Raw genomic sequence first — 115343 nt, forward strand, 5'->3', positions numbered from 1 at the left:
CTGGCCCAGGGTCATCGCCTCCACCTGGTCATGGGTGACGTAGACCATGGTGGTGCCGAGGCTGCGGTGCAGGCGCGCGATCTCCACCCGCATCGCCGCGCGCAGGCGGGCGTCGAGGTTGGACAGCGGCTCGTCGAGCAGGAACACCTGCGGCTGCCGGACCAGTGCGCGCCCGAGTGCCACGCGCTGGCGCTGGCCGCCGGAAAGCGCCGCCGGCTTGCGCTCCAGCATGTCCTCCAGCCCCAGCGTCTTCGCCGCGCCCGCAACCCGCTCCGCGATCGCCGCCTTGTCCATGCCGCGCAGCTTCAGGCCGAAAGCCAGGTTCCCGGCCACGCTCATATGCGGGTACAGGGCGTAGTTCTGGAACACCATGGCGATGTCGCGGTCGCGCGGCGCGACGTCGTTGACCACCCGCTCGCCGATGGTGATCGTGCCGCCGTCGACCGTCTCCAGGCCGGCGATCATCCGCAGCAGGGTCGACTTGCCGCAGCCCGACGGTCCGACCAGCACAAGCAGCTCGCCGTCGCCGGCTTCGAAGCTTGCGTCATGGACGGCGATGAAGCCGTCGGGATAGACCTTGCGGACGTGTTCGAGCCTGACCTGCGCCATCGTCACTCCGGGTTTCCCCGTCATGCGGCTGCGGGGCCTGTGCGTTATCCTCGCAATGTAACCGTTTTCAACGCATTCCTACGCGCCGATCCGCCCGGAGCCCCTTGTCCATGTCCGATTCCACTGGTCCTGCAAGAGACCTCGTTTTCCCCGAAGGCTTCCTCTGGGGTGCCGCCACCGCGGCCCACCAGATCGAAGGCTCGCCGCTGGCCGACGGCGCCGGCCCCAGCATCTGGACGCGCTTCGCGCACACCCCGGGCATGACCCTCAATGGCGATACCGGCGACGTCGCCTGCGACCACTACGGGCGCTGGAAGCAGGACGTCGCGCTGATGCGCGAACTCGGACTGAAGGCCTATCGCTTCAGCGTGTCGTGGTCGCGCATCCACCCCGAGGGCACCGGGCGCGTCAACCAGAAGGGCCTGGGCTTCTATTCCCGCCTGGTCGACGAACTGCTCGCCAACGACATCGAGCCCCTGCTCACCCTGTTCCACTGGGACCTGCCGGCGGCGCTGGACGACCGCGGCGGCTGGCTCAACCGCGACTGCGCCGACTGGTTCGCCGAATACGGCACCACGCTCTACCGCGCGCTCGACGGCCGGGTGAAGAAATGGGCCACGATCAACGAGCCCTGGGTGGTCACCGACGGCGGCTACCTGCACGGCGCGTTGGCGCCCGGCCATCGCAGCCGCTACGAAGCGCCGATCGCCGCGCACAACCTGATGCGCGCGCACGGCGCCGCGGTGCAGGCCTACCGCGCCGAGGGCAAGCACGAAATGGGCCTGGTGGTGAACATCGAGCCGAAGTACCCGGCCAGCGACTCGGCCGAGGACGCCGCCGCCGTGCGCCGCGCGCATGCCTACATGAACGAGCAGTTCCTGCACCCCGCCCTGCTCGGCCACTACCCGCCGGAACTCAAGGAGATCTTCGGCGACGCCTGGCCGGACTGGCCGGAGGAAGACTTCAAACTGATCCGGCAGCCGCTGGATTTCGTCGGCATCAACTACTACACGCGCAGCGTGACCGCCGCGGGCGACAGCTATCCGCTCAAGACCGCCGTGGTGCGCCAACCCCTGGGCACCTACACCGAGACAGGCTGGGAAGTGTTCCCGCAGGGCCTGACCGACCTGCTGGTCTGGTTCAAGCAGACCTATGGCGACCTGCCGGTCTACATCACCGAGAACGGCGCGGCGTTCTTCGATCCGGCCGTGGCCGAGGAGGGCCGCGTGCGCGATCCGCTGCGCATCGATTACCTTCGCAAGCACCTCTCCGCCATCCGCGACGCCATGGATGCCGGCGTCGACATCCGCGGCTACATGGCCTGGTCGCTGCTGGACAACCTGGAGTGGTCGCTTGGATACTCGAAGCGCTTCGGTATCGTGCACGTGAACTACGGCACGCAGGAGCGCACGCCAAAGGACAGCGCACGCTGGTATTCGAAGGTCATCGCCAGCAACGGACGCACGCTCTCCGATCCACTTCCCTACTAGCGAGGACAACGTCGCCGGCATGCACGATTCCCGACTGCAGACCGACGCCGGCACCCGCGTGCTGCTGGCCGACATCGGCGGCACGAATGCGCGCTTCGCGCTCGCGGACCCGCGTGCGACCGCGCCGCTTCTCGTCGACAGCGTGCGTCGCTATGAGGTGGCGGCCTTCGCCTCGCTGGGCGACGCGGCGCTGCGTTATCTCGCCGACATCGGCAGCGCCAGGGGCGCGTTGCGGACCGGCGTGTTCGCCGTGGCCGGGCGCGTCGACGGCGACGACGCACGCATCACCAATCATCCCTGGCTGGTCTCGCGCCCGCGCCTGTGCGCCGCGCTCGGGCTCGACGACGCGCTGCTGGTGAACGACTTCGCCGCGCAGGCGATGTCGATCCCGCTGCTCGGCGCGTCCGATCTTGCGCAGATCGGCAGCGTCATGCCACGCCCGACCGCGGCCGCATCCGGCGACCGCACCTTCGCCATCATCGGTCCCGGCACCGGGCTGGGCGTGGGCGCACTGCTCCTGCGCGACGGCCGGGCCATCGCGCTCGAGACCGAAGGCGGCCACGCAGGCTTCGCCCCGGCGACGCCGGTCGAGGCCGGCATCCTCGAGCAGCTGTCGCGCGACCACGGCCGGGTATCGAACGAGCGCCTGCTCAGCGGCCCGGGGCTGGTCAACATCCATCGTGCCCTCGCGGCGATGGCCGGCACCGACGCCGTGCCGATGGATCCGGCCGACGTGGCCGCAGGTGCGCAAGCCGGTGACGCACGCTGCATGCAGGCGGTCGATGTCTTCTGCGCAGCGCTCGGGAGCGCAGCCGGTGACCTCGTACTCACGCTCGGGGCATGGGACGGCGTCTATCTCGCCGGCGGCGTCACCCTGGAGCTGCTTGAAACGCTGCGGCACTCCGGCTTCCGCGAGCGGTTCGAGCACAAGGGACGCTTCGCGCCGGTGATGTCCACCGTGCCCTCGCTGGCCGTCCTGCATCCGGAAGCCGGGCTGCTGGGTGCCGCGGCCATCGCACGGCAGCGCCACGGAGCGGCCGCGTGAGCCCCACCATGGCCGGTTCCGTTCCACTGCGTCACGGCGTCGAGTTCCAGGCCTTCCAGGACAGCACGCAGTGGGCGTGGGCGGCGGCCGTCACCCTGGCTGCGGCGCTTGGGCGCGCGCTCGAAGCCGAGCCCCGCGCGCGCCTGCTGCTCTCCGGCGGCCGCACGCCCGGTCCGGTCTACGCCGCGCTGGCCCGTGCACCGCTGGACTGGAGTCGCGTCGACGTCGCCCTGGTCGACGAACGCTGGCTGCTGCCCGACGACCCCGACAGCAACGCACGCCTGGTCCGCGAATCGCTGCTCGCCGACCGCGCCGGCGCCGCGCGCTTCGAAGCGATCACGCGGCCGGGACGCAGCATTGAAGAAGCGGTGACCATCGCCAACATGCACGCCGCCCACCCTGCGGGCGTCGTCGTGCTGGGCATGGGCGAGGATGGGCACGTGGCCTCGCTGTTCCCGAAGATGCCCGGCCTGGCCGACGCCCTCAGGTCGTCGCGGCCCTACGTGGCCGTGGACGCCACCGGCTGTCCCGGCGCCGGCGCCTGGACGCGTCGGGTGAGCCTCACGCCGACGGGCCTGGCCCCAGCGCATACCCGCCTGCTGCTCATCCGCGGCGCCCGCAAGCGCGAGCTGCTCGACGACGTGCTCGGCGGCGACGACCCGATGGAGTTTCCGGTGCGCATGGCGTTCACCACGCCGGGTGCGCCGCTGCGGATCCTTTGGTGTCCGTGATGGCGCCCCGTTCCGGAACCACTGACATGCACAAGCGCCTCCTCGCCCTCCTCCTCGTCCTGGCTGCGCCGCTGGCGCAGGCACAGCACGCTGCCACGTTCGACATGCACGTCCACCTGCGCGAGGGCGAAGCATCGCTGCTCGAATACGAAGCCGCGCTGGAGGCGGCTGGCGTCGGGCCCACCCGACTGGGCGCGATGTGGTTCGGTGGCCCGCGCCAGGCACTCGAAGGCGACCTGGAGGCGATCAGGGCGGGTAATGATTCGGTCATCGCGCTTGCGGTGAAATACCCGGAGGTGCTGCCGATCGCTACCGTGCATCCCTATGACGGGCGCGCCGCGCAGGAAGAACTCACCCGGGTCGCGGCGCAGGGGGTGAAGGTGCTCAAGATCCATCCCCACACGCAGAAGTTCAATGCCGCCGACCCGCGCGTGCTTGAACTGGTGCGCAATGCCGGCGAGCTCGGCATGACCGTGCTGATGGACAACGCCGGCATCCTCCCAGGCGACAGCGAAACGCTCTTCAATCTCGCCGTCCAGGCGCAAGGTACGCGCCTGGTCTTCGCCCACATGGGCGGGATGGATTTCCGCTTCTGGAACATTCTCGCGTTGGCGCGCACCGCCGACGGCTTCTTCATGGACAACGTCCACTTCGACATTTCCGGGATCGTGCTGCTGGCTGCCGGCTCACCGATCGAGGCCGAGTTCGTCTGGACCCTGCGCAATGTCGGCATCGACAAGGTGCTGCTCGGTTCGGACTACCCGCAGATGTCGCTTGCGAAGCACCTGGAGGCCCTGGAGCGACTCCCGCTGACCCCTGAGGAGAAGGCGAAGATCCGCTCGGACAACGCGCGCAGGTTGTTCGGCCTCGACTAGCGCGCCACCCTGTCCCGCCGCTGGCGCACCTCGGCGCGCGCCTGCCCCGCCGGCCTGTGGCTGCCGGGCTCCAGGGCCAACCCGATCCGATAGCCGCTGCAGCGCCACAGCCAGGCCTGCAGCAGGTACCAGCCGACAAGCAGCACGCCCAGCTGCCACTCCAGCGCGTTCTCGATCCGGTCCTTCAGCAGAGGATCCTCCACTGCCGCAGACGCCGCCACGCTGCCGACGCCGATGGCCAGCATCAGGCCGCAGATCGCTACCATCGCCGTGCGCAGCCGCCCCTCCGGCGCCCCCGCCACGCGGCCCATGCGCAGGAACAGCAGCTGCGCGAGATAACTCGCACCGAAGTAGACGATGACGCCATAGCGGCGCATGAAGCGGTACCCGGCGCCGTCGGTGCCCAGGAACGTGGCGTACACCGCCAGCGCCACCGCGGCGGCGATGCCCAGCACGACCAGGCAGCGCGCGCCACGCATTGCGCCGCGCAGCGCCAGCCACCGCGCCGACAACCACCAGTGCAGGGCCAGCAGTGCCGTGCACGGCAGCACCAGGAGGCGGAAGACGTGGTTGCCCAGCCCGTGTCGCGCGGCGCGGCTGATCGACGTGCAGCCTTCCACGTAGGGGATGCACGCCGGCACGTGGCCGTCGCGCACGGAGAGCCACCACGCCAGGTGCACGGCGGCCACCAGCAACGCCGCGATGGACAGCGGCAGCGGCCAGACGGGGACGGCCGCGGATCGCGGGTCCGGCATCGCGATCACCCGCGTGGCGCGGCGCCCGCCGGGCGCGCGGGACGCTCGATCTCGACGCGCGCGGGCAGGTGCTGGATACGCAGTTCATTCCCCTCCCACGTGGCGGGGCGACCGTCGATGGTCGTCGCACCCGGAGCACCGCCGACCCAGGGCCAGGGCAACACCAGCCCCCCGGCCGGAAGCGCCAGGCCGTCTTCGACCTCGAGCACGAGCACGTCGTCGTCGCGCCGGAACGCGTAGGCCAGCGCGCCGCCTGGCGTTCGCAGCCCGCGCAGGCCGAAGCCCTGGTCGAACCAGTCGGCGGGCACGCCCGCGGCCAACACGATGCTGTCGTCGGACTCGCGCACGTGGGCGAACATGTCCAGCGCCGAGCGCACGAAGTCCGAGGCCACCCAGGCATGCGGCAGGTCACCGAGGAAGAAGGGCTTGCGCGGCGTCGGTGTCACCACTTCCGCCCACTGGTTCCAGGCGGGCGGCGCGCGGTCGGCCATCAACCAGTCGGCGGCCTCCCAGGCACGCTCGCGCCAGCCCAGGCGGACGAAGGCGCCGACGTTGCGCCACTCGTAGGGCGTGTAGGCATCCCATTCGCGCTGGCCATCGCGACGGGCGACGAACTCGCGCCAGTAGCGCTCGAAGGTCTTGTGCAGGCGGTCGGGCGGGAGGTTGGCGAGCTCGCCGCCCGGCGCCAGGGCGATGGTGGTGGATGTGGCGTCGAAGTCGCCGAGCTCCGCCGCACCGGGGAGGTAGTCGATGCCGTGCCGCGTTGCCGCGGCATCCAGGGATGCCATGAGGTCGGCGCGGAAGCGGTCGCGCGATGCCGCCATGCGCGCGGCGTCGGCGTCCTTCCCGAGTGCCTCGGCCACCTGCACCGCGTCCTTGTAGCCGCGCAGCGCCCAGAAATTGTCCCAGTACGAGTGCATCGGCTTGGCCGAATAGCCCTCATGGCTGATCGAGGCCGGCATCATTCCGTAGAAGGCGGGGTCGATCGCCCGGTTGGCTTCGGTGCGTTCGCTCAGCGCCAGCGCTTCCATGTACTCGTAGGCCGCGAGCACGTGCGGCCACATGCGTTCGAGGAACCCATCGTCGCCGGTATAGCGCCAGTACTCGGCGATATTGAAGATCAGCTCGCCGTGGCTGTCGTTCTCGGGCACTGGATCGCTGCCGCGGTCATCCACGCAGCAAGGCACCTTGCCGTCGTCGAACTGGAAGGGCGCATACCACTCGACGTAGTCGCGCACGGCGTCGGCGCGCCCCAGGCGCAGCAGGCCTTCGGAGATCATCGCGCCGTCGCGGATCCAGCTGCGCGAGTACGAACGCGTGCCCGGCTGCAGTCGCGGGCCGACCCGCGAGATGAGCATGTGCGCCAGCGCCGTGCGCAGGCTGTCGGCCAGTGCCTGGCCCTGGGGCGGCAGGTCCAGGCGCACCTGGTCGAGCTTCGCGCGCCACTGCGTCGCGACCTGCTGCTGCAGCTGCTCCGCGTCCCACCACCGTCGCGCCGGACCGCTGCCACCGGTCATCGGCACCATCACTTCGACGCTGCCGACCTCGCCCGGCCCCAGCCGCATCCTGTAGACCAGGGCCGCCGACGCCAGGCCTGTCGGATCGTCCACCAGGCGCGTGGTGGCCGGCAGCTTGCCGCCGGCCAGGTGCTGCACCACGTCGCCGGCATCGAAGGCCGATGCGAACGACGCCTGCGGAATCTGCTTGGCAAAGACCCGCGGCACGCCCGCGACGGACACCATGCCGCCGTCGACGGCGATGTCCTCGATCCGGCTCACGCCGCCGATGGTGTTGAGGAACTGCGCCGGTGGATTCACCTGCAGCGGCCGCGCGGCGAGCGCCAGCTGGAGCTCCTGCGCGCGCCCGCTGACATTGGCCAGGCGGTAGCGGAGCACCAGCTGCGAGTTCCCGGCATCCCCCGTCGCGAATGCGGTGACGCGCAGCGAGAAGTCCCGGTGCCGCCAGTCGACGCTGGGGATCGGCAGGTAGCCATCCTGCAGTGACTGTCGGGGCGTAGCGTCGGCCCAGCTGACCAGGCGGCCGTTGGCCAGCACGAAGGGCTCGACGCTGAAGCCGCCGCGCGCGACCTCGACCGCGCCGTCCTCGCCGATCAGGCCCTGCTGCAGGCCACCGTCGATGCCGAGGATCGTCCAGTAGGGCTGCTCTCCGCTGAACCCGCGAGGGAAACGTCCACGCGGCAGGTCGGCGGCCACGGCGCGCACGAAGTCATTGGGATGCGCGCTGAATCCGAGCGGCTGCACCGCGACCTCGCCGAGCGCGAACTCCGGACCGGGCCCGGCGATGAGGTCGAGGGCGACGTAGCGCGCTTCCGACTCCGGCAGCGCGATCCAGTCGCGGGCGCCATTGCCCCGTTCCACCTTGCGGACGTTCCGCCACCCTGCCCCATCGTCGGACAGCTGGATGTCGTAGTGCGATGCCTGCGCACCCGGCAGCCAGTCAAGCACCAGCCCGCCGAATTCACGGACGCTGCCGAGGTCGAGCACCAGCCGCTGGCCGCCGGCAATCGCCGGCGCACGCCAGGCCGTCGCGACATCCCCATCGACCGCCAGGGCCGCGTTGCCGGCGATGGCGATGGCGGTGGCATCGAGCGGACTGTCATCGGCCGGCGCCAGTTCGCTGAAGGTCAGTTCGTCGAAACACACCGAACCCCGGCCGCCGACCCGGTTGTAGACCACGAACTCCAGCGTCGCGCTGGCCCGCAGCACCGGATCCGGATCCGGACCCCAGGCCTTCACGATGTGCCTCGCCTTGTGCCGCAGCGGCGTCCAGTGCGCCGGAGGCTCGACCGACGTCCGGTTCACCCACCAGACGTTGTCGCCGCTGGCGTCGACGAGCTTGAACTGCAGGTCGTTGGCCGGTGCGTCACCGCGCAGGCGAAAATCGAAGCGGTAGTTGCCCGGGAAATCGAGCGGCAGCGCGCGCTGGATACCGGCGTGCCCGGAGACGCCGTTGAAGTCGTAGTCCAGGCAGAGTGCGCGCCCCGCGTCGCCGTCGACGACGCGGATCGAGGCGCTGACCTGGTCGGAGGCCACCGTGCTCCAGGCGAGTGGGCTTTCGAAGTCGTCGATCACGCGGGTGGAAACGACCTCCTGCGCGGCAGCCGGCGCGGCCACCACGCTCGCGGACAGCACAAGCAGCTTCGCCACGGTCCAGCGCATCGGCCGGCAGCGGCGCCTCGCACCGCGCCCGCACATCCGCACCGTCTCCTCGAAAGCCATCACCCGCATCTCCTCAACCCTTGACGCTGCCCAGCAGCAGCCCCTGCATGTAATACCGCTGCAGCGCCAGGAACAGCAGCAGCACCGGCAGCACCGTCACCACGGCGCCGGCCATCATCATCTCCACGTCCATGATGTGCTCACGCGACAGCGCCGCCAGCGCCACCGGCAACGTGTACTGCTGTTGCTCGGCGAGCACGATCAGCGGCCACATGAAATCGTTCCACGCCGCCATGAAGGTGAAGATCGCAAGCGTCACCAGCACCGGCTTCAGCAGCGGCAGCACCACTTGGAAGAAGATCCGCAGCTCCCCGGCGCCATCGATGCGCGCGGCCTCGATCAGCGCGTCGGGGATGGATCGCGCGTACTGCCGCACCAGGAAGATGCCGAACACGCCCGCCAGCGACGGCACCACCACGCCGCCCAGGCTGTTGACCAGCCCCAGCTCCTTCATCAGCAGGAACAGCGGCAGCATCGCCACCTGCGCCGGCACCACCAGCGCCGCCAGCATCAGCTGGAACAGGCGCTCGCGGCCACGGAAGCGCAGCTTGGCGAAGGCGTAGCCAGCGGCGGTGTTGACCAGCAGCGAGCCCAGCGTGATCGCAAGCGACACGATGAGGCTGTTGGCGAAGGCGCGGCCGAAGCCGGTGCGCGCGAACAGTTCGCGGTAGTTGTCGAGCGTGACCACGGCCGGCAGCAGCGGCGGCGGAAAGCGGCTGGCCTCGCCCATCGGCATGAACGACACCGAGACCATCCACGCCAGCGGCGCCAGCGCCAGCAGCGCGAATGCCGCCAGCGCGCCGTTGACCAGCAGCACCTCCAGCCGCGAGCCGCCCACGGGCCCGCTCATACCAGGTCCCGCTTGCGGCCGGCGCGCAGCAGCAGCGTGGTCGCGCCCAGGATCACCAGGAACAGCAGGAAGGCCACGGCCGATGCGCGACCCAGGTTCCACCACTTGAAACCTTCCTCGAACATGAAATACAGCACGCTCACCGTCGACTGCAGCGGGTCGCCGCGGGTCATCACATAGGGCTCGGCGAACAGCTGGAAGTAGCCCGACACCGTGATCACCGAGACCACCAGCAGCACCGGCCCCAGCGACGGCAGGGTGATGTGCACGATCTGCCGCCAGGTCGAGGCACCGTCGATGCGCGCGGCTTCGTACAGCTCTCGCGGAATGGCCTGCAGGCCGGCAAGCAGGATCACCATGTTGTAGCCGAAGTTCTTCCACACCGCGAAGCCGATGATCGTCGGCATCGCCCACAGCGGGTCGCCCAGCCAGTCGATCGGCGCGATGCCCACGTGCCCGAGCGCCCAGTTCACCAGCCCGTAGCTGGTATGGAAGAGGTAGCGCCAGATCACCGCCACCGCCACCAGGGTGGTTACCACCGGCGCGAACAACGCGGTGCGGAAGAAGGCCTTGGCGCGTGCCAGCTGCGAGTCGAGCAGCAGCGCGGCGGCCAGCGAGACCGCGATCGACAGCGGCACGCCCACCACGACGAAGTACGTGGTGTTCCACAGCGCCTTCCAGAAGATCGGCGTGCGCAGCAGCTCGATGTAGTTGTCGAGCGCGACGAAGCGCAGGTTCGCCGGATCGGCCAGTGCGTAGAGGTCGAAATCGGTCAGGCTCAGCAGCAGCGCCGAGGCCACGGGCAGTGCGAAGAACAGGCCCAGCACGAGCAATGCGGGCGCCACGAACATCCAGCCGGCGATGCCGCCGCGCATCAGCGCCCCTCCTGTTCGACGATCCAGCGGCGCTTGGCGAGGATCGCGTCGACGCTGGCGTCGAGTTCGCGCACCGCCTGGTCCTGCGCAAGGCCGCCGCGCACCACGCGCTCGGTCACCAGGCGGATCTCCTGCGCGATACGCTCCCACTCCAGCACCTTGGGCGTCGGGCGCACGCGCTCCAGTTGGTCTCGGAAGGCGGCCGCCAATGGATCACCGGCCAGGTCCGGGTGCTCCCAGGTGCTGCGCCGCGGCGGCAGGTTGCCGCTGAGGGCATGGAAGCGCCGCTGCACCTCGGGCCGCGACAGGTACTCCACCAGCAGCCAGGCGGCGTCGGCGTTCGTGCCGCCCCGCGGCAGCACCAGGCTGGTGCCGCCAGCGATGCCGGCGCCCGGGCCATCGGGACCCGGCAGCGGCATCGTGCCCCACTGCTCGGCCAACTCCGGCGGCGCACGCCGGCGGAATTCGCGGATGTTCCATGGGCCCGAGAGGTAGAAGGCGTTGAAGCCGCGGAAAAACTCGTCCCAGACGTTGGAGATCTGGGTTTCCGACAGCACCGGCGCCCAGCCCTCGTCGAAGATACGAGCGTAGAAGGCCAGCGTTTCGCGGAAGCCCGCGCTCTGGAAATTCCCTCTGGTGCCGTTCTGCCGCAGCAACGGGTCGGACTGCTGCAGGGCGAGCGAGAGCTGCGGCTCGAATTCGTTCAGCGGCAGCAGGAACGCGTAGCGCTCCGGCCCGACATGGCGCTGGATCGCGTCCATTGCGGCAGCCCACTCGTCCCAGGTCCGCAAGGGAAGCGCGACACCGGCCTCGCGCAGGATGTCCTTGCGATAGAACAGCAGCCGCGTGTCCACGTACCAAGGCACCCCCATCAGCGTGCCGTCGACGAGGTTCGTGTCCCAGATGCCCGGGAAATAGTCGGCGGCACTGATACCGGCCGAGCGCTCGACGCGCTGGCCGAGAGGCTCCAGCGCATCGAGCGCGGCGAACTCGGGGATCCAGGTATTGCCCAGCTGCAGCAGGTCGGGCATCGCCTCGGCGGCATAGGCGGTCAGCAGCTTCTCGTGGGCGGCGGTCCAGGGAATCGCCTGCACCTCCACGCGCAGACCGGGGTGCTCGCGATGGAAGTCCGGCAGCAGCGTCCCGACGACTTCCGCCTCGCGACCCATCGCCCAGAAGCGGATCGTGGTCGTGTCGTCGGCGTCCTTGCGCGCGCAGCCCGCGAGCAGGCTTCCCACGACCAGGACGGCCAGCAACAGGCCGCAGCGGATGCTTCGGGGACCCGACCCGGGCATACCGCGTCAGCCCGCCCGCGGCGGCGGCGCGGGTGCAGTCGCCGGGCTCGGGCTGGCTTCCGCCGGCCCGTCCGGGTCGCCGGCCCCGCCCGCCGGCTCCGCTTCGTCCGCCGCGCGTTCCGCGGCCCCCGCCGCGTCACGCGCCTGCAGCTCCGCCAGCCAGCCGCCGGTGAAGCCCGCGCGCTCCAGGCCCCTGCGGATATGCGGGTTGCGCTTCATGACGTTCCAGACGAAATCGTTCCGGTAGTTCGCGATGCCGATCAGGATCGGCCCCTGGTCGATGCCGATGTAGTCGCTCGCCACCCAGCCCCTGCCCGGGACCAGGCGGCCGGTCTTGAGCGGGATGTCGAAGTCGAAGCTCGGGTTGAAGGCATCCAGGAAGCCGTAGCTCGAATACAGATACTCGCCGTACTGGTCCACCAGCGCCTGGGTAGCCGGGATCACGATTTCCGGCGCATACGGCAGCGAGCCGATCGCCGCGGTCGGCGCGATGGTGCCGTCGTCGAAGGCTACCGCGATGCCGGCGCCGCGCGCACTGTAGTGGCGGAACTCGCGCAACTCGCCGTTGAACTCCTGGTCGGTACGCTGGGGACCGTCGCTCGCGGTCAGCCCCCAGATATCGGCGCCGTAGCCCTTCCAGCCCATCGGGTTCTCGATCGCGTAGGAACGCTGGGCATAGGTCGCACGCCGCGAGTTCTCGAAATAGTCGATGCCGCGGCCGCGCATGTAGGCGTCGCGGATGCCGCGGAAGTCGATCCAGGCGTGGCTGTACTGGTGCCCGAAGTGCGGCGCGAAGCTCAAATATTCCTGGCCCTGGAAAATGCCCCAGCTGTCGTCATAGGTCTGCGTCCAGGCGGTCCAGGCCTCCGGTTCCACCGGATGCGTCGGCGAACCCAGTGCCAGGATGTAGACCAGCATGGCCTCGTCGTAGCCGGTCCAGTCGTGCTCGATGAAGCCGCGCTCCGGATACCAGCCCATCGAGATCAGCGGCGGCCGCTGCTGCAGCCAGGGCCACTCGATGCGCCCGTAGAGTTCGTCCGCGAGCTCCCGGATGCGCTGCTCGCGCGGGTCGTCGCCATCGTAGTAGCTCTGCGCGAACAGCACGCCGAGCATCATCAGGCCGGTGTCGACGCTCGACAGCTCCACCCAGGGCTCGTACCGGTGGCCGGTGCGCATGTCGAGGAAGTGGTAGAAGAAGCCGCGATGGCCGATGGTGCCGGTCGCCTCCGGTCCCTGCGGAGACTCCAGCAGGAACTCCAGCGTCAACAGCGTGCGATCCACCGCCTGTCGCCGGCCGATCCATCCGTTCTCGATGCCGACCGGATACGCGGTCAGCGCGAAGCCGATGGCCGCCACGCTGGCGAACGGCCGCGACGGGAAACGGTCGGGCGTCATGCCGTTGCGCTCGTCGGTGGTATCCCAGAAGAACTGGAAGGTGCGCTTTTCGATGTCGCGGAACAGCTGCGGCAGCGGCATCTTCGCGGGCATCGCGGCATCGGTCGGCGGCGGCGCGGTGACCACCACTTCCTCGATCGGCCCCGGCCGGGGCGGTGCCACTTCAGAGTCGGGTGCCTCGCGCCCGCATCCGGCAAACAGCAGGACGGCCACCAGCGGCAGGAGCAACCAGGGACGGCGGGGTGGCACGGATCGCATTATCGGGAAGTACTCCAGTACGGACGCCGCGGCCGGCATGCCACCGGCCGTGGCGGATGGCTCAACTACCAGTCAAAGCCCAGGGACAGTTTGAACATGCGCGGCGGCCACACGGTGCTGTTGCCGTTGCGGTCGCCAAACGTCGGGTTTGGATTGCCAGGGTCGCCCCGGTTGGTGTTGTAGTCGATGTAGTTGTTCCAGTTGAAGACGTTCAGGAGATCACCGCGCACCCGGAAGCGGATGTTGGTCCCCGTGTCCCAGACCTTCTGGATCGCGACGTCGAACTGCTTGAAGCCGATCGTCCCATCGGGAGTGAAATCGTCGAAGAAGCAGTTGCCCGGCAGGTCGACGTCGCGGCAGTTGATCGAATCCTTCGGTGACGGGCTTGCCAGCGTCAGCTTGCTCGAGAACGTGACCCCGCCCCATTCGGCAATGCCTGTCGCCACCAGCCTGTGCCTTGGGACGCCCACCGCGGTCAGGAAGCGCTGCCCGTCCAGGTCCGGGCCGTCGAACAGGTAGTGCTCGTCCTCACTGGCGGCCTTGAACCGGTTTTCCTTGGCGTCGCTGTAGGTGTAGGCAAGCGTGACGCCCCAAGGTGAGTCGCTGCGGAACGGCTTCTCGAGCGAGAACAGGAGCGAGTTGAGCCGGGTCTCGATGCCGTTGTCGGCGATGATCAGCGTGCCGAAGCCGGGAATCGGGTGGCCCCACGGCTGGCCGCCCCAGGTGGCATCGGGATTGGCCGGGTCGCGGAAGCTTCCGTCGGGCCAACGATTGCCGAGCGTGAACAGGATGCCGTCGTAGCTGCGGATGTGCGCAAGCGTCGTCGACGTGCTCCAGTCCACGCCGCCCAAGGTGAAGCTGTTGCGCATGCCGATGCTGAACTGGTCGGAATATGGCGTCTCGAGGTCATTGTTGATGAGGTTGACCTCGGCCGCCAGGTTGGGGCTGTCCGCGACCAGCGCATACAGGTTCTCGATCTCGAAATAGGACGGATCCCACGCAAGGCAGGTCGGTCCCGAGCTGGAGCAATCGTGTTCGGGCGTATCGAAGAAATACGTGTAGCCCGGGAAGGTGTTCTTCTGCTGCTCCAGCGCCAGGTAGTCGAACAGGTTGCGGTCGTACGATCGCCCGATGCCGCCGAACAGCACGTGCCGCTGGTCGGCGAACAGGTCGTAGGAGAACCCCAGGCGTGGCGCCCAGTTGTCCTTGTCGGGTTCGCGGTTGCGCCCGTTGCTGATGTAGTCCTCGATGTCGTAGTCGACGTTCGGACCCTGGAGATTGGGCCAGGCCCGCAGTGCGGCTACCAGGGCTTCCGGGGTCACGAAGTCCTCGTAGGCCGGCGTCTCCTCGTAGTCGTAGCGGATACCGATGTTCAGGATCAGCTTTTCGTTCACCTGCCAGTCGTCCTGCAGGTAGATACCGAACTGCTTGTTGTTCGAACTGACCGTGCGGTCGTCGATTCCCGGCAGCGGCGCGCCGAATTCCACGCGCCACGGGATGAAGGCGTCGACGGTGTCGCGGCCGGCGGCAAGGTTCTCGTAGTAATCGACCCGGTACTGGGCGTTGTAGGGCTGCTGCTGGAACGACTCCACGTCCACCGACTTCAGCTTGATGCCGGCCTTGATGGTGTGGTCCAGGAAACCCGTGAACGTGAAGTCGTTCTGCAGCGAGTAGCCTTCCTGTCCCTTGTTCTGGAAGTCGGGGCCACCGCCAAGGTTGAGGATGGTGCTCCCGTCGACCTGGTTGACCAGGTTGTTGCGGATGTCCAGGCCGGGTCCGATGGTGATCGGGCGGGGACTCCAGAAATCGTCCTCGGACGTGAGGTGGAGATCGTTCAGCCACGTCTCGCCGGTCCACTGCCAGCGCAGGTCGATGCGCGTGCTGTCGTTGGTCTTGCTGGAGCCGTACGAAGGCGTGTTGGGGCCATCGCCGATGGCCTGCAGCTCTTCCTCGTCGCGGCGCCGGACGGACAGCTCCAGCAGATGGTCGTCCCCGGCGAACCAGGTGAGCTTGCCGAAGTACAGGTCCTGCGCGAACGGTGCGGTGAAGGACCCGAGGTTCGCAGCCAGTTCGGGAGTGAGATCGGCCGGGTTGAACGCGCTGTCTCCGATGCGCACGTCACGCGGACGATCGATCTCCTTGGCCTCGTAGGTGACGAAGAAGAACAGCCGGTCCTGGATGATCGGACCGCTGAACGCTGCGCCGTACTGCTCCTCGCTCGACGGAACCTTGGCGCCATCCGCGGCTTCGCGGACGGTCTCCGACCGCCAGCCATCGGAGGTGTAGTCCCAGAAGAAGCTTCCCTCGAACTCGTTGGTGCCCGACTTGGTCACCGCCGTGATCGCGGCGCTGCTGATCTGGTCGTACTCCGCCTTGTAGTTCGACGTGATGACCTTGTACTCGCCGATGGCGAGCTGCGGGAAGGGATTGCCGCTGGTGGAATCCTGGCCGCTCACGCCGCCCTTGAGCACGTAGTTCTTCTGGCCCACGCCGTCGATGAAGACGTTGATGCCGTTGGAACTCTGTGCGCCGCCGCGCAGCTTGGTGGATCCGTCCGAGGCGGTTTCGAAGATCATGCCCGGCACGGTATCGGCAAAGGCGAGGAAGTTGCGCGACGCCTGCGGAAGCGCCTGGATCTGCCGCTGCGACACATAGGTGGCCACCTCGGAGGTCCGGGTCTCGACGAGGGACTGTCCGGTCACCACGACCGCAGCGATGTCCGTGGCCTCGCCCACGGGCGCGGCTTCAGCTACCCCGCCCGTGCGCAGGTCCAGCGTGGCCGTCTGGCCGATGCGCAGGGTGACGTCCTGGCTGCTGGCCTGGCCGCCGGCTTCGACCTCCACCCGATACGGCCCCGGCGGAAGGCCCGCGAGACTGTAGCTGCCGTCGCTGGTCCGCACGCTGCGCTCAAGCCCGGTCGCGGTGTTGGTGGCGGTGACCGTGGCGTCGTCCGCCGGGGCCGAGTCGACCATGACCTGGCCACGCAGGGTGGCGCCGGTCGACTGTGCCATGGCGGCCGGCGTGGACAGCAGCATGGCGGCCGCGAGCGCGCAGCACAGCAGCGAACGCTGCGCCTGCGTGGTCCGTCCATTCCGCGGATGGTTGTGGTTCGAATTCATGACATATCCCCTCCCAGGGCGCTCAAGCGATGGACCCGTTGCGGTGCTCGGCCACGAGGGCCGCGTGGGGATGTTCACGGACGACCATTCGCAATGGCGTGAATGCGAGGTGGACGGGTGGAGTCGCGCACGATCAGTTCCGGCGGCAATGGCACCGCAGGCGCACCGGCCGCGCCCGAGGGAATGTGCTCGAGCAGGGTCCGCAGCGCCCCGCTCCCGAGTCCGGCGATGTCCGTGCGCATGGTCGTAAGCGCCGGACGCACGTGGCGGGCGAGCGGGATATCGTCGAATCCGGCCAGGGCGATGTCGCCGGGCACGTCCACGCCCGCATCGACGAAGGCACGCAGGCAGCCGATGGCCATGGCGTCGTTGGCCGCGAACACGGCGTCCGGGTGGTCGCCCTCAAGCAGGCGGAGACCGGCACGCGTGCCCGACGCCTCTTCGAAGTCCCCGGAAAGCACGAGGGGCGCCACACCCGGGACGCTGGCCACGAGCTCATCCTCGTAGCCGCGCCGGCGCTCGCGGGCGTCGCGGTTGTCCGCGGGTCCCGAGATGAACGCGATGCGGCGATGGCCCATGGCCACCAGGTGCCGGACCATCGCGCGTGCGCCGGCATAGCCGTCCACGGCCACGCTCGGCCTGCGGCCTTCGGGGTCGGCCGTATTGATCAGCACCGCGGGCAGCGTCGGCGCCAGGTGGTCCGCCAGGAAGCGGATGCCCTCGTCGGTGGGCGCCATCAGCAGCACGCCGTCCACGCGACCGCGCATCGCCAGCAGCGCAGCACCCTGCTCGGCGGCGTCGCCATGGTCGCTCGACACCAGCAGGTGCAGGCGATGCGCACGCGCGGCCTGGCCGATGCCCCGGATCAGCTCGGAAAAAAATTCGCCATGGAGATCCGGCAGCACCACGCCGATGGTGTGGGTGCGGCGGCTGCTCAGCGCGCGCGCCGCCTGGTGCGGGGCGTAGTCGAGTGCACGCACCACGGCCAGCACGCGTTCGCGCACGGCGGGAGCGACGTTGCCCTGGTCGTTGATCGCGCGCGATACCGTGGCGACCGACACCCCGGCTTCGCGTGCCACGTCCTTGATCGTGACCGCCATCGACCCCTCGCATCCCTTGGCCCGACTCGAATGTAAACGTTTACATCGCGGCCGGCAAAGCACGTCCGTGCTGCACCGCAACGCGTGTCAGGGCAACACCTTCCGGAACGGCCGCACCTCGACGCTGGCGTACACGCCGGCTGCGACATAGGGGTCGGCATCGGCCCAGGCGCGGGCGTCATCGAGCGATTCGAAACCGGCAATCACGATGCTGCCGCTGAACCCCGCCGGGCCCGGATCCTCTGCATCGACCGCGGGACAGGGACCGGCCAGCAGCAGCCGGCCTTCGTCACGCAGGGCATGCAGTCGCGCAAGATGCGCCTCGCGCGCCGCGCTGCGCCTGCCGAGCACATCGGCGCCATCACGTCCTTCAATCGCGTACCACATCCGCCCTGCTCCACTGTCTTGAATGCACTGGCGGATATCCTAGCCGCAACCCGCAATGAAGCCGCCCTGCGGCCGGGCTGGACAAGCCGTATCTCCTGCCCGTACCCTGAAGCCCGGTTCCGAGGCCGGAACGCAGCGGCGGCGATCTGCCCGCCCGTCCTGTCCCCACCGGCCCGACCACACCTCACCACCATCGCGCCGCCTCGGCCGCTTGCCGTCGCGCGCGGCCGGGCATGGTCAGGCTGCAATGCCGCGGCGTCCAGCCGCACAGACGTGGACCGTGGCTCCCACCCGAGCCCGGCCCTTGCCGTCCAACGTTCCAGTGGCCCGGAGGGGGCCGCCAACCGATGACCCAAGCCGGTCCAGACACCGCCGCCGCACCCGCGTCGGACGCCCCGGCGTCCGGAAGCCACCCGATGCAGCAGGAGTTCGCGCTGGCGACGGTGCACGGCCAGCCGCTGCTGCAGATGCCGCAGGACCTGTACATCCCGCCGGATGCGCTCGAAGTCATCCTCGAGGCGTTCGAAGGCCCGCTGGACCTGCTGCTGTACCTGATCCGCCGCCAGAACCTCGACATCCTGGATATCCCGGTGGCGGAGATCACCCGCCAGTACGTCACCTACATCGACGTGATGCAGGAGCTGCGTTTCGAGCTGGCGGCCGAGTACCTGGTGATGGCCGCGATCCTGGCCGAGATCAAGTCGCGGATGCTGCTGCCGCGGCCGCCGCTCGAGGAAGGCCTGGAGGACGACCCGCGCGCCGACCTCGTCCGCAGGCTGCAGGAATACGAGCGCTTCAAGCAGGCCGCCGAGGACATCGACACCCTGCCGCGCCTGGACCGCGACACCACGCCGGCGAAGGCTTTCGTGCCCGAGCGCAGCGTGCATCGCGAGCCGCCCCCGGTCGAGCTGCGCGAGATGCTGCTGGCGCTGCACGACGTGCTCAAGCGCGCCGACCTGTTCACCGGGCACGCGATCAGGCGCGACGCCCTGAGCGTCCGCCAGCGCATGGGCGAACTGCTTGCCCGGCTCGAAGACGGTGCCTTCCACCGCTTCGAGCAGCTGTTCGAGCCCCGCGAGGGCCGGCTTGGCGTGGTGGTCACCTTCCTGTCGATCCTCGAGCTGGCCAAGGAGCAGCTGCTCGACGTGGTCCAGGAGGCGCCGCTGGCGCCGATCTACGTCAAGTCGCTGGCGGTGGCGCGCGAGGACGGCCCGCCGCTGGAGTTCGCCAGCGAGTTCGACGACGACATCGCACCCGCCAACGACGACGACGCGGCGCGCTGACGCACCGCTTTCCGCCACAGGACGCACATGGATCCACAACTGATCAAACGCATCGTCGAAGCCGCGCTGCTGGCCGCCAGCCAGCCGCTGACCGTGGTGCAGCTCAACGCCCTGTTCCCGCTCGATGAGCCGGCGCCCGAAGGCAGCATCGCGCAGGCGCTGGAAGCGCTGCGGGACGACTGCGCCGAACGCGGCGTGGAGCTGGTCGAGGTCGCGTCGGGCTGGCGCTACCAGGTGAAAGCCGACGTCCATCCCTGGGTGGCGCGGCTGTGGACCGAGCGCCAGGTCAAGTACACCCGCGCCACCCTCGAGACCCTGGCCCTGATCGCGTACCGGCAGCCGATCACCCGTGGCGAGATCGAACAGGTCCGCGGCGTGTCCACCAACAGCAACATCATCAAGGCGCTGGAAGAGCGCGAGTGGATCCGCGTCGTCGGCCACCGCGACATGCCCGGCAAGCCCGAGCTGCTCGGCACCACCAAGGGCTTCCTCGACTACTTCGGCCTCAAGCGCCTGGACGAACTGCCGCCGCTGTCCGAGCTCAAGGACTTCGGCGAACTGGAACCGCAGCTGCGCTTCGAGCGCGACGGGGACGGCGCCCCGGATGCGATGCCGCTCGGCGACATCGAAGCCGACATCGAAGCCGACGACGAAACGCACGAAAACGACATTGAAACCAACGCCGTGGACTCCACGGATACCGACCCAAGCCCGCCGCACGATGCGGCACGACAAGAAGATGCCCTCGCCGTCGAAGGCGACAGCACCGGAGTGGAAGAAGAATGACCCAAGACAAGACTGGCGGCCGCAAGCTGTCGCTGAAGCGCAGCACCGACGCCACCACCACCGCGGGAGCCGAGGCCCCGCGCCTGGAAGAACGCCTGCACAAGGTCCTGGCACAGGCCGGACTGGGCTCGCGCCGCGCGCTGGAACAGCGCATCACCGAGGGCCTGGTCAAGGTCAACGGCGAAGTCGCGCAGGTCGGCATGAGCGTCGGCGGCGGCGACCGCGTTGAACTGGACGGCAAGACCTTCGTCGCCAGTGCGCTCACCGAGCCCGCCCGCGTGCTGCTCTACAACAAGCCCGAAGGCGAAGTGACCACCCGCGAAGACCCCGAGGGCCGTCCGACGATCTTCGATTCCCTGCCCGCGCTCAAGGGCGCGCGCTGGATCGCGATCGGCCGCCTCGACATCAACACCACCGGCCTGCTGCTGCTGACCACCGACGGCGAGCTGGCGAACGCGATGATGCACCCCTCGTTCGAGATCGAACGCGAGTACGTCTGCCGCGTGCGCGCGCCAGAGGGCGCGGAGACCGTGCCCGAGAACATCGTCGACCGGCTGCGCCGCGGCGTGGCGCTCGAGGATGGCCCGGCGAAGTTCGACGAGATCAAGCGCATCGGCGGCACCCCGGCCCAGGACAATATGAGCAACGAGTGGTTCCAGGTGCTGCTCAAGGAAGGCCGCAACCGCGAAGTGCGTCGCCTGTGGGAATCGCAGGGCTGCCAGGTCAGCCGCCTCAAGCGCGTGCGCTACGGGCCGGTGCAGCTTCCGCAGCCGCTGCTGCGCGGGCAGTCGCAGGAGCTTGCCGACGACAAGGTGCAGGCGCTTCGCACGAAGCTCGGCCTGGAAGACGGCGCCCCCGCCGCCCTCACCCTGCTGCCTGTGATCGGCCAGCGCCGCGCCGCGAAGTCCACCGTGCACGTGGGCGGACAGCACCGCAGCGCCGGCTACGTCGGCGGCCACAGCACCGCCGACGAAGGCCGCGAACTGCGCCGCTTCGACAACGTCCGCGAAGACCGCGGCCGTCGCGGCGGCCCGCGCAAGCCCTCGGGCGGCCTGACCGTTACCGGCGAAGCCGCTGCGCGCCAGTCGCACAACCCGCTGAAGGCGCGCAAGGACAAGCGCGCGCTGCCAGAAGGCAATCCGGCCGCGTTCCGCAGCTGGTACGTGCCCGATGGCGTCGACACCGGCCCCTCGGGCCACCGCAACGCGGGTCCGGCGGGCGCCCGCGGTCCACGCAAGCCGGCGGGCGCCGGGCGCCCCGGCGGTGGCGGCGGTCGTCCAGGTGGCGCGGGCCGGCCCGCGCGCGCGGCGCACCCCTATGGCCATCCCGGCAACGCGCCGGTGTTTCCCTCCGACCACGCCACGCCCGGCGGCGCCCATGACCGCCCCCGCGGTCCGCGCCCGGCGCGTCCCGGCGCTGGCAAGCCGGGTGGCGGCAAGCCCGGTGGCGGTCGTCCCGGCGGCGGCCCGCGCCCGGGCGGCGGCGCCCGGCCGGGCGGACGCCCGCAGGGTGCGGGTCCCCGCGGACCGCGCAGCGGCGGCGGTGGGGGTCGGCGCGGCGCCTGAGCAGCACCCGTTGAACCGGGTCGGACTCCGACCCGGCTCGATCCCGCTCAGCCCTCGGCGAGCATGAACACATCCCCGTCGCGCAGCGCGGGGAAGTGTTCGCGGTGGGCCGCCAGCGTGTCGGCGAGCAAAGTAGTGGTCACCACCACCTCTTCGTCGGTGCACTCGCTCAGCGGCGCACCGAGGAAGTCGATCACCGCGCTGTCGCCGCAGTACGCCAGGCCGTTGCCATCGCGCCCGACGCGGTTGAGCCCGGCGACGTAGCACAGGTTCTCGATCGCCCGCGCGCGCAGCAGCGTCTTCCACGCATAGGCGCGCGCGGCCGGCCAGTTCGCCACGTACAGCTGCAGGTCGAACGCCGGCCTGCCCGCGGCATCCAGGGTGTTGCGCGCGAACACCGGGAAGCGCAGGTCGTAGCAGACCAGCGGATTGATGCGCCAGCCCTTGAGTTCCACCACCAGGCGATCGCGGCCGGCGGCATAGCGCTCGTGCTCGCGCACGTAGGTGAAGAGATGGCGCTTGTCGTAGTGCTGCAGCCCACCGTCGGGCGTGGCCCAGAGCATGCGGTTGAAGACGCTGTCGCCATCACGCAGCTGCACGCTGCCGGTCACCACCACGCCCAGCGCGGCGGCCTGGTCGCGCATCCAGCGCACGGTGGGGCCGTCCATGCCTTCGGCCTGTTCGATGGCGTCGTTGCTGAAGCCGCTGGTGAAAGTTTCCGGCAGCAGCACCAGGTCGGTGATGCCGCGCAGCGGCGCGATCAGTCCACCGTAATATTCGCGGTTGCCGGCGGGGTCGTGCCAGAGCGTGTCGCCCTGGACAAGGGAGATGCGCAGGTTGTCCATGGCTTTATCCTAGCCTCGCCAGCCGCTCGATGGCCGCGTCCAGGGTCGGCTGCGCCTTGGCGAAGCACAGTCGCGCCAGGCGCTGGCCGGGAGGCGGGGTTTCATAGAACGGCGACAGCGGGATCGAAGCCACGCCGTGCTCGATGGTCAGCCAGCGGCAGAATTCGACATCCGGCAGGTTGCTGACCGCGGAATAATCCACCAGCTGGAAGTAGCCGCCCGGCACTGGCAGCGGCCGCAGCCGCGTGGCCTTGAGCTGCTCGCGGAACGCGTCGCGCTTGGCCTGGTAGAAGTCGCCCAGGCCGAGGTGGTGCCCTGGCTCCTCGCGCAACATTTCAGCGAACGCGTGCTGCGCCGGCGCGAAGGTGCAGAACACGTTGTACTGGTGCACCTTGCGGAACTCGAGCGACAGCCCCGGCGGCGCGATGCAGTAGCCGACCTTCCAGCCGGTGCAGTGGTAGGTCTTGCCGAAGCTCGACACCACGAAGGCCCGCTCGCGCAGCGCCGGATACCTCAGCGCCGATTCGTGGCGAGCGCCATCGAACACAATGTGCTCGTAGACCTCGTCCGAGATCAGCCAGACGCCGGTGTCCTGGACGATGGCGGCGAGCTCGGCCATGTCGTCGGCCGTCAGCGTCGCGCCCGACGGGTTGTGCGGCGTGTTGACGATCAACATCCGCGTCTTCGGGCCGATGGCGGCGCGCACCCGCGCCCAGTCGGGCGCGAAGGTCGCCGGGTCCAGCGGCACGTGCACGGCGCGCGCGCCGGCCAGGTCGATCGCCGGTTCGTAGCAGTCGTAGGCCGGGTCCAGCACCACGACCTCGTCGCCGGCGCGGACCACGGCGTGGATGGCGTTGAAGATCGCCTCCGTGGCGCCGCTGGTCACGGTGACCTCGGCGTCCGGATCCGGGCGATGGCCGTACAGCGCCAGGGTCTTGTCCGCGATCGCCTCGCGCAGGGCCACCACGCCGGTCATCGGCGCGTACTGGTTGTGGCCGGCACGCATCGCGCGATCCAGCGAATCCACCAGACGGGAGGGTACGTCGAAGTCGGGGAAGCCCTGCCCCAGGTTGACCGCGCCGTGTTCGGCCGCCAGCTGCGACATCACGGTGAAAATGGTCGTACCGACCCTGGGAAGCTTGGTACCGGGCATGCGAGTCCTCCGTCCCGGCCACCTGCCGGCGGAGCCGAGTTTACGCAGCGCCCCGGCTGGCGTTAAATCCCGGGTATGCCGACGCCGACGCCCGATGTCCCCGAGGCCGATGTCCAGCGCCTCGCGACCGCCTACCTCGAGGCGACCTATCGCTGGGCCCGGGATGGCGACTGGCATGACATCCACATCGGCCTGCCGGTACCGGGGCTCGAGCTCCTGCATCACCGCGTGCGCAGCTTCGGGCTGCTGTCGGCCTGGAACCCCTACTCGAAACCGCGCGAGGAGTCCGCGAACCGGCGCGCTGACGTGGCGCTTGAAGCGGAACTCGCCGCACGCGGGCTGGAACACATCCCGGCGTTTTCCTCGGCGACCAACCGCAGCTGGAGGGAGCCGGGCTGGGTGGTCTTCGACATCACCGCCGACGAACTCGACCAGCTGTGCAGCGAGTTCGGGCAGCTCGGGGCCCTTTGGTGGCCGCGTGGCCGCGCGGTGCGTCTGCGCATGCAGTCCACGCGTCCCCGACGGTTCCGGCGCGACGCCCCGATCGACTGGCTAGAATAGCCGCCACCCGGTCGCCGTCGCGGCCCGTGCCGCACGATGCCCGAACCCGCCAACTCCGTTCCCACGCTGCTTTCTGCCCGGGCCTTGCGCTTCACGCGCAACGGCATGCCCGTGTTCGGGCCGATCGATTTCGAGGTCGCGGCCGGGGAAGCGCTGCTGGTGCAGGGCGACAACGGCGCCGGCAAGACCACCCTGCTCAAGGTCCTTGCCGGACTGCTTCGCGCCGACAGCGGTGACATCCGCCTGCAGGACCAGGCCGCCATGCCGGCGCTGCGGGCGCGCGTGGCCGGCTACCTCGGCCACCTGCCCGCACAGAAGGCGGACCTCAGCGCATTGGAGAACCTGCGTTTCCTCTGCGGCCTGCACGGCAGCCGCCCGGGCATGTCGCTCGAGGACGCGATGGACACCGTCGGCCTGGCCGGCTACGAGGATGCGTTGGCGCGGCAGATGTCCGCCGGCCAGCGCAAACGCCTGTCGCTGGCCCGGCTGTGGCTGTCGCCCGCACCGCTGTGGCTGCTCGACGAACCCTACGCAAACCTCGACCTTGACGGCATCGAACTGGTGAACCGCATGGTGCAGGCCCACCTGCGCGAAGGCGGCGGCGCGATGGTCACCACGCACGGCGCCTACTCCGCGCCGCCGGTGCGCACCCGCCTGCTGGTGCTGGAGCGGCCTTCGTGATGTGGTCGGCGGCGCGGGCACTGGCCGTGCGCGATCTGCAGATGCTGTGGCGCAGGCGCGGCGACGCGCTGCAACCCGCCCTGTTCGCCTTGCTGGTGCTGGTGCTGTTCGCGCTGGCCCTTGGCAACGACCCGGCGACGCTGGCGCGCGTGGCGCCCGGCGCGCTGTGGGTGGCCGTACTGCTGTCCGGCCTGCTCGCGCTGGACACCCTGTTCCGCGGCGATGCCGAGGACGGTTCGCTTGAACAGTGGCTGCTGGCACCCGTGCCGCTGGCCTGGCTGGTGCTGGTGCGCGTGGCCACCCACTGGGCGACCACCGCGCTGCCGCTGGTGCTGGCGATGCCGGTGCTCGCAGAGCTGATGGGGCTCCCGCGCGAACACTGGGGCGTGCTGTTCGCTTCGCTGGCGCTGGGCACACCGCTGCTCGCCCTGCTCGGGGCAGTGGTCGCCGCGCTGACGGTGGGCATGCGCCGTTCGGGAATCCTGGTCGCCCTGCTGGCGCTGCCGCTGTACGTGCCCGTGCTGGTGTTCGGTGCCGGTGCCGTCACCGCTTCCGCGCAGGGCTTCGATCCGATTGGCGGATTGCTGCTGCTGGCCGCGGGACTGGTGGCCGCTGTGGTGCTGGCGCCACTCGCCGCCGCGGCGGCGATCAGGATCGCGTTGTCCTGACGGCCGCCACGCGGAACACTGCGTTGACCTGCGTCAGCCCGTGTTTGCCGCAGCGCGGCTAGAATCGTGCTTGGCCCGCATGTCCAAACCTGAAAGAATGCGCCGACGGGCACTGACGTGGCCCGTCGAGGCCTTGAGCCGGCCCATCCCCGGCCTGCCCACCTCCTGCCAGCGAAGACCAGATGTCCGACATGAACCCGGTGATCCGCTGGTTCCACCAGCTTGGCTCACCGCCCTATTTCGACCGTTTCGCCGCCAGGTGGTCTCCCTGGGGATATGCGCTGGGCGCGCTGGTGATGGCCTGGGGCATGTACGGCGCGCTGTTCCAGGTGCCTGCCGACTACCAGCAGGGCGACAGCTTCCGCATCCTCTACATCCACGTGCCGGCGGCCTGGATGAGCCTGCTCGTGTTCGGCCTGATGGCGCTGTACAGCGCGATCGCGCTCATCTGGCGGATCAAGCTGTGCGAGATCCTTGCCATGGCCTGCGCGCCGATCGGCGCCGCCTTCACCTTCGTCACGCTTGCCACCGGTTCGATCTGGGGCAAGCCGATGTGGGGCACCTGGTGGGACTGGGACCCGCGCCTGACCAGCCAGCTGGTGCTGCTGTTCCTGTACCTGGGCGTGATCGGCCTGTACCACGCCATCGACGACCGCCGCACCGCCGCGCGCGCCGCCGGCCTGCTGGCGCTTGTCGGCGTGGTGATGCTGCCGATCATCCGCTACTCGGTGGTGTGGTGGAACTCACTGCACCAGGGCCAGACCATCCGCGTATTCGGCGAATCTTCGATGGACCCGAGCATGATCCCGCCGCTGGTGTGGATGCTGATCGGCACCAAGCTCTGGTTCGCCGGTTCGCTGCTGGCGCGCGCGCGTGCCGACAACCTGCAGCGCGAGGCCGGCAAGGACTGGGCCCGCCGCATCGCAGGGACGAACGAATGAGCTATCGCGAATATGTCATCGCCGCCTACGCGGTGTTCGTCGTGATGCTGGTCTGGGACTACCTGGCGCCACGCTTCGCCATCGCGCGCCAGGTGCGCGCCGCGCGCCGCCTGGCCACGCGCAAGGCCGCACGCCCCGCCCGCAATACCCCTCCCACGGAGCTAGGTCGATGAATCCCACCCGCCGCAGGCGCCTCTGGTTCGTGCTCGCCGTGGTCGTCGCCGCCTCCCTGGTGGCGGTGCTGGTGGCCATGGCCCTGCAGCGCAACGTCGCCTATCTGTTCACGCCCACCGAGGTGCTCGATGGCCGTGCCGGCATCGACGTCGCTTCGGGCGAAACCCGCTTTCGCCTGGGCGGCATGGTCGCCGACGGTTCGTTCGAGCGGCCCGCCGGCTCGATGGAAGCGCGCTTCCTGGTGAGCGACGGCGATGCACTGATGCCGGTGGTCTTCTCGGGCATCCTCCCCGACCTGTTCCGCGAGAACCAGTCGGTGGTCGCCACCGGCCGCATGCGCGCCGACGGCACCTTCGTCGCCGACGACGTACTGGCCAAGCACGACGAGACCTACGTACCCAAGGAAGTCGCGGACAAGATGGGCCTGGCGCACGAGAAGCACAACGTCGAGATGCCTGCCCCGCCGCCGGAAGGCGCACTCTAGGTGCTGCCGGAGATCGGCCAGGCGGCGCTGGCGCTGGCGCTTGTGTTCGCCGTGCTCCAGGGCATTGCCGGCCTGGTTGGCGCCGCCCGCGGCCGCGAGGACCTGGCGGCTGTCACGCGCCCGGCCGCGCTCGCGCAGCTGGTGCTGGTGCTCGGCGCCTACGTGCTGCTGACGCTGGCCTTCGTGCTGCAGGATTTCTCGGTCAAGTACGTCGCCGACAACTCCAACTCGCTGCTGCCGCTCATCTACCGTTACACCGCCGTCTGGGGCGCGCACGAGGGCTCGCTGCTGCTGTGGGCGATGATGCTGGCCGTCTGGAACGCGGCGGTGGCGGCACTGTCGGGCCGCATCCCCTGGAGTTTCCGCGCGCGCGCGCTGGGCGTGATCGGCCTGGTCGCGGTCGGCTTCCTGTCGTTCATGGTGTTCACCTCGAACCCCTTCGAACGCCTGCTTCCGGCGGTGCTTGAAGGCCACGACCTGAATCCGCTGCTGCAGGACCCGGGGATGATCATCCATCCGCCGCTGCTGTACATCGGCTACATCGGTTTCGTGGTGCCGTTCGCGTTCGCGATCGCCGCGCTGCTGGAAGGGGTGGTCGACGTGCGCTGGCTGCGCTGGTCGCGGCCCTGGACCAACGTCGCCTGGGGCTTCCTCACCATCGGCATCGCGCTGGGCAGCTGGTGGGCCTACTACGAGCTCGGCTGGGGCGGCTGGTGGTTCTGGGATCCGGTCGAGAACGCCAGCTTCATGCCCTGGATCGTGGGCGCGGCGCTGATCCATTCGCAGGCGGTCACCGAGAAGCGCGGCAGCTTCAACAGCTGGACCATGTTGCTGGCGATCGCGGCGTTCTCGCTGTCGCTGCTGGGCGCGTTCCTGGTGCGCTCGGGCGTGCTGACCAGCGTGCACTCGTTCGCCGCCGACCCCTCGCGCGGGCTGTTCATCCTCGCCTTCCTCGGCGCCGTGATCGGCGGCGCGCTGGCGGTCTACGTGCTGCGCGCGCCGAAGCTCGCCGACGGCAAGCCGTTCGCGGCGTACTCGCGCGAGACCCTGCTGCTGGTCAACAACCTGCTGCTGGCATCGGCCTGCGCGATGGTGCTGTTCGGCACGCTGTATCCGCTGCTTGCCGACGCGCTCGGCCTGGGCAAGGTCTCGGTCGGCCCGCCCTACTTCGGCACCCTGTTCCTGCTGCTGATGGCGCCGCTGGTGTTCCTGGTGCCCTTCGGCCCGCTGACGCGCTGGCAGCAGGACCAGGCCTCGAAGCCGCTGGCGATGCTGCTGCCCTGGCTGGGCCTGGCCCTGCTGCTGGGCGTCATCGCCTGGTACAGGGCGCCCCAGGGCGCGCTGAAGACCGGCCTGGGCGTCGCCGGTGCGGCCTGGGTCGCGCTGGGCACGCTGCGCTTCGCCTGGACCCGGCTCCGCGCCAAGGGCCGCAGCTTCACCCCGGAGATGTTCGGCATGGTGCTGGGCCACCTCGGCGTCGCCGTGTTCGTGGTCGGTGCGATGCTGGTCGAAGCGCAGAACGTGCTGCGCGAGGTACCGATGGCGCCGGGCGAGACCCAGACGATCGGCCGCTACGCCTTCCGTTTCGATGGCGTCGAGCGCGTGCCGGGCCCGAACTACATGGCCGACCGCGGCCATGTGCAGGTGTTCCGCGACGACAGGCCGCTGGTCCTGCTGCATCCCGAGAAGCGCGCCTACGCCAGTGGCGGCCAGGTCATGACCGATGCCGCGATCCACGCCGGCGTGCGCGCCGACCTCTTCGTCGCGCTGGGCGAGCCGCTGGGCGGCGAGTCCTGGGCGGTGCGCCTGCACGTGAAGCCCTTCATCCGCTGGATCTGGGCCGGTGCGCTGCTGATGGCGTTGGGCGGCTTCGTCACCGCCGCCGACCGCCGCTTCCGCCTGCCGCTGAAAGCCAGGGAGGCGGAATGAACGCCGCCCAGCCCCCCGGAGCCCCTCCCGCGCGCAGCGGACGCATGCTGCTGGCCGTGCTGCTGGGGGCCGGCTTCCTGGCCTTGGTGGTGCTGCTGGCCTGGGGCGTGCGCCAGTCCGACCGCCCCGACCGCGAAGCCCTGCCCTCGCCGCTGATCGGCAAGCCGGCCCCGCAGTTTTCGCTGCCGGTGCTGCACGATGCCAACTACAGCGTCGGTACCGCCGAGCTGCAGGGCCAGCCCTACCTGCTCAACGTCTGGGGCAGCTGGTGCCCGGGTTGCCAGGTCGAACACCCGGTCATCGCGCGCTACGCCGAGACCAAGGTGATCCGCGTCGTCGGCTACAACTGGAAGGATGAGCCCGAAGACGCGCTGCGCTGGCTGGAGCAGTTCGGCAATCCCTACTGGGTGGTGATCGCCGACTACGAAGGCGGCACCGCGATCGAATGGGGCATCTATGGCGCGCCGGAGACCTTCCTGGTCGACGCCGAAGGCATCGTGCGCTGGAAGCACGTCGGCCCGCTGACCGACGACATCATCGACAACGTGGTGGCGCCGATGGTCGAGCGCATGGGGACCGGCGGATGAGCGCGCACGGATTGCCGTCGCGCGCAGCGGCCGCACGCACGTCGTCCCGCACGACCTTCAGCGCCATCGCCGGTTCGGCCATGTTGGCGCTTCTCCTGGCCGCGATGACCGCACTCGCCCTGTGGCCGGCTCCTGCCACCGCGCAGGCCGTGCGCAACGTGCAGCCGCTCGAATTCCGCGACCGGGCCGAGGAGCAGCGCTTCCACGCGCTGACCCTGGAGCTGCGCTGCGTGATGTGCCAGAACCAGTCGCTGGCCGACTCCGACGCGCCGATCGCCCACGACCTGCGCCGCGAAGTCTTCAACCTGATGCGCGAGGGCCGCAGCGACGCCGAGATCAAGACCTTCCTGGTCGACCGCTACGGCGAGTTCGTGCTCTACCGCCCGCAGTTCGGCGGCAGCACCCTGCTGCTGTGGCTGGGGCCGGCGTTCGTGCTGCTGGCCGGCGCAATCGTGCTGGTCGTGGTCGTACGCAAGCGCGCCGCCGGCAACCGCGCCGCGATCGATCCCGTCGACGACGGGCAGGAGTGGTGATGTCGACCCTGTTCTTCCTCGCAGTGCTGTTCGCATCCCTGCTGGCGGCGGCGCTGGTGGCCGCGCCGCTGCGCCGCAACTCGCCGCGCACCTGGCTCACCGCGCTTGCCGTGGTCCCGCTGCTGTCGGTCGGCCTGTACCAGGTGCTGGGCACGCCCGCCGCCCTGGACCCGGCCGCACGCACCACTCCGGACGTGGCCGGCGGTGATCCCCACGTCGATCCAGCGGACTTCGCCGAAGCGGTCAGCCAGCTGCGTGCGGAGCTCGAGCGCAATCCGCAGCAGCCGGAGGGCTGGGCGCTGCTTGCGCGCTCGCTCTCGGTGCAGGGTGACCACGCCGGCGCGCGCGACGCCTACGCCAAGGCGCTGGAGCTCGTTCCCGACGAACCCGCCCTGATGGTCGAAGTCGCCCAGGCCAGCGCCCAGGCGCATCCGCAGAACCTGTTCGACGACGAGGCCCTGGCGCTGCTCGAGCGCGCCGTGGTCCTGCAGCCGGCCAACCAGCGCGCGCACTGGTTCGTCGGCGTCGCCCAGCGCCAACGCGGCATGGACGCCGAAGCGGCCGCGACATGGGAGGCGCTGCTGCCAACGATCGATCCGTCCACCGCCGCCAGCCTGCGCAAGCAGATCGCGGACGCCCGCGAGGCCGCGGGGCTGCCGGCGCTTGCGGCCGGTCCGGCGGGTGCTGGAGCCGCGGCCGCCGGGGCGACGCCTGCCATCGCGCAGCCTGGCACCGATACCGCCGCCGCTGCGGACAACGCACTGCGGGTGCGCGTCAGCCTCGCTCCCGGCGTGGCTGAAAGGCTCGGCGGCAAAGGCACGGTGTTCGTGATGGCGCGCGCCCCCGACGGTCCGCCGATGCCCGTCGCCGCCGAACGCCACGAGGTCTCCACGCTGCCGCTGGAGATCGTGCTCGACGACGGCGACAGCCCGATGCCGACGCGGCTCCTGTCGCAGTTGGACGTGGTGCTGGTCTCGGCACGGATCTCCGCCAGCGGCACGGTCGAACGCAGCGCCGACGACGTGGAATCCGCGGCCGTTCGCGTGTCCCTACCGAACAGCGGCATCGTGGAACTGGTGATCGGCGCCGATTGACCGCCCTGCGGTCCGTGCGCCGCGACCGTTAAACTTGCGGCCATGACCGAATTCATCCCGCCCGGCACGCGCTTCCTCGAACTGCTCTCGCCCTTCGCCATGAAACGCGGCGGCGGTCTGCGCGACGGCCGCATCGCCTACGAGACCTGGGGCCGCCGCAGCGCCGCCGGCGACAACTCGATCCTCATCCTCACCGGCCTGTCGCCGGACGCGCACGCCGCGGCGAGCGAGGCCGACCCCACCCCCGGCTGGTGGGAGGCGATGGTGGGCCCCGGAAAGGCCATCGACACCGACCGCTGGCACGTGGTCTGCGTGAACTCGCTCGGCAGCTGCAAGGGCTCCAGCGGCCCGGCCACGATCAACCCTGCCACCGGCCAGCCCTGGCGCATCGCGTTCCCCGACGTCGCCATCGAGGACATCGCGGATACTGCCGCACACGTGGTTCGTGCGCTTGGCATCGAGCGCCTGGCCTGCGTGATCGGCAACTCCATGGGCGGCATGGCCGCGCTGGCCCTGCTCGCCCGGCACCCGGGCATCGCCCGCAGCCATATCAACGTGTCGGGTGCCGCGCGCGCGCTTCCGTTCTCGATCGCGATCCGCTCGCTGCAGCGCGAGGCGATCCGCCTCGATCCGCACTGGAACAACGGCGACTACGACGATGCGCGCTATCCCGAGAGCGGCATGCGCATGGCGCGCAAGCTCGGCGTGATCACCTACCGGTCCGCGCTGGAGTGGGACGGCCGTTTCGGCCGCGTGCGCCTGGACTCCGACCGCCGCGACGACGAGGACCCCTTCGGCCTCGAGTTCGAGGTGGAGAGCTATCTCGAGGCCCACGCCCGGCGCTTCGTGCGCAACTTCGACCCGAACTGCTATCTGTACCTGAGCCGCTGCATGGACTGGTTCGATATCGGCGAGTCCTGCGGCGGCACCACGGCCGATGGCCTCGCGCGCATCCACGTGGAGCGTGCACTGGCGATCGGCGTGCACACCGACATCCTGTTCCCACTGCAGCAGCAGGAGGAAATTGCCGACGGTCTACGCGCCGGCGGTGCCGAATCCACGCTGCTGCCGCTGGAATCGCCGCAGGGCCATGACGCCTTCCTGGTCGACTTCGCCCGTTTCACGCCCGCGATCGGCGGCTTCCTGGCAGCGCTCTGAAGCCGGGCATCGCACCCGGCAGGATGCTGCACCGCGGCGCGAGGGCGGCGCGGGGCGTCGTACACTCGGGTGCATGACCCAGACCCGTGAGGACGCCGATGGCGTCCTGTCCGACATCGACTTCCCCGGCCGCGAGCACCTGATCGCCGGCATCGACGCCGCGCTCGGCGCCGGCGACTGCCACGCGGTCACCGCGGCCCTGCGCAACGTGATGTGCGGACTGATCCGCGATCCCGCGGTCCGTCTTCCCGACTGCGTGCATTCGCCGATCGCCGACCATTACGCCCGCCGCGAGCTGTATCGCAGCCCGGAGCACGGGTACAGCGTGGTCGCCATGACCTGGGGGCCAGGCCAGGGCACGCCGATCCACGACCATGCCGGCTGCTGGTGCGTGGAAGGCGTGTGGGCAGGCGAGCTTGAAATCACCCAATACGAGCTGCTGGAGAGTGACGGCGACCGCTTCCGCTTCCGCTGCGCCGGCGGCCTGCAGGCCGGTCCCGGCAGTGCCGGCAGCCTGATCCCCCCGCACGAGTACCACACCATCCGCAACGCCGACGCGGACGCGATCGCCGTGTCCCTGCATGTCTACGAAGCACCGCTGGAAGCGTGCTCGCGGTTCGAGCCGGTGAGCGGCGAATGGCATGTACGCACGGAGAACGTGCTGCCTACCGACGCGGCGACACTTGAATCGGACTTTTCCTCATAAGAGACAGGCGGGTACCTGTAACCGGCGAGCTTGACGGTCCTCGAGCAGATGCGATCACATCAATGCGCTGTGACGCAGAACTGCAACACGGGGAACGGTGAACATGGACGTGAGTCGTGAACTGCTATTCCTTATCAATCGCACGATGGTTGCGTTGAGAGGGCATTCCGACCTCAAGCGATACCGGCATGGCACACACCGACGGATCTCCGGAAATCCCTTGGCGGTTGCCGATCGGCCGCTATACTTGGCGCCCGCGCCGGAATGGCGGAATCGGTAGACGCAGCGGACTCAAAATCCGCCGGGCTAAACACCTGTGTGGGTTCGAGTCCCACTTCCGGCACCACTGTAGGATTTTTCTGACCCTTTTGCCGGGTCTGCGCTGATACCGCGGGCCCGCGCGCTGCCGGATCATGTGGGTCCGGCAGCACAGCGCACCAACGGACGGCGCGCCGCCTACAGGGAGTTTGGCCGTGGCCATCGGCTACGGTGCTGGGCCGGGAACTTCAGCTGCTACGTCTGACGCACGATCCCTTCCGGGTGACTCCTGCCCCGGGCCGCTACCATGGCGACATGTGCCTGATCGCCCTCGCCTGGCAACTCCATCCCCGCTACCCGCTGGCCATCGCCGCCAACCGCGACGAGTTCCACGGGCGTCCCACGGCCGCGGCCAGCCTCGACCCCGACGCGCCCGGCGTTTACGGCGGCCGTGACCTGGTGCAGGGCGGCGGCTGGCTGCAGGTGTCGCCATGGGGCCGGCTTGCAGCCGTGACCAACGTCCGCGATGGTCGCGGCAGCGGCATGGCGCAACGGCCCTGCTCGAGGGGATGGCTGGTCCGCGACTTCGTGCGGGGCCGTGCCACGTCGGAGAACTTCGCCGCGACGCAGGCGGCCGCCGACGGCTATGGCCTGTTCAACGCGCTGTTCTGGGATGGCCGCTCACTCGTCCACGCCAGCAACCATCCCGCGACCTCCCGGGTCGAAGTGGCTCCGGGCATGCACGCCATGTCCAACGGGGCCTTCGACGCGCCCTGGCCGAAAAGCATGGTGGCCACGCGCGCGCTGGAGGCCTGGCTGGATACGCCGGATGCCGCTGCCGATCCCCTCGGCGCACCCGAGGCCCTGGATCCGCTGTTCAAGGCCCTGGCCGACACTCGGCCGGCCCCCGATGACAGGCTTCCCGACACGGGCGTTGGACTCGAGCTTGAACGCGCACTCTCGCCTCCATTCGTGAGCGGACCCGAATACGGCACGCGCTGCAGCAGCGTGGTGCTGGTGGCACGCGACCACGTGCTGTTCGCCGAGAGGCGTTACGGTCCCGCTGGCGCGCGCCGCGGCGACAGCATCACCTTGCTGCCCCTGGTCACCGCCTGATATCGCGGAAGCGGCCGCCATCGGCGTTCCTGTCAGGGAGAGCTGGCGCGGCAGCGCAGCGGCACGTTCTCTTCGAGTCCCTGCTCCCAGCCGTTGGGGCGCCGCAGGGCGATCGTGTGGTTGATGCAGGCGCGCTCGGCGCCATCACGCATCGCGGCCACGGGTCCCGGAAGCAGCACCAGGTCGCCGCCGCTGGACTGGCCGACCTCGACCGCGCCCGCACCTTCGGCCAGCGGGCCCTCTTCGAAGTCGTCCCGGACCGCGCCGACCCGCGGCGCATCCGCGGTGGCCACGACAGGCGTGTCGTCTGAACCGAAAACCGCACCGGCCACATGGGCGACCACATCGGCTGCGAGGATACCCACGGTCACCGCGAGCATCGTGGGCAGGAAGAAAGACCAGGGCGTGACGTCGTCACGCAGGCGGACTGGACTCATGGGCACGGCCTCCGGTTCAGTGGCCAGACTAGCGCGTCCGTATCGGCGCGGCGCCCCGGGTAAACCCCAGGGGACGGCGCCAGCCCACAAGTGAAAGGCCCAGTCGTCCGGGTTTCCCCGGTCGGCTGAGCCTCCCGTTTGTCGAAGCGATTGCGTCTGGCTGTGAGGCCTTCCGCTTTTTCTTCGACGCATCGACAGTAGCGCCCGTGGCGTTAAACGATCGTCAATCCACGCGACCGTCCGTCGGCGGCGTCGGCCAGGGCCACCATCCGCGGCCGGTGAGCGCGTAGCGATCGGCAGCGCGCTCGAAGCGGTTGCGCACGCTGATCCCGCCGCACAGGAAGTACAGGGGCAGGAACAGGATTCCGAGCGCCATGTACTGCAGCACGTGGGCGCGCTCGTGGTCGGCAAGGCGCACCGCAGGGTGCTCGCACAGCCCTGCACGATGCGCGTACGTCAGGCAGTCGCAGTCGATGCTGTCGCCGGTGTGGAGGATCACGTTGCCCAGCGTGAGCGCCCCGCCCGGCCCCCAGGGCACGGCGTCGAACACCAGCGCAAGGTCGCGCCTGCGCAGGCACACGCGCGCGCCGAACGGCAGCGCGGCCAGCCCGACCGCGAGGCCGGCGAGGGTATTGGGCAGCGTCCAGGCGATGCCGAGCGCACCGAGCATGCCCCGGAACGCGAGCACGTCGCGCGCGCTCACCCGTCCTCGGGCATCAGCAGCCACAGCACCAGGTAGACGATGATTCCGGGGAAGGCCGCCGACAGCACCGAGAACACCACGTACAGCACGCGCAGCAGGGTGGAACTCCAGCCGAAGCGGCGCGCGATGCCGCCGATCACGCCCACCAGCACGCGGTCGTCGAGTGGCCGGCTGAGGCTGGGCTTCACCGCGTTCACCGCTGCGCCAGCCAGTTGTGGATCGCGTCGGGCACTTCCTTCTGCGCCCGTCCCGACACGTAGATGCCGATATGGCCCCCGCGGAACGACAGCTCGGAATAGTCGCTGCCGCCGATCAGCCCCCCCAGCGGCTTCGAGGCCGACGGCGGCACCAGGTGGTCCTGTTCGGCGTAGATGTTGAGCACCGGCATCTCGACCAGGCCCAGGTGCACCTCGCGCCCGCCGATCTCGATGCCGCCTTCGACGAAGCCGTTGCCCTGGTAGAACATCTTGATGAACTGGCGGAAGGCCTCGCCGGCCTGGTCGGGCGAATCGAAGATCCACTTCTCCATGCGCAGGAAGTCCTCCATCGCCGCCTTGTCATCGAGGATGTCGGCCATGCCCACGTACTTCTGCACGAACAGCCGCCAGGGCTTGAGCGTGAGGTAGCACATGTTCATGAGATCGGCCGGCACGTTGCCGAGCGTGTCGACGAACAGGTCGACGTCCATGCCGCGCGTCCAGTTCGACAGCATGTTGTCCGGCGTGTGGAAGTCCACCGGCGTGACCATGGTGATCAGGTTGCGCACCTTGGCGGGATTGAGCGCGGCATAGCTGAGCGAGAACGCCCCGCCCTGGCAGATGCCGAGCAGGTTGATGGCATCCAGCCGGTGCCTGTCGCGCAGGTGGTCGACGGCGCCGCCGATGAAGCGCTCGATGTAGTCCTCGAGGTCGAGGAAGCGATCGGAACGGTCGGGGTAGCCCCAGTCGATGATGTAGACGTCCTCGCCGCGCGCGAGCAGCTGGCGCACCAGCGACTTGTTGTCCTGCAGGTCGACCATGTAGGGGCGGTTGACCAGGGCGTAGGCGATCAGCAGCGGGACGCGCGCGGTGGGTTCGCGATCGCCGATGAAGCGGTAGAGCACGACCTTGCCGTCGCGCCAGACCTCCTGGCGGTGGGTGGCGCCGAAGTCGACGTCATCGACTTCGCGCAGCACCTGCAGGCCCGCGGCAAGTTTCTGTTGCAGGCGCATCGCCTCTTCGGCGAGCCCCGCGGGGGTGATGTTGAGCGGACCGTACATGTCAGCGCGTCCCCTTCTTCACGGATTTCTTCGTCGTCGACGCCATCGGCGCGGGTGCCCGTGGCATCGCGCCGGCGATCGCGCCGCCGAAGCTCCTGCCGGCGGAGGAGCGTCCGCCGCTCGCCTTCGTGGCGCGCTTGGCGACCTTCCCGGCCGGACGCTTGGCAGCGCGCGTCGTGGCGGCCTTTGCAACGCGCTTCACCGCCCTCTTCGCTGACTTGGCTGTCTTGACCGCCTGCGTAGTCTTGGCCGTCTTCGCAGGCTTGGCTGTCTTGGCTGTCTTGGCTGTCTTGGCTGTCTTGGCAGGCTTCGCGGCACGGGCCGGCGCGCTCTCCGATACGCGCTTGGTCACACGCTTCGTCGCCTTCTTCGCAGCACGCGCGGGAGCGCGCTTCGTCGCAGCCTTCGTCGTGCTGCGTGCGGCCGTCTTCTTCGGCGCCTTGGACGTGCGCCTGGCCGCCACAGCGGGTTCTCCAGCGGACACCGTCGGCGCCGCAGGCTCTGATACAGGCATCGAAGCAGTCGCAGACGCCTGCCGACGCTGTGGCGCCGCCGACGCGCGCGCACCACCACCCGTCCCGCCCGCCACCGCATCGCGGAGCCGCCGTACCTCGCGCTCCAGCTGCGCCAGCTTGCGGTGTGCGCCATCGAGTTCGCTGCGGGTGGGCATGCCCAGCTGCGTGCAGGCGTCTTCGACCATGCGCTGCACGCCGCCGCGCACGCGCATCTGCGCGTTGACCAGTTTTCCGTACACCTCGCGGAACTCGGGCGACAGCGCGATCTCGGCGTAGGCCTCCTCGGCGGCATCGATCCAGAGGTCGAACAGGGCGCGCGCCGACTGGATCTGGCGGTTTGGTTCCTCGTGGTCGATCAACCTGCTTTCGAAGATCACGAACGCTTCCTGCTGCGCCTTCAGCATCAGCGCAGCGTAGGCACTGGACGCCTGCTGGTACTCGGCCACGTGGCCGGCCAGCGCCTGCAGGCGCTCCTGCTGCTCTCGCCCGGAGCCGAAGGCCGGCATCCGCAGCAAGGCCATGCCCTCGCCGCGCACCGCGTCGAGCCAGGGCGAGGCATCCTCGACCCACTGCTCCAGGCCCTGCAGTCCGTGGCCGCGCATGCTGCGCAGCATCTCCGGGAACGGGTTCTCGCCGCTGGCGCCCAGCGCTTCCTTCCAGGCGCGCGCGACGTCGACCGCACTGGCTTCCTGCCCGGCGAAGCGCGCGGCGACCTCCTGCATGCGCCCGTACCAGCGGCGCGCCTGGCTGTTGAAATGCGTGAGCGCATCATTGGCTTCGGTGCGGCCGCCGTGGGCCAGCTGCGTCCACCAGTCCAGCAATTGCTGCCAGGCCTCCGCGCCCTGCGGCGATACCTGCGGTCCGGACATGCCCGGCATCGCACCCATTCCGGGCACCGCGCCCAATCCGGGCATCGCACCCATGCCAGGCATTGCGCCGAATCCAGGCATCGCGCCGCTGCCCGGCACCGCGTCGCGCAGCGCATCGCCCCAGGCAGCCCAGTAGCGCCGTGCCAGTGACTCGAAATCGTCCCGTGGATTCACCGACATCGCGCACCTCCATCTGTTCCACCGATCATAGCAATGCGCGATGTCGGCGCCAGCGCGGATCAGGGCTTGGGGATGCGGATCGTCTTGCTGATCATCAGCGAGCCCGAAAGCGCATAGACCAGCACCAGCGGATGCAGCTGCCAGGGGCCGAGCTGCCACTGCCCCAACCAGATCGCGTCGCCCAGCGCGCCCTGCCAGGCGGCCACCGCCAGCAGCAGCACGATCGCCACGCTGCTGGGGATCGGCGTGCCTTCGAAGTACTTCACCTTGTCGCCGCCATCGGCGAGCGTTTCGGCGGTGACGTTGTAGCGCGCCAGCCGGCTCACGCCGCAGCCGACGAAATAGCTGAGCACCACCCAGTCCCAGCCGCCCTGTAGACCGCAGGCGTAGCCGAGCGCGGCCGGGGCGACGCCGAAGGAGATCACATCGGCCAGCGAATCGAGCTCGCGGCCCAGCGTCGAGGCCACCTTGCGCCAGCGCGCGACGCGGCCGTCGAGCGCATCGAACACGAAGGCCAGTGGGATCAGCGCCATGCCCAGCATCAGGTCGCGGATGCCGCCTTCCTGCAGGTAGCGCATCGCCGCGAAGATGGCACCGGTACCGCAGACCGCGTTGGCGAGCGTGAACCAGTCCGCGAGCTGGAAGTCGCGGATCATCGAAAAGTGTCGCTGGCGGGTCATCGCCGTTCCTGTCGCGGATGGGAGGCCAGCATGCCAAACCGGCCGTCACGGTGGGAGCAAGTGGTTCCTGCCGGGCGCCGGATCGCGGCTATAGCCGCTCCCACAACGGCGCTTTTTTTGTGGGAGCCGCCATAGCGGCGACAGGCATTGCCGCACGGCCATTCAGCGCGGAATGGCCAGGTGCGAGGCCTCCAGCGCCGCCGTGCCGCGCGGCGTCGTGTCGATCACCGCATCGGCGGGCAGTGCCGCGCCATCGAGATGCGCATCGACGCGGTCGAGTGCTTCGTACACATAGGGCAGCAGGGGCAGGTAGCGCGCGGCGTAGTCGGGCAGCGCCAGGAAACCATCGAAATGCTGCACGTTGCGCACCTGCCAGTAGCGCACGTCGCGGCCCGCGGTGCGGGAGTGGGCGACGTAGGGCGCACTGCTGAACGCGACCGGGATCAGGCCGTCGTCGAGACCGTGCACCACCACCACCGGCAGCCCTTCGCGCGGCGGCGCGGCGCGGGTGGCGGCGATGCCGGCACGCACGCGATCGGCATCAGCGCCCTCGCCCGTCCACAGCTCGCGCAGACACTGCAGGCCCTTCAGGGTGAGGTCCGGCGGGGCCATGCCCGCATCGACGAGGCCGACGCCCGAGCCCGGCGGGATGCCGCTGGCATCCGACCACCAGGCTGCGCGCTCGGCGGCGGTTGCCACCCGTGGCAGGAAGTCGGTGCCTTGGGCGGCGAAGGAAAAGCCACAGGGACCCTCGCCAACGCCGTAGCGGCCATAGGCGCTTGCGTAAGTCGCGGCCACCGCACGCCACAGGTCGAAGCCCGCGGACAGCGCACCGGCGCGCAGCGCCTCGTCGGTCCAGCCGGCGTCGCGCAGTGCGTCGTGGGCCTCGCGCGCCTGTGCGGCGGTGTCGGCACCGGACAGCAGCCCCCCGGCGGCAAGTGACGCGCAACGCGCGGCATACAGCGGCTTGACCTGGGTGAGCAGCGGCGGCTGCGGCAGGTTGTCCATGTCGAGCAGCGCGCAGGGCATCAGCAGCGCGGCTTCGGTGGTGTAGTCGTAGAGCGTGCGTCCACCCTGCCCGTCTACGTAAACGTTCGGTTCCCCGGCGACAACGGCATCGAGCCAGTCGCCCTCGAGCTCCGCCGCGCGCAGCACCGCGCCGCCGCCGTTGGAGATTCCGACCGCGATCACGCGGGTGTTGTCGAAGGTGAAGGGCGCCTGCGCGGGCAGCGCGTCGTCCAGCGCCTGCAGCGCGAACTCCGCGGCCTGCTTCACGTGGCGGCCCCAGTCGGCCTCGGGGTTGTCCCGCGAGTGCGCGTGCTTGAAGGCGACGCCGGTCGCGCCTGCGGGCGCATCGGGTACGAAGGCGAGGTCGCTGGCCGTATCCTTCGCCGCGGCGCGACCATCAGCCCCGAAGCCGATGCCCGCATCCAGGTCGAAGTAGTCGCTGCCCGCGCCCTTGTCGGTATAGGCCACGGCGCAGCCGCGCGGCAGGCCCCAGGCGCCGGCCACGGCGATCGATCCGTAGATGCCGCGCGAACCCGAAGACGCGGTCACCACCACGCAGCGCTTTGCGGCATCGAAGCCGTCGGGCAGCTGCAGCAGCACGCGGTGCGGATGCGTCGCGCCCGGCACCGTGGCGTAGGCCGAGAACTCGCGCCCCGGCACAGCGTCCATGCTGCCGTACAGCACGCCGTAGCCGCCGCCGGGACCGAGATCTGCGATGCCGCGCCAGTTGCTCCACAGCGCACGGCGACGCAGCTCGGCGGCGGTCGGCGCTTCGGCATCGGCGAACGCGGGCGGCACCATCTGGCGCAGGCCGTCGATGCCGAGTCCGGCGGTGAGCAGGTCGTCGCCATCGCGGTGCATGCTGCTGCGCTGGTATTCAAACATCACGGCCTCCGTGGTGGCGTCGCGCGTTGACTGCGAAGCGCAGCCGGCAATCGCCGCGGTCACGGCCAGCGCCACCGCGGCGGAGCGCAGGCGCGCCCTGGGCGCAGGCAGGATCCGATGCTGTGTCTCGCGCACGTGCGCCACCTTCTGGTACGGGGAATGGCCTGCACCGTAGCAGTCGACAGCGCCGCCGGCATCGTACTTTTGTACGCAGGGATGCGGGGTGGCGATTTGCTACCGTGGACGTCCTCCCCGCACCCCGCAGCCGACGCCATGACCGACACCTTCCTTTCCGGCCGCACCGCGCTGGTGACCGGCAGCACCTCGGGCATCGGCCTGGCGATCGCCTGCTCGCTGGCCCAGGCCGGCGCCCGTGTGGCGATCAACGGCCTCGGCGACGAATCCCAGGTCAACGCGGCGCTCGACGCCGTGCGCGCCGCGGGCGGCCGTGACGTCCGCCACTTCGACGCCAACCTGCTGGACCCGGACGCGATCAGCAAGATGATGGCCGACATCGACGCCTGGTCGCCGATCGACGTGCTGGTCAACAACGCCGGCATCCAGCACGCGGTGCCGCTGGCCGAGATGCCGGTCGGCAAGTGGGACGCCATCATCGCCATCAACCTGAGCGCCGCCTTCCACACCATGCGCCTGGCGATGCCGGGCATGTCTGCGCGCAGCTTCGGCCGCGTGGTCAACATCGCCTCGGTGCACGGCCTGGTGGCGTCCAAGGACAAGGCGCCCTACGTCGCCAGCAAGCACGGCATCGTCGGCCTGTCCAAGGTCGCGGCGCTGGAATACGCCGCCGTCGGCAGCCGCGATGGCGGCGGCGTGACCGTCAACTGCATCTGCCCGGGCTGGGTGGAGACGCCGCTGATCGAGCCGCAGATCGAAGCCCGCCGCAACGGCGGCAGCCGCGACGATGGCGTGCGTGCGCTGCTGGCCGAGAAGCAGCCCAGCCTGCGCATGACGCTGCCCGAAGAGATCGGCGCGCTGGCGACGTGGCTGTGCCGCCGCGAAGCGCACAACGTCACCGGCGCCTCCTTCCCGGTCGACGGCGGCTGGTCGACGCAGTAACGGCCGCGGACGACCAAGCAGCATCATGGCCACCCTGCTCATCGCCGACGACCACCCGCTGTTCCGCGCCGCCATGCGCGGCGCTGCTGTGGAAGCCGAGGCCGGCACCGAGACGCTCGAGGCCGGCACGCTCGACGCGACCCTCGCCCTGCTGGAGTCACGTCCGGACATCGATCTGGTACTGCTCGACCTGCACATGCCGGGCAACCACGGACTGGCCGGGCTGGCCGCGATCCGCGCCCAGTTCCCGGCGGTCGCCGTGGTGCTGGTGTCGGCGAACGAAGATCCGCAGGTGGTACGGCGCGCGCTCGACCACGGTGCTGCCGGCTACATCCCCAAGAGCGCCGGCCTGGACGAAATGCGTGACGCGATCCGCACCGTGCTGGCCTGCGAAGAGTGGCTGCCACCGGCGCTGCGCGGCGCCGTGTCGCGCGCGCACTCCACGCCCGGCGACGCCGACCTGGCCGCGCGCCTGGCCAGCCTCACACCGCAGCAGTTCCGCGTACTGGCGCTGGTGGCGGACGGCCTGCTCAACAAGCAGATCGCCGACCGGCTGGACGTGCAGGAGCGCACGGTGAAGGCCCACCTGTCGGCGATCTTCGAGAAGCTCGGGGCGCGCAACCGCACACAGGCCGGCGTGATCCTGCGGGAGCTTGAACTCAGCGACCCCGCGCGCCAGGTCGAACGCGAGGCCTGACTCCGCGCTCAGGTGCGCGAGAACGCCCAGGACTGCATGCGCCCGTCGCGATAGGGCATCACGCCGTGGAAGGCGCGCGGGTCGTCGTCGAACACCAGCGGCACGAAGTGGCGATCACCTTCCCACAGCGGCAGCTCGAGCACGCTGTCGACGTCCACCCACTCCAGCGTGCCTTCCGGATTCGCCGCCAGCGGCGTGCCGGTGAACTCCGTGACCAGGAAGACGAAGGCGAACCAGTCCTCGCCATGCTTGCCGAAGCCCGGCCAGCTGATGGTGCCGCGCAGTTGCATGCGCGTGCATTCGATCGCGGCCTCTTCGCGGATCTCCCGACGCATGCAGGCGAGCGCGTCCTCGTTCGCCTCGAGCTTGCCGCCCAGGCCGTTGTACTTGCCCAGGTGGAGGTCGCCGGGGCGCGCGTTGCGGTGGATCATCAGCACGCGGCGTCCGTCGGGCGAGAGCACGTAGCCGAGGGTGGCCAGGATCGGGGTGTAGGGCATCGTGGCTGCGACAGGCGGAGGGCCGGTGATTGTAGGGCGCTCAGCCCGCGCGTCCGTGCCGGACCCACATCCGGCCCAGCATCGATTTCAGCGCCAGCGGCCGCACCGGCTTCTGCAACAGGCCCAGTCCATGCTCGGCGACCTCGCGTCGGACCGCATCCGTAGCGTCGGCGGTGAGCACCAGCGCGGGCACGCTGCCGAAGCGCGCCGACAGCCGCTGCCAGGCCTGGATGCCGGTGTCGCCGTCGTCGAGGTGGTAGTCGAGCAGCCACAGGTCCGCGGGGCGCGCGGCGTGGGCCGCGACCGCGGCATCGGCATCCGCGGCCAGGTCGACGCTGCAGTTCCAGCCGCGCAGGAGCGCGGCCAGCGATTCCAGCGCCATCGGATCATTGTCCAGCAGCAGCACGTGCGCACCGGCGATGCCCGCGCGCACGGCCGGGACGGCAACGGCATCCGCCGGCGCGGCCACGCGCGACAGCGTGATCGCAAACAAGGTGCCCGCGCCGGGACGACTGCGCAGCTCCACCCGCGAACCGAGCAGCCGCGCGATGCGCTCGGCGATCGCCAGCCCCAGCCCCAGTCCCTGCCCGCCCACGCCTTCGCCACGGCGGAACTCTTCGAAGATCAGCGCCTGCTGCGCCAGGTCGATGCCCGGGCCGGTGTCGTGCACTTCGATGCGCAGGCCGCCGTCGACCCGGCGCACGCCCAGCAGCACGCGGCCGCGCTCGGTGTAGCGCACGGCATTGGCGAGGAAGTTCTGCAGCACCCGCCGCAGCAGCTGCGGATCGCTGTGCGTCCAGGCGGCGCTGGCCACGTGGTTGAAACACAGGTCCCGATCCTCGGCCAGTGCGCGGAACTCGGAGGCCAGTGGCTCCAGGACTTCCGCCAGCGGGAACGCGCGGGGCTGTGGCACCAGTCCACCGGCCTCCAGCCGAGCCATGTCGAAGAGGCCGGTCAGGAGGTCGGTGGTGGAGTCGAGCGCGCCGCGGATCTGGCCCAGCGATGCCTTCCTGCTGCCCTCGACCTGCTCAGCCAGCGCATCGGTGAACAGCTGCGCTGCATGCAGTGGCTGCAGCAGGTCGTGGCCCACCGCGGTCAGGAAGCGGCTCTTGGCCTCGTTGGCGCGCTCGGCCTCTCGCCGTGCCTGGTCGAGGCTGGCAGTGCGCTCATCCACGCGCTGCTCCAGCGTCTCGTTGCTGCGCTTGAGCTCGGCCTCGGTGCGACGGAAGGCGGTGACATCGGTGAACGTGGCGACGAAGCCGCCACCGGGCATCGGATTGCCACGGATCTCGACGATGCCGCCGTCCGGGAACACGCGCTCGCTGACGTAGGGCGTGCCGGACTGCATGTGGCGCATGCGCTTGGACGACTCGGCATCCACGCGTCCCCTGATGTCCCCTGCGAGCCCACGCTGGAGGTTGTGCACGACCAGGTCCGCCACCGGCACGCCGATGCGCAGCAGGCCTTGCGGATAGCCGAACAGCTCCGCATAGCGGCGGTTCCAGGCCACCAGCCGCAGCTCGCGGTCGACCACGCTGATGCCCTGGCTCATGTTCTCCAGTGCTGCCTGCAGCACGCGCTGGTTGAAGCGCAGGTCCTGCGAGGCTTCGCCGACGATTTCCGCCACCGTGTCCAGGTCCGGCCCGGCCTCGCGGCGCGCGGCATCGAGCAACAGGCGCGCCGAGGCGCTGCCGAGGACGGCGGACAGTTCACGCTCCAGGCGTGCCTCGATCACCGACGGCACCGGCCCGCTCGCGGGTGCGCCGCGCAGCAACTCGTCGACGGCGCGCACCGGAAGGAAGCGTCGCCCCGCCTGGCGCAGGGTCCGCAGGTCGGAGCCACGCGCCACGTCGCGATCCGGCGCCGACAGCCAGGCTGACAGCGCGAGCGTGGTGGCGATGCCCACGAACAGGCTGGCACCCACCGCACGTCCCAGCCGGCTCCAGCCGGTCAGCCCGAAGAGCGTGTCCGGCGCCAGCCAGGCGATGCCCCAAGGCCCGGCCATGAGCCAGGTCCCGTCGCCGCCGGTGAGCTCCACCAGCATCGGCGACAGCGTGACCCAGGCCCAGGCGAGGAACGATGCCAACACGCCCCAGGTGGCCGCCGCGGCCGGCGTGCGCGTACGCCATACGGCGCAAAACAGCGCTGGCGCCAGCGTGGCCAGGGCCGAGAACGAGACACCGCCGATGTCGGCCAGGGCTTCGCTGCCGACGATCACGCGGCTGTAGGCCCAGGCCAGCAGCATCACGGCCAGGATGCCGGCGCGACGCAGCGCCAGCAGCGCGCCACGATGGTCGTCGTCGCCGGCGCGACCCACCGCCCACGCACCGCGCAGCAGGCCGGGCGTGAACCAGTGGTTGCCGATCATCAGGCTCAGCGCCAGGGTGCTGACCACCACCATGCCGGTGGCCGCGCTGAGGCCGCCAAGGAAGGCGAACAGCGCCAGGCCGTCATGCCCCAGCGCGGCGGGCAACGCCAGCGCGTACATGTCCGACGGCACGCTGTCGCCGAGCAGTGCGGTACCGGCGCGCGCCAGCGGCAGGGTCGGCAGCGCGATCAGCACCAGGTACAGCGGGAACTGCCAGCGCGCGGTGCGCACATCGCGCTCGTCGCGGCACTCGACCACGCCGACGTGGAACTGGTGCGGCAGGATGAACATCGCCAGCCCGCCCAGCAGCACCAGCGGCATGAAGCCACCCACCGGCTGTGGTGGCGGCGGCGGCGCGGCGACGTCGAAATCACCGAGCCCGAACCAGACCAGGGCCCCCAGTGCCAGCATCGCCGCCAGCTTGAACAGCGATTCGAAGGCCATCGCCAGCACCAGGCCGCGGTTGTGCTCCGTGGCGCTGGCCCGGCGCGTGCCGAAGGCGATGGCGAACACCGCCATCGCCAGCGCGACGTAGAGCGCGCCATCGCGCCAGGGCGCAACCACCGCGGCGACCTCGCCAGGGCTGGTCAGGGTGGCAAAGCTCATCGTCACCGCTTTCAGCTGCAGCGCGATGTAGGGAACCATGCCCAGCAGCGCCACCAGCGTCACCACCGCCGCAAGCCAGGGATCCTTGCCCAGCCGCGTGGCGATGAGGTCGGCGATGGAGGTGGCGTTGCTGGCGCGGGCCAGGCGCACCAGGCGCACCATGAAGCCGATGGCCAGCGCGTAGAACACGATCGCACCGAGGAAGGTCGGTGGCAGCGGCCAGCCGTAGCGCGCCGCCTGGGTCACCGTGCCGTAGAAGGTCCAGGACGTGCAGTGCACCGCCAGCGACAGCGCGTAGACATGGTGCCAGTGGCGCGCCAGCGTCCCGGGCCGGCGTTCGGCATACACCGCCACGCCAAACAGCAGGACCAGCCAGAGCGTCGCGGCCGCGACCACCATGCCGACGCTCAGCATTGCCCTGTATCCCCTGCCTGTCTGCCCTGGACCGTGGGCATCGAGCATAACGCAGCGGCGGGCCGAAGCCCGCCGCCGTGATCACCGCATGGAACGGTGGCGGTCAGAAGTTGTAGCGGACCGACATGTACCAGTTGCGCGGCAGGCCGTAGTAGGCGGTCTGGATGTTGCCGACGCTGGCGAACTCCTGGCCTTCGGTCTTGTAGACCTCGTCGGTCAGGTTGCGCACGCCGGCGCGGACCTGCCAGGTGTACTGCGGCGAATCCCACACGCCGAACGCGCCGTACAGGGTGTACGCGCCCTGGCTCAGCACGTCGCGGTTGTCCACCGACAGCCAGGTCTTGCCGCGGTAGGACGCATCCACGCCGACGCCCAGGTGGCCCGCATCGCCCAGCGAGAAGCCCTGCTGCAACGCGACGCGTGCGGTCAGGTCGGGCGAGAACGGCACGTGGTCGTGGTTGAGGTTCGGATCGAAGCCCGGGTACGTCGGATCGAGGCGGAAGTCGTCGAAGCGGTCGTACTCGGCATCCAGCCAGCCCACCTGCGCGCTGAGCATGGTGGCCTCGCCGAAGAGCGCGCTGCCCTCGAACTCGATGCCCACGATGTCGAGTTCGGCGGCGTTGAGCACCGGGAAGGTGCCGACGTCCTGCGAGACGCGGGCCTGGAAGTCGCTGTAGTCACTCTTGAACGCCGCGACGCTGCCGCGCAGGCGGCCGTCATCGGACGCGGCCTTCAGGCCGAGCTCGTAGGTCCAGACGTATTCGGGATCGAACTTCGCGTTCTGGGTGTCGTACACGGTGTTGGCGCGGCCGTTGAAGCCACCCGACTTGAAGCCGCGGTTGGCGGAGAAATAGCCCATGACGTTGTCGCTGAAGGCCTTCTGCAGGCTCACCGAAGGAGTGACCGCGGTCCAGCTGGCCTTGGCCTGGAAGGCGACGGTCTCGTTGATACCCGAGAAGGGCGCGCCCCAGAAGGTGCTGGTGGTCCGGTCGTATTCCTTCTCGTCCTTCGTCCAGCGCACGCCGGCGGCGAGCGTCCAGGTCGGGGCGAACTCCCAGTTGGCGTGGGCGAACGCGGCGACGCTGGTGGTGGTCAGGTCATCGTCGATGGTGCGCAGGAACGACAGCGGTGCGCCGAACAGGGCGAACAGGTCGTCGGCATAGGCCTCCTGGTAGGAGGGCACGTCCTCGCGCATGTAGTACGCGCCGAAGGTGGCCTGCAGGTTGCTGCCGTTGTCGTACTGCAGCTGGAACTCCTGGCTGGTCTGCTCCTGGTCGAGCGACACCAGCACGTCGCCAAGCTCGAATTCGCTGGCGTCGATGTCGATGAACGAGTCCGTCTTCAGGCGGCGGTGCGAAGTGATGCTCTTGAACAGCCATTGCTGGTTGATGTCCCACTCCATGGCCAGCGAGGCACCGGAGTGCTCAAGCTTCTGGCCGTGGCCGGGCGCCATGAACGAGGTCTGCGAGCGGTGGTTCCACTCACCGGTCTCGCCCGGCTGCAGCACCACCACGCCCAGGCCGAGGTCGGTCTGCAGCAGCGGCGCCATCGGCCGGCCCATGGTCGGCGCGACGTCCTGCTCGGTGTGGTCGAACGACAGCGTCGCGCGGAAGGTGTCGCTGGGCTGGAACGCGATCTTGGCGCGGATGGCCTGGGTGTCGTCGTTGTTGTAGTGACGCCCGGTGACGCTGTCGCGCACATAGCCGTCGTTGCGGATCGAGGCCGCGGCGACGCTGGCGGCCACGGTGTCGCTCAACTGGCCGCTGGCGTAGGCGCGCACTTCCTGGCGGCCGTAGTCGCCGATGGTCAGCTCGGCCGCGCCGCCGCTGTGGTCGAAGGGATCGCGCGTGGTGATCTTGATCGCGCCGCCGGTGGAGTTCTTGCCGTACAGGGTGCCCTGCGGGCCGCGCAGGACTTCGACCTGCTGCACGTCGAACAGCGAGAACATCGAGCCGTTGATGCGCGAGTAGTAGACGTCGTCGACGTACATGCCCACGCCGGGGTCGAAGCTCTGCAGCGCGTCGGGCTGGCCGATGCCGCGGATGAAGACGTTGACGCTGTTCGCCGAGCCGCGGCCCTGCACGATATTGAGATTCGGCACCGCGCCCTGCAGGCCGCTGACGTCGCTGGCCTGGAGGTCCTTGAGCTGCTCCTCGCCGAAGGCGCTGACCGCGACCGGCACGTCCATGATCGATTCCGTGCGGCGGCGGGCGGTCACGGTGATGGTGTCGAGTTCGGTGGCACTGCGCGCGGACGGGGCCTGGTCGGCATCGGATTCCTGCGCGTGCAGGCCCGGCGCGGCCAGGGCCACGACGATCGCCAGGCTGAGGGTGGTGGCGCGAATATGGACAGGCTTCATGTGATCCCCTGGAATCTTCGTTGCGCGCGGCCGATTTGCCGCGTGGTGACAAGACTAGGGAGGGGACCGCTGCGGCGGCATCGTACCTTCGGACAATGGGCCGTGGCCGCGCCCGGCGGGAACACTGTCGTCCGTGGAGTCGCGCGCCGCGCGACCGCAAGGGATCCCCGATGTCGTTCCTGATCGTGCTCGCCGCGCTGGTCTTCCTGATGTATGTCGCCTACCGCGGCCACAGCGTGATTCTGTTCGCCCCGATCGCGGCCATGGGCGCGGTGCTGCTCACCGACCCCTCGCTGGTGGCGCCGATGTTCACGGGCCTGTTCATGGACAAGATGGTCGGCTTCCTGAAGCTGTATTTCCCGGTGTTCCTGCTGGGCGCGGTGTTCGGCAAGCTGATCGAGATCTCGGGCTTCTCCAAATCGATCGTCGCCGCCACCATCCGCGTGGTCGGCGCGCAGCGCGCGATGCTGTCGATCGTGATCGTCTGCGCGCTGCTGACCTACGGCGGCGTGTCGCTGTTCGTGGTGGTGTTCGCGGTGTATCCGTTCGCGGCCGAGCTGTTCCGCCAGAGCGACATTCCCAAGCGCCTGATCCCCGGCACCATCGCGCTCGGCGCGTTCACCTTCACCATGGACGCGCTGCCGGGCACGCCGCAGATCCAGAACATCATCCCGACCGCTTTCTTCGGCACCGACACCTGGGCGGCGCCGGTGCTGGGCACCATCGGCGGCGTCTTCATCCTCGCCGTCGGCCTGTCCTACCTCGACTGGCGGCGGCGCGTGGCCGAGCGCGCCGGCGAGGGCTACGGCGACCCGACCCTGCTCCGCAACGAACCCGAGCCCTTCGTCGGAAGCCGGCTGGCGCATCCGTTCATCGCCCTGCTGCCGCTGGTGATGGTGGGCGTGTCCAACCTGGTCCTGACCAAGCTGATCCCGGGCTGGTACGGCGACAGCCACAGCTTCATCCCCGCCGTGGTCGGCAACCCGGCGCCGGTGGTGCAGGAAGTGGCGAAGATCGCCGCGATCTGGGCGGTGATGGGCGCGCTGCTGATCGGCATCGCAACGGTGATGGTCTTTGCCTGGAAAACGGTGTTCACGCACTTCGCCGAGGGCACGAAGTCCGCCATCGGGGGCGCGCTGCTGGCCTCCATGAACACCGCGTCGGAATACGGCTTCGGCGCCGTCATCGCGGCGCTACCCGGCTTCCTCCTGGTGGCCAATGCCCTGGGCGCGATCCCGGATCCGCTGATCAACGAAGCGGTCACGGTCACCGCGCTCGCCGGCATCACCGGCTCGGCCTCGGGCGGCATGTCGATCGCGCTGGCCGCGATGGCCGACACCTTCATCGCCAACGCGCAGGCCGCCGGCATCCCGATGGAAGTCCTGCATCGCGTGGCCTCGATGGCCTCGGGCGGCATGGACACCCTGCCCCACAACGGCGCGGTGATCACCCTGCTGGCGGTCACCGGCCTGACCCACCGCCAGGCCTACAAGGACATCTTCGCGATCACGATCATCAAGACCCTCGCGGTGTTCGTGATCATTGGTGTCTTCTACGCGTTCGGGGTGGTCTGAGGGCCAGCGGCCCCACGCTGCTCATTGCGAGCGTCGCAACGAGAAGCGAAGAAACCAACAAAAGAGCGATCTTCATACTTACCCTCACTGACTGCTGACCAGCATCGGTTTAACCGAAGAAGCTGGCCCTCGCGGGCAGTCTAGTTGTCGACTGCGGGAACCTGCAGCGCGCTGCCGTCGCAGGACACCATGGCCGCGCCGCCGCATGTTCGCGATCATCGGCATCTTCCACGCCTTCGGGTTGGGCTGACGGGCCCGGGCGGCGCTCCGCGTTGACCGGCTTGTCCGCCGGATCACGTTGGTTCCAGTGCGATTGATGCGTCGGACAAGGGCGTCGATCCGTCCCGCCCCTGTCACGCCAAGGATCGCCCGTGTGTGGAATCGCCGGTATCGTGCGCCTGGACGGCGCGAGCGTCAGTGCGGACAGCATCGGCGTCCTCACCGACCTGATCGCGCACCGTGGTCCTGACGATGCCGGCGTCCATGTCGACGGCCACGTCGGCCTCGGGCATCGCCGCCTCAGCATCGTCGACTTGTCGCCGGCCGGCCACCAGCCGATGCCCAACGGCGACGGCTCGCTGTGGATCGTGTTCAACGGCGAGATCTACAACCACGAGGCACTGCGCGACGAACTGATCGGCCACGGCCACGCGTTCCGCTCCACCACCGACACCGAAGTGATCCTGGCCGCCTACCGGCAGTGGGGCGAAGCCTGCGTGCAGCGCTTCGAGGGCATGTGGGCCTTCGCGATCTGGGAGCCGGCGCGTCAGCGGTTGTTCTGCTCGCGCGACCGGCTCGGCATCAAGCCGTTCTATTACACGCTGACGACGGCCGGCTTCGCATTCGGATCCGAGATCAAGGCAGTACTCGCAAGCGGACTGGTTGCAGTGCGGCCGAACCACGAGGCACTGCGACTGCAGCTGGTCTACCGGGTCCGCGCAAGCAGCGAAACCACCTGCTTCGACGGCGTCCTCCAGCTGCCACCGGCGCACAACGCGGTGCTGGTCGATGGTCGCTTCGTGCGTTCGCGCTACTGGAACGCCGAAGACGCGCTGGCCGCACGCGACGATCGGCCCCGGGACCACGCCGCACGCTTCCGCGAACAGATCACCCAGGCCGTGCGCTCGCACCTCCGCAGTGACGTGTCGGTCGGCGCCTGCCTCAGCGGCGGGCTCGACTCCGGCACCCTCGCGGCGCTCGCCGCGCGCGAAACGGCGAATCCACTGCGTACGTTCTCCGTGACCTACCCCGGCACGGTCCACGACGAATCGCGCTACATCCATGCGCTGCGTGGCCAGGTCGGAAACCTCGACGGCACCGATACCTCGCCGGACGGGCGCGACCTGGTCGACGTGCTCGAACGTTCCACCTGGCACTACGAAGAGCCGGTCTGGGGCGGCAGCGTGTACTCGTGGTGGCAAGTCATGAAGTCGGTGCACGCCGGCGGCATCAAGGTCGTGCTCAACGGCCAGGGCGCCGACGAACTGCTGGCCGGTTACCCGCGCTACTACCCGACCTACCTGCGCGAGCTGCTGCTCGCCGGGCGCGTGCCCGGCCTGCGCCGCAACTTCGAAGGTTTCCGCGCGCAGCAGGGCGATCTTTCGCGGCAGGCCCTGTGGCGGGAGCTGGCCACGCCGTTCTGGCCCGACTGGCTGCGCCGCGCGGCGCGCGTCGCAGGCCGCGGCGCCGCGTTCGACGACGGCTTCCTCAGCCCCGAACTGCGCGCCCAGTCATCCCCATCGGCCGAGGCGCTGGCACGGCGCGCGTTCTCGAACCTCGACACCCATCTGCTGAGCGACCTCACCACCACCCGCCTGCCGGAACTGCTGCAGGCCGAGGACCGCTTCAGCATGGCGTTCTCGATCGAGAGCCGGGTGCCGTTCCTGGACCGCGCCTTCGTCGAGTACGGCATCGCCCTGCCCGCCGCACAGAAGATCGACAACGGGGTCACCAAGGTGGTCCTGCGCAATGCGATGCGCGGCACGGTGCCCGACGAGATCCTCGACCGCCGCGACAAGCAGGGGTATCCCACGCCCGCGAACGAATGGCTGCGCACGTTCGGCGTCGAATACGCCGGCGACATCATCGGCTCGCGCCGGTTCCGCGAACGCGGCGTGTTCGAAGCCGACGTCGCCTCCGCCGCGTTCGACCGCTGGCGCAGCGGGAAGGGGTCGCTGGCGGGCCTGTGGACGTGGCTGTCGACCGAGCACTGGTTCCGGCAGTACCACGACACCCCCGTCGATGCCTGGCACCGGCACGCCGCCTTCCGGCGCTGAGGCCGCTGCAGGACGGCTCGGCGGCCCTCCCGCCTGCTGCCCGATACCTGCTCCCGATCACACCCGGAGCGCCTGATTTGGGCGATAGTCTGGGCGGAGCGACGATCGCGTCGGGGGAATCCTATGGCACGCATCACGGCGGCGCCCAGCCGCGAGACCATCGACCGTGCGCTGCTGCAGCGCCATGGGCACGACATCCGGCGCCTGGCGATGCGGCCGCCGCCGGACCTGCCGCCGCCCGGCAACCGGCCCGATGACGGCGGCCAGGGCCGCGGCCAGGATCCCGTGCTCCATCTTCCGCCGGCGCCGGCCTGGGTGCGCGCCTGGACCCGGCTCGGCTACGGCATCTTCCCCGGTGCCAGGCAGGCCTTCGACGCACTGGGCGGCAACGACATCGCGCGCTACGAAGCGCTGATCGACCAGCAACTCGCATGGGAGGCGATTGACGACTCCGCAATCGAGGCCAGGGTGGCATCGGCCGGTTATTCCACGCTGGGGAAATCGCTGGCCCAGCTGTGGACGGACCATGTCGCCAGCGGTCCGCCGTGGGAAGTTCGCATGCTCCCAGCCTGGGAATCGCAGCGGGCATGGATGGTGCGCGCCGCGTTCTCGAAGCGCCAGCTGCAGGAGCGCGTGACCACGTTCTGGCACGACCATTTCCACGTCACCGGCAGCGACTACACCGGCGGCCCGGTGTTCGTGGCCTACAGCCGCGACGCGATCCGCGCGAATGCGCTGGGCAACTTCCGCACCATGCTCGAGGGCGTCGCGACCAGCACGGCGATGCTGTACTACCTCGACAACCTGTCGAACATGCGTTCGGGTCCGAACGAGAACTTCGCCCGCGAACTGCTGGAACTGCACACCTTCGGCACCGAGAACTACCTGGGCTTCATGAATCCCGCCCAGGTGCCGCCCTGCCCCGAGGATCCGGCCTACCCGATCGGCTACACCGACATCGACGTGTACGAGGCGGCGGCCGCGTTCACCGGCTGGTCGGTGCGCAACGGGCACTGGCAGTTCCCCGCGGAGAACGACGGCAGCTTCGTGTACCGCGCGGCCTGGCACGACACCGGGCCGAAGTACGTGCTGGGGATGTTCCTGCCGCCCGAGCAGCCGGCAATGAAGGACGGGCGCGACGTGCTCGACCGCATCGCCAGCCACCCGCGCGTGGCGCGCTTCATCTGCCGCAAGCTGGTGCGCCACTTCGCCGGCGACGCGGCACCGGCGGCGCTGGTCGCGAGCGCCGCGGCGCTGTTCCGCGCGCACTGGCAGGACCAGGACCAGATCCGGATCGTGCTGCGCCACATCCTGCGCTCACCCGAGGTGCGCGACGGCCGCCAGAACAAGCGGCGCCGGCCCTCCGAGATCATCGCCGCCACGCTGCGGGCGTCGGCCAGCCCGTTCACGCCGCGTCCCGCGCACGCGCGCAGCGACGACTTCATGTGGCGCCTCGGTGGCACCGGACACCTGCCCTTCGACTGGCCGGCACCCAACGGCTACCCCGACCGCGCCGAAGCCTGGTCGGGTGCCAACAGCTTCGGCATGACCTGGCGGATGCTCGGCTGGCTGACGGAGACCAGCGATGACGGCACGCGCCTGATGCCGATCGTCGAGGACAGCCGCGCGAACGTCCCCAGCTGGACCGCGGCCAACCTCGTCGACTACTGGTGCCTGCGCCTGCTGGGAGGACCTCCAGCGCCCGCACGGCTGCAGATGCTGCGCGCCTTCATGGGCCAGGGCGCCGCCGCGGGCCATGTCATCGCCGACGACAACGCCTGGCGCGGCAGCGACCTCAAGGGTCACTACAACCACGACCGCCTGCGCAGCATGGTTTCGCTGCTGCTGATGTCGCCTGAATTCGCCATCCGCTGAGGGACCACCATGGCCGACCACACGCTCTCGCGGCGGAACTTCCTCAAGGGCTGCTGCGCCACCGCTGCCATCGCCGGCGTCGCGCCCGCGATGTTCTACGCGCCGCCGGCCATCGCCGGCACGCCGCACGACACCCTGGTGCACGTCTTCCTCCGTGGCGGCATCGACGGCCTGAACCTGGTAGTGCCGATCGACGGCAATGACCGCGGCCATTACGAGGAGGCCCGTCCGACGCTGTCCATCCGCGCCACCGGTGCGTATGCGGCGCTGCCGCTGACCCTGCAGGGCGGCGGCGGCACCGGCTTCGGGCTGCACCCTTCGGCCGCGGGCCTGCATGCGCTGTGGCAGGAGTCCCGCCTGGCGGTCGTGCATGCCTGCGGCATGGCCACCACCATCACCCGCAGCCACTTCGACGCCCAGCTCTATTGCGACCTCGGCACGCCGGGACGCCAGGGTTCGGGTACCGGCTGGCTCGCCCGCGCCTGGAGCAGTGATCCGGCGGGCGGCGCCGCAATCCCGCTGCTCGGCGTCGGCGGCGGACAGCCTGCAAGCCTGCTTGGCGCCACCGATGCCCTGTCGATGGCCAGCCCCACCGAGTTCGCGCTCAATGCCGGCCCCTGGCAGTGGCGCGAATCGGGCGGCGGCCGCCCGGCGGGCGTGCTTGGCGTGAACGACGTGCTCGGCAACTTCGTCGCAGGGCGTGCCCGGGTGGAGCAGCAGTCGCGCGCCGGCGATGCCGCGCTGCGGCGCATCCGCACGCTGCCCTTCAGCGGCACGCTGCCCGAAGGCTGGCCCACCACCACCTTCGCGCGCCAGCTGTGGACCGTGGCGCAGGCGATCCGCTTCGGCACGGGCCTCCGCTACGCGACGCTCGACCTCGGCGGCTGGGACACGCACGAAGGCCAGGGCACCGCCGGCAGCGGCTACAACTACTACCAGAACAAGATCGCCGAGCTCTCCGAGGCGCTTACCGCGTTCTACGTCGAGATGGCGGCCGGCGGGGAGTCGTCACGGGTCACCATGGTGGTGCAGTCGGAGTTCGGGCGCCGCGTGCGCCAGAACGGCAGCGGCGGCACCGACCACGGCTATGGCAATCCGCTGCTGGTGCTGGGAGATACCGTCAACGGCCGCCGTTTCTACGGCGACTGGCCGGGCCTGGATCCCGAGGTGCTCTCGCCCTACTTCGGCGACATCCCGGTCACTACGGACTACCGGCAGGTGTTCTCGGAGTTGCTGATCCGGCGCATGGGCAACAACCGCCTGGGGCAGGTGTTCCCGCAGTACGCGGGGTATGCGCCGCTTGGGCTCGTGCAGGGGCCGGACATGACGCCCATCTACGGCATACCCCCGAGTCCCCGCACCCGGCTACGCGTCCCCGGGGGCTGAGCGCTGACGCACAAACGCCCTTCAGGTTTGTGTAAACGGCGTGAAGTGACTCGTCAAGGAACTGTGCAAGTATCGAAGGCGCGGAACTCCCCCGGTCTCAAGTCAGGCGGGGCTCGCTCATTCATTTGAGGGCAGCGTGATGAAAAGTTCTCGTAACTTTACTTTACCTGTTGTGTTTTCCTTCGCGGTCCTGCTTTCTGCATGTGCCTCCGCGCCCCCCAGCAGCAGCACCTTTTCTTCGAGCCAGGCCGGCGTCGAACACACCGTGCGATGGGGCGTCATAGACGCCATTCGCCCGGTGACCATCCAGAGTGACGGCTCCTGGGTTGCCGCTGCGACTGGTGCGGCCTTGGGTGGTATCGCAGGCAGCGCCATAGGCGGCGGCAGGCGTGTCCCTGTGGCCGGTGCGGTGGCTGGCGCGGTTGCCGGCGCCGCCGCCGGCAGATCCATGGCAGGAAGAACCAGCGAGGGCGTCGAGTTCACCGTGCGCCTGGAAGAAACCGGTGAGTCGGTCGCCGTGGCACAGGCGGGTTCGGTGCATAACTACCGCGTTGGCGATCGCGTCCGCGTTACTACGGACGGTACGACTGCACGCGTCAGTCGCTGAAGATGCAAAATGCCAACATTCGTCCCCCTTGACAGGTGGGCGGAAGCGGTTTGATCGCGGTAGGCGGATGCTTCTCTTCCGGGCCGGCATTGATGCAGAGGGAGTGCGTCGGGTGTGGGATCTATCGGCTGTGGTGATCATGTCGTGTCCGGACTCGTCTCTGCGCTCTCGACTCCAGAGGTCACGCAGCGAGCTGCAGAATCCCGGCAAACCAACGCCCCGCCGTGTCGGGCGTGCGTTGCTGGCGCTGGCCGTGGGCTTGCTGGCGGCTGGGGGCGTGCAGGCGCAGACCAGCACCGATCACATCGCGGACCTGCTCGACACCCCCGGCAGCGCCGGTTTGGGCTTCATTTCACGCATCGAACAATCGCCCTACATCGACGGCGGCAACCGCGTCGACCTGCTGCCGCTGTACCTCTACGAAGGCGAACGTTTTTTCCTCAACGCCGACCGCGTCGGCGTGAAGATCTTCAACGATGACGTGCATCGTTTCGATGCCTTCCTCGGACGCCGACTGGAAGGTTTTCCGGAAGACGAGATAACACCCAGCCTGGAAGGCATGGAGGTACGCAACACCAGCATCGACCTGGGCGTGACCTACCGCCACACCCAGTCCTGGGGTACGTTGCGCGCCTCGTTGATGCATGACGTTGGTGGCATTTCCGATGGCAGCGAACTGAGCCTGGGCTACTCGTATGACTGGCGCGGCGAACGCTGGCTGCTGCGTCCCGACCTCAGGGTGTCGCTGCGCGATTCCAACCTCAACAACTACTACTACGGCGTGGCGCCGCACGAAGCCACGCCCGATCGTCCGGCCTATGCGCCGGGCAGTGGCGTCAACGTGTCGCTGGGCCTGTACGGCAGCTACAGCATCCTCAAGAACTGGCGCCTGCTCGGTGGCGTTTCAGTGACAGCGCTGGATGGCAAGATACGCAACAGCCCCATCATCCGCGACGACCTGCAACCGGCGCTGTTCGCCGGCGCGGTCTACGATTTCGGCACCGCAATCACCCGCTGGGACGACGACGAGAAACCGCTACTGGTGAAGGTGTTCTACGGCCGCGCCTCGGCCGAGGGCTGCCACATGGCCAGGATCATGACCCTGTCCTGCACCTCGCTGGACCACGAGAATCCAACCAGCGTGACCGGCGTGCATGTCGGCCGGCCCTTCCTGGAACGGGTCAATGGCTGGCCACTCGACTTCAACGGCTATGTCGGCCTGCTGTACCGCAACGAGAACGGCTTGCAGGCCGATGGCTTGCAAGTGGACGCCTACATGAAGGCCTTCTACTACGGATTCCCGTGGAGCCGCTCCGTCAATACACGCTTCGGCTTCGGCTTCGGCATTTCCTACGCCAACCATGTGCCATCGACCGAAGTGATCAGCCAGGAGCAGCGCGGGCGCCCCACCTCCAAGCTGCTGAACTACCTGGACCCGACCATCGACGTCAACGTCGGCGACATATTCCGCTCGGAGCGCTGGAAGAACACCTACTTCGGCCTGGGCATTTCGCACCGGTCCGGCATATTCGCCTCCTCGCGCCTGCTGGGCAGCGTCGATGGCGGTTCGAACTATATCTATACCTACCTGGAGTCGAGTTTCTGACAGCCCAAGTCGCGCTCACTGGACGGACTGCAGCGGCTTGTCTTCAGTGTCGTTCATGGCTGTTCCTTTCACTTGGGTGACGGAACACCGCTGTCGGGGTCGAAGGGGATCGCCGTGCATCGTTCCATCGCGTTCGCGCTGTGTCTGCTGCTCGCCGCGTGCGCGCAGCTGCCGCAGCGCGCGGATCTTCCGGAGGAGCTGGCGCCTGCGCCGGCAAGCAGCGGTGCGATCGCCGAGCGGGTCGCTCCGATGGAGGCACGGCATCCCGGCCAGTCCGGCTTTCGCCTGGTTGCCGCCGGTTCCGAGGCCTATGCCCTGCGCGCATACAGCGCAGAGGCTGCGACCACGAGCCTCGATATCCAGTCCTACATCTGGAAAGACGACCTGACCGGCAAGCTGCTGGCCCGGCATGCGCTGCTGGCGGCCGATCGCGGTGTCCGCGTCAGGATTCTTGCAGACGACTTCCCGGCACGCGTGCACAACGCTGGATTCGCCGCCCTTGATGCGCACCCCAACCTCGAGGTCCGGATCTACAACCCGCTGGTCAGCCGCAGCGGACTGTTGCGCATGGGGGGAGAGTTCGCCACCGACTTCCGTCGCCTCAACCATCGCATGCACAACAAGAGCTGGATCGCCGACAACCGCATCGCACTGGTCGGCGGCCGCAACCTCGGCGACGAATACTTCGACGCGCACACGGGGGTGAACTTCATCGACCTCGACATGCTGATGACGGGGCCGGTGGTGCAGGAAGTGAGCGCGACCTTCGACGCGTTCTGGAACTCGCCCTCCAGTTTTCCGATCGCGCAGCTTTCGCCGCGGGCCGTTTCTCCGGAGGCATTGCAGCGCATGCGCGGCGTGCTCGATGACAGCCTGGTCGAACTCGGGGCCAGCGAATTCGAGCACGTGCTGCGCGAGGACCCACAGGTACATGCGCTGCTTGCGGGCGAGACCTACCTGCGATGGCATTCCGAATGGCGCTTCGTCAGCGACGATCCGCAGAAGAAGCGGCTGGACATGGCTGATCGGTCCGAGGTGCTGCGCGTGCTGTTGCCCGTCGTGCACCAGGCACGGCGGAACCTGCGCATCCTCACGCCGTATTTCGTACCCGCCGCAAGCGGCACCGCCGAACTGGTCGCCGCCGCCCAACGCGGACCGGAAGTGCAGGTGCTCACCAACTCGCTCGCCGCCACGGACGTTGCCATTGTGCACGGTGGCTACATGCGATCACGGCGCCCGCTGCTGCGCGGCGGGGTGCAACTGTGGGAACTCAGGCCGGTCGGTACGACCGACCCCGAACATGGCCTGATGGGCGTATCGGGCGCCAGCCTGCATACCAAGGCGATGATCGTCGACGACGAGCAGATCTTCGTCGGTTCGTACAACCTCGATCCGCGCTCGAAGTCGCTGAACACCGAACAGGGCGTGCTGGTAGCCGACCCGGTGATGGCGGCGGAACTGACGCGCATGTTCGATGCGAAGCTGCAGGGCGAACGCGCCTGGAAGGTCACGCTGCACGGCAACCGCCTGCGCTGGAGCGACGGGAAACAGGTCTGGACGCGCGATCCGCAAGCGGGCGTGCAGCGACGAATCCTGGCCTGGCTAGCCAGGGTGCTGCCGATCGAATCGCAACTTTGAGACCGCCGGATCACGCGCCGCCTTGCGTCCGGTCAGGCATGATGGAACCCTGCGCATGGCGTGGCATCGCCGCAATGATCCTGAGCATCGAAAGGCCTATCCACCATGACGCTTGCGAAATCACGTCCGGGTAAGTCGTTGGCTCCCTGGCTGTCCAGGCTACTCACCTGGCTGGTCACCGGCATCAGCTTCATCGCTCGCGTTGGAGTCCTCGCCTGGGGCTCGATGGCGATCTACTGGTCGAACCTGCCTTGGGACTGGTTGAGGCTGGTGTCGGCACTGGCGTTTGCGGCGTTCGGTATCTGGGCATTGTGGCTCGCGCGCAAGCCACGCGCGCGCCTCGCTTTCGTCGGGTTGTTCGCGGTTGTGCTGGTCTGGTGGTTGCTTATCCCCCCTTCCAATGACCGACCCTGGCTCACGGAAGTGGCGGTCGTGCCGCGTGCCGTCGTTGACGGCGACCGGGTCCGCATTTCCGGTGTCCGCAACTTCGACTTCCGCAGCCGGGATGATTTCACCGTGCGGTACGAAGAACGCGAAGTATCACTTTCGCACCTGACAGGCGTGGACCTCTTCATTTCCTATTGGGCGAAGGGGCCGGTCGGACACACCTTCGTGAGCTTCATCTTCGACAACGCACCACCAGTGACGATCTCGATCGAAACCCGGCCGGAGCAAGGCGAAAGCTTTGCGCCAATCGCTTCCATGTTCAAGCAGTTCGAACTGATCTACTTGGTCGGCGACGAACATGACCTGGTCGGCGTGCGCACCACCCACCGCGACGAGGACGTTTTCCTGTATCGCCTGCAGACCTCGCCCGAGCGCGCGCGCCAGCTGTTCCTGGTCTACATCGACCGGATCAATGCGCTCGCCGACAAACCGGAGTGGTACCACCTGCTCAGCAACAGCTGCACGATCAACATCGTGCGCTACGCGAACAAGGTGGGCCGGGAAGGTGGTTTCGACATCCGCCACCTGTTGAACGGGCTGATCGATGGCTATCTATACGAGGCCGGATTCCTCGACACAAGCTTGCCCTTCGAGGAACTGCGCCGGCGTTCGCACATCAATGCCGCTTCGCAGGCTGCGGATGGTGCGGAAGATTTTTCCCAGCGCATTCGCGAATCGCTGCCCGGGTTCGAGGCGCAAGCGATCACGTCGCAGAATCCTGTCCACCCGGCCCGTCAAGGCACGCGCTGAATCGCCGCTCGCGTACCGCGCGTAATGGAGCTTTCGCCATGGCGCCCCGTTCCCGGGGCGCCAGCTATCGAAGCAATCCCGGCCGGGTCAGGCGCGGCCGCGGAATCAAGATTTCAACGAGCGATGCACGTCGTTGTCCCACTCAAGAGCCAGGCGGGAAGTCCGCGAACATCCTGTCGATGCCTGCCTGCACGGAGGTATTCACCCTGTCGGGCGAGCTGGGCACCGTCTGCTCTGCAGTCCCACGCCAGATCGCCTGCTTGGTCCCGGAATCGAACAGGTCCACGATCAGCGTACCCACCGTGTAGTTCCGTACCGTCGTCGTGGTCGCGTGAGGCCGATGCATGGCGCCATGGTGGCCCCTCCAGCCCTGGTGACCCCTCCAGCCCCACTGATTAAAACTGCTGCCGCTGTAGAACGTGTCTATCCTCATCCGATCGGCGGTTGCCACATGCGCCGCCACCGCGATATCGCCGTTCTCGACCTGCGTCCAGCCTTGGGCGGCCAACTGCGCGTCGATGCCTTCGACAATGCGCTGCTCCACCAGCGGCGAAACGCCTTGAGGCTTCATCAACCAGGTATAGGTACGAAAGCCTGCGAACTGTGCCGCTGGATCGAAGTCGGTGTTGACCCTGGGCGTGGTGGCGCACGATGCCAGGGTCACGGCCAGGAACATTGCCAATGCGATACGTTTCATCAGAGCTTTCTCCTGTTGATGCTAGCGCTTGAGAAACAGCAACTTCGCTGCGTTAAACAAAGCAAGGCGAATCAGGGGCAGGCCAAATATACTCCGCGGCGGCAGTGGCAGGTGAAGGTGATCACGCAGGAAAACGATGATTGCCGCGGCGAGCGGACAGACCTGCGGGAAGCATGCGGTTGACCCGGCGTTGCCGTGGCAGCCAATTCGCGATGTCTGCAGTAAAGCAGAGTTTCAAACCGAAGTTTGATCTGCCGCCGTTTCTGCAATGCGCAAAAGTGCAGTGATAACGCCGCCGTCATTGTCGGGTTCACTCACACATTCACACACTTTTAACTTCGGCAGCTTCATGGTCAACGCTGGGGCGGGGTCAAGCGGCGCTAGTTCTTTCAAGTCGAGGGGGAAAGACCATGCGAAAGGTCCTGTCCAGTCTTGCGGTCCCGGCGTTGCTCGGACTCGTGTTCTGCACCGCCTGCAACCGCTCTGATGGCCCGGGCGACGTAGCGGCCAGCGCAACCTCACCACCCTCCTCGGCCGAAGCCACTGCTCCGGCGACCGCCGCCGCCGTTGAACCAGCCGTGCCCGTCACCCTGTTCCAGAACGTTCGGGTGTTCGATGGCAAGAGCAGCACGTTGTCCGAGGCGCGCAACGTACTGGTGCGCGGCAACGTGATCGAAAGGATCTCGGCGGAGGCGATCTCCGTCCCGTCCGATGAAGGCGTCACCGTCATCGATGGCAACGGCCGGACGCTGATGCCCGGCATGATCGACAACCACTGGCACGTCATGTTGGCAAGTGTGCCGATGCAGGAACTGATGACGTTCGACGTGGACAACATGACCCGGCTGGCCAACGTGGAGGCCAAAGCCACGCTGATGCGCGGTTTCACCACCGTGCGCGACCTTGGTGGGCCGTCGTTCGCGCTCAAGCGGACCATCGACGCCGGGGAGGTGGTCGGCCCGCGCGTCTATCCCTCCGGCGCCATGATCACCATCACCGGTGGCCACGGCGATTTCCGCGCGCTCAGCGAGTTGCCACGGCAACTCGGCGGACCTTTGTCACCCATGGAACTCACGGGCGGCAGCATGGTGGCCGATTCGCCCGACGAAGTGCGGGTCCGCGCGCGCGAACAGCTGACGCTCGGCGCCTCGCAGGTCAAGCTGACGGCCGGCGGTGGCGTGGCATCGCCGCACAGCCCGCTGGACGTGACCACGTTCAATGAGGACGAGTTGAGGGCCGCGGTACAGGCCGCCGAGAACTGGGGCACTTACGTCGTAACGCACGCTTACACTCCGGCCGCGATGCAGCGCTCGATCGCGGCAGGCGTCAAGGTCATCGAACATGGTCATCTGATGGATGAGGAGACCGCCAGGATGATGGCCGAGAAGGGAATCTGGCTGAGCTTCCAGCCCTTCACCGACCTCAGCCCCGGCGAGCAGATGGCGCCCGCCAATCGCGCCCGGCTGGAACAGGTGGTCTCAGGGACCGAGCGGACCGTGGAACTGGCGAAACAGTACGGATTCAAGATGGCCATCGGAACCGACATCCTGTTCTCGGCGGACGATGCAGCCGGGCAGACAGCGGTCCTGACCAGGATGGGCAAGTGGTACAGCGCACCGGAAGTGATGACCATGCTCACCGCCACCAATGCCGAACTGCTGAAATTGTCGGGTCCGCGCGACCCCTATCCCGGCAAGCTGGGCGTGGTGGAAGAAGGCGCACTGGCGGATCTGTTGCTGGTCGAAGGGAACCCGCTGGAAAACCTCGAGCTGATCGAAGACTCCGAAGGAAACTTCGTGGTCATCATGAAGGATGGCCGGATCTACAAGAATGCACTGCGCAACTGAGACCTTGTCCACGAGTGACTCGATTGCGCGGTCCCCGCTTCTCGTCAGCGTGTGTGGCCTTCACGAAGAGGACCTGACATGACACCGGAAGCCAAGTCCGCTGTTGCAACGGTTGTGAAGGAAGTGGCGTCTGCAAGGCACATCGGATCGTCAACGCATCGACGTGTCATCGTGGGGCTCGTCCTGGCGGTGACGGCCGTGATCTGTGTCGGGTGCGCCGGGGCTCGCGTCCAGAACGTGCAGAGGGATCACGCACTCATCCTGCCGCGGCCAGCGCGGGTCGTCGTATACGATTTCACCACCGGGCCGACCGACGTCCAGCTGCTCACGTCCCCCCGTCAGGAAGGCGAGCCCGCGCTGTCGTTGTCGCAGGAACAGCCCGACCTGCTTGCCGAGGCGGTGGCGGACAGCCTCGCGACCAGAACGGTCGAAGCCATCCAGTCGCTCGGTCTCCCCGCCGAGCGCGTCGCCGGGGCCGGCCTGCCCGAGGTGAACGACCTGGTGATCGAGGGCGACTTCGTGCGCGTCGACGCAGGATCGCGGGCGCTGCGGTTCGTGGTCGGGTTTGGCCTGGGTGCAAGCGAAGTGCGGACGCAGGTCCGGGTCTTCCAGGTCACCGAGGAGGGCTGGAAGCCGGTCAAGCAGTTCGAGACGGTGGCCACGGGCTCCAGGCTTCCGGGCGCGGTGGTCGCTCCGGCGCTCGGGGGTTCGGCGGTGCTCTCCTCCGCCGTTGGCGCTGGGGAGCTCCGCACTACCGTCAACGCGGATACCCGGCGGACAGCCGAGCAGATCATGGGCAAGGTATCGGAGCTGAAGGCTGCCCAGGGCTGGTAGAGCGCTACAGGCCGTCGTTCAATGCGATGCCGACGCCGATCGTAGTCTGGTTCCAGTTGTAGTCGATGAGGCTCTCGCCGTAGCCGGAAAAGATTTGCGCGTAGCCACGGAACGCGCCGAACAGCGGGCGTGACGTCCATCCGAACTGGACCGCACCCTTCCCAGTGCCGGGGTTGCCGCGGAGGCTGGCCGCGAAGCTCTGGCCGCGCCATCGGTACAGGACACTGAACTCACCATTGCCGTAGTAATCGGTGATGTCCAAATTGTCGTCCTCGTCGTAGTCTTCTTCGAAGCGGGACCACACCGTCGCGGACAGGACCAGGTTCCCGCGCTCGACGGCGAACTCGGCATATGCCCGATCCCAGCTCCGCGACAGCGGCTCGGCCCTGCCGTTGGACTGGTGATTGAGTCCGACGTTGAGCAGCCCCCAGTGGAAGCCGCCCGGCAGTTCGACGCCCGGCCGGTAGCTCAAGAACAGTTCCGGCATGTAATTTGTTTCGCGAAACGGCCGCGAGACGACCTCGTTGTCGTTGAACACCTGCCATTGGCTTTGCTGGGTGTAACCGACCCAGACGCCCCAGCGCCGGTCATCGGTCGACCACAAGCGACCCTTGAAGCTGAGCTGGAACTTGGCCTCGACATGGTCCAGTTCCTGCTGCGGCACACCGGCGGCTTCGAACAAGGGCGTGAATGGCTGGTTGTTGACGCGACTGCTGTAGCGCACGGGCAGCAGGTAGTTGGCCCGATAGAGGCGGATGTCGATGTTCGGGGTGGAGGGATCGAAATCCCAGGCGGCATCGATCATCGACGTCGTTGCATCGGCGGTGCGTTCCGTGTCGATCGCCTGGGCCAGTACGTCGTCAGGCCAAGATTCCGCGGACTCCGCAGCGGCCGGAATTGCGGCTGCCGGCTGCGCTCGTCCAACGCCGCCAGCGGCGTCTGCGGCGTCTGCGGGACGGTCGCTGGAGGCGTCGTAACAGGCCAGGCGTTCGGCACTGGTCTGGATTGCGTGGCACTGCGCAAGCGAGGACGGGGGCGTCTGCGCACTCGCGTCATGCACAGTGGCCACGACCGTGCAGAAGAACAATCCGATGCAAGCCTGTTGCCGCTCAGTGTTCAAGTCTCATGCCTCGTCAATGCGCAGCTTGCACCGCGCACGCCGCTGCGAGCGATGCACGGGCCCACGGTCAGAAGCCCTTGCGGACATTGAGCCAGTACTCGGTCGAACTGTAATTGAACCCGACCGAGCTGCTCTGGTCGCGGATGAACAAAAGCTCAGGCCGCAGGCTCCAGCTCGGGGCGAACTCCCAGACCAGGCCGGCACCGACCTCATACAGGTTGTCCTTGCGCCTCAGGATGACACCTTCATCAAGGTCATCGGGATGGTAATGAAGGGCGTCGGCGTTGAAGGAGTCGCGTTCCCACCAGCCGAAGAGGAATCCATCGACGGTGTCGCTGAACGTGTAATCCAGGTTCACCGTGGCGCCGAAGACCGAAGAGTCGCCGTCGGGCCGGCTCGTCGCGTAATTGCGGCCGCCGTGGAGGGTCAGGCCAAAGCTCGCGCGCCCCTCCGCCAGCGACCGGAGCCAGCCCGCTGAAACTGTCGATGTCGTGCGGCTACGCTCGCGCAAACTCCCTTCCGGGTATCTGCGCCGCCGCACCTCGGCACCGAGCGTGACCTGGTTGACGGCGTCGACCTGGTGGGAATAGTCGGTGAAGAGGCCGACGTCATTGCGGTAGTCGCCATTGCCGCGGTAGCTGACCCGGCCGCGCAGGCCCAATGCCAGGTTGTCATCGCCGAACGCGCGGCTGCCAGCGGCGCTCCAACGCAAGTCGCGGTCATCGCGGGTGCTGTTGCTGTCGTAGTAGCGGAAGCGATAGTCCAGCGTGGCGTCGAAGGCGTAACCGCGCTCAAACGCGTAGTTAAGGCTGCCGCCCGCGCGCAGGTTGTAGAAGGTGTCGTGGCGATCGCCGCCGCCAAATGCATTGGTACCGCGGGTCGAGTTCACCCGGTAACCGCCGACGCCGGCGATCGCATAGCCGAAGCCCGTCAGGCGCTTGTCCTCTTCCAGGGCCTGTCGTGCCGCCTCGTCGTAGATCTTGACCTGGGAAAGCACGTCCCGCGGCAGGTTCTCCAGGCGCAACACCGTCTCGAACTCGATCTTCGCTTCCGCGTACTGCCCGTTGGCGAAATACTCGCGGCCTCGCTGGAGACGCTCCTGAACCGGATCCAGATCCGGTTCCGATACCGGGTCGCTTGCTGTTTGCTGCCCGGCAGACAGCGCGGCGTTGGCCGGCAGCAACGCCATGACCACGAAGAGTCCACGCAGGCACAGGCGGTATCGGGAGATGTTCATGCCATGTCTCTCATGTCAGGGTTAAAAATGCCCTTGTCATGCAAACCACGACCAAGGGTCCGCAGGTTGAGCCACGCACGATCCAGCGCATGCGCGTGGCGTACTTGAGAAGCAAGCCCGGTCACAAGTCTTCCGCTGGCTGTTGCGTCAGCGCATTGGCGGTATCGACCCAGCCACCACCCATTGCCTGGTACACGTTCACGGCCTGGATGTGGCGGTCAGTCAGCACGCGAGCGAGGCCGATCTCGGCCGCGAACAACTCGTTGTCGGCCACCAGCACCTCGACGTAGCCCACAAGGCCGGCTTCGAACTTCAGCCGGGACAGGCGCGCGAACTCCCTCAACGCCACGACGCGCTCACGCTGCTGGGCGACTTCCTCGATGCGATTCTGGGATCCGCTCAATGCGTCGTTGGTTTCCCGGAAGGCGTTGAGAATCGTCTGCTCGTACCCGAAGAACGCCTGCCGCTCCTGCGCTTCGGCCGCGCGCACCTGGCCCTCGACTGCGCCAGACGTGAAGATCGGGCCGGCCAGGCTGGCTCCGGCCGACCATGCTTTCGCCGATCCGGACAGGAAGTTGCCGAACGAGGTGCTGATGGATCCGAGCAGCCCGGTCAAGGAAATCGTCGGGTAATACAACGCCCGGGCGGCACCGATGCTGGCGTTGGCGGCAACGAGGTTCTGCTCCGCCTGCAGGATGTCAGGCCTTCGCTGCAGCAACGCCGCAGGCAGGTCCCCGGGAATTGGCGGCGCTGTCAGTTCGTCGATGGTCTTGCCGCGCGGGATCGGGCCGGGATTGCGCCCCAGCAGGAGGGAGATACGGTTCTCCGTCGCCGTGATCTGTTGTTCGATCGCCGGAATCGCGGCAAGTGCCTGCCTGTGCTGCGACTTGATCTGCATCAGCTCCGTGTTGGAGATCACGCCGTAATCGAAGCGCAACTGGAAGATCCGCTCGGTCTCGCCGAAGTTGCGCGCCGTCGCCTCGACGATCTCGCGCTGTTGGTCGAATCCCCGCAACGCGATGTAGCTCGATGCGACCCCCGACACCAGCGAGAGCACGACGCCGCGCTGCGCCTGTTCGCTTGCATAGACCCGTGCCTGCGCCGCTTCGCTCAGGCGCCACACCCGGCCGAACAGATCCAGTTGCCAGGACGCACCGAGTGCTGCCTGGTACAGCTCGAAGTGAGGGTCGACGCTGTCCGGGATCGGCGGCTGGCCCTCGCGGCTCGCCCGCGTGCGGCTCGCGTCGGCGCTGTAACCGACCTGCGGCAATGCCTGGGATCGCGTCGCGGTCAGCGCGCCGATGAACTGGTCGATGCGCGCAGCGGCGATGCGCACGTCGCGATTCTCCTGCAGCGCGGTCTCGATCAACTCATTCAGCACAGGGTCGCCAAACTGTTCCCACCACTTGGTGTTGGCGATTTCGGCGGTCTTGGGATAGTCGATCCGCCACGCATCCGGGGTGTCCACGCCGGGACGCACGTAGTCCGGCCCGACCGTGATGCAGCCGGCGACGGAGGTGGCCACCAGCGCTGCGAACAGGCATGTCCTCATCACCTTTCCCTTGCGCGGGGTCGGAATCCGCCTCGCGGTACTCTCGTGCTCGAACAAGCTGGTCATGATGGAATCGCTCCAGATGGCATTTGCGAGGTGTGCATCAGCCTGTCGCCAACAGCGTCCAGCTGAACAGGGCCGCCACCAGCACCAGGGCGATGCTGGCCGACGGCCAGCGTCGCAGGACATCGTCAGTCCACTCGAACATCCCGCCCACGACATTCCCCAGCGGGACGCGCGCCGGCCGGGCGCCGAGCCAGAATGCGAGCACGCCACCTCCCAGGACAGTGAGCAGCAGCGGGACGATCTCCGTGAGCGCCAGCGGGTTCGACAGCAGGGACCGCGGAAGCGGACCGAACGCCGCGAAGGCGAGCAGCAACGAGCACAGCGCCAGCGCCAGCGCCGCCAATTGCGGGATCGGCGATACGGATTTCTGCAATACGACCGGACCGCCCGACGGCCGCAGCGCGTGCGCCAGCACCAGCACCACGTAGCTGCTGGTGAGCACGCCTCCGGCCTGCAGCACCAGCGCCCACCACCATTGCCCGCTGCCCGCCGCGGCATCAAGCAGCAATTTCTTCGCAAGATAAGCGCCGCTCGGCAGCACGCCCATCAGTGCGATGCCACCCAGCGCGAACGCAAGCACGCTCAAAGGCAAGGCCCTGGCGACGCCAGGCAACCCGGCGATCCGGTCATGGCCCAGCGCGGCGTAGATCGAGCCGGCTGCCATGAACATCGCAGCCTTTGCCGTGGCATGGGACACCGCCTGCAGCATCCCGGCCGGGAGCGCGCCATCGCGGCCGAGATGCCCGGTGGCAGCGTCGATGGCGAGCGGAAACATGAGAAAGAGGTAACCGATCTGCGCGAGCGTGGAATATGCGACCAGGAGCTTCAGGCGTTCCTGCCGCAGTGCGACCACGCTTCCAAACACGATGGCGCCAGCGCCCAGCGCACCAAGCAGTTCCGCTGCCGACAACGTGATCACGCCAGGCATCACGTCGAACCACAGCCGCACCACCAGGAACCACGAGCCCTTGATCACAAGTCCGGAGAGCACCGCGCTGGCCGCGGCCGGCGCGCCTGCATGCGCGGGTGGCAGCCACAGATGCAGCGGGAACAGCGCGGTCTTGGCGAGCAGTCCCGCCGTCATCAATGCCGCCGCTGCCCAGGCGACGGGTTCTGGGCGGATGCGCTCGGCCAGCAGCACGATATCCAGCGTGCCGTAGGCGCCGTAAAGCAGGAAGGTACCCAGCAGGTAAAACATCGATCCCAGCAACGCGAACAACAGGTACCGCAACGCCGCCCGCAGAGTCTCGCCGCGGCCGTCGAGGCAGACCAACGGCACGGCCGCAAAGGTCAGCAGCTCCAGCGCGACGTACAGCGTGAACACGTCACCGCTGACGAACACCAGGTTGAGGGAGCCCCACACCGCCAGCAGCAGCAGCCAGAACGTGAACGATGCACGTGTTTCCTGCGTGCCGGACGGCGTGCCGAAATCACCGCAGGCATACACGCCGATACCGCAGATGACCACCGCAATGGCCACCAGCATCACCACCGACAGTCCATCGGCGCGCAGGACGACACCGAGCGGCGGCGCCCAACCGCCGAGCACGTACACCAGCGCATCGCCGGAGCCCAGCAGCACGTTGGCGATGGCGAGCGCGATGCCAAGTCCCAGCGCCAGCGTCACCAGCGCGACGCGCCGTGCATTGCGGCCGCCCAAGACGAGTCCAACCATCACCCCCACGAACGGCACCAGCACAGCCAGCACCAGCAGCAGGTCGCCAGGCGCTGTCAGGTCCCCCGCCGTCTGCGCCGGGGCCAGCACTTACGCCTCACCATCGGCAGCATCTGCCTTGGCGGGTGCATCCGTGGCGAGCGTGATCGAGCCGGCCTCCTCGAACAACCGCAGCACCACCGCGACCGCGAGCGCCGAGGCGGAGAAGGCGACCACGATCGCGGTGATCAACAGCGCCTGCGGTACCGGGTCGCCGCCCATCCCTGCAGCCGCTCCCCTGCGCGCGATGACCGCGCACACCAGGAACGTGCCGCTGCCCACCAGGTTGAACGCCAGGATCTTGCGCAGCGGCTGCGGGTTGACGATGAGGCCGTACAGCCCGAGCCCGACCAGCGCCGCGGCGCACAGTCCGAACAGCGTCGGCGCGCTCATGGTGGCGACAACCGATGCGGGGCGCCTGCCAGGAGCAGGGCCAGCGTGATCGCAAGCGATGGCATCAGCGCGACCTCGATCAAGACGATCAAGGGTTTTGCATAGCCATCCGGATAGCCGAGGAACGCACCCGCAGTCAGAACGCCGGCGAAGCCGGTCGCGATGAACACCACAGGCCCGGCCACCAATCCGATCCGCAACCACTTGCGGCTGATCGCAGGTGCGTCGGCGAGACCTGACATGATCACCAGCAACCACATCGCGGCCACGATCGTGGCGCCCTGGAACTTTCCGCCCGGCGCATCCGCGCCTACCCAGAAGATGTAGATGGCAACCACGATCCCGACCGGCGGCAACACGCGCGCGATATAGGCCAGGATGCCGTTGGGATCGGCAGGATGGGCCGGCCCCGGCCGGCCACCCCATACCCGGTTGGGGGCCAGCGACCACACGCCGATCAGCGCGAACAGCAGCACGATCGCCTCGAGCAAGGTGTCCATGGCACGAAACGCGAGCAACACCGCGGTGATCGGGTTGCCGACACCGGTGACCGACATGTTCGCGGCCACCTGCGGTGCAAGCGTGGGGGCGGGATCGGGCAGCATGAGCACGCAGGCCGCCAGCGACGCCGCAACGCCAATGGCAGCGACGGCAGCCAGCACGCGTGTGAACACACCCGGGCCTTCGGCGCGCGCCGCAGCCTGTGTTGCCTGCAGCTTGGATGCAGCACCGATCAGCAACGCGCCGGTCAAGCCCGCGCCGATCGCAGCTTCTGTCATCGCCACGTCTACGGCCGACAGCTGCACCCACGCAAGCGTGAGCAGCAGTCCGCAGGCAATGAAGCTGGCCACCGCGGCAAAGGTCTCGCGCGCGAAGATCGTCCAGACTGCAAGCATCAGGACCAGCAACACCAGGGCGATGTTCAGTACTTCGATCATCGGCCTTGATCCTGGTTTCGTGCGGCACGCGCGATCAGCTGGGATACCGTCGCGGAAGCCCAAAGCACCAGCAACCAGACGACCATGAGCTTGAGCCCCGCCAGCGCGCTGTCGACCTGCGGCAGCAATCCCAGCACCACCAGTCCCAGCCCGAGATTGTCCGCCTTGGTCAGTGCATGCAGCCGCGTGAGCGTGTCGGGAAAGCGCAACAGGCCCACGGTCCCGGCGAGGAAGAAGAACATGCCGGCCGTGACCGCGACGATGGTCAGCAGGTTCAGTGCTGCGCTCATGGGTCCTCCCCCGCTCGCGCCTTGTCGTCGCGCCGCACCACGGCCTTGACGAAGGCGATGGACGCGAAGGCCGCCAGCAACGCCAGCGTCAACGCCACGTCGATCACCGCGGACGTGCCGACCGTCGCGCCCAGCAACAGGGCCGCGATGCCGCCAGTGCCAAACAGCTGTGCAGCCATCATGCGCTCGGCATCGCCCGGTCCGCGCAGGATGCGGACCAGGCCCAGTGCGACCAGCACCACCACGAACCCTGCGGCGCCGAGCAGGAATTCAGTCATGCCCTTTCCCCGCGATGAGTGCCCGCGCAAACAGGCGCTCTTCCTCCCGAAGCTGCTCGATGGCCGGCTGGGTGATGTCCAGGCAGTGATAGACCAGCACGCCGTGCTTGTCACCGCAGGGCACGGAGCCCGGCAGCAGGCTGGTGATGGTGGCAAACGTGTTGCGGCTGAGACCGGGCGGGAAATTCAAGGGGCAATCGACGAAGCCGGGGCGCATCGGCATGCGCGGATCGAAGGCGCGGCGCGCCACGTCGACCCCGGCCAGCACCGATTGCCAGAGGAAGTGCGGCAGCAGCGCAAGCAGTACGCCGAATCGCACGCGTCCCGCTTCGGGCCGCAGCAGCCACAAGCTGGCCCAGGTGGCGAAGACCGCGGCGAGTGCGCCGGCTGCGAGATCGTACGGCTTCGCACTTGGCATCAGCACCAGCCAGAGCGCGAAATACATCGCACCGCGGGCAATCACGACGCGCAGGGGCGCGTTGTCCTTGCGTTCGTGATCGGATGGCAGGTAGGCGCCCATCGCGGATCACGCTGGCTCGGCCGACTGGCGCGGCGGCGTCGGCTCGTTCCCGAACACCGTCACGTACAGCACGGGCAGGAAGATCAACGTCAGCAGCGTGGCCACCAGCAACCCGCCCATGATGGCGAACGCCATCGGCCCCCAGAACACCGTCGGTGCGATCGGGATCAGACCCAGCACGGTCGATATCGCGGTGAGCATCAGCGGCCGCATGCGCGAGGTCGCCGCGCTGACGACTGCGTCCAGAACGTTCTTGCCTCCGGCGCGGTCGGTTTCGATCTGCACGATGAGGATCACCGCATTCTTCGCGATCATGCCGATCAGCGCGAGAATGCCGAGGATCGCCACGAAGCCGAGCGGCCGGTTGAACACCAGCAGCGCGGCGACCACGCCGATCAGGCCGAGGGGCAGCACACAGATCACCATCGCCAGCCGCCGGAAGCTCACCAGCAGGACCATCATGATCACGAGCATCAACAGCAGCATCAACGGCACGACTGCGAACACCGATTCGCTCGATTCGGCGCTTGCCTCGTAGAGGCCGCCGGTCTCGATCTTGTACGGCGCGGGTAGCGTCCCGGCGAACTCCTCGATCTTTGGCGCGAGCTTTCCGACGACCTCATCGGGCAGCACACCACTGACGACATCCGCGCGCACGGTCAGGGTCGGCAGCCGGTCGCGTCGCCAGACCAGCGGGAACTCCTGGTCCTCCACGAACGTCGCGAACTGGCTCAGAGGAACCATCCGCCCGCTTGGCGTGGGTACCTGCAGCGTACCCAGGGTGGAGAACGAAATGCGCTCGTCGTCGGTGGCGCGCGCGACCACATTGACCAGGTAGATATCGTCGCGCAGCTGGGTCACCGCGGAGCCGGTGACGGCGGCATTGAGCACGGCGGCCAGTGCGCGGGAACTCACGCCCAGCTGGCGCGCCTCGTCCTGGTCGATCCGGATGCGGACCTGCCGAGCGGGCTCCATCCAGTCGTAGTTGATGTGCCGCGCGCGCGCATCGGAGCCGATCACACCAGCCAGGCCCAGCGAGATCCGGCGCACCTCGTCCTTGTCAGGTCCAGTGACGCGGTACTGCAATGGCCAGCCGACGGGCGGCCCCAGCTCCAGCGGGGACACGCGCGCGACCACGTCGGGAAACTCTTCGGCAAGGACGTTCTCGAGGGTTTCCTGCAGCCGTTCGCGTGCCTCGATGTCCTTTGCGACGATCACAAACTGGGCAAAGAAGGGATTGGCGAGCTGGACGTTGAGCGTGAGGATGAAGCGAATCGCACCCCGGCCGACGTAGGTGCTGTAGTGGTCGACGTCGGGGTTGTCCTTCAATACGGCCTCGAGACGCTTGGCCTGCGCCTCGGTCGCGTAGATCGAGGCGTTCTGCCGCAGTGTCATGTCGACCGTCAGTTCGGGACGGTCGGAGGCCGGGAAGAACTGCTGCGGCACGAACTGGAGCAGCAGCATCGCCAGGACGAACGCACCGACCGTCACGCCGATCGTCAGCCACTTTGCCCGTATCGCTCCTGCCAGCAGCCGGCTGTAGCCACCAAGCACTTTGCTGGGCTTGGCGTCCTTGTTCGGCTTGGGCGCCTTCAGGATGGCCTTGCCGAGCAACGGTGCGAATACGACCGCACCCAGCCACGACACGATCAGCGCAATGGCGACCACCGCGAAGATCGAGAACGTGTACTCGCCCGCGGAACTGCGCGCGAAGCCGATCGGCACGAAGCTCGCGATCGTGACCAGGGTGCCGATCAGCATCGGCGCCGCGAGTGTCTTGTAGGCATAGGTTGCCGCGGCATCCTTGCTGTCGCCCGCGGCCAGCCGGTTGATCATCGCGTCGACCGTCGTCATCGCGTCGTCGACGAGCAATGTCAACGCGATGATCAGCGCGCCGAGCGAGATGCGTTGCAGGTCGATGCCGACGATGTCCATGACCGCGAAGACGATCGCCAGGGTCAGCGGGATGGCCAGCGCGACCACGGCTCCGGGCCGCACGCCCAGGCTCACGAAGCTGCAGGCCAGGATGATCAGGATCGCTTGCCACAACGAACCCATGAAGTCGCCGATCGCAACGTCGACCGTGACCGCCTGGTCGGCGACCAGTGTCGGTTCGATGCCCACCGGCAGGTTCGCGCGAATGTCGGCCATCTCGTTGCGGACGTTTTCGCCCAGCGCGAGGATGTCGCCGCCATCGCGCATGGCGATCGCCAGCCCGATCGCGGGTTGGCCATTCACGCGGAACATCGGCTGCGGCGGGTCTACGGGGCCGCGCCGGACGGTTGCGATGTCGCCCAAGCGGAAGATGCGGTCACCGGACACCAGGTTGGCCGCCTCGATGTCCAGCTCGGTGTCGAATGCACCGGTCACGCGCAGGAACACGCGCTCCTGCTCGGTCTGTATCACGCCGGCCGGACGGATGATGTTCTGTGCCTGGAGTGCCGAGATGATCGAAGGGAGGTCCAGTCGCAAGCCGGCGAGCCGCTGGGTCGAGAACTCTATGTAGATCTGTTCGTCCTGTGCGCCCAGCACCTCGATCTTGGAGACGTCCGGCAATTGCAGCAGGCGGGAACGCGCGGCCTCGACATGGTCGCGCACCTCGCGGAAGTCGAAGCCATCGGCGGTGAACGCGTAGATGATGCCGAAGGTATCGCCGAAGTCGTCGTTGAAGAACGGTCCGACGACACCACTGGGGAGCGTCTGGCGTATGTCACCGATGTTCTTGCGGACCTGGTACCAGACGTCCGGAACTTCGGAAGGTGGTGTCGACTGCTTGAGATCAACGAAGATCGTCGTCTGTCCGGCGGTCGTGTAGCTACGCACCGTATCGAGATGGTCGGTTTCCTGGAGCTTGCGCTCGATGCGCTCGGTGACCTGCAGCAAGGTCTCCTCGACCGTGGCGCCAGGCCAGGCCGCAGCGACGACCATCGTCCGGAACGTGAACGCCGGATCCTCGCCCCGGCCCAAGCGCAGGAACGACAACGTGCCCGCGATGATCGCGACGATCATCAGGAAAATGACCAGCGAGCGCTTGCCAAGCGCCCATTCCGAGAGGTTGGGGCCGATCACTGCGCGGACTCGAGCAGGCGGACTTTCTGGCCAGGCCGCAGGGCCTGCGCCCCCGCGGTCACCACGACGTCACCAGGCTCCAGGCCAGACGCGATCACCACGTTGTCCGGATCCGAGGACTGGATCTCGATGGGGCGCATCGAGACCTCGCCGGTCTTGGGGTCGACGACCCAGACCGCCGCCTGCTGGTTGGCGCGAATCACCGCCGAGGCCGGGACCTGGATGCCCGCTACCGCATCAAGCGCCAACCGTCCTGTCACCGTACTTCCCAGCCGCATCGCGGCGGGCGGATCGACCAGGCCCACCTTGACCCGGAAGGTTCCGGTGACCGGGTCGGCGCGCGGCGCGACTTCACGTACGCGTCCGACGGCGGTGACGCTGGGGTCGGAAGTCAGCACGACGGTGATCTCGGCATTCTCTGGCGCGTTGTCCTTGACGCGCGCGGGCACGTCGAACGCTGCGTCGCGACCGCCCTCGCGTGCAACCTGGACGATCATCCGCCCGGCCGACACCACTTCGCCTGGCTCCGCACCATGCGCCGTCACCACGCCGGCCACGTCGGAGACAAGCCGGGTATAGCCCAGCCGGTTGTTCGCGAGATCGAACTGGGCCTGCGCCGACTCGACCTGGGATCGGGCTGACTTGCGGTTTGCATCCGCCTGGTCAAACAGGGCGCGCGACACCGCGTTCTGGGCCACCAGTCCCCGCATCCGCCCGAAGTGGTTGTCGGCTTCCACCTGTTGCGCGCGGGCTGCGCTCAGTTGCGCACGCGCCGACTGCAGCCCGCTCTCTTCGTCCTGCGTCTCCAGGCGGGCGACGAGCTGGCCACGCCGCACGTTGTCGCCCACGGCCACGGCACGTTCCACCAGCCTCCCGGAAATCCGGAACGACAGGTTGATCTCGGATTCCGGTTGCACTGTGCCGACCAGCGAAACCGTGTCGCCACTCATGCGCGTGTCGGTAGCCATGACCCGGACCGGGCGAATCTCGGCCTTTTCGGCCCCATCGTCGCCCTGGCATGCCGAGAACAGGAGCACCACGCCAAGCAGCGGCACCAGATTGCGTGGACAGCGAACGAAGCAGCCTGAAGCGGCGAATTCGAACACGGGGTGAACCTCCAGAAGTCATGACGGGAGCAGGCGATACAGACCGCGCCACCCGCAGGCAACTTCGCACGGGTCTACTCGGCGAATTTCGCGTAAGCGGCAATAACACTCGTCGAAACAAGCAGCATTCCCAGCAGCAGCGGCCAGACAAAACGCACGTACTTCTCGTAACCGACCTTGGCGATCGCCAGCCCGCCGACGAGCACGACGCTGGTTGGCGCCACCATCAGTGCCAGGCCATGGGCCATGCTCCACGCCGTGATGGTGGTCGCGCGGCTGACGCCCGCGAAATCGGCCATCGGCGCGAGCAGCGGCATCGCCAGTGCGCCGTGCCCGGAGCTGGACGGGATCAGCACCGCGATCGGAATGTTGACGACGATGGTCAGGAACGTGAAGAACGCCGCCGACGAGCCACTGACCAGGCGCTCCATCGAAAAAAGGATGGTGTCAATCGTCTGCGTGTTGTTCATGATCGCCGACACGGCACCTGCGAGCAGCATCACCATCGCCGGCCCCAACATGTCCGATGCCCCGGCCGTGATCAGCCGCACCGTCTCCGCTTCGCCCATTTTCGCAACGAAGCCCACCAGGACAGACGCGAAGACGAAGAGCATCGCCAGTTGTGGGAACCACCAGTTCAACTCGAACCAGTACGGCTCTGCATTCGCTACTTCGTGCAACAGCAGGTCTTCGGCCGGGCCGGCGCGCCCGCCGAGCACGCTCGACCAGGGAATGACCGAAACGATCATCAGGCCGAAAGCCGCAATCGTGATCACCAGCACCCACTTTTGCGTGCCGGTCAGCTTTTCATGGATGGCGGTTTCGGCGGCGGCGGGATCGACGCCGGTCTCGGCATCGAAGCCAACCAGCGAGGCACTTCGGTCGCTGCGCACCTTCGCGGCATACCGCAGCACCCAGCCGACCGCCATCGCCGTCAGCACGACCCAGAGCAAGACACGCAGCGCGATGCCATCGCCAATGGAAGTACCCGCCTCGCCGGCGGCGACGCCAATCGAAAACGGGTTCACGGTGGAAGCCATCACACCGACCAGCGCGCCGAGGATGATCATCGCCGAGGTCACCAGCCGGTCATAGCCCAGCGCCGCCATCAGCGGCAGGAAGAGGGCGTAGAACCCGAGCGTCTCGACCGAGAAGCCCATCGTCGAGCCGAGCAGCGAGAACAAGACCATCACCGTGCTGATCAGCAGCCAGCCCTTGTCTCGCAGCCGGTTGGCGAGCGATGCGACGGCGACTTCGATGCTGCGCGTGGCGAAGCTCACCGAGATGAACGCGCCGATCGCCATGATGAAGATGATGATGCCGATCTGCCCGAAGATGCGGCCAACGATCTCGGTGTCTACCTGGTTTGAAGCAGGGCTGCGCAGGCCGTACACGCCGTTGACCGGCGAAAGCACCAGCTGGTTGACCTTCTCGCCGAAGCTCAGCGTCGAAGGGATCTGCTGGTAGGTGCCGGGAATCGGCGAGCCGTCGGCCGCGTGCTGGTACACCCCCGCCGGGATGAACAGCACCGCGACCCAGACCAGCAGCGTGACGATGGCCAGCGTCGTCACTGCCCCGGGGAACTTGAAGCCGCCTTTCTTCACTTCGCCTCCCGGTTCCATCCTGGCATTCCCCGCTCGAAGTACCGCGCGGCGCGAAGACGCGTCAGCGCAGTTCGCTCAGAAGTCCACCGCGTCGCGGATGATCGGACACGTCATGCAGTGGCCGCCGCCACGACCGCGGCCGAGTTCCGAACCGACGATGGTGACCACCTCGATCCCCTGCTTGCGCAGCAACGTGTTGGTGTACGTGTTGCGGTCATAGGCGAACACCACGCCCGGCGAGGCACAGACGAGATTGGCGCCGCTGTCCCACTGCGTGCGCTCGCGCATGTACGCCGTGCCACCGGTCTCGACCACGCGCAACTTCTTCAGTCCGAGCGCCTGCGCGACCACATCGGTGAACAGGCCCTTGTCCTTGTGCAGCTCGACGCCGGACGAGTTGTTGGCCGGGCGGTAGGAGTAGGTCTCGATGTGGTTCACGATGTCGGGGTACAGCAGCACGCAGTCACGGTCGGCGAAGGTGAATACCGTGTCCAGGTGCATCGCGGCGCGCAGCTTCGGCATCGCGGCGACGATGACGCGCTCGGCCGCCTTGTTCTTGAACAGCGCCGCCGCGAGCTGGCTGATGCCCTGGCGCGAGCTGCGTTCGCTCATGCCGATCAGCACATTGCCCTTGCCGATCGGCATCACGTCGCCGCCCTCGACGGTCGCCATGCCGTGGTCCTGGGTCGGGTCGCCCCACCAGACATTGACCTTGCCGGCGAAGTCCGGATGGAACTTGTAGATCGCCGTGGTGAGGATGGTTTCCTCGTGGCGTGCCGGCCAGTACAAGGGGTTGAGGGTCACGCCGCCGTAGATCCAGCAGGTCGTGTCGCGCGTGTACAGCGTGTTCGGCAATGGCGGCAACAGGTACTCGGTGACGCCTGCGGCATCCTTGATGAGCGCCAGCTGCTCACCACCGATCGTTTCCGGAAACTCCTCGGTGGACAGGCCGCCGATCAGCGTTTCCGCGAGGGCACGGTCATCGAGCCCCTCGAGGTAGCTGCGGATCTCATCGACCAGGCCAAGGCCCACCTGGTTCGGCACGACCTGGTTGTCGAGGATCCACTTCTTGCCCTCGGGAACCGCCACCGTCTCGGCCAGCAGGTTGTGCATCTCCACCACGTCGACGCCGCGGTCGCGCATCTTGGTGATGAAGTCGAAGTGGTCGCGCTTGGCGTTCTCCACCCACATCACGTCGTCGAACAGCAGCTGGTCGCAGTTGCTGGGCGTGAGGCGCGCATGCGCCCGACCCGGTGTGCACACCATTACCTTGCGCAGTTGACCGACTTCGGAGTGGACTCCAAATGCGGTGTCTTTACCCTTGGACTCAGTCATGTCTCACTACTCCAGTCAGATGGTGATGCTGCCTGTGATCAGCCCGCGCAGTGCATAGACCGCGCCAAGCACGAAGACGGCCAAGACGATCCATTCGGCCGCGGTGAAGAACTTCTTGCCCTGCTCGCGCCGGGTCTTGAGGTATAGCAACGTGCCCGGCGCGTAGATCAGGAACGACAGCACCAGGAACTTCATGCCGCCCGCATAGACCAGGAAGACCGAATAGACAACGGCGAAGACCGCAACCAGCAAGTCCTTGCGGAGTTCGGCATCGGTCGGGGCATAGGTCTCGCGGGACAGGACCAGCTTGAGCAGGTACGCGGCCGACAGCAGGTACGGCAGCAGCGACAGATGGCTGCACAGCGACAGCGCGAAGGTGAAGGCATCGGCCGAGAACAGCGTCGCGAGAAGCACCAGTTGCACCAGCGCGGTGGTCATCAACAGCGCATTGGTCGGCACCTGGGCCGCGTTCTCCTTGGCCAGGAAGGCCGGCATGTCGCCCTTCTTCGCGGCGATCGACAGCACCTCGGCGGCCATCAGCGTCCAGGCCAGGTAGGCGCCGAGCACCGATATCACCACGCCGATGCCGATGAAGGTCGCGCCCCAGGGGCCGACCGCCGCCGCCAGCACGCCACCCACCGAGGGCTGGCTGAGCGCCTGGATTTCCGCGCGCGGCAGGATGCCGAAAGCCAGGATCGACACCGACGCAAACAAGGCCAGTACGCCGAGGAATCCGATCACGGTGGCCTTGCCCACGTCCGAGCGCTTCTCGGCGAAGCGTGAGTAGTTGCTCGCGCCCTCGATGCCCAGGAACACGAACACCGTCACCAGCATCGTCGCCTTGACCTGCTCGAACAGGCTGCCGTAGTCGCGCGCTTGGGCGGCCGCTGCGCTGGGGATGAGGTCATTGTGCGCGTGCAGATACTCCTGATACAGGCCGCCCCCGCCCCAAAGATTGGCCGCGAACACGTCGGGCTTGAAGGTGAAGATCACCAGCACCAGGAACAACAGCAGCGGTATGATCTTGGCGACGGTCACGATCTTGTTGATCGCCGCCGCTTCCTTGGTGCCGCGCAGTACCAGCAAATGGAAGGCCCAGATGCCGACCGACGAGACCGCTACCGCGCTGACGGTGTTGCCGTCGCCGAAGATCGGGAACACCGCACCGAACGTCGACTTGATGAGTACCCAGTACGAGACGTTGCCGACGCAGGCGCTGGCCCAGTAGCCGAACGCCGCAGCGAAACCCAGGTACGATCCGAACCCGGCGCGGGCGTAGGCATAGACACCGGCGTCAAGGTCCGGCTTGCGGTTGGCCAGGGTCTGGAACACGAAGGCCAGCATCAGCATGCCCAGGCCGGCAATGGTCCAGGCGATGAGCGCCCCGATGACACCGGTCGCCATCGCGAAGTTGCGCGGGATGGAGAACACCCCCGCGCCCACCATGCCGCCGACCACCATTGCGGTCAGGGTTGTCAGCGGCAACTTCTGCGTGTCGGAAGTACTCATGGTGACTCCTTCTTCAGAACACGGGGGGGTTTCTAAAAGAAGCGACCGCATTGCGCGGCTTCATCACTAGCCAGCCCGTCAAAAGCCTCCAGGGCTTATGCGAACCTGCTGCACCATTACTATTGCTATTGACCCCGTGCAGCCCGGGCCCCTTGACTGCACGGCCCGAAAGTTTCACCTCCCGTGTAAATGCAGCGTGAGGTCTGCGTGAGAATGATGTGTCTTTTCCTTAATGCTTCATGACTACAGGCTGTCCCGCTTGAAAGACTACCGTTGACACCACTTGCGCAGTATGCTCTGGCCGTAGTTGCGGTTTCCTTTCGCCAAAGCACAGGAAATAGCCATGAACAAGTCGCTCGTTAAAACAGCCATCGTGATCGGACTGGCGGGACTGCTCGGCATGCCTGCCCTGGCAAGATCCCAGGTGAGTTCCATTGACTATGGCCGGGTCACCGCGGTCCAGCCGGCACCCGCCAATTCCAGATCCAGCAGCAATACCGGCGCGATCGTCGGTGGAATGATCGGCATGTCCAGCGGCAGGGGGCAGCGGGGCGCCAACCGCGCAGCGCGCACCGCCGCTGGTGCAGGTGTAGGCCACGCCATCGGCAACAGCGGCAACTCGTCCAGGCCCGGTAATTTCTTCACCGTCAGGCTGGTCGGTGGCGGTGACGTGCGCGTCCTGTCCGACCAGGGCGATATCCGCGTCAACGACTGCGTGTCCGTGGAACGTGGCGACTTCAACAATATCCGCCGCGTCGGCAGCGTGTTCTGCGAGACGCCCACAGCGGCTGCGTTCGGCGACCATCGCCGTGAAGCCGACCAGTGCCTGGCGGCACGGCGTGACCTGGAGAGTGCGCGTGGTGATGCGTTCGATCGGGCCGTGGTGCGGGTCCGCGCGGTGTGCGATGACTGATTACGCGTGTTGGCGTGGTCTCGCATCACGTTGATTCACATCAAGCCTGCCCACCGCACCGGGGAGTGAACGCAGTATGAGAATGAGAAGAATCTTCTATATCGCGCTGGCCGTGGGCATCACGGCATTGGTGATTCTCTTCAAGATCCAGAATCTCAGCGCGGTGACCGTGTCACTGTTCTCGGTCAGCATCACCATGCCGACTGCCATCTTGATCTTTCTCGTTTACGTGCTCGGCATGGTCACCGGTGGTCTGGTCCTGACCCTCCTGCGTGCAGTGGTCCACGGTGCGACCCGCCCGTCTCCACAACATCTGTGAGAGCTGCAGGGACCTCGTTCGCGTGCGGCCATGTGGCGAAACCGCATGGCCGCGCGTCAGCCGGTTTGACGACGTGTCCGGACCTTCCCTGACTGTTGCCAGCATCACCTCGATCAAGGGGCCTCGCCATGAAGAAGCTGCTCATAACGCTGCTTGCCGCAATGACGGTCACCGCCTGCACGCACACCGGGGGACTATCCACGCCCGATCGGCTGGCGCTGTACCGCGCCAACGCGGGCGAACCCGTTTCGGGTTTCCAGCACACCAATAACGTGAGGTGGACTGCACTGGGTGATGAGGCCCTGGCAGTGTGGACCAGGAACAATCAGGCCTTCCTGCTGGAACTGGGGATGCGCTGCACGGGCCTGAGCTCCGCCCATTCGATCAGCCTCAGCAATGCCAGAAGGAACATGCCCAGCGGAATGACAAGGCGTGTCTCGGCCACGTTTGACAGCGTGCACGTGATCAGGCCCGGTGGTGGCGGATTCCAGCCCCCTTGCCGCATCCAGTCTATCCGGCCCCTGGACACGCGAGGGCTGGCAAACGACAAGCAGGAGCTCCGGGAGGCGCAGAGCATCGAACGGGAACCCGAGCCCGGCGAGGAATAGCGCACGCGCTTCATGCGCGGCATCCCGGGAACAACGAAAAAGCGGGCCGAAGCCCGCTTTTCCTGTTCCAGCGATGAACCTGCGCGGCTTATTCGCCGACCACGCCCTCGCCTTCCTCTACGGCCTTCATCGACAGGCGGATGCGGCCCTGCTTGTCGACTTCCAGCACCTTGACCTTGACCATGTCGCCTTCCTTGAGCACGTCGCCGACCTTCTCGACGCGCTCGTTGGAGATCTGCGACACGTGGACCAGGCCATCCTTGCCGGGGGAGATGGTGACGAACGCACCGAAGTCCATCAGCTTGACGACCTTGCCCTCGTAGATCCGGCCCGGCTCGACGTCGGAGGTGATCTGCTCGATGCGCTCCTTGGCGGCGCGGCCGGCGGCGGCGTCGACCGAGGCGATCGTGATCGTGCCGTCGTCCTGGATGTCGATCTGGGTGCCGGTTTCCTTGGTGATCGCCTGGATGACCGAACCGCCCTTGCCGATCACTTCGCGGATCTTGTCGGGGTGGATCTTGATGGTGATCAGGCGCGGCGCGAACTCGCTCAGCTCCGAACGCGGCGCGGTCAGCGCGGCTTCCATTTCCTTGAGGATGTGGAGGCGGCCCTGCTGGGCCTGGGCCAGCGCAACCTTCATGATCTCTTCGGTGATGCCCTGGATCTTGATGTCCATCTGCAGCGCCGAGATGCCGTTGGTGGTGCCGGCCACCTTGAAGTCCATGTCGCCGAGGTGGTCCTCGTCACCGAGGATGTCGGACAGCACGACATAGTCGTCGCCTTCCTTCACCAGGCCCATCGCGATACCCGCGACCGGCGCCTTGATCGGCACGCCCGCGTCCATCAGCGCCAGCGACGAACCGCAGACCGACGCCATCGACGAGGAACCGTTCGACTCGGTGATCTCCGACACGACGCGGATGGTGTACGGGAACTCTTCCATCGTCGGCATCACGGCGAGCACGCCGCGCTTGGCAAGGCGGCCGTGGCCGATCTCGCGACGCTTCGGGCCCATCATGCGGCCGGCTTCACCCACCGAGTAGGGGGGGAAGTTGTAATGGAACAGGAAGTGTTCCTTGTACTCGCCGGACACGGCGTCGATGATCTGGCCGTCGCGGGCGGTGCCCAGCGTGACGGCAACGATCGCCTGGGTCTCGCCACGGGTGAACAGCGACGAGCCGTGCACGCGCGGCAGGATGCCGACGCGGCTGGCGATCGGACGCACGGTGTCGAGCGCGCGGCCATCGATGCGGACCTTGGTCTTGAGGACCGAGTTGCGCATGGTCTGGTACTCCTGCTCGCTGAACTCCTTCGACAGGTCGCCCGAGGTCCATGCCTTGGCTTCTGCTTCCGGGGCCAGCGCGTTCAGGATCGCCTTCTTGACGGTGGAGATCGCGTCCTTGCGCTCGAGCTTGTCGCGCACCTGGAACGCGGAGGCGAGCTGGTCGCCGATCGCGGTGCGGATGGCGTTGACGATGCCTTCGTCGGCAGCGGGGGCGCTCCAGCTCCACTTCGGCCTGCCGGCCTCGGCGACCAGGGCGTTGATGGTCTCGATCGCGACCTGCATCTGCTGGTGGCCGAACATCACGGCGCCCAGCATCACGTCTTCAGACAGTTCCTTGGCTTCGGACTCGACCATCAGCACCGCGGCGGCGGTACCGGCGACGACGAGCTCGAGGTCGGAATCCTTCAGTTCGGTGACCGTCGGGTTGAGCAGGTACTGCCCATCCTTGTAGCCGACCTTGGCGGCGCCGATCGGGCCGTCGAACGGCGCGCCCGACAGCGACAGCGCGGCGGAGGCACCGATCAGGGCGAGGATGTCGCCGTCGATCTCGGGGTTCATCGACATCACGGTGGCGATGATCTGCACTTCGTTGCGGAAGCCGTCGGGGAACAGCGGGCGAATCGGGCGATCGATCAGGCGCGAGATCAGCGTTTCCTTCTCGGTCTGGCGGCCCTCGCGCTTGAAGAAGCCACCCGGGATGCGGCCACCGGCGTAGAACTTCTCCTGGTAGTCGACGGTCAGCGGGAAGAAGTCCTGGCCCTCGCGGGCGGTCTTGTTGGCGACCGCGGAAACGAGCAGCACGGTGCCGTCGCAGGAGACCATGACCGCGCCGCCTGCCTGGCGTGCGATCTCGCCGGTCTCGATGGTGACGGTGCGATTGCCGTACTGGAAGCTCTTGGTAACTTTTGCCACGTCTGGAATTCCTTGGTGCGTCTTGCGATGAACCGACCGGGACCCATGCCCCTTGCCGGGTGGCGCGCCTGCGACGCGCCGAAATGAAACCGCGGCGCATTTCTGCGCCGCGGCGGGAGACATATCAGCGACGCAGGCCGAGCTTCTCGATCAGCGCCCTGTAGCGCGCGGCATCCTTGCGGTGCAGGTAGTCCAGCAGGCTGCGGCGCTGGTTGACCATCTTCAGCAGGCCGCGGCGGCTGTGGTGGTCCTGCTTGTGGACCTTGAAGTGGTCGGTGAGCTGCACGATGCGCGCGGTGAGCAGGGCGACCTGGACCTCGGTGGAGCCGGTGTCGTTGTCGCCGCGCTTGTTGTCTTCGATGATCTTGCCGGTGTCGATGGACATTGGATGTTGCCTTTCAGGTGATGCGTGGACCGCAGGAACGCGCTCATGCCGGCCTGGCATGGATGCGCACCACGAGAACCGCCGCTTGCTATGGGAGCGCCAGGTACGGGCGCACGGATTGCTCGGAAAAAGCCGCAGAATTGTAACGCGCGGAGGGTTGCCGGACAAGGCGCGGCCTCAGACCGCGGGCGCTTCCTGGGCGGTGCCGGGCTGGGCGCAGGCCCAGGCGAACATGCGGCGCGGACGCAGTCCGCCCTCGCCGTCCGTGGTCCCCAGGCCGAGCACGCGGCCATCGGGGCCGAACACGGCGACCTCGCCGGCACCCGCGAACACGCCTTCGGCGCCTTGGCCGTACGCGAGGCGCGCCGCGCCCGTGGCATCCACCTCGACCCGCGGCCAGGCGTCCATGCCCGCCTCCAGGGGCAGCAGGCAGGCTTCGAGGCTGCGCTCGCCGCGCTCGGCCAGGGCCTCGAGCTCGGGGAAGGTCCACATCCGCGGATTCCTGAACGGGTCGACCCACAGCCGGCGCAATTCAGCCACGTGTGCGCCGCAGCCCAGCGCCTCGCCCAGGTCGCGGACCAGGCTGCGCACGTAGGTGCCCGAGCCGCATTCCACGCGCAGCCGGAGGATGTTCCCGGGCGCCGCGCCCTGGACGGCATCGATCAGGTCGGCGGCCGAGAGCAAGCTGAATGCGTGGACGTCGACCTCGCGGGGTTCGACCTCGACGTCTTCGCCCCGTCGCGCCTTCGCGTACAGCGGCTCGCCGCCGCGCTTGAGCGCCGAATAGATGGGCGGGCGCTGCATGATGCGGCCGGTCAGCCGCGCCAGCGCCGCGTCGATGGTGGCGATGTCCAGCGCTGGCACTGGCCGCTCACGCAGCAGCTGGCCGTCGGCATCGTCGGTGTCGGTCACCTGGCCCAGGCGCGCGACCGCGTCGTAGGCCTTGCGCGCGCCCAGCAGTCCACCGGCGATCTTCGTCGCCTCGCCGAAGCACAGCGGCAGCAACCCGGTCGCCAGGGGATCGAGGCTGCCGGTATGGCCGCCCTTGGCAGCGCGGAACAGATGCCGAGCGCGCTGCAGCGCCTGGTTCGAACTCGGCCCGCGTGGCTTGTCGAGCAGCAGGATGCCGTCGAGCTTGCGGAACGTGGTTCGGGGGCGCGACTTCATCGAAGCATTGTAAGTGGCCAGCCCGCGGTGCGGGTCACGGTCACACCGTGACGCCCTACTGATCGTCTTCGGACGCGTCGGGAACGTCGGGCAGGTCACGCAGCAGGTTGTCGATGCGCTCGCCGCGATCGACGGAATCGTCGTAGTGGAAGTGCAGCTCGGGCACATGCCGCATCTTCACCGCGCGCGCGAGCCGGTAGCGCACTTCCGGCGCCACCGCCTTGAGGCCCTTGATCGCCTCCGTGGCGCGCTCGGCCTCCAGCGCGGTCACGAACACCTTGGCATGCGCCATGTCGCGGGTGACCTCGACGTCGGACACGCTCACCGACGGCAGGCCGTGCTCCGCCACCGCGTCGCGCACCAGGGTGCCCAGCTCCCTCCGGAGCTGGGCGGACACGCGGTCGGTGCGATGGAAGGACTTCTGCGCCATCAGAGCGTGCGCTGCACTTCGACGCGCTCGAAGCACTCGATCTTGTCGCCGGGCTTGATGTCGTTGTACGCCTTCACGCCGATGCCGCACTCGGTGTTGGTACGCACCTCGTCGACGTTCTCCTTGAAGCGGCGCAGCGATTCCAGCTCGCCCTCGAAGATCACGGTATCGTCGCGCAGCACGCGGATCGGCTTGTTCCGCCTGACCACGCCCTCGACCACCATGCAGCCTGCCACCGCGCCGAACTTCGAGCTGCGGAACACATCGCGCACTTCGGCGGTACCGATGATCTCCTCGCGGATTTCGACGCCCAGGATGCCCGACGCCACCTGCTTCACCTGGTCGATCACGTCATAGATGATCGAGAAGTAGCGCAGGTCCAGGCCGTGGGTGTCGACCACCTTGCGCGCGGACGCGTCGGCACGGACGTTGAAGCCGATGATCGTGGCCTTGGACGTCGCCGCCGAACTGGCGTCGGACTCGGTGATGCCGCCGACGCCGGAGCGGATGATGTTGATCCGGATCTCGTCGTTGGACAGCGCGGTCAAGGCCTGGCGCAGCGCCTCCACCGAACCCTGCACGTCGGCCTTGATCACCAGCGGCAGCTCGAGCTGCTGGCCGCCGCCCATCTGCGCCATGATGTCTTCCATGCGGTTGCCCGCGGCCTGCACCAGGCGCGTTTCGCGGCGCTTGGTCTCGCGCTGCTGCGCGACTTCACGGGCCAGGCGCTCGTCGTCGACGACCACGAAGTCGTCGCCGGCGTCGGGCACGCCCGACAGGCCGAGCACCTGCACCGGGATCGACGGACCCGCCGAGGGCACCTGGCTGCCGGTCTCGTCGAACAGCGCGCGCACGCGACCGAACTCCACGCCGCAGACCACGAAGTCGCCCTTGTTGAGCTGTCCCTGCTGCACCAGCACCGTGGCCACCGGACCGCGGCCCTTGTCGAGCGAGGATTCGATGACGGTGCCGCTGGCACGGCCTTCGGGAATCGCCCTGAGCTCCAGCACCTCGGCCTGCAGGTTGATCGCGTCGAGCAGGTCGTCGATGCCGTCGCCGGTCTTGGCGGAAAGCTCCACCATCTGCGTGTCGCCGCCGAACTCCTCGGACACCACGTCGTGGGCGAGCAGTTCGTTCTTGATCCGCGAAGGATCGGCTTCGGACTTGTCGATCTTGTTGATCGCGACGATCAGCGGCACCCGGGCCGACTTCGCATGCTGGATCGCCTCGATCGTCTGCGGCATGACGCCGTCGTCGGCCGCGACCACCAGGATCACGATGTCGGTGATCTTCGCGCCGCGCGCGCGCATCGAACTGAAGGCGGCGTGGCCGGGCGTGTCGAGGAAGCTGACCACGCCGTTGGGCGTCTCGACGTGATAGGCGCCGATGTGCTGGGTGATGCCGCCGGCTTCGCCGGTGGCGATGCGGGTGCGGCGGATGTAGTCGAGCAGCGAGGTCTTGCCGTGGTCGACGTGGCCCATGATGGTCACGACCGGCGGGCGGGCGGCCTGGTCGCCCGTCATTTCCTCGACGTGGGCGAGCAGCTCGCTCTCGGCGTCATCGGCGTCGGCGCGCACGGCCGTGTGGCCGAGTTCTTCCGTGATCAGCACCGCGGTGTCGTGGTCGATGGACTGGGTGATGGTGGCCATCACGCCCATCTTGAACAGCGCCTTGACCACGTCGCCGCCCTTCATGGCGAGCCGCTGTGCCAGGTCGGCGACGGTGATCGCCTCGCCGATCTCGACCTCGCGCACCACGGGCGCCGTCGGCCGGGTGAAGCCGGTACCGGTACGGGACTGGTCGCGCTGCTGTCCGCGCTGCGGACGCCTGGGGCGCGCAGTGCTGCGGCGCGCACGATCGGCCGGCGACAGGTGCAGCTGGCCTGCAAAGCGGGCCGCGGCGCCCTCGTCGTCCTCCACGCCAGCGACCATCGCGTGCGAGCCGCGATGCTTGCCCTTGGCGGCAGTGCGATCGTCGCGTGCCGGAGGCGGCTTCGGATGGCCGTGGCCGTGGGCCTTGCGCGGCGCCTCTTCCGTGCTCGCGACCGAAGCCGCGGCCTCGGTCTCGACGCGGACGCGTTCGGCTTCCGCCGCCGCCTCGCGCTGCTTGGCTTCCTCGGCTTCTTCCACGCGGCGGCGGTCGGCCTCGGCCAGGCGCTGCTGCTCGTCGAGGTTGCGCTGGCGCGACTCCTCGAGCTTGCGCAGGATCTCGGCACGCTCGTCGTCCACCCCGCCCGCACCGGCGGGCGCACCGGCGCCGGCCTCCGGCTTGACCAGGGTGACCTTCTTGCGCACGACCACGTCGACGGTCGGCTTGTTGCGGCCGCCGCCCACGGTCAGCGTGCTCTTGCGCTGGAGGGTGATCTTTTTGGGCGCGACGGGATCCATGGCGCCCTGCTCGGCGCGCCCGTGGGTGCGACGCAGGAAGCCCAGGAGCTTCATCTTCTCGGTGCTGGTCACGGCCTGGTCGGGATCGCTGAACGGCATGCCCGCTTCGGACAGCTGTTCAAGCAACTTTTCGACCGGTGTGTTCACCAGTTCGGCCAGCTTGCGGATGGTGGTTTGCTGCGACATTCGGATTCCGGTTCCTTTGGCGTCGGCACTTGCCGCGCTGTGGATGGATCAATTCTGGGTGCTTGCCATGCTCGGGGGCCGTGATGGCCCCGGCCTGTCAGCCTTCGCTTTCCAGGCGCGCGATCTCGCCCGCGCGCGCGGCCAGCACCAGCGCGGCGGCGCGCTCCTGGTCGAGACCCTCGATGCCGAATTCAAGCACCTCGTCGACGGCCAGGTCGGACAGGTCCTCGGCGGTGCATATACCGTGCGTGGCAAGCGCGAACGCGATTTCGTCGTCCATGCCTTCGAGCGCGACGAGGTCGTCGGCGGGCACGTTGTCGCCGAGCTCCTCCTCGACCGCCAGCGCATCGTTGAGCAGGGCGTCGCGGGCGCGGGCGCGCAGTTCCTCGACGATGTCCTCGTCGAAGCCCTCCACCGCCAGCAGCTCGCCGACCGGCACGTAGGCGATTTCCTCGACCGTGCTGAAGCCTTCGGCCACCAGGATGCCGGCGATTTCCTCGTCGACCTCGAGCTTCTCCTGGAACAGCGCGCGCGCCGTGGCCTGCTCGGCCTCCGACTTCGCGGCGACCTGGTCCTGGGTCATCACGTTGAGCTGCCAGCCCGACAGGCGGCTGGCGAGGCGGACGTTCTGCCCGCCCTTGCCGATCGCCTGCGCCAAGCGGTCTTCGGCCACCGCGAGGTCCATCGAGTGCTTGTCCTCGTCGACGACGATCGACTGCACTTCGGCCGGCGCCATGGCGTTGATCACGAACTGCGCCGGGTTGTCCGACCACAGCACGATGTCGACGCGCTCGCCGTTGAGTTCGTTCGAGACCGCCTGCACGCGCGAACCGCGCATGCCGATGCAGGCGCCGATCGGATCGGTGCGGGTGTCGTAGGCGACCACGGCGATCTTGGCGCGGTCGCCCGGGTCACGGGCACAGGCCTTGATTTCCACCAGGCCCTGGCCGACTTCCGGCACTTCGAGCTTGAACAGCTCCATCATGAATTCAGGCGCAGCGCGGCTGATGAACAGCTGCGGGCCGCGCGGCTCGGTGCGCACGTCGTACAGGTAGCCGCGGATGCGGTCGCCGGCGCGAACGACGTCGCGCGGGATGGCCTTGTCCTTGGGGATGAAGGCTTCGGCGTTGCCGCCGAGGTCGACGAACACGTTGCCGCGTTCGACGCGCTTGACCACGCCGGTGACCAGCTCGCCCACGCGATCCTTCCAGGCATCCACGACCTGCTGGCGCTCGGCCTCGCGCACGCGCTGGACGATCACCTGCTTCGCCGCCTGGGCCGCGATGCGGCCGAAGTCGACGTTCTCGATCTGCTCCTCGATGTAGTCGCCGATCTCGACGCCCTCGGCCTCGTCGACCGCGTCCATCATGCGGATCTGGCGGTCGGGCGACTCCATCACCACGTCGTCGGCCACGACCTCCCAGCGGCGGAAGGTGTCGTAGGTGCCATCGGTGGGGTCGATCACCACGCGCGTCAGCACGTCCTGCTCGAGGTAGCGCTTCTTGGCCGCGGTGGCCAGGGCCGCCTCGAGGGCTTCGAGGATCACCGACTCCGGCACGCCCTTTTCATTGGCGACCGCATCGACGACCAGCAACAGTTCCTTGCTCATCTTCTCTATCACTCCGCACGGGACGGCTTCGACGCCGCCGGCTTGTTGTTGGTGTTTTTTTGCTTGCTGTCCGGCTTGGCCTTGGCCTTGCCCGGGCGCGCGTCGCGCCCGGAGGCGTCCTTCGCGGGCCCGTAGCCGAGGGCGACCCAGTCGGGCACCAGTCGCGCCTTGTCGATGTTGTCGGCGGACACCGCGAACGGCTTTGCGTCGACTTCGAAGGTGATCGTTTCGCCCTCGACCGCGCTGATCCGGCCCTGCAGCCGGCGACGGCCGTCCTGCGGCAGCTTCAGGGTCACCTTGGCCTGCTCGCCAAGGAAGCGCTGGAAGTGGGCCGGGGTGAACAGCAAGCGGTCGACGCCGGGTGACGACACCTCGAGGGTGTAATTGCCGGTGATCGGGTCCTCGACGTCGAGCTGGGCCGAGACCTCGCGGCTTACCGCCTCGCAGTCCTCGATGCCCACGCCCTGCGCTTCGTCCGCCGCATCCGCGCCCGGACGATCGATGTACAGGCGCAGCAGCGCGCCGCCGGGCGATGGCAGGTATTCGACGCCGAGCAGCTCCAGCCCCAGCGACGCCACCGTCGGAGACAGAAGCCCAGCGATGTCGGTCGACTTGTCGGCCACGTTGCGTCCTCCTGTCTTGTCCAAATTGCCGGCCGTGCCGGGGGCGAAAAACGAAAAAGGGCCCGAGGGCCCCTTGTCCGATACTGCTGGATCCGGTGCCGGCGCGCCTCGATGCGCACCGCGCGAGCCCGACTCCCGCAACCGAAAAAAGCCTCCTTGGAGGCTTTCCGTCGACCGCGAAAAGCTTGCGGCGGGGCCGGACCTGGCGCCGGGAGGCGACAACGGTGGTCCTGCATGTTCCGCCGAGCCGCTGGAGTATAGGCGCGGGCCCGTCTTCCCGCAAGCCGGCGCGGCGACTGACGCGGCGTGCGGGCGCCATCGGTTAACCTTGGCGGTCCCACGCCAGTTGGTGCAACACTGCATGAAACGCTCCCGCAAGACCGCCCTCGTCCTCATGGGCTCCGCGCCCCTGCTGCTGGTCGCCTGCGCGCAGCAGCCCGAGGTGCAGACCTCGGAAGGCCTGTTCACCTCGGTCGAGGCCTGCGCCACCGAAACCATGGATCCGTCGATGTGCCGCCAGGCCTTCGAACACGCCCAGGCGCAGGCCGATGCGGTCGCACCGCGCTACACCTCCGTGGCTGAGTGCGAGGCCGAGTTCGGCGAGGGCCAGTGCGCCACGCGCCAGCAGGCTGGCGGCAGCTTCGTGGGCCCGCTGATGGCCGGCTTCGTGCTCTCGCAGATGATGAGCGGCCGCTCCGGCGCGATGGCACCCGCACCCGGCGCCGGCCCTGCGGCAGCCACGGCCGGGGCCACGCGCGCGGCTTCACCCGCGTTCCTTTCCAACCAGTCGGGTTGGCTGCGACCGCAGGCCGGCCCTGGCGGCGCCACGGCTCTGGCCCGCACCAGCCTGCAGCCCGACCGCGCGCCGACCGTGCGTCGCGGCGGCTTCGGCCGCGCGGGCGCCGGCCGCAGCGCCGGCGGCTGATGCGCCGCATCGCGATCGAGGCGCGCCCGGACTGGCGCCGTCGCGCCGAGGATTGCGGCTTCGCCTTCCATACCATCGACGGCGCGCCCTACTGGGACGAGACCGCCTACTACGCCTTCGACCTTCGCCAGGTCGAAGACGACATCGAGACGCCGACCGCCGAGCTGCATGCGATGGCGATGGAGCTGGCCGGCGAAGCCGCCGGCAGCCAGGAGCTGATGGAGCGCCTGGCGATCCCGGATGCGGCGCGCGACCAGGTCGCCGAAAGCTGGCGCCGCCGCGACCCGCACCTCTACGGCCGCATCGACCTGGCCTACGACGGCCGCGGCCCCGCGAAGCTCTACGAGTTCAACTACGACACACCGACCTCGCTGTTCGAGGCCGCCTTCTTCCAGTGGGACTGGCTGGAGCGCCAGCGCGAGGCCGGCGTGCTGCCGCCCGGCGCCGACCAGTTCAACGCCATCCACGAGGCGCTGGTTGCGCGCTTCGTCGAAATCGGCGGGCGGATGACGCAGCCGCTGTACTTCGCCGCCGCGCACGACAGCCCCGAAGACCAGGGCACCGTCGACTACCTGCGCGACTGCGCGGCGCAGGCGGGCATCGAGGCAGGGGCGCTGTCGATCGAGGACATCGGCCTGTCAGCCGACGGCCGCTTCACCGCCGCCGACGACGTGGTGATCGCCAGTCTGTTCAAGCTCTATCCGCTCGAGGACCTGTTCGCCGACGAGTTCGCACAGGCCCTGCCCGGCTCTGGCATGCAGCTGCTCGAGCCGCCGTGGAAGCTGCTGCTCAGCAACAAGGGCGCCCTGCCGCTGCTGTGGGAACGGCATCCCGGGCACCCCAACCTGCTGCCCGCGGAATTCGACGATGGCAGCGCATTGCCGCCGGGCTGGGTGCGCAAGCCGCTGTTCTCGCGCGAGGGCGCGAACATCGAGATGCACTTCGCCGACGGCCAGCGCCTGCATCAGCCGGGCCCTTACGCAGGTCCCGCGATCCGCCAGGCACTGCACGCCCTGCCCGCGCTCGATGGCGCCTGGCCGCTGATCGGCAGCTGGGTCGTGGGCGACATGGCCTGCGGCATGGGCATCCGCGAGGACGACTCGCCGATCACCCGCGACAGCGCGCGCTTCGTGCCGCACGCGATCATCGGCGACGGGCGCCGCTCGATGGTGATCGAAGTCTGAAAAGGCAAACGGCGCGTCCTGTTGAAGGAACGCGCCGCTGCTGTGTAGTGGTAGCGGGGGTAGGATTTGAACCTACGACCTTCGGGTTATGAGCCCGACGAGCTGCCAGACTGCTCCACCCCGCACCAGGCCGACGATTATGACGTAACGTCGGGTTTCGTGCAAGCCTGATACGGCATCGCCGCATCAGGACCTGCGTCAATCATCAGGCGAACGCCGCCTGGCACCAGGCCATCAACGGGTTCCACGCGATGCCGAGCACCAGCAGGGCAAGCGCGTTGACCGCGAACAGCGTGCGCAGTGGTCCGTTGTCGCTGACTTCGATCGCCCTGCCCTCCGGCTCGTCGAAGTACATCACCTTGATCACGCGCAGGTAGTAGAACGCGCCAACCACCGCGAACACGATGCCGACGATGGCCAGCCACATCATGTCGCCGCCGATCGCCGCGCGCAGCACCACCATCTTCGCCCAGAAGCCGAGGAAAGGCGGTACGCCGGCCATGGACGCCATGATCACCAGCACCATCGCCGCCATCCACGGGCTGCGTGCGTTGAGGCCCTTGAAGTCCTCGATGCGGTCGGCCTCGAAGCCGCGCTTGGCCAGCAGCACGATGGCGCCGAAGCCCGCGGTCGCCATGATCGCGTAGCTGATCGCGTAGAACATGGCCGCGGCGTAGCCTTCCGGACCGCCACCGGCAAGGCCGAGCAGCAGGAAGCCCACGTGCGACACCGTGGAATAGGCGAGCATGCGCTTGAGGTTGGTCTGCGCGATCGCGAACACGTTGCCGACCGCCAGCGACAGCGCGGCCAGCAGCGCCACCATCACCTGCCACTGGTCCTGCAGCGGGCCGACGCCGGACTCCAGCAGGCGGTAGGCCATGCCGAACACCGCCAGCTTGGGCGCGGAACCGATGAACAGCGTCATCGGCGTCGGGGCACCGTGGTAGGCGTCGGGCAGCCACATGTGGAACGGCGCGGCGCCGAACTTGAAGCACACGCCCACGACCAGGAACACCGTGCCGGTCAGCAGCAGCGTGCGCGTGCCGCCGTCGACGGTGGCCGCCGCGGTGCTGATCGTGGCGAGGTCGAGGCTGCCGGTGGCGCCGTAGACCAGCGACATACCGAACAGCAGCAGGCCCGAGGCCAGCGAGCCGAGCACGAAGTACTTCATCGCCGCCTCGGAGCCGATCGGATTGTCGCGGTCGATGGCGACCAGCGCGTACTGGCAGAGCGCCAGCAGCTCGAGGCCGACGTAGATCGTGGCCATGTTCGGCGCCGACACCAGCAGCATCATGCCGACGGTGGCGAACAGCATCAGCACCGGCAACTCGCCCTTGTACAGGTCGCGCTCGCGCATGAACGGCCAGGCATAGCCCAGCGATACCGCGGTCAGCACCAGGATGCCCACCTTGAGGACGTCGGCCGCGGTGTCGCGGACGAACATGTCGGCCAGCACCATGCCGTGCCCGCCCACGCCGAGCACGATCATCAGCGCGGCGCCGAGCAGCACCGCCACGGCCAGGCCGTGCGTGACCACGCGGCGGCGCTCGCCGATGAACAGGTCGAGCATCAGCAGCGCGAACGCGCCGATCACCACCACGAGCTCGGGCGCCAGCGGCGCGATGTCGGCCAGCGTCCGGACGGGAAGGTTCAATTCACCAGGCATCATCGCGTCACGTTCCTCAAAGCTTGCTGTTGGCGAGCATGCCCGCCAGCTGCGCGATGGACGGCTCCATCAGGTCGGTCAGGGGCCGCGGCCAGAGGCCGATGAGCAGCACGCCTGCAGCGAACACGCCCAGCACCAGGGCCTCGCGGCCATTGATGTCCTTCATCGCGGCGACGTGGGCGTTGCCGACCTCGCCGTACATCACGCGCTTGACCAGCCACAGCGTGTAGCCCGCGCCCAGGATGAGCGTCAGGGCGGCGACGAAGGCGATCAGCGGGTGGTGCTGGAACGAGGCCACGATGACCATGAACTCGCCCACGAAGCCCGAGGTGCCCGGCAGGCCGGAGTTCGCGAAGGCGAACAGCACGTAGAACGCGGCGAACCACGGCATCACGTTCGCCACGCCGCCGTAGTCGCGGATCATGCGCGTGTGCATGCGGTCGTAGAGCACGCCGACGCAGGTGAACATGGCGCCGGCGATGAAGCCGTGCGACACCATCTGCACCATCGCGCCCTGCAGGCCGAGGCGCGCGGCCTCCGGGTTGCCGGTGTCGCGGACCAGGGCGAAGGCGATGAAGATGCCCAGGGTCACGAAGCCCATGTGCGAGACCGACGAATACGCGATCAGCTTCTTCATGTCCTGCTGGACCAGCGCCACGAGTCCGACGTAGACCACTGCGATCAGCGACAGCGCGATCAGCAGCCAGGCCCATTCGTGCCCGGCGTCGGGCGTGATCGGCAGGCTGAAGCGCAGGAAGCCATAGCCGCCGATCTTCAGCATGATCGCCGCCAGGATCACCGAGCCGCCGGTGGGCGCCTCGACGTGGGCGTCGGGCAACCAGGTGTGCACCGGGAACATCGGCACCTTGACCGCGAACGCGATCAGGAAGGCGAAGAACAGCCACATCTGCTCGGTGGCCGTGAGCGGAAGCGCGTACAGGTCGGGCAGCTGCCAGCTGCCGGCCTTCAGGTACAGGTACACCAGGCCGACCAGCATGAACACCGAGCCGAGGAAGGTGTACAGGAAGAACTTCACCGACGCGTACACGCGCCGCGGACCGCCCCAGACGCCGATGATGATGAACATCGGGATCAGCATGCCCTCGAAGAACACGTAGAACAGCATCGCGTCCACGGCCGAGAACACGCCGATCATCAAGCCCTCGAGGACCAGCATCGCGGCGAAGTACTGGTTCACGCGCTTGTCGATCACCGCCCAGGCGCCGATCAGCACCAGCACCGTGACCAGGGTGGTGAGCAGGATCAGCGCGACCGAGATCCCGTCCGCGCCCAGGTGGTACTGGATGTCGTAAGCGGGAATCCACTCCCGGGCCTCGACGAACTGCATCGTGGCCACGGCGCCCGAAGCGTTGTAACCGGTGAACAGGGGAATGCTGATCGCAAGCGTCGCCAGGGCGATCGCCAGCGCGAGCCAGCGCGCTGCGCCCGCGCGGTTGCCGAGCGCGAGCACCATCGCGCCACCGAAGATCGGCAGCCAGATGAGGATGCTGAGGAGGGGCCAATTCGACACGTATCGTCTTCCGTCAGGTCCAGTAGTGGATGAGCACGGCCAGGAGCACGATCAGGCCGACGATCATCGCGAATGCATAGTCGTACAGGCGTCCGGTCTGCAGGCGTCGCACGACGCGCGCCACCAGGCCGATGAAGCCGGCGCTGCCGTTGACCACCACGCCGTCGATCAGCTTGCTGTCGATCGCGTTGGAGGCCTTGCCCAGCTGCAGGCTGCCGCCCGCGAGGCCACCGATCCAGAAATCGTCGGCCCAGTACTTGTTTTCCAGCACCTTGACCGGCAGCGCGAACACGCTGCGGGCCTTGGTCGCGAGCTCAGGACGCCACCAGTACATGACGGTCGCGAGCACGAAGCCGGCCAGCGTCAGCCAGAACGCCGGGGTCAGGAAGCCGTGCAGGGCGAACGCCATCGGTCCGTGCCACAGCTCGGACGCTACGCGCGCCAGGGTGTCGTTCTCCGGCAGCAGGTCGATGGCGCCGGTGAAGAACGGCATCACCTGTTCGCTGCCGCTCCAGCTGGTGCCGAACAGCATCGGACCGGCGGTGAAGAAGCCGATCGCGATCGAGGGGATCGCCAGCAGCACCAGCGGCAGGGTCACCACCCAGGGCGACTCCTTGGGCTCGTGCACGCCGTGGTGGCCGTCATGCGCATGGTCGTCATGGCCATGGTCGCCGTGCGTCTCCTCACGGAAGCGCTCACGTCCGAAGAAGGTCATGTACAGCAGGCGGAAGCTGTAGAACGAGGTCACGAAGGCACCGAGCAGGACCGCCCAGTAACCGTAGGTGCCGACCCAGCCCATGCCTTCGGCCCCGAACTTCGCGGCCTCGATGATGGTGTCCTTGGAGTAGAAGCCGCTGAAGAACGGCGTCGCCACCAGGGCCAGGGTGCCGATCACCATGGTGATGAAGGTGATGGGCATGTACTTGCGCAGGCCGCCCATGCGGCGCATGTCCTGCTCGTGGTGCATGGCGATGATCACCGAGCCCGCGCCGAGGAACAGCAGCGCCTTGAAGAAGGCGTGCGTCATCAGGTGGAACACGGCCGCGGAGTACGCCGACACGCCCAGCGCCACGGTCATGTAACCCAGCTGCGACAGCGTGGAATACGCGACCACGCGCTTGATGTCGTTCTGCACGATGCCGATCAGGCCGGTGAAGAAGGCCGTGGTGGCGCCGATGAAGAGGATGAACTGCAGCGCGGTCTGGCTGAGTTCGAACAGCGGCGACATGCGCGCCACCATGAAGATGCCCGCGGTGACCATGGTCGCGGCATGGATCAGGGCCGAGATCGGGGTCGGGCCCTCCATCGAGTCCGGCAGCCACACGTGCAGCGGCACCTGTGCCGACTTGCCCATGGCGCCGACGAACAGGCAGATGCAGATCACGGTCGCGACCGACCAGGCATAGCCGGGGATGATCTCGACCACCTGGCCGCCGCCGATCGTCGGCCCGGCATTGGCGAAGACGGTGGCGTAGTCGAGCGTGCCGAACCAGTACGCGACGCCGGCAATGCCCAGCAGCATGCCAAAGTCACCGACGCGGTTGACCAGGAAGGCCTTGAGGTTCGCGAACACCGCGGTCGGGCGCTTGAACCAGAAGCCGATCAGCAGGTACGACACCACGCCCACCGCTTCCCAGCCGAAGAACAGCTGCAGGAAGTTGTTGGCCATCACCAGCGTCAGCATGGAGAAGGTGAACAGGCTGATGTAGCTGAAGAAGCGCTGGTAGCCCGGGTCGTCGGCCATGTAGCCGATGGTGTAGATGTGGACCAGCAGCGACACGAAGGTCACCACCACCATCATCATCGCCGTCAGCCGATCGACCATGAAGCCGATGTGGATCTCGTAGCCGGCGACCTGGAACCAGGTGTAGAGGTTTTCGTTGAACGGCGCCGCGCCCTGCCCCATCAGCTGCCAGAGCACGTAGCACGACAGCGCGCAGCTGACGGCCACGCCCAGGATCGTGGCCGACTGGGCACCGACGCGGCCGACCTGGCGACCGAACAGACCCGCGATGATCGCGCCAAGGAGCGGCGCGAGCACGATCGCGATCAGCACCGCCTTCGAGATGACAATTTCCATGCCAGGCATTCCGTCAGCCCTTCAGCGTGTCGATTTCGGCGACGTTGATCGTGCGCCGGTTGCGGAACAGGGTGACCAGGATCGCGAGGCCGATCGCGGCCTCGGCCGCGGCCACGGTAAGGATGAAGAACACGAAGACCTGACCGGCGGCGTCGCCGAATTCGCGCGAGAACGCGACGAAGTTGATGTTCACCGAGAGCAGCATCAGCTCGATGCACATCAGCAGGATGATCACGTTCTTGCGGTTGAGGAAGATGCCCGCGACGCTGATGCAGAACAGCGCGGAAGCCAGCGCAAGGTAGTGCCCGAGTGCCAGGCCCTGTCCGAGGAACTCCATTACTTCTCCTCCCCGTCGGTGGCGGCATCGGCGGCCGGCGCGTCGTCGGCGACGTGCACGGAGCTGGGCATGTCGACCATCCGCAGGCGGTCGCCGGCGCGGGTACGCACCTGCTCGCCCGGGACCTGGTGCTTGGTGCCCTCGCGGCGGCGCAGCGTCAGCGTGACCGCGGCGATCACGGCCACGGTCAGGATCACGGCCGCGACCTCGAAGGGCAGCAGGAAGTCGGTGAACAGCCGGCGCGCGATCCACACCGTGTTCGGCACGCCCTCGGCCTCGAAGGCGTTGGCCGCGAACGGCGTCTCGACGAAGGCCATGATGCCGATCAGCGACAGCAGCTCGAGCAGCATCACCACCGCCACCACCAGGCCGGCCGGCAGGTAGCGGACGTAGCCCTCGTTCAGAGGGTCGAGGTCGATGTCGAGCATCATCACAACGAACAGGAACAGCACCATCACCGCGCCGACGTAGACCAGGACCAGGGCGACGCCCAGGAACTCGGCGCCGGCGATGATCCAGGTACAGGCCACGGTGAAGAAGGTCAGCACCAGGAACAGCGCCGAGTGCACCGGGTTGCGGGCGCCGATCACGCCGATCGCCGCGGCGACCGCGACCCCTGCGAATGCGAAGAATGCGAGCTGTACGAAGTCCATGGCTTACCTGTATGCGGCGTCGGCGGCGCGGCGCTCGGCGATCTCCGCCTCGAGGCGGTCACCGATTGCGAGCAGCTGCGGCTTGGTGACGATGTTCTCGCCGCGATTCTCGAAGTGGTACTCGTGGATGTGGGTCTCGACGATCGAGTCCACCGGGCATGACTCCTCGCAGAAGCCGCAGAAGATGCACTTGAACAGGTCGATCTCGTAGCGCGTGGTGCGCCGCGTGTTGTCCTCGCGCTGCTCGGAATCGATGGTGATCGCCAGCGCCGGGCACACCGCCTCGCAGAGCTTGCACGCGATGCAGCGCTCTTCGCCGTTCGGATAGCGGCGCAGCGCATGCAGCCCGCGGAAGCGCGGAGACTGCGGGATCTTCTCCATCGGGTACATCATCGTGTACTTCGGGCGCCACAAGTATCTGAAGGTCAGCGCCAGGCCGCGGAACATCTCGATCAGCAGCAGGCTGCGCGCCCGGGAAATGAACTTGTCCATCACGCACCTGCCTCGAACACGCCGAAGTACGCCATCAACGCCGTCACCGCGATCCACGCGATCGACAGCGGGATGAACACCTTCCAGCCAAGCCGCATGATCTGGTCGTAGCGGTAGCGCGGGAACGACGCGCGGAACCAGATGAAGCAGCTGGCGAAGAAGAAGGCCTTCAGGAACAGCCACCACCAGCCATCGCCCAGCAGCACCGAGAGCACCGGGATGTCCGGGATCCAGGCCACCGGGACCGGCGACAGCCAGCCACCCATGAAGAAGGTCGCGGTGAGGAAGCTCACCAGCAGCATGTTGGCGTACTCGGCCAGGAAGAACAGCGCGAACACCGCGCCCGAGTACTCGACCATGTGGCCGGCCACGATCTCGCTCTCGCCTTCGACCACGTCGAAGGGCGCGCGGTTGGTCTCGGCCACGCCCGACACGAAGTAGACGATGAACAGCGGCAGCAGCGGCAACCAGAACCACTCGAGGAAGCCGGCGTTGCCGGACTGCGCCATCACGATCTCGCTGAGGTTGAGGCTGCCGGCGGCGACCATCACGCCCACCAGGGCGAAGCCCATCGCAATCTCGTAGCTCACCACCTGCGCCGCGGAGCGCATCGCGCCCAGGAACGCGTACTTCGAGTTCGATGCCCAGCCGGCCAGGATCACGCCGTACACGCCGATCGACACCATCGCCAGCAGGTACAGCAGGCCGGCATTGGCGTTGGACAGCACCAGTTGCGTGTCGAAGGGCACCACCGCCCAGGCGGCGAATGCAGGCGCCAGGGTGATCAGCGGCGCGAGGATGTACAGCACCTTGTGCGCGGCGCTGGGCCGGATGACTTCCTTGAACAGCAGCTTGAAGACGTCGGCAAAGGCCTGGAGGATGCCGAAGCCGACGTACATCGGGCCGTGGCGCACGTGCATCCAGGCCAGGAGCTTGCGCTCCCAGACCACGTAGAAGGCCACCGTGATGATCACGGGCATGGTGATCGACAGGATCAGCAGCACGAGCCAGATCACGGTGCCCATGGCGCCGAGCGAATCGAGCCAGGCGCGGAAGGGTTCGAGCCAGCCGAGCAGCACGGTGGCGGTGTTGGTCGTCGTCGTGCTCATGCGGCCTCCACCCGCACCGTGCCGGCGCCGAGCGCCGCCGTGGCGCCGTAGCCGGATTCGATCAGCGCCGCGCCGCGGGCCACGCCCGTGCTCGTCGCCACCTGCAGGGTCGCGGTGCCGGTTCCGTTGGCCACGCGCGCCATGGCGCCCTCGCGCAGGCCCGCCGCCGATGCGTCATCGGGGTTGAGGGTGATGCGCGCCCCCACGGTCAGCGGATGCGCCTGCAGCGCCGCGGCGCGGCGGGTCACGCCGTCGACACGGTAGATCGCCTGCGATACCGCCAACTCCAGGCCCTCGCCCGCCGCTGCCGGGGCCGCGCCGCGCGCGACCTCGACCTGGCGCGGCGACACCAGCGCAAGCGCGCCGGCGAAGTCGGTGAAGTCGAAGCCCGGCACACCCAGCAGGCCGCCGAGCGCGCGCAGCGCCTTCCAACCCTGGCGCGCCTCGCCCGGCAGCTTGCCGCCGGCCACGGTGCGCTGGTCGCGACCGTCGAGGTTGGTCAGTGTCGCGTCGAGTTCGGGCAGCAGTCCGATCGGCAGGATCACATCGGCCACGCGGCGCGTGGACTGGCAGGCGAAGTGGCTGAAGGCCACCACTTGCGCGCCGCCCAGGGCCTGCATCGCCTTCGCCTGGTCGGCGAAGTCCAGCCCCGGCTCGATGCCGTAGATCACATAGCCGCCGCGCGGCTGGGCCAGCATGGCGCCGGCATCGCGCGAGGTCGGCAGCACGCCGTGGCGCGCGAGCCCGACCGCGTTCGCACCCTGCGGCACGCGGCACAGCGCGGCATTGTTGCTGCGCGCGAAATCGCCGGCGGCAGCACGGATGGCCGCGGCGTGGATCCCGCACTCGGCCACCGCGCCCACGATCACCACGGCACGCAAGGAACCCGCAAGCGCCTGCCCGAGTTCGGACGACGCCAGTGCAGCAGCGATCCGCGACGGCGCCACGATGGACTTGTGGGTGATGTCGAAGGTGAAGTCGAAGTCAACCGGGTTGACCACGTGCACCTTGGCCCCGGCCCGCCAGGCCTTGCGCACGCGCTGGTTGACCAGCGGCAGCTCGGTGCGCAGGTTGCTGCCGACGATGACGATGGCGTCGGCCTGCTCGATGGCGTCCACCGGCATGCCGAAGACGTCGGCGACGGCGCCGTCGGACAGGTCGTGCTGGGCGATGCGGTGGTCGAGGTTGCCCGTGCCCAGGCCCTCGGCCAGGCGTGCGACCAGCGCGCCCTCCTCGTTCGAGGTTGACGGGTGCACCAGGATGCCGAGGTCGTCGGCGGCGTTGTCGCGCAGGATCTGCGCGGCACGCGCAAGCGCCTCGTCCCAGGTCGCTTCGCGCCAGTCGGCTTCGTCACCGTTGTTCGCCACGCGCAGCAACGGACGCGTCGCGCGGTCGTCGGCGTACAGGCCCTGGTGCGAATAGCGGTCGCGGTCGGACAGCCAGCACTCGTTGACCGCTTCGTTGTCGCGCGGAACGGTGCGCATCACTTCGCCGCGGCGGGAATGCAGGAACAGGTTGCTGCCAAGCGCGTCGTGGTAGCCCAGCGACTCCTTGGCGATCAGCTCCCAGGGGCGTGCGCGGAAGCGGAACACCTTGTTGGTCAGCGCGCCCACCGGGCAGACGTCGATCACGTTGCCCGAAAGCTCGGTGGTCAGCGGCTTGCCGTCGTAGGTGCCGATCTGCAGGCTCTCGCCGCGCTGCATGCCGCCCAGTTCGTAAGTGCCGGCGATTTCCGCGGTGACGCGGACGCAGCGCGTGCAGTGGATGCAGCGCGTCATTTCGGTCGCGACCAGCGGACCCAGGTCCTCGTCGGCCACGGAACGCTTGCGTTCGACGAAGCGCGAGACCGAACGGCCGTAGCCCAGCGACAGGTCCTGCAGCTCGCACTCGCCGCCCTGGTCGCAGACCGGGCAGTCGAGCGGGTGGTTGATCAGCAGGAACTCCATCACGTTGCGCTGCGACTTCAGCGCCTTGTCGCTGCGCGTGGACACGCGCATGCCATCCATCACCGGCGTGGCGCAAGCCGGCGCAGGCTTGCCCATCTTCTCCACCTCGACCAGGCACATGCGGCAGTTGGCCGCGATCGCGAGCTTGTCGTGGTAGCAGAAGCGCGGGATCGGGATGCCGGCCTTGTCGGCGGCCTGGATGATCATCGAGCCCCTGGGCGCGGCCATCTCGACGCCGTCGATGAAGACGGTGACGTGGTCGGGCGGCAGGTTCGGGTTCACCGGCTGCGCGCTCATGCCGCCACCTCCGCGTTGGCGTCGACGATCGAGCGGCCGTGCTCGATGAAATGTTCGAATTCGTGCCAGAAGTGGCGCAGGAAGCCCTGCACCGGCCAGGCCGCGGCCTCGCCGAAGGCGCAGATGGTGTGGCCCTCGATCTGGCCCGCGGATGCGCGCAGCATCTCGACGTCGGCCATCGTCGCCTTGCCTTCCACTATGCGGCTCACCATGCGGTACATCCAGCCCGTGCCTTCGCGGCAGGGCGTGCACTGGCCGCATGATTCCTGCCAGTAGAAGCGCGAGATGCGCTGGCAGGCGCGCACCATGCAGGTGCTGTCGTCCATCACGATCACCGCGCCCGAACCCAGGCCCGAACCCGCCTTCTGCAGGGCGTCGTAGTCCATGGTCAGGCCCATCATCGTCTCGCCCGGCAGCACCGGCATCGACGAACCTCCGGGGATCACGCCCTTGAGCGTGCGTCCCGGACGCAAGCCACCGGCCATCTCCAGCAGTTCGGAGAACGGCGTGCCGAGGCGGATCTCGTAGTTGCCCGGCTTCATCACGTGGCCGGAGACCGAGAAGATCTTGCAGCCGCCGTTGTTGGGCTTGCCCAGGCCGGCGAACCACTCGGGGCCGTTGCGGATGATGGCCGGCACCGAGGCGTAGGTCTCGGTGTTGTTGATCGTGGTCGGCTTGCCGTACAGGCCGAAGTTGGCCGGGAACGGCGGCTTGTAGCGCGGCTGCCCCTTCTTGCCTTCGAGCGACTCCATCAGCGCGGTTTCTTCGCCGCAGATGTAGGCGCCGGCACCCAGCGCGTTGTGGATGTCGATGTCCACGCCGCTGCCGAGGATGTCTCGGCCCAGCCAGCCGTGCGCATAGGCTTCCGCCAGCGCCTCTTCAAGATGTTCGAAGGGCTCGTGGTGGAACTCGCCGCGCAGGTAGTTGTAGGCGACCGTGGACCCGGTGGCGTAGCAGGCGATCGCCATGCCCTCGATCACCGAATGCGGGTTGTAGCGCAGGATGTCGCGGTCCTTGCAGGTGCCGGGCTCCGACTCGTCGGAGTTGCAGAGGATGTATTTCTGCACGTCGCCCTTGGGCATGAAGCTCCACTTCAGGCCGGTCGGGAAGCCAGCGCCACCGCGGCCGCGAAGGCCGGACTGCTTGACCATCTCGACGACGTCGGCCGGCGGCATCTTTTCGGCCAGCACCTTGCGCAGCGCCTGGTAGCCACCGGTCTTGAGGTAGTTCTCGTACGACCACGGCTTGTCGAAGTGCAGCGTGGTGTACACGGCCTGGTGCTCCTTGGGCGCCGGGCCGACGGGGCCGTAGCCTTCGGAGACGTGGGAGTTGTGATGCGCCATGCCTGCGTCCAGCCTCACTTCAGTCCGTCGAGCAGCTCGTCGACCTTCGTCGCGTCGAGCTTCTCGTGGTAATGGCCGTTGATCACGACCACCGGGGCGCCGCAGCACGCGGCCACGCATTCTTCCTCGCGCTTGAGGTAGACGCGGCCATCGGCCGTGGTCTCGCCAAGCTTGCAGCCGAGCTTCTTCTCGGCGTGCGCGACCAGGTCTTCGGCGCCATTGAGCCAGCAGCTGATGTTGGTGCAGAAGGCGACGTTGTGGCGGCCGACTTCCCGTGTCTCGAACATCGAATAGAAGGTCGCGACCTCGTAGGCCCATACCGGCGGGATGCCGAGGTACTTCGCAACGCCGGCGATCAGCTCGTCGGTCAGGAAGCCGCCGTTCTGCTGCTGGGTCGCGAACAGGCCCTGGATCACGGCCGAGCGCTTGCGGTCGGGCGGGAACTTGGCCACCCAATGGTCGATGTGCGCGCGCGTCTCATCGCTGAGCACGACCATCGGGTCGACGTTGCGCGCGTTCTCGAAGTTGCCGGTCGCTTTCATCGGTCCACTTCTCCGAAGACGAGGTCATAGGTGCCGACCATCGCCACGACGTCGGACAGCATGTGCCCCTTCACCACCGCGTCCATCGACGACAGGTGCGCGAAGCCGGGCGCGCGCAGGTGCACGCGGAAGGGCTTGTTGGCGCCATCGCTGACCAGGTAGCAGCCGAACTCGCCCTTGGGCGCCTCGACGGCCTGGTAGGTCTGGCCCTCGGGCACGCAATAGCCTTCGGAGAACAGCTTGAAGTGGTGGATCAGGGCTTCCATGTCGTCCTTCATTTCCTCGCGGGAAGGAGGGGCGACCTTGAAATTGTCGACCATCACCGGGCCGGGGTTGGCACGCAGCCACGCCACGCACTGGGCGATGATCCGGTTGGATTCGCGCATCTCGGCCACGCGGACCAGGTAACGGTCGTAGCAGTCGCCGTTGGTGCCCACCGGGATCTGGAAATCGACCTGGTCGTACTTCGCGTAGGGCTGCTTCTTGCGCAGGTCCCACTCGATGCCCGAGCCACGCAGCATCACGCCGGTCATGCCCCAGGCCATGGCCTGCTCCGGCGGGATCACGCCGATGCCGACGGTGCGCTGCTTCCAGATGCGGTTGTCGGTCAGCAGCACTTCGTATTCGTCGATGCGCGCCGGGAAGTCCTTCGTGAAGGCTTCCAGGAAGTCGAGCATCGAGCCTTCGCGCCACTCGTTGAAGCGCTTGAGCTTGGTGCCCTTGCGCCACGGCGACTCGCGGTACTTCGGCATGTGGTCCGGAAGGTCGCGGTAGACGCCACCCGGACGGTAGTACGCCGCGTGCATCCGCGCGCCGCTGACCGCCTCGTAGACGTCCATCAGCTCTTCGCGCTCGCGGAACGAATACAGCATCACCGCCATCGCGCCGAGGTCGAGCGCGTTGGAGCCGATCCACATCAGGTGGTTCAGCACGCGGGTGATCTCGTCGAACATCGTGCGGATCCACTGCGCACGCTCCGGCGCCTGGATGCCCAGCAGGGTCTCGATGGCCAGCACATAGGCGTGCTCGTTGCACATCATCGACACGTAGTCGAGGCGATCCATGTAGCCGATCGACTGGTTGAACGGCTTGGACTCGGCCAGCTTCTCGGTGCCGCGATGCAGCAGGCCCACGTGCGGGTCCACGCGCTGCACGACTTCGCCGTCCATTTCCAGGATCAGGCGCAGCACGCCGTGCGCGGCCGGATGCTGCGGGCCGAAGTTCAGCGTGTAGTTGCGGATTTCCTGGCGCGCTTCGGCCGGGCTGCTGGCCAGCAGCTCGCTGGGCGGGTGGATGCTCACTTCGTGTCTCCTGCAACACCGTAACCGCGCACCGGGCCGACCTTGAGGTCCTGCGACTCGCCGGCACTCGTCTCGTAGCGGGCGTCGTCGCGGATCACGCGCGGGACCAGTACGCGCGGCTCGACCGAGGTGACGGGCTCGTACACCACGCGCTGCTTGTCCGCGTCGTAACGCACTTCGACGTTGCCGATCAGCGGGAAGTCCTTGCGGAACGGATGGCCGATGAAGCCGTAATCGGTGAGGAGGCGGCGCAGGTCGGGATGGCCCGGGAACATGATGCCGAACAGGTCGAAGGCTTCGCGTTCGAACCAGTTCACGCCTTCCCACACCTCGAACAGCGAGTCGACCACCGGCAGGGCGTCGTCCGGCGCATGGCAGGTCACGCGCAGACGGCGGTTGTTGGCGATCGACAGCAACTGCACCACCACCGAGAAGCGGTTCTCGGGCAGCGGGATCGCCCCCTCGCCGTCAGGCTGCGCGAGCTGCTGGCTCGGCGCTTCGCCGTAGCGGAAGCGACCGGGGCCCCTGCCCTCCACGCCGCGGCTGAAGCCTTCGGAGGAGACGTCGGTGTCCCACTCGTCGGTGCCATAGCCCAGGTGGTCGACGCCGCAGAGGTCGATCAGGATCTCGAAGCCGAACTCGTCGCGCAGCGTGCGGCAGCCTTCGCGCCACTCGGACGCGAGCAGCACCATGCCGACTTCGCCGCGCGGCAGCGCGACATCGACAAGGGCCGTCGGGAAGCGGGCGCGAAGGCGCGCGGCGAACGCGGTGGCGGACTCAGACATTGCGCTGGCCCACCTTGTCCTCGCCGAAGTTGCTCGACCTGCGGATCTTGCGCTGCAGCTGCAGGATGCCGTGCACCAGGGCCTCGGCCGTGGGCGGGCAGCCCGGCACGTAGATGTCGACCGGAACCACGCGATCGCAGCCACGCACCACCGCATACGAATAGTGGTAATAGCCGCCGCCATTGGCGCAGCTGCCCATGGAGATGACCCACTTGGGGTTGGGCATCTGGTCGTAGACCTTGCGCAGCGCCGGGGCCATCTTGTTGACCAGGGTGCCGGCCACGATCATGACGTCCGACTGCCGCGGCGACGGGCGGAACACCACCCCGTAACGGTCGAGGTCCATGCGCGCCGCGCCGGCGTGCATCATCTCGACCGCGCAGCAGGCCAGGCCGAAGGTCACCGGCCACATCGAGCCGGTGCGCGCCCAGTTAAGCAGGATGTCCGAACTGGTGGTGACGAAGCCCTGCTCGAGGAGCGGGTTCTCGCCCTCCGGCCGCAGGATGTCGTCGACGCGTCCTTCGGACAGCGGGTTGCTCGCGGCATTCGCAAGGCTGCGGGCCGCCTGGATCACTCCCATTCGAGCGCTCCCTTCTTCCACACGTAGATGAAACCGATCAGCAGCATGCCGACGAAGATGCCCATCTCGATCAGGCCGAGCACGCCGAGCTCACGGAACACGGTGGCCCACGGCACGATGAAGATGATTTCCAGGTCGAAGACGATGAACTGGATGCAGATGAGGTAGTAGCGGATGTCGAACTGCATCCGCGAATCTTCGAACGGGGCGAAGCCGCATTCGTACGCCGTCAACTTCTCGGCATTGTAGAACTTCGGCCCAAGGGCATTGCCTATGACGACCAGGCTGATGCCGATTCCGGTTGCGACAAATAGGAACAGCAGGGTCGGCAGATATTCGGCCAGCACGGTGTTCTCTCGGCTACGGGCCGCTTGCGCCGCCCTTTGCTTGCTGGTGCCGGGCCCGGCCGTTGAACGACCGGGCCCGACGCGTAGTGGTGCCCAAGGGGGGACTCGAACCCCCACGACCTAAGCCGCTACCACCTCAAGGTAGTGCGTCTACCAATTCCGCCACCTGGGCAATGTTTCTGACTCTTTCCGTACCTGGGTACGGAGCGCGATATTGTAATCGCTATCACTCGTCCTGCGGAGCTTCCTGCCCCGTTTCCCCCTGTGCGGGGGGAGATGCCGCGGGCGGCAATTCCTCCGGCACGGAGGGGACGGTGGATTCCGGGACAGCGGGCACGGCGTCGGGCGCCGCGGGGACCGCCCCGGCCGGGGCCGGCGTCGCCGGCGCCATCGGGATCTCGGACATCACGCCAAGGTCGGCGGCGACGGGACCCGCCTGCCGCGCCATCTGCGTCGCCTGCCACGCCATGAACAGGGTCAGGGCGAAGAAGGTGATGGCCAGCCACTTGGTGGACTTGCTGAGGAAATTGGATGCGCCGCGCGCACCGAAGACGGTCGCCGATGCGCCACCGCCGAAACCGGAGCCAGCCTGGGCACCCGCGCCACGCTGCATCAGGATCAGCGCGATCAGCGAGATGGCGACCAGCACGAAGGCGATGTTGAGGATGAGCTGCAGCATTGGTTCCGTTCTCTGGTGCCCTGGAGGTCAGCGGGCCGCTGCGGCCACGATGGCCATGAAGTCCGCGGCCACCAGCGACGCTCCGCCGATCAGGCCTCCATCGACGTCGGGCTTGGCGAACAGCTCGGCGGCGTTGGCGGGCTTCACACTGCCGCCGTAGAGGATCGGCAGTGAATTTCCAATCTTAGCATCCATCGCGGCAACCTCGCTACGGATGAACGCATGGACTTCCTGGGCCTGCTCCGGGCTGGCGGTCAGTCCGGTGCCGATCGCCCAGACCGGCTCGTAGGCCACCACGGCCCCGGCGAAGCCCGCGGCGCCGGCCAGCTCGAGCACCGGGCGCAGCTGGGAGGCGATCACGGCCTCGGTCGAACCGCCCTCGCGGTCCTCCCGGGACTCGCCCACGCACAGGATCGGGCGCAGCCCGGCCGCGACCGCGGCCGCGAACTTGCGCGCGACCAGGTCGCTGTCCTCGCGGTGGTACTGGCGGCGCTCGGAGTGCCCGACCAGCGCGAAGCCCGCGCCGACATCGGCCAGCATCCGTGCCGACACTTCACCGGTGTAGGCACCTTCGGCATGCTCGCTGACGTCCTGGCCGCCGAAGCCGATGCCGCGATCGCCATAGGCCGCCACCAGGCTTCCCAGATGCGTGGCCGGAGGCAGCACCACCACCTCGACGCCCGCGACCGGCAGGCCCGCCGCCACGTCCGACAGCAGGCCATCGGCAAAGCCGCGGCTGCCATTGAGCTTCCAGTTGCCGGCGACGATGCGTGCGCGCATGGGATGACCTCGGACGTTGACGGGCCGCAGATTCTAGGCCTTCGTACACATTCCTGCATGGGGCACGCACGCAACGCGCGTGCCCGGCAGGCAGACTCAGGCGAGCTTGATCTCGCGCAGGCGCTCTTCCAGGTAGCCATGCGCCGTGATCGGCTCCGGATACCGGCTGGGATTGTCGGGCGTGATGCACGAGGGCAGCACGTCGATCAGGAAGTCGGGGTTCGGATGCAGGAAGAACGGCACCGAGTAGCGCGGCTGGCGCGCGAGTTCGCCCGGCGGGTTGACCACGCGGTGGATCGTCGACGGGTACACATGGTTCGTCAGGCGCTGCAGCATGTCGCCGATGTTGACCACGATGGTGTCGGCGTCGGCGGTGAACGGCACCCACTCGCCTTCATGCGAGCGGACTTCCAGGCCGGCGGCGCTGGCACCCACCAGCAGCGTGATCAGGTTGATGTCGCCGTGGGCGCCGGCGCGCACGTTGGGGATGTCGTCGGCGGTGATCGGCGGGTAGTGGATCGGCCGCAGGATCGAATTGCCGAAATCGGTCTTGTCGGCGAAATAGTCCTCGGGCAGCTCGATGTGCAGGGCCAGCGCGCGCAGCACCTGCGACCCCAGCGCGTCGAGCGCCTGGTACAGCGCATAGCCCTTCTCGCGGAACGCCGGGACCTCATCGGGCCAAAGGTTCTTCGGCATGACGTCGCGGTAGCCGGAATCGTCCGGGATCTCGCGACCGATGTGCCAGAACTCCTTCAGGTCGAAGTGCTTGGAATCCTTGGCCGTCTCGACACCGAAGGGCGTGTAGCCACGGGCGCCGCCGCCACCCGGCACGTGGTAACTCTTTTTGGTCTCTTCCGGCAGCGCGTAGAAGGCCTTGAAGGCCTCGTAGGCCTCGTCGATCAGGCCCTGCGGGATGCCGTGGTTGCGGATGCCGGCGAAGCCCCACTCGCGGTACGCGGCGCCCAGGTCATCGATAAAGGCCTGGCGGTCTTCCGGGCTGGCGGGCTGGATGAAACGGCGGATGTCGAGGGTCGGGATACGCGGGGCCATGGCTCACTCGGGGGCGACCGCCCCCGGCGGGGGCGCAGGTCCGCAATGATACCGCCCGCCCGGAAGTTTCGATCTCAGGCGACGGCGCGTACCGCCTCGGCCAAGCGCTCCAGGGTGGCCGCCACCAGGGCCTCGTCGTCGGCCTCCACGGTCACGCGCACCACCGGCTCGGTGCCCGACGGGCGCAGGAACGCGCGCCCTCGGCCTTCCACGGCCCGCTGCGCGTCGGCCAACGCCGCCTGGACGCTCCCGGCCTCGACCGGCCTTGCGCCATTCGCGATGCGCACGTTGACGGTGCGCTGCGGCACCTTGCGCAGGCCGCGCAGCGCTTCCGCCAGCGACATCCCGCGCCGGTGCAGCACCTCCAGCACCTGCAGGGCGCTGACGATGCCGTCCCCGGTCGTGGAGCGGTCCAGGCACAGCAGGTGGCCCGAGGCCTCGCCTCCGAGGATGCCGCCGTGCTCGATCAGCGCCTTGTGCACGTAGCGGTCGCCGACCTTGGTGCGCATGAAGCCGATGTCGCGTGCGGCGAGCGCCTGCTCCAGCGAGAAATTGGTCATCAGCGTCCCGGCCACGGGGCCGCGGAGGCGGCCGCTCTCCTGCCAGTCGCAGGCCAGCACGTAGACCAGGTCGTCGCCGTCGCGGACCACGCCGTCACCGTCGACGAACATCACGCGGTCGCCGTCGCCGTCGAAGGCGATGCCAAGTTCCGCGCCGGTGGCGCGCACGCGCTCGGCCAGGCCTTCGGGATGGGTCGAGCCGACGCCGTCGTTGATGTTGGTGCCGTTGGGATCAACGCCCATCGCGTCCACGCGCGCACCCAGCTCGCGCAGCACCATCGGACCGATCTGGTAGGTGGCGCCGTGGGCGCAGTCGACGACGATGCGCATGCCGTCGAGGTCGAAGCTGCGCGGCACCGATCCCTTGCAGGCCTCGACGTAGCGGCCCACGGCGTCGCGCGTGCGCACCGCCTTGCCCAGCTGGTCGGCCGCCACGGTGCGGAACGGCTGCTCGAGCGCGGACTCGATCGCGAGCTCGGTCACGTCGTCGAGCTTCTCGCCCATGGCCGAGAAGAACTTGATGCCATTGTCGTGGTGCGGATTGTGCGACGCCGAGATCACGATGCCGCCGTCTGCGCGCATCGAATGCGTGAGGTGCGCGACGGCGGGCGTCGGCATCGGCCCCATCAGCTGCACGTCGACGCCCGCGGCCACCAGGCCGGCCTCGAGCGCGGCCTCGAACATGTAGTTCGAGATGCGCGTGTCCTTGCCGATGATCACGAGCGGCTTGCGCCATTCGCCCCCGCCCTTGAGCGATGCCAGCAGCGCGTGGCCGTAGGCGTTGCCGAGGCGCAGCATGAAATCGGCAGAGATCGGGCTCTCGCCTACCCGGCCCCGGATGCCGTCGGTGCCGAACCAGCGCCGCGCTGCAACGCCGCTCACGACGCGGCCACTTCGTCGGCCGGCGGTGCCGGACGGCGCATCAGCATCGCCAGCAGGGCGGCCATCCGCTCGCGCAGTTCGCGGCGGTCGCAGATCTGGTCGATGGCGCCGTGCTCGACCAGGAACTCCGAACGCTGGAACCCTTCGGGCAGTGTCTCGCGCACGGTTTGTTCGATCACCCGCGGGCCAGCGAAGCCGATCAGCGCCTTGGGCTCGGCGAGGTTGATGTCGCCCAGCATCGCGAACGAGGCCGAGACGCCGCCGGTGGTCGGGTGGGTCATGACCGAGATGTAGGGCAGTCCAGCCGCGCGCAGCCGACCAAGCGCGGCCGAGGTCTTGGCCATCTGCATCAGCGAGAACAGGCTTTCCTGCATGCGAGCGCCGCCGCTCGCGGAGAAGTTGACGAAGGGCGAGCCGATCTCGAGCGCACGCTCGGCGCCGAGCGTGAAGCGCTCGCCGACCACCGAGCCCATCGAGCCGCCCATGTAGGCGAAATCGAAGGCGCTGGCGACGATCGGGCTGCCCTTCAACAAGCCTTCCATCGCAATGAGCGCGTCACGCTCACCGGTGGACTTCTGCGCGGCCTTGATGCGGTCGGCATAGCGCTTCTGGTCGCGGAAGCGGAGCACGTCGACCGGGCCGAGCGCGGCGCCGATCTCGCGGCCGCTGCCGGCGTCGAGGAAGGCCGCCAGGCGCGCGCGGGCGCGGATGGGCATGTGGTGGGCGCACTTCGGGCAGACCTCGAGGTTCTCCTCGAGCTCGGGCCGGTACAACACCGCGCCGCAGCTGTCGCACTTCTCCCACAGCCCCTCGGGCACGCTGCGCTTGCGTGCGGGGCTGCCCTCGGTGCGGATGCGGGCGGGCATGAGTTTTTTCAGCCAGGACATGCGTGTGCTGTGATCCTATGCGGCAAAGCCGCGAACCGGGGGAGTTTAGCCCACTGTCCCGGCCGCGCCGGCATCCAGCGCGCTGCGCAGGGGGGCCAGGAAGGCGGCGGCCGCGGCTGCGGCGTGGCCGCTTCCGGCGGCGGCCATCACCTTGACCAGGGCGCTGCCGACCACCACGCCGTCGGCGTCCACGGCCATCGCAGCGGCGCTGGCGGCGTCGTGGATCCCGAAGCCGGCCACCACCGGCACGGGGCTGCGGGCGCGGATGGCGCGCAGCTGCGCGGCCGCGGCGCCGGCATCCAGGCGCGCCGAGTCACCGGTCACGCCGGCGAAGCTCACGTAGTACAGGTAGCCCTGCGCCAGCGAGCAAAGCATCTCCACGCGCTCCGGGCCGGTCGTGGGCGACGCCAGCAGCACCAGGGCCACGCCATGGGCGGAGAAGGCCTTGCGGAACTCCGTGGCCTCCTCTGGCGGCAGGTCCACCAGCAGCACGCCGTCGACGCCGGCATCGGCCGCGGCCCTGGCAAACGCCTCGGGACCCCGGATCTCGATCGGATTCAGATAGCCCATCAGGGTCACGGGGGTATCGTCGTCGCGCTGCCGGAACTCGCGCACCCGCTCCAGCACCCAGGCCATGCCGGCGCCCCGCGCGAGCGCGCGCTCGGAGCTGCGCTGGATGGTCGGGCCATCGGCCATCGGATCCGAGAACGGCACCCCGAGTTCGATCGCATCCGCTCCGGCCGCGACCATCGCGTGCATCACCGGCACGGTGTCTTCGAGACCCGGGTCGCCGGCGGTGATGAAGGGCACGAGCGCCTTGCGTCCCGCGGCGCGCAGGGCGGCGAAGCGGCGCGCGATGCGCGGCGCCACCTCGGCGACGGCGCTCATACCTCCACTCCTTCGCGCGCGGCGATGGTGTGTACGTCCTTGTCGCCGCGGCCGGACAGGTTGCAGAGCACGAGAGCGCCCTTCGGCATGTCGCGCGCGAGCTTGATCGCCTGCGCCACTGCGTGGCTCGACTCGAGCGCAGCGAGGATGCCCTCGGTCTTCGCCAGCAGGTGGAAGGCTTCCAGGGCCTCGTCGTCGTCGACGCCGACGTATTCGGCGCGTCCGGTATCGGCCAGGAAGGCGTGCTCGGGGCCGACGCCGGGGTAATCCAGGCCTGCCGACACCGAGTGCGTCTCGATCACCTGGCCG

At 68.1% G+C, this 115343-nt stretch carries 102 protein-coding genes, 3 tRNA genes and 2 pseudogenes (2 of these 107 running past the window's edge); 39 read left to right on the forward strand and 68 right to left on the reverse strand.

The window, feature by feature from the left end; translation table 11 throughout:
- On the reverse strand, positions 1-609 hold the 5' portion of the coding sequence (locus ACW5E8_RS06480) for an ABC transporter ATP-binding protein (RefSeq protein ID WP_456964652.1). It extends 507 nt beyond the left edge of the window; only the first 609 of its 1116 coding nucleotides appear in the window; its start codon is at positions 607-609; its stop codon lies beyond the left edge, outside the window.
- Between the two features lie 110 nt (positions 610-719).
- Here ACW5E8_RS06480 and ACW5E8_RS06485 point away from each other — a divergent pair, with 110 nt between their 5' ends.
- Genes ACW5E8_RS06485 through ACW5E8_RS06500 form a run of 4 tightly spaced genes read left to right on the forward strand, consistent with a single transcriptional unit; the run spans position 720 to position 4750 of the window.
- A complete protein-coding gene (locus tag ACW5E8_RS06485; RefSeq protein ID WP_456964653.1) occupies positions 720-2099 on the forward strand; it encodes a GH1 family beta-glucosidase in 1380 nt (459 codons plus the stop codon).
- Positions 2100-2118: 19 nt separating this feature from the next.
- On the forward strand, positions 2119-3144 hold the full coding sequence (gene glk, locus ACW5E8_RS06490; RefSeq protein ID WP_456964654.1) for a glucokinase: 1026 nt from the start codon (positions 2119-2121) through the stop codon (positions 3142-3144).
- Complete coding sequence (gene pgl, locus ACW5E8_RS06495; RefSeq protein WP_456964655.1) at positions 3141-3875, forward strand: 6-phosphogluconolactonase; 735 nt, start codon at positions 3141-3143, stop codon at positions 3873-3875. Before glk ends, pgl begins: the two co-directional genes overlap by 4 nt.
- Positions 3876-3901: 26 nt before the next feature.
- Positions 3902-4750, forward strand: a complete 849-nt coding sequence (locus ACW5E8_RS06500; RefSeq protein WP_456964656.1) for an amidohydrolase family protein — start codon at positions 3902-3904, stop codon at positions 4748-4750.
- On the opposite strand, the gene ACW5E8_RS06505 is transcribed toward ACW5E8_RS06500, so the two are convergent.
- The 9 genes from ACW5E8_RS06505 to ACW5E8_RS06545 form a co-directional block, all read right to left on the reverse strand.
- Positions 4747-5505 carry a hypothetical protein gene (locus tag ACW5E8_RS06505; RefSeq protein ID WP_456964657.1) on the reverse strand — a complete coding sequence of 253 codons (759 nt, stop codon included), beginning with the start codon at positions 5503-5505 and terminating at the stop codon, positions 4747-4749. The two genes, ACW5E8_RS06500 and ACW5E8_RS06505, sit on opposite strands and share 4 nt — an antisense overlap.
- A gap of 5 nt (positions 5506-5510) precedes the next feature.
- Positions 5511-8684, reverse strand: a complete 3174-nt coding sequence (locus tag ACW5E8_RS06510) for a discoidin domain-containing protein (protein WP_456965258.1) — start codon at positions 8682-8684, stop codon at positions 5511-5513.
- A 73-nt stretch (positions 8685-8757) separates the two neighbouring features.
- A complete protein-coding gene (locus ACW5E8_RS06515) occupies positions 8758-9594 on the reverse strand; it encodes a carbohydrate ABC transporter permease (protein ID WP_456964658.1) in 837 nt (278 codons plus the stop codon).
- Positions 9591-10469, reverse strand: a complete 879-nt coding sequence (locus ACW5E8_RS06520) for a carbohydrate ABC transporter permease (protein ID WP_456964659.1) — start codon at positions 10467-10469, stop codon at positions 9591-9593. The genes ACW5E8_RS06515 and ACW5E8_RS06520 overlap by 4 nt, the downstream gene beginning before the upstream one ends.
- The gene (locus ACW5E8_RS06525; RefSeq protein ID WP_456964660.1) at positions 10469-11764 is read right to left on the reverse strand and encodes a sugar ABC transporter substrate-binding protein; all 1296 of its coding nucleotides are present in this window, start codon (positions 11762-11764) and stop codon (positions 10469-10471) included. The genes ACW5E8_RS06520 and ACW5E8_RS06525 overlap by 1 nt, the downstream gene beginning before the upstream one ends.
- Positions 11765-11770: 6 nt before the next feature.
- Positions 11771-13408 carry a glucoamylase family protein gene (locus tag ACW5E8_RS06530; RefSeq protein ID WP_456964661.1) on the reverse strand — a complete coding sequence of 546 codons (1638 nt, stop codon included), beginning with the start codon at positions 13406-13408 and terminating at the stop codon, positions 11771-11773.
- A gap of 74 nt (positions 13409-13482) precedes the next feature.
- Complete coding sequence (locus tag ACW5E8_RS06535) at positions 13483-16536, reverse strand: TonB-dependent receptor (protein WP_456964662.1); 3054 nt, start codon at positions 16534-16536, stop codon at positions 13483-13485.
- 74 nt (positions 16537-16610) lie between these two features.
- Positions 16611-17636 carry a LacI family DNA-binding transcriptional regulator gene (locus ACW5E8_RS06540; RefSeq protein ID WP_456964663.1) on the reverse strand — a complete coding sequence of 342 codons (1026 nt, stop codon included), beginning with the start codon at positions 17634-17636 and terminating at the stop codon, positions 16611-16613.
- Between the two features lie 87 nt (positions 17637-17723).
- A complete protein-coding gene (locus ACW5E8_RS06545) occupies positions 17724-18023 on the reverse strand; it encodes a YciI family protein (RefSeq protein WP_456964664.1) in 300 nt (99 codons plus the stop codon).
- Between the two features lie 416 nt (positions 18024-18439).
- Here ACW5E8_RS06545 and ACW5E8_RS06550 point away from each other — a divergent pair, with 416 nt between their 5' ends.
- The 3 genes and pseudogenes from ACW5E8_RS06550 (at position 18440) to ACW5E8_RS06560 (ending at position 21657) form a co-directional block, all read left to right on the forward strand.
- The gene (locus tag ACW5E8_RS06550) at positions 18440-19306 is read left to right on the forward strand and encodes a segregation and condensation protein A (RefSeq protein ID WP_456965259.1); all 867 of its coding nucleotides are present in this window, start codon (positions 18440-18442) and stop codon (positions 19304-19306) included.
- A 27-nt stretch (positions 19307-19333) separates the two neighbouring features.
- Positions 19334-19916 (forward strand): annotated as a pseudogene (scpB, locus tag ACW5E8_RS06555) (SMC-Scp complex subunit ScpB); the annotation flags it as partial.
- A 172-nt stretch (positions 19917-20088) separates the two neighbouring features.
- Positions 20089-21657, forward strand: a complete 1569-nt coding sequence (locus ACW5E8_RS06560; RefSeq protein WP_456964665.1) for a pseudouridine synthase — start codon at positions 20089-20091, stop codon at positions 21655-21657.
- Between the two features lie 47 nt (positions 21658-21704).
- On the opposite strand, the gene ACW5E8_RS06565 is transcribed toward ACW5E8_RS06560, so the two are convergent.
- Entirely contained in the window at positions 21705-22502 is a 798-nt protein-coding gene (locus tag ACW5E8_RS06565; protein ID WP_456964666.1) for an amidohydrolase, read from the reverse strand.
- A gap of 4 nt (positions 22503-22506) precedes the next feature.
- Positions 22507-23655 (reverse strand): pyridoxal phosphate-dependent aminotransferase, encoded by a 1149-nt coding sequence (locus ACW5E8_RS06570; protein WP_456964667.1) that lies wholly within the window; start codon positions 23653-23655, stop codon positions 22507-22509.
- Positions 23656-23730: 75 nt separating this feature from the next.
- Between ACW5E8_RS06570 and ACW5E8_RS06575 the strand changes: the two genes are divergently transcribed.
- From ACW5E8_RS06575 to ACW5E8_RS06640, 14 genes are all read left to right on the forward strand, one after another.
- Complete coding sequence (locus ACW5E8_RS06575) at positions 23731-24216, forward strand: DUF3293 domain-containing protein (protein ID WP_456964668.1); 486 nt, start codon at positions 23731-23733, stop codon at positions 24214-24216.
- Between the two features lie 36 nt (positions 24217-24252).
- Positions 24253-24897 (forward strand): heme ABC exporter ATP-binding protein CcmA, encoded by a 645-nt coding sequence (ccmA, locus tag ACW5E8_RS06580; protein ID WP_456964669.1) that lies wholly within the window; start codon positions 24253-24255, stop codon positions 24895-24897.
- On the forward strand, positions 24897-25565 hold the full coding sequence (gene ccmB / locus ACW5E8_RS06585) for a heme exporter protein CcmB (protein ID WP_456965260.1): 669 nt from the start codon (positions 24897-24899) through the stop codon (positions 25563-25565). The genes ccmA and ccmB overlap by 1 nt, the downstream gene beginning before the upstream one ends.
- 191 nt (positions 25566-25756) lie before the next feature.
- Positions 25757-26506 (forward strand): heme ABC transporter permease, encoded by a 750-nt coding sequence (locus tag ACW5E8_RS06590; RefSeq protein ID WP_456965261.1) that lies wholly within the window; start codon positions 25757-25759, stop codon positions 26504-26506.
- On the forward strand, positions 26503-26679 hold the full coding sequence (gene ccmD / locus ACW5E8_RS06595) for a heme exporter protein CcmD (protein ID WP_456964670.1): 177 nt from the start codon (positions 26503-26505) through the stop codon (positions 26677-26679). The genes ACW5E8_RS06590 and ccmD overlap by 4 nt, the downstream gene beginning before the upstream one ends.
- On the forward strand, positions 26676-27164 hold the full coding sequence (gene ccmE, locus ACW5E8_RS06600; RefSeq protein WP_456964671.1) for a cytochrome c maturation protein CcmE: 489 nt from the start codon (positions 26676-26678) through the stop codon (positions 27162-27164). Before ccmD ends, ccmE begins: the two co-directional genes overlap by 4 nt.
- Positions 27165-29093, forward strand: a complete 1929-nt coding sequence (locus ACW5E8_RS06605) for a heme lyase CcmF/NrfE family subunit (RefSeq protein WP_456964672.1) — start codon at positions 27165-27167, stop codon at positions 29091-29093.
- Positions 29090-29680: a DsbE family thiol:disulfide interchange protein gene (locus ACW5E8_RS06610; protein ID WP_456964673.1), complete on the forward strand. Its 591-nt coding sequence runs from the start codon at positions 29090-29092 to the stop codon at positions 29678-29680. The genes ACW5E8_RS06605 and ACW5E8_RS06610 overlap by 4 nt, the downstream gene beginning before the upstream one ends.
- A gap of 80 nt (positions 29681-29760) precedes the next feature.
- On the forward strand, positions 29761-30213 hold the full coding sequence (locus ACW5E8_RS06615; RefSeq protein WP_456964674.1) for a cytochrome c-type biogenesis protein: 453 nt from the start codon (positions 29761-29763) through the stop codon (positions 30211-30213).
- Positions 30213-31307 (forward strand): tetratricopeptide repeat protein, encoded by a 1095-nt coding sequence (locus tag ACW5E8_RS06620; RefSeq protein WP_456964675.1) that lies wholly within the window; start codon positions 30213-30215, stop codon positions 31305-31307. Before ACW5E8_RS06615 ends, ACW5E8_RS06620 begins: the two co-directional genes overlap by 1 nt.
- Positions 31308-31349: 42 nt before the next feature.
- Positions 31350-32465 carry a homoserine O-acetyltransferase MetX gene (gene metX, locus ACW5E8_RS06625; protein ID WP_456964676.1) on the forward strand — a complete coding sequence of 372 codons (1116 nt, stop codon included), beginning with the start codon at positions 31350-31352 and terminating at the stop codon, positions 32463-32465.
- A 73-nt stretch (positions 32466-32538) separates the two neighbouring features.
- The gene (locus ACW5E8_RS06630) at positions 32539-33171 is read left to right on the forward strand and encodes a cysteine dioxygenase (RefSeq protein ID WP_456964677.1); all 633 of its coding nucleotides are present in this window, start codon (positions 32539-32541) and stop codon (positions 33169-33171) included.
- A 258-nt stretch (positions 33172-33429) separates the two neighbouring features.
- Positions 33430-33517, forward strand: a tRNA-Leu gene (locus tag ACW5E8_RS06635).
- Between the two features lie 194 nt (positions 33518-33711).
- Entirely contained in the window at positions 33712-34545 is an 834-nt protein-coding gene (locus ACW5E8_RS06640; protein WP_456964678.1) for an NRDE family protein, read from the forward strand.
- A 32-nt stretch (positions 34546-34577) separates the two neighbouring features.
- Here the strand turns inward: ACW5E8_RS06640 and ACW5E8_RS06645 are convergent, their stop codons facing one another.
- The 7 genes from ACW5E8_RS06645 to ACW5E8_RS06675 all read right to left on the reverse strand — a co-directional run bounded on the left by ACW5E8_RS06645 (position 34578) and on the right by ACW5E8_RS06675 (position 41215).
- Complete coding sequence (locus tag ACW5E8_RS06645) at positions 34578-34982, reverse strand: hypothetical protein (RefSeq protein ID WP_456964679.1); 405 nt, start codon at positions 34980-34982, stop codon at positions 34578-34580.
- A gap of 223 nt (positions 34983-35205) precedes the next feature.
- Entirely contained in the window at positions 35206-35652 is a 447-nt protein-coding gene (locus ACW5E8_RS06650) for a hypothetical protein (RefSeq protein ID WP_456965262.1), read from the reverse strand.
- A gap of 29 nt (positions 35653-35681) precedes the next feature.
- Positions 35682-35873 (reverse strand): PspC domain-containing protein, encoded by a 192-nt coding sequence (locus ACW5E8_RS06655; protein WP_456964680.1) that lies wholly within the window; start codon positions 35871-35873, stop codon positions 35682-35684.
- A gap of 5 nt (positions 35874-35878) precedes the next feature.
- On the reverse strand, positions 35879-36943 hold the full coding sequence (gene phaC / locus ACW5E8_RS06660; RefSeq protein ID WP_456964681.1) for a class III poly(R)-hydroxyalkanoic acid synthase subunit PhaC: 1065 nt from the start codon (positions 36941-36943) through the stop codon (positions 35879-35881).
- Between the two features lies 1 nt (position 36944).
- Complete coding sequence (gene phaE, locus ACW5E8_RS06665; RefSeq protein WP_456964682.1) at positions 36945-38507, reverse strand: class III poly(R)-hydroxyalkanoic acid synthase subunit PhaE; 1563 nt, start codon at positions 38505-38507, stop codon at positions 36945-36947.
- A 59-nt stretch (positions 38508-38566) separates the two neighbouring features.
- On the reverse strand, positions 38567-39187 hold the full coding sequence (locus ACW5E8_RS06670; protein ID WP_456964683.1) for a CDP-alcohol phosphatidyltransferase family protein: 621 nt from the start codon (positions 39185-39187) through the stop codon (positions 38567-38569).
- Between the two features lie 162 nt (positions 39188-39349).
- A complete protein-coding gene (locus ACW5E8_RS06675; protein ID WP_456964684.1) occupies positions 39350-41215 on the reverse strand; it encodes a 3-hydroxybutyrate oligomer hydrolase family protein in 1866 nt (621 codons plus the stop codon).
- 138 nt (positions 41216-41353) lie between these two features.
- Here ACW5E8_RS06675 and ACW5E8_RS06680 point away from each other — a divergent pair, with 138 nt between their 5' ends.
- Complete coding sequence (locus ACW5E8_RS06680) at positions 41354-42157, forward strand: 3-hydroxybutyrate dehydrogenase (protein ID WP_456964685.1); 804 nt, start codon at positions 41354-41356, stop codon at positions 42155-42157.
- Between the two features lie 25 nt (positions 42158-42182).
- A complete protein-coding gene (locus ACW5E8_RS06685; protein WP_456964686.1) occupies positions 42183-42854 on the forward strand; it encodes a response regulator in 672 nt (223 codons plus the stop codon).
- Positions 42855-42862: 8 nt separating this feature from the next.
- Here the strand turns inward: ACW5E8_RS06685 and ACW5E8_RS06690 are convergent, their stop codons facing one another.
- The 3 genes from ACW5E8_RS06690 to ACW5E8_RS06700 form a co-directional block, all read right to left on the reverse strand.
- A complete protein-coding gene (locus ACW5E8_RS06690; RefSeq protein WP_456964687.1) occupies positions 42863-43351 on the reverse strand; it encodes an NUDIX hydrolase in 489 nt (162 codons plus the stop codon).
- 40 nt (positions 43352-43391) lie between these two features.
- A complete protein-coding gene (locus tag ACW5E8_RS06695) occupies positions 43392-46739 on the reverse strand; it encodes a hybrid sensor histidine kinase/response regulator (protein ID WP_456964688.1) in 3348 nt (1115 codons plus the stop codon).
- A gap of 103 nt (positions 46740-46842) precedes the next feature.
- Complete coding sequence (locus tag ACW5E8_RS06700; protein ID WP_456964689.1) at positions 46843-49098, reverse strand: TonB-dependent receptor; 2256 nt, start codon at positions 49096-49098, stop codon at positions 46843-46845.
- Between the two features lie 170 nt (positions 49099-49268).
- On the opposite strand from ACW5E8_RS06700, the gene ACW5E8_RS06705 reads away from it, so the two are divergent.
- The 4 genes from ACW5E8_RS06705 (at position 49269) to ACW5E8_RS06720 (ending at position 56209) form a co-directional block, all read left to right on the forward strand.
- Complete coding sequence (locus ACW5E8_RS06705) at positions 49269-50672, forward strand: GntP family permease (RefSeq protein ID WP_456964690.1); 1404 nt, start codon at positions 49269-49271, stop codon at positions 50670-50672.
- 371 nt (positions 50673-51043) lie between these two features.
- The gene (gene asnB, locus ACW5E8_RS06710; RefSeq protein ID WP_456964691.1) at positions 51044-52948 is read left to right on the forward strand and encodes an asparagine synthase (glutamine-hydrolyzing); all 1905 of its coding nucleotides are present in this window, start codon (positions 51044-51046) and stop codon (positions 52946-52948) included.
- Between the two features lie 123 nt (positions 52949-53071).
- A complete protein-coding gene (locus tag ACW5E8_RS06715) occupies positions 53072-54823 on the forward strand; it encodes a DUF1800 domain-containing protein (protein WP_456964692.1) in 1752 nt (583 codons plus the stop codon).
- 9 nt (positions 54824-54832) lie between these two features.
- Positions 54833-56209 carry a DUF1501 domain-containing protein gene (locus ACW5E8_RS06720; protein ID WP_456964693.1) on the forward strand — a complete coding sequence of 459 codons (1377 nt, stop codon included), beginning with the start codon at positions 54833-54835 and terminating at the stop codon, positions 56207-56209.
- 117 nt (positions 56210-56326) lie between these two features.
- On the opposite strand, the gene ACW5E8_RS06725 is transcribed toward ACW5E8_RS06720, so the two are convergent.
- Positions 56327-56491 (reverse strand): hypothetical protein, encoded by a 165-nt coding sequence (locus tag ACW5E8_RS06725; RefSeq protein WP_456965289.1) that lies wholly within the window; start codon positions 56489-56491, stop codon positions 56327-56329.
- A gap of 16 nt (positions 56492-56507) precedes the next feature.
- On the opposite strand from ACW5E8_RS06725, the pseudogene ACW5E8_RS06730 reads away from it, so the two are divergent.
- The 5 genes and pseudogenes from ACW5E8_RS06730 to ACW5E8_RS06750 form a co-directional block, all read left to right on the forward strand.
- Positions 56508-56648, forward strand: a pseudogene (locus tag ACW5E8_RS06730) (hypothetical protein); the annotation flags it as partial.
- Between the two features lie 9 nt (positions 56649-56657).
- Entirely contained in the window at positions 56658-56816 is a 159-nt protein-coding gene (locus ACW5E8_RS06735) for a hypothetical protein (protein ID WP_456965290.1), read from the forward strand.
- A gap of 277 nt (positions 56817-57093) precedes the next feature.
- Positions 57094-58422: a MipA/OmpV family protein gene (locus tag ACW5E8_RS06740; protein ID WP_456964694.1), complete on the forward strand. Its 1329-nt coding sequence runs from the start codon at positions 57094-57096 to the stop codon at positions 58420-58422.
- A gap of 114 nt (positions 58423-58536) precedes the next feature.
- Positions 58537-60060 (forward strand): phospholipase D-like domain-containing protein, encoded by a 1524-nt coding sequence (locus ACW5E8_RS06745; RefSeq protein WP_456964695.1) that lies wholly within the window; start codon positions 58537-58539, stop codon positions 60058-60060.
- Positions 60061-60165: 105 nt separating this feature from the next.
- On the forward strand, positions 60166-61257 hold the full coding sequence (locus ACW5E8_RS06750) for a lipoprotein N-acyltransferase Lnb domain-containing protein (RefSeq protein WP_456964696.1): 1092 nt from the start codon (positions 60166-60168) through the stop codon (positions 61255-61257).
- Between the two features lie 142 nt (positions 61258-61399).
- Here ACW5E8_RS06750 and ACW5E8_RS06755 read toward each other — a convergent pair whose 3' ends face one another.
- Positions 61400-61954 carry a DUF4136 domain-containing protein gene (locus tag ACW5E8_RS06755; RefSeq protein ID WP_456964697.1) on the reverse strand — a complete coding sequence of 185 codons (555 nt, stop codon included), beginning with the start codon at positions 61952-61954 and terminating at the stop codon, positions 61400-61402.
- Between the two features lie 410 nt (positions 61955-62364).
- Here ACW5E8_RS06755 and ACW5E8_RS06760 point away from each other — a divergent pair, with 410 nt between their 5' ends.
- Together ACW5E8_RS06760 and ACW5E8_RS06765 are read left to right on the forward strand one after the other, a co-directional pair.
- The gene (locus ACW5E8_RS06760) at positions 62365-63801 is read left to right on the forward strand and encodes an amidohydrolase family protein (RefSeq protein ID WP_456964698.1); all 1437 of its coding nucleotides are present in this window, start codon (positions 62365-62367) and stop codon (positions 63799-63801) included.
- A gap of 78 nt (positions 63802-63879) precedes the next feature.
- Entirely contained in the window at positions 63880-64635 is a 756-nt protein-coding gene (locus ACW5E8_RS06765; protein WP_456964699.1) for a DUF4410 domain-containing protein, read from the forward strand.
- 4 nt (positions 64636-64639) lie between these two features.
- On the opposite strand, the gene ACW5E8_RS06770 is transcribed toward ACW5E8_RS06765, so the two are convergent.
- From ACW5E8_RS06770 to ACW5E8_RS06835, 14 genes are all read right to left on the reverse strand, one after another.
- Positions 64640-65755, reverse strand: coding sequence for a phospholipase A (locus tag ACW5E8_RS06770; RefSeq protein ID WP_456964700.1), 1116 nt, complete (start codon positions 65753-65755; stop codon positions 64640-64642).
- Between the two features lie 67 nt (positions 65756-65822).
- Positions 65823-66992: a hypothetical protein gene (locus tag ACW5E8_RS06775; protein ID WP_456964701.1), complete on the reverse strand. Its 1170-nt coding sequence runs from the start codon at positions 66990-66992 to the stop codon at positions 65823-65825.
- Positions 66993-67113: 121 nt separating this feature from the next.
- A complete protein-coding gene (locus ACW5E8_RS06780; RefSeq protein WP_456964702.1) occupies positions 67114-68610 on the reverse strand; it encodes an efflux transporter outer membrane subunit in 1497 nt (498 codons plus the stop codon).
- A gap of 37 nt (positions 68611-68647) precedes the next feature.
- Positions 68648-70375, reverse strand: a complete 1728-nt coding sequence (locus ACW5E8_RS06785) for a complex I subunit 5 family protein (protein ID WP_456964703.1) — start codon at positions 70373-70375, stop codon at positions 68648-68650.
- Positions 70376-70717 carry an NADH-quinone oxidoreductase subunit K gene (locus ACW5E8_RS06790; protein WP_456964704.1) on the reverse strand — a complete coding sequence of 114 codons (342 nt, stop codon included), beginning with the start codon at positions 70715-70717 and terminating at the stop codon, positions 70376-70378.
- Positions 70714-71655, reverse strand: a complete 942-nt coding sequence (locus ACW5E8_RS06795) for a hydrogenase subunit MbhD domain-containing protein (RefSeq protein ID WP_456964705.1) — start codon at positions 71653-71655, stop codon at positions 70714-70716. The genes ACW5E8_RS06790 and ACW5E8_RS06795 overlap by 4 nt, the downstream gene beginning before the upstream one ends.
- Positions 71652-71945 (reverse strand): cation:proton antiporter, encoded by a 294-nt coding sequence (locus ACW5E8_RS06800; RefSeq protein WP_456964706.1) that lies wholly within the window; start codon positions 71943-71945, stop codon positions 71652-71654. Before ACW5E8_RS06800 ends, ACW5E8_RS06795 begins: the two co-directional genes overlap by 4 nt.
- Entirely contained in the window at positions 71942-72223 is a 282-nt protein-coding gene (locus tag ACW5E8_RS06805; protein ID WP_456964707.1) for a monovalent cation/H+ antiporter complex subunit F, read from the reverse strand. The genes ACW5E8_RS06800 and ACW5E8_RS06805 overlap by 4 nt, the downstream gene beginning before the upstream one ends.
- Entirely contained in the window at positions 72216-72743 is a 528-nt protein-coding gene (locus ACW5E8_RS06810; RefSeq protein WP_456964708.1) for a Na+/H+ antiporter subunit E, read from the reverse strand. Before ACW5E8_RS06810 ends, ACW5E8_RS06805 begins: the two co-directional genes overlap by 8 nt.
- A gap of 6 nt (positions 72744-72749) precedes the next feature.
- Positions 72750-75812, reverse strand: a complete 3063-nt coding sequence (locus tag ACW5E8_RS06815; protein WP_456964709.1) for an efflux RND transporter permease subunit — start codon at positions 75810-75812, stop codon at positions 72750-72752.
- Positions 75809-76918, reverse strand: a complete 1110-nt coding sequence (locus tag ACW5E8_RS06820) for an efflux RND transporter periplasmic adaptor subunit (RefSeq protein WP_456964710.1) — start codon at positions 76916-76918, stop codon at positions 75809-75811. The genes ACW5E8_RS06815 and ACW5E8_RS06820 overlap by 4 nt, the downstream gene beginning before the upstream one ends.
- 74 nt (positions 76919-76992) lie before the next feature.
- Positions 76993-78540 (reverse strand): YfcC family protein, encoded by a 1548-nt coding sequence (locus tag ACW5E8_RS06825; protein WP_456964711.1) that lies wholly within the window; start codon positions 78538-78540, stop codon positions 76993-76995.
- Positions 78541-78597: 57 nt separating this feature from the next.
- Positions 78598-79857, reverse strand: a complete 1260-nt coding sequence (arcA, locus tag ACW5E8_RS06830; RefSeq protein WP_456964712.1) for an arginine deiminase — start codon at positions 79855-79857, stop codon at positions 78598-78600.
- 15 nt (positions 79858-79872) lie between these two features.
- The gene (locus tag ACW5E8_RS06835) at positions 79873-81366 is read right to left on the reverse strand and encodes a basic amino acid/polyamine antiporter (protein ID WP_456964713.1); all 1494 of its coding nucleotides are present in this window, start codon (positions 81364-81366) and stop codon (positions 79873-79875) included.
- Between the two features lie 343 nt (positions 81367-81709).
- Between ACW5E8_RS06835 and ACW5E8_RS06840 the strand changes: the two genes are divergently transcribed.
- The 3 genes from ACW5E8_RS06840 (at position 81710) to ACW5E8_RS06850 (ending at position 83206) form a co-directional block, all read left to right on the forward strand.
- Complete coding sequence (locus ACW5E8_RS06840; RefSeq protein ID WP_456964714.1) at positions 81710-82279, forward strand: hypothetical protein; 570 nt, start codon at positions 81710-81712, stop codon at positions 82277-82279.
- A gap of 82 nt (positions 82280-82361) precedes the next feature.
- Positions 82362-82598 (forward strand): hypothetical protein, encoded by a 237-nt coding sequence (locus ACW5E8_RS06845; protein WP_456964715.1) that lies wholly within the window; start codon positions 82362-82364, stop codon positions 82596-82598.
- A 128-nt stretch (positions 82599-82726) separates the two neighbouring features.
- Positions 82727-83206: a DUF6491 family protein gene (locus ACW5E8_RS06850; RefSeq protein ID WP_456964716.1), complete on the forward strand. Its 480-nt coding sequence runs from the start codon at positions 82727-82729 to the stop codon at positions 83204-83206.
- Positions 83207-83294: 88 nt separating this feature from the next.
- On the opposite strand, the gene pnp is transcribed toward ACW5E8_RS06850, so the two are convergent.
- The 7 genes from pnp to rimP form a co-directional block, all read right to left on the reverse strand.
- The gene (gene pnp, locus ACW5E8_RS06855; RefSeq protein WP_456964717.1) at positions 83295-85403 is read right to left on the reverse strand and encodes a polyribonucleotide nucleotidyltransferase; all 2109 of its coding nucleotides are present in this window, start codon (positions 85401-85403) and stop codon (positions 83295-83297) included.
- Positions 85404-85527: 124 nt separating this feature from the next.
- On the reverse strand, positions 85528-85788 hold the full coding sequence (gene rpsO / locus ACW5E8_RS06860; protein WP_456964718.1) for a 30S ribosomal protein S15: 261 nt from the start codon (positions 85786-85788) through the stop codon (positions 85528-85530).
- Between the two features lie 177 nt (positions 85789-85965).
- Complete coding sequence (truB, locus tag ACW5E8_RS06865) at positions 85966-86955, reverse strand: tRNA pseudouridine(55) synthase TruB (RefSeq protein ID WP_456964719.1); 990 nt, start codon at positions 86953-86955, stop codon at positions 85966-85968.
- 55 nt (positions 86956-87010) lie between these two features.
- Positions 87011-87385: a 30S ribosome-binding factor RbfA gene (gene rbfA / locus ACW5E8_RS06870; RefSeq protein ID WP_456964720.1), complete on the reverse strand. Its 375-nt coding sequence runs from the start codon at positions 87383-87385 to the stop codon at positions 87011-87013.
- Positions 87385-89958 (reverse strand): translation initiation factor IF-2, encoded by a 2574-nt coding sequence (gene infB, locus ACW5E8_RS06875; RefSeq protein WP_456964721.1) that lies wholly within the window; start codon positions 89956-89958, stop codon positions 87385-87387. The genes rbfA and infB overlap by 1 nt, the downstream gene beginning before the upstream one ends.
- A gap of 97 nt (positions 89959-90055) precedes the next feature.
- Complete coding sequence (nusA, locus tag ACW5E8_RS06880; protein WP_456964722.1) at positions 90056-91567, reverse strand: transcription termination factor NusA; 1512 nt, start codon at positions 91565-91567, stop codon at positions 90056-90058.
- 8 nt (positions 91568-91575) lie between these two features.
- Positions 91576-92190 carry a ribosome maturation factor RimP gene (rimP, locus tag ACW5E8_RS06885; RefSeq protein WP_456964723.1) on the reverse strand — a complete coding sequence of 205 codons (615 nt, stop codon included), beginning with the start codon at positions 92188-92190 and terminating at the stop codon, positions 91576-91578.
- A 361-nt stretch (positions 92191-92551) separates the two neighbouring features.
- On the opposite strand from rimP, the gene ACW5E8_RS06890 reads away from it, so the two are divergent.
- Together ACW5E8_RS06890 and ACW5E8_RS06895 are read left to right on the forward strand one after the other, a co-directional pair.
- Positions 92552-93115, forward strand: a complete 564-nt coding sequence (locus ACW5E8_RS06890) for a DUF1190 domain-containing protein (protein ID WP_456964724.1) — start codon at positions 92552-92554, stop codon at positions 93113-93115.
- On the forward strand, positions 93115-94299 hold the full coding sequence (locus tag ACW5E8_RS06895) for a glutathionylspermidine synthase family protein (RefSeq protein ID WP_456964725.1): 1185 nt from the start codon (positions 93115-93117) through the stop codon (positions 94297-94299). Before ACW5E8_RS06890 ends, ACW5E8_RS06895 begins: the two co-directional genes overlap by 1 nt.
- Positions 94300-94347: 48 nt before the next feature.
- On the opposite strand, the gene ACW5E8_RS06900 is transcribed toward ACW5E8_RS06895, so the two are convergent.
- The 23 genes from ACW5E8_RS06900 to trpB all read right to left on the reverse strand — a co-directional run.
- Positions 94348-94424, reverse strand: a tRNA-Met gene (locus ACW5E8_RS06900).
- Positions 94425-94504: 80 nt separating this feature from the next.
- A complete protein-coding gene (nuoN, locus tag ACW5E8_RS06905; protein ID WP_456964726.1) occupies positions 94505-95968 on the reverse strand; it encodes an NADH-quinone oxidoreductase subunit NuoN in 1464 nt (487 codons plus the stop codon).
- A 13-nt stretch (positions 95969-95981) separates the two neighbouring features.
- Positions 95982-97496 (reverse strand): NADH-quinone oxidoreductase subunit M, encoded by a 1515-nt coding sequence (locus tag ACW5E8_RS06910; RefSeq protein WP_456964727.1) that lies wholly within the window; start codon positions 97494-97496, stop codon positions 95982-95984.
- Between the two features lie 13 nt (positions 97497-97509).
- The gene (nuoL, locus tag ACW5E8_RS06915; RefSeq protein WP_456964728.1) at positions 97510-99576 is read right to left on the reverse strand and encodes an NADH-quinone oxidoreductase subunit L; all 2067 of its coding nucleotides are present in this window, start codon (positions 99574-99576) and stop codon (positions 97510-97512) included.
- A gap of 13 nt (positions 99577-99589) precedes the next feature.
- A complete protein-coding gene (gene nuoK, locus ACW5E8_RS06920; protein ID WP_456964729.1) occupies positions 99590-99913 on the reverse strand; it encodes an NADH-quinone oxidoreductase subunit NuoK in 324 nt (107 codons plus the stop codon).
- Positions 99913-100566: an NADH-quinone oxidoreductase subunit J gene (locus tag ACW5E8_RS06925; protein ID WP_456964730.1), complete on the reverse strand. Its 654-nt coding sequence runs from the start codon at positions 100564-100566 to the stop codon at positions 99913-99915. Before ACW5E8_RS06925 ends, nuoK begins: the two co-directional genes overlap by 1 nt.
- A 3-nt stretch (positions 100567-100569) precedes the next feature.
- Positions 100570-101058: an NADH-quinone oxidoreductase subunit NuoI gene (nuoI, locus tag ACW5E8_RS06930; RefSeq protein ID WP_456964731.1), complete on the reverse strand. Its 489-nt coding sequence runs from the start codon at positions 101056-101058 to the stop codon at positions 100570-100572.
- Positions 101058-102167 carry an NADH-quinone oxidoreductase subunit NuoH gene (gene nuoH / locus ACW5E8_RS06935; protein ID WP_456964732.1) on the reverse strand — a complete coding sequence of 370 codons (1110 nt, stop codon included), beginning with the start codon at positions 102165-102167 and terminating at the stop codon, positions 101058-101060. Before nuoH ends, nuoI begins: the two co-directional genes overlap by 1 nt.
- A complete protein-coding gene (gene nuoG / locus ACW5E8_RS06940) occupies positions 102164-104410 on the reverse strand; it encodes an NADH-quinone oxidoreductase subunit NuoG (RefSeq protein WP_456964733.1) in 2247 nt (748 codons plus the stop codon). Before nuoG ends, nuoH begins: the two co-directional genes overlap by 4 nt.
- Positions 104407-105753, reverse strand: coding sequence for an NADH-quinone oxidoreductase subunit NuoF (gene nuoF, locus ACW5E8_RS06945; RefSeq protein ID WP_456964734.1), 1347 nt, complete (start codon positions 105751-105753; stop codon positions 104407-104409). Before nuoF ends, nuoG begins: the two co-directional genes overlap by 4 nt.
- A 14-nt stretch (positions 105754-105767) precedes the next feature.
- Positions 105768-106295 (reverse strand): NADH-quinone oxidoreductase subunit NuoE, encoded by a 528-nt coding sequence (nuoE, locus tag ACW5E8_RS06950; RefSeq protein WP_456964735.1) that lies wholly within the window; start codon positions 106293-106295, stop codon positions 105768-105770.
- Positions 106292-107596, reverse strand: coding sequence for an NADH-quinone oxidoreductase subunit D (locus tag ACW5E8_RS06955; protein WP_456964736.1), 1305 nt, complete (start codon positions 107594-107596; stop codon positions 106292-106294). Before ACW5E8_RS06955 ends, nuoE begins: the two co-directional genes overlap by 4 nt.
- Positions 107593-108381 carry an NADH-quinone oxidoreductase subunit C gene (locus tag ACW5E8_RS06960; RefSeq protein WP_456964737.1) on the reverse strand — a complete coding sequence of 263 codons (789 nt, stop codon included), beginning with the start codon at positions 108379-108381 and terminating at the stop codon, positions 107593-107595. Before ACW5E8_RS06960 ends, ACW5E8_RS06955 begins: the two co-directional genes overlap by 4 nt.
- The gene (locus ACW5E8_RS06965; protein ID WP_456964738.1) at positions 108374-108961 is read right to left on the reverse strand and encodes a NuoB/complex I 20 kDa subunit family protein; all 588 of its coding nucleotides are present in this window, start codon (positions 108959-108961) and stop codon (positions 108374-108376) included. Before ACW5E8_RS06965 ends, ACW5E8_RS06960 begins: the two co-directional genes overlap by 8 nt.
- Positions 108952-109308, reverse strand: coding sequence for an NADH-quinone oxidoreductase subunit A (locus ACW5E8_RS06970; RefSeq protein ID WP_456964739.1), 357 nt, complete (start codon positions 109306-109308; stop codon positions 108952-108954). The genes ACW5E8_RS06965 and ACW5E8_RS06970 overlap by 10 nt, the downstream gene beginning before the upstream one ends.
- Positions 109309-109395: 87 nt before the next feature.
- Positions 109396-109480: transfer RNA gene (locus ACW5E8_RS06975), tRNA-Leu, on the reverse strand.
- Between the two features lie 54 nt (positions 109481-109534).
- Positions 109535-109987: a preprotein translocase subunit SecG gene (gene secG, locus ACW5E8_RS06980; RefSeq protein WP_456964740.1), complete on the reverse strand. Its 453-nt coding sequence runs from the start codon at positions 109985-109987 to the stop codon at positions 109535-109537.
- 27 nt (positions 109988-110014) lie between these two features.
- Positions 110015-110767 carry a triose-phosphate isomerase gene (tpiA, locus tag ACW5E8_RS06985; RefSeq protein WP_456964741.1) on the reverse strand — a complete coding sequence of 251 codons (753 nt, stop codon included), beginning with the start codon at positions 110765-110767 and terminating at the stop codon, positions 110015-110017.
- A gap of 96 nt (positions 110768-110863) precedes the next feature.
- On the reverse strand, positions 110864-111817 hold the full coding sequence (locus tag ACW5E8_RS06990; protein WP_456964742.1) for an isopenicillin N synthase family dioxygenase: 954 nt from the start codon (positions 111815-111817) through the stop codon (positions 110864-110866).
- A 74-nt stretch (positions 111818-111891) separates the two neighbouring features.
- Positions 111892-113259 (reverse strand): phosphoglucosamine mutase, encoded by a 1368-nt coding sequence (gene glmM / locus ACW5E8_RS06995; RefSeq protein ID WP_456964744.1) that lies wholly within the window; start codon positions 113257-113259, stop codon positions 111892-111894.
- Entirely contained in the window at positions 113256-114146 is an 891-nt protein-coding gene (gene accD / locus ACW5E8_RS07000) for an acetyl-CoA carboxylase, carboxyltransferase subunit beta (protein WP_456964745.1), read from the reverse strand. Before accD ends, glmM begins: the two co-directional genes overlap by 4 nt.
- 45 nt (positions 114147-114191) lie before the next feature.
- Positions 114192-115034: a tryptophan synthase subunit alpha gene (trpA, locus tag ACW5E8_RS07005; RefSeq protein WP_456964746.1), complete on the reverse strand. Its 843-nt coding sequence runs from the start codon at positions 115032-115034 to the stop codon at positions 114192-114194.
- Positions 115031-115343, reverse strand: the 3' portion of a protein-coding gene (trpB, locus tag ACW5E8_RS07010; RefSeq protein WP_456964747.1) for a tryptophan synthase subunit beta. The gene runs 902 nt beyond the window's last position; 313 of the gene's 1215 nt are visible here — the last part of the coding sequence; its start codon lies off the right edge, out of view; the stop codon is at positions 115031-115033. The genes trpA and trpB overlap by 4 nt, the downstream gene beginning before the upstream one ends.

Source organism: Luteimonas sp. A649 (assembly GCF_054072735.1).

Coding starts and splice junctions, on each gene's coding strand:
- ccmE (WP_456964671.1), top strand. CDS start 26,676: ATGAATCCCACCCGCCGCAGGCGCCTCTGGTTCGTGCTCGCCGTGGTC.
- ACW5E8_RS06960 (WP_456964737.1), bottom strand. CDS start 108,381: ATGTCTGAGTCCGCCACCGCGTTCGCCGCGCGCCTTCGCGCCCGCTTC.
- ACW5E8_RS06790 (WP_456964704.1), bottom strand. CDS start 70,717: ATGAGCGCGCCGACGCTGTTCGGACTGTGCGCCGCGGCGCTGGTCGGG.
- ACW5E8_RS06705 (WP_456964690.1), top strand. CDS start 49,269: ATGTCGTTCCTGATCGTGCTCGCCGCGCTGGTCTTCCTGATGTATGTC.
- truB (WP_456964719.1), bottom strand. CDS start 86,955: ATGAAGTCGCGCCCCCGAACCACGTTCCGCAAGCTCGACGGCATCCTG.
- ACW5E8_RS06515 (WP_456964658.1), bottom strand. CDS start 9,594: ATGAGCGGGCCCGTGGGCGGCTCGCGGCTGGAGGTGCTGCTGGTCAAC.
- ACW5E8_RS06840 (WP_456964714.1), top strand. CDS start 81,710: ATGAACAAGTCGCTCGTTAAAACAGCCATCGTGATCGGACTGGCGGGA.
- ACW5E8_RS06550 (WP_456965259.1), top strand. CDS start 18,440: ATGCAGCAGGAGTTCGCGCTGGCGACGGTGCACGGCCAGCCGCTGCTG.
- ACW5E8_RS06990 (WP_456964742.1), bottom strand. CDS start 111,817: ATGGCCCCGCGTATCCCGACCCTCGACATCCGCCGTTTCATCCAGCCC.
- ACW5E8_RS06780 (WP_456964702.1), bottom strand. CDS start 68,610: ATGACCAGCTTGTTCGAGCACGAGAGTACCGCGAGGCGGATTCCGACC.
- infB (WP_456964721.1), bottom strand. CDS start 89,958: ATGTCGCAGCAAACCACCATCCGCAAGCTGGCCGAACTGGTGAACACA.
- ACW5E8_RS06805 (WP_456964707.1), bottom strand. CDS start 72,223: ATGACTGAATTCCTGCTCGGCGCCGCAGGGTTCGTGGTGGTGCTGGTC.
- nuoH (WP_456964732.1), bottom strand. CDS start 102,167: ATGAGCACGACGACGACCAACACCGCCACCGTGCTGCTCGGCTGGCTC.
- ACW5E8_RS06620 (WP_456964675.1), top strand. CDS start 30,213: ATGTCGACCCTGTTCTTCCTCGCAGTGCTGTTCGCATCCCTGCTGGCG.
- arcA (WP_456964712.1), bottom strand. CDS start 79,857: ATGACTGAGTCCAAGGGTAAAGACACCGCATTTGGAGTCCACTCCGAA.
- ACW5E8_RS06540 (WP_456964663.1), bottom strand. CDS start 17,636: ATGGCGGTCACGATCAAGGACGTGGCACGCGAAGCCGGGGTGTCGGTC.
- phaC (WP_456964681.1), bottom strand. CDS start 36,943: ATGTACGGTCCGCTCAACATCACCCCCGCGGGGCTCGCCGAAGAGGCG.
- ACW5E8_RS06520 (WP_456964659.1), bottom strand. CDS start 10,469: ATGCGCGGCGGCATCGCCGGCTGGATGTTCGTGGCGCCCGCATTGCTC.
- rpsO (WP_456964718.1), bottom strand. CDS start 85,788: ATGTCCATCGACACCGGCAAGATCATCGAAGACAACAAGCGCGGCGAC.
- ACW5E8_RS06575 (WP_456964668.1), top strand. CDS start 23,731: ATGCCGACGCCGACGCCCGATGTCCCCGAGGCCGATGTCCAGCGCCTC.
- ACW5E8_RS06825 (WP_456964711.1), bottom strand. CDS start 78,540: ATGGAACCGGGAGGCGAAGTGAAGAAAGGCGGCTTCAAGTTCCCCGGG.
- nuoI (WP_456964731.1), bottom strand. CDS start 101,058: ATGGACAAGTTCATTTCCCGGGCGCGCAGCCTGCTGCTGATCGAGATG.
- ccmD (WP_456964670.1), top strand. CDS start 26,503: ATGAGCTATCGCGAATATGTCATCGCCGCCTACGCGGTGTTCGTCGTG.
- ACW5E8_RS06800 (WP_456964706.1), bottom strand. CDS start 71,945: ATGAGCGCAGCACTGAACCTGCTGACCATCGTCGCGGTCACGGCCGGC.
- ccmA (WP_456964669.1), top strand. CDS start 24,253: ATGCCCGAACCCGCCAACTCCGTTCCCACGCTGCTTTCTGCCCGGGCC.
- ACW5E8_RS06835 (WP_456964713.1), bottom strand. CDS start 81,366: ATGAGTACTTCCGACACGCAGAAGTTGCCGCTGACAACCCTGACCGCA.
- ACW5E8_RS06590 (WP_456965261.1), top strand. CDS start 25,757: ATGAACCCGGTGATCCGCTGGTTCCACCAGCTTGGCTCACCGCCCTAT.
- accD (WP_456964745.1), bottom strand. CDS start 114,146: ATGTCCTGGCTGAAAAAACTCATGCCCGCCCGCATCCGCACCGAGGGC.
- ACW5E8_RS06795 (WP_456964705.1), bottom strand. CDS start 71,655: ATGATCGAAGTACTGAACATCGCCCTGGTGTTGCTGGTCCTGATGCTT.
- ACW5E8_RS06725 (WP_456965289.1), bottom strand. CDS start 56,491: ATGACGCCCCATCGCACGGTGTGTTCGACGCCGGCCTGGCTCGAAGAA.
- ACW5E8_RS06560 (WP_456964665.1), top strand. CDS start 20,089: ATGACCCAAGACAAGACTGGCGGCCGCAAGCTGTCGCTGAAGCGCAGC.
- ACW5E8_RS06505 (WP_456964657.1), bottom strand. CDS start 5,505: ATGCCGGACCCGCGATCCGCGGCCGTCCCCGTCTGGCCGCTGCCGCTG.
- rbfA (WP_456964720.1), bottom strand. CDS start 87,385: ATGGCGCAGAAGTCCTTCCATCGCACCGACCGCGTGTCCGCCCAGCTC.
- ACW5E8_RS06610 (WP_456964673.1), top strand. CDS start 29,090: ATGAACGCCGCCCAGCCCCCCGGAGCCCCTCCCGCGCGCAGCGGACGC.
- ACW5E8_RS06850 (WP_456964716.1), top strand. CDS start 82,727: ATGAAGAAGCTGCTCATAACGCTGCTTGCCGCAATGACGGTCACCGCC.
- ACW5E8_RS06845 (WP_456964715.1), top strand. CDS start 82,362: ATGAGAAGAATCTTCTATATCGCGCTGGCCGTGGGCATCACGGCATTG.
- ACW5E8_RS06545 (WP_456964664.1), bottom strand. CDS start 18,023: ATGTGGTACGCGATTGAAGGACGTGATGGCGCCGATGTGCTCGGCAGG.
- ACW5E8_RS06685 (WP_456964686.1), top strand. CDS start 42,183: ATGGCCACCCTGCTCATCGCCGACGACCACCCGCTGTTCCGCGCCGCC.
- ACW5E8_RS06565 (WP_456964666.1), bottom strand. CDS start 22,502: ATGGACAACCTGCGCATCTCCCTTGTCCAGGGCGACACGCTCTGGCAC.
- ACW5E8_RS06750 (WP_456964696.1), top strand. CDS start 60,166: ATGACGCTTGCGAAATCACGTCCGGGTAAGTCGTTGGCTCCCTGGCTG.
- ACW5E8_RS06700 (WP_456964689.1), bottom strand. CDS start 49,098: ATGAAGCCTGTCCATATTCGCGCCACCACCCTCAGCCTGGCGATCGTC.
- nuoF (WP_456964734.1), bottom strand. CDS start 105,753: ATGGCGCATCACAACTCCCACGTCTCCGAAGGCTACGGCCCCGTCGGC.
- ACW5E8_RS06890 (WP_456964724.1), top strand. CDS start 92,552: ATGAAACGCTCCCGCAAGACCGCCCTCGTCCTCATGGGCTCCGCGCCC.
- ACW5E8_RS06925 (WP_456964730.1), bottom strand. CDS start 100,566: ATGGACTTCGTACAGCTCGCATTCTTCGCATTCGCAGGGGTCGCGGTC.
- ACW5E8_RS06670 (WP_456964683.1), bottom strand. CDS start 39,187: ATGACCCGCCAGCGACACTTTTCGATGATCCGCGACTTCCAGCTCGCG.
- ACW5E8_RS06680 (WP_456964685.1), top strand. CDS start 41,354: ATGACCGACACCTTCCTTTCCGGCCGCACCGCGCTGGTGACCGGCAGC.
- ACW5E8_RS06765 (WP_456964699.1), top strand. CDS start 63,880: ATGACACCGGAAGCCAAGTCCGCTGTTGCAACGGTTGTGAAGGAAGTG.
- ACW5E8_RS06895 (WP_456964725.1), top strand. CDS start 93,115: ATGCGCCGCATCGCGATCGAGGCGCGCCCGGACTGGCGCCGTCGCGCC.
- ACW5E8_RS06760 (WP_456964698.1), top strand. CDS start 62,365: ATGCGAAAGGTCCTGTCCAGTCTTGCGGTCCCGGCGTTGCTCGGACTC.
- trpA (WP_456964746.1), bottom strand. CDS start 115,034: ATGAGCGCCGTCGCCGAGGTGGCGCCGCGCATCGCGCGCCGCTTCGCC.
- nuoE (WP_456964735.1), bottom strand. CDS start 106,295: ATGAAAGCGACCGGCAACTTCGAGAACGCGCGCAACGTCGACCCGATG.
- ACW5E8_RS06720 (WP_456964693.1), top strand. CDS start 54,833: ATGGCCGACCACACGCTCTCGCGGCGGAACTTCCTCAAGGGCTGCTGC.
- ACW5E8_RS06630 (WP_456964677.1), top strand. CDS start 32,539: ATGACCCAGACCCGTGAGGACGCCGATGGCGTCCTGTCCGACATCGAC.
- ACW5E8_RS06755 (WP_456964697.1), bottom strand. CDS start 61,954: ATGAAACGTATCGCATTGGCAATGTTCCTGGCCGTGACCCTGGCATCG.
- ACW5E8_RS06965 (WP_456964738.1), bottom strand. CDS start 108,961: ATGGGAGTGATCCAGGCGGCCCGCAGCCTTGCGAATGCCGCGAGCAAC.
- nuoL (WP_456964728.1), bottom strand. CDS start 99,576: ATGGAAATTGTCATCTCGAAGGCGGTGCTGATCGCGATCGTGCTCGCG.
- ACW5E8_RS06690 (WP_456964687.1), bottom strand. CDS start 43,351: ATGCCCTACACCCCGATCCTGGCCACCCTCGGCTACGTGCTCTCGCCC.
- secG (WP_456964740.1), bottom strand. CDS start 109,987: ATGCTGCAGCTCATCCTCAACATCGCCTTCGTGCTGGTCGCCATCTCG.
- ACW5E8_RS06535 (WP_456964662.1), bottom strand. CDS start 16,536: ATGAATTCGAACCACAACCATCCGCGGAATGGACGGACCACGCAGGCG.
- ACW5E8_RS06485 (WP_456964653.1), top strand. CDS start 720: ATGTCCGATTCCACTGGTCCTGCAAGAGACCTCGTTTTCCCCGAAGGC.
- ACW5E8_RS06500 (WP_456964656.1), top strand. CDS start 3,902: ATGCACAAGCGCCTCCTCGCCCTCCTCCTCGTCCTGGCTGCGCCGCTG.
- ACW5E8_RS06525 (WP_456964660.1), bottom strand. CDS start 11,764: ATGCCCGGGTCGGGTCCCCGAAGCATCCGCTGCGGCCTGTTGCTGGCC.
- nuoG (WP_456964733.1), bottom strand. CDS start 104,410: ATGAGCGCGCAGCCGGTGAACCCGAACCTGCCGCCCGACCACGTCACC.
- phaE (WP_456964682.1), bottom strand. CDS start 38,507: ATGTCGGTGAATCCACGGGACGATTTCGAGTCACTGGCACGGCGCTAC.
- ACW5E8_RS06715 (WP_456964692.1), top strand. CDS start 53,072: ATGGCACGCATCACGGCGGCGCCCAGCCGCGAGACCATCGACCGTGCG.
- ACW5E8_RS06735 (WP_456965290.1), top strand. CDS start 56,658: ATGGCAGGAAGAACCAGCGAGGGCGTCGAGTTCACCGTGCGCCTGGAA.
- ccmB (WP_456965260.1), top strand. CDS start 24,897: ATGTGGTCGGCGGCGCGGGCACTGGCCGTGCGCGATCTGCAGATGCTG.
- tpiA (WP_456964741.1), bottom strand. CDS start 110,767: ATGCGCGCACGCATCGTCGCCGGCAACTGGAAGCTCAATGGCAGCCGC.
- ACW5E8_RS06615 (WP_456964674.1), top strand. CDS start 29,761: ATGTTGGCGCTTCTCCTGGCCGCGATGACCGCACTCGCCCTGTGGCCG.
- ACW5E8_RS06650 (WP_456965262.1), bottom strand. CDS start 35,652: ATGCTCGGTGCGCTCGGCATCGCCTGGACGCTGCCCAATACCCTCGCC.
- ACW5E8_RS06570 (WP_456964667.1), bottom strand. CDS start 23,655: ATGCCCGGTACCAAGCTTCCCAGGGTCGGTACGACCATTTTCACCGTG.
- ACW5E8_RS06810 (WP_456964708.1), bottom strand. CDS start 72,743: ATGGGCGCCTACCTGCCATCCGATCACGAACGCAAGGACAACGCGCCC.
- glk (WP_456964654.1), top strand. CDS start 2,119: ATGCACGATTCCCGACTGCAGACCGACGCCGGCACCCGCGTGCTGCTG.
- metX (WP_456964676.1), top strand. CDS start 31,350: ATGACCGAATTCATCCCGCCCGGCACGCGCTTCCTCGAACTGCTCTCG.
- nusA (WP_456964722.1), bottom strand. CDS start 91,567: ATGAGCAAGGAACTGTTGCTGGTCGTCGATGCGGTCGCCAATGAAAAG.
- nuoK (WP_456964729.1), bottom strand. CDS start 99,913: ATGGAGTTCCTCGGACAGGGCCTGGCACTCGGGCACTACCTTGCGCTG.
- ACW5E8_RS06695 (WP_456964688.1), bottom strand. CDS start 46,739: ATGCTGAGCGTCGGCATGGTGGTCGCGGCCGCGACGCTCTGGCTGGTC.
- ACW5E8_RS06775 (WP_456964701.1), bottom strand. CDS start 66,992: ATGAACATCTCCCGATACCGCCTGTGCCTGCGTGGACTCTTCGTGGTC.
- ACW5E8_RS06645 (WP_456964679.1), bottom strand. CDS start 34,982: ATGAGTCCAGTCCGCCTGCGTGACGACGTCACGCCCTGGTCTTTCTTC.
- nuoN (WP_456964726.1), bottom strand. CDS start 95,968: ATGATGCCTGGTGAATTGAACCTTCCCGTCCGGACGCTGGCCGACATC.
- ACW5E8_RS06510 (WP_456965258.1), bottom strand. CDS start 8,684: ATGCGCTGGACCGTGGCGAAGCTGCTTGTGCTGTCCGCGAGCGTGGTG.